Annotated in this window: 96 protein-coding genes, 1 tRNA gene, 3 pseudogenes and 1 riboswitch (1 of these 101 running past the window's edge); of the genes and pseudogenes, 38 read left to right on the top strand and 62 right to left on the bottom strand. The window is 53.7% G+C overall.

All coding sequences use genetic code 11. From position 1 onward, the window contains the following. Nucleotides 1-575 precede the first annotated feature (575 nt). The 4 genes from metA to aceK all read left to right on the top strand — a co-directional run bounded on the left by metA (nucleotide 576) and on the right by aceK (nucleotide 6,559). A complete protein-coding gene (gene metA, locus CLR69_RS14660) occupies nucleotides 576-1,505 on the top strand; it encodes a homoserine O-acetyltransferase MetA (RefSeq protein ID WP_129712379.1) in 930 nt (309 codons plus the stop codon). 291 nt (nucleotides 1,506-1,796) lie between these two features. After that, a complete protein-coding gene (gene aceB, locus CLR69_RS14665; protein WP_129712378.1) occupies nucleotides 1,797-3,395 on the top strand; it encodes a malate synthase A in 1,599 nt (532 codons plus the stop codon). A gap of 31 nt (nucleotides 3,396-3,426) precedes the next feature. Continuing rightward, nucleotides 3,427-4,734, top strand: a complete 1,308-nt coding sequence (gene aceA, locus CLR69_RS14670; RefSeq protein WP_129707166.1) for an isocitrate lyase — start codon at nucleotides 3,427-3,429, stop codon at nucleotides 4,732-4,734. A 49-nt stretch (nucleotides 4,735-4,783) separates the two neighbouring features. Further along, nucleotides 4,784-6,559 carry a bifunctional isocitrate dehydrogenase kinase/phosphatase gene (gene aceK / locus CLR69_RS14675; RefSeq protein ID WP_129712390.1) on the top strand — a complete coding sequence of 592 codons (1,776 nt, stop codon included), beginning with the start codon at nucleotides 4,784-4,786 and terminating at the stop codon, nucleotides 6,557-6,559. Between the two features lie 295 nt (nucleotides 6,560-6,854). Here the strand turns inward: aceK and iclR are convergent, their stop codons facing one another. After that, nucleotides 6,855-7,685: a glyoxylate bypass operon transcriptional repressor IclR gene (gene iclR, locus CLR69_RS14680; RefSeq protein WP_129707164.1), complete on the bottom strand. Its 831-nt coding sequence runs from the start codon at nucleotides 7,683-7,685 to the stop codon at nucleotides 6,855-6,857. 191 nt (nucleotides 7,686-7,876) lie between these two features. On the opposite strand from iclR, the gene metH reads away from it, so the two are divergent. From metH to foxA, 3 genes are all read left to right on the top strand, one after another. After that, nucleotides 7,877-11,560 (top strand): methionine synthase, encoded by a 3,684-nt coding sequence (metH, locus tag CLR69_RS14685; RefSeq protein ID WP_129712377.1) that lies wholly within the window; start codon nucleotides 7,877-7,879, stop codon nucleotides 11,558-11,560. A gap of 523 nt (nucleotides 11,561-12,083) precedes the next feature. After that, the gene (locus tag CLR69_RS14690; RefSeq protein ID WP_129712376.1) at nucleotides 12,084-13,040 is read left to right on the top strand and encodes a helix-turn-helix transcriptional regulator; all 957 of its coding nucleotides are present in this window, start codon (nucleotides 12,084-12,086) and stop codon (nucleotides 13,038-13,040) included. 180 nt (nucleotides 13,041-13,220) lie between these two features. Continuing rightward, nucleotides 13,221-15,329 (top strand): ferrioxamine B receptor FoxA, encoded by a 2,109-nt coding sequence (foxA, locus tag CLR69_RS14695; RefSeq protein ID WP_129712374.1) that lies wholly within the window; start codon nucleotides 13,221-13,223, stop codon nucleotides 15,327-15,329. Nucleotides 15,330-15,399: 70 nt separating this feature from the next. Here foxA and CLR69_RS14700 read toward each other — a convergent pair whose 3' ends face one another. Continuing rightward, the gene (locus CLR69_RS14700; protein WP_129707156.1) at nucleotides 15,400-16,854 is read right to left on the bottom strand and encodes a DASS family sodium-coupled anion symporter; all 1,455 of its coding nucleotides are present in this window, start codon (nucleotides 16,852-16,854) and stop codon (nucleotides 15,400-15,402) included. A gap of 395 nt (nucleotides 16,855-17,249) precedes the next feature. On the opposite strand from CLR69_RS14700, the gene CLR69_RS14705 reads away from it, so the two are divergent. After that, a complete protein-coding gene (locus CLR69_RS14705) occupies nucleotides 17,250-18,896 on the top strand; it encodes a Na/Pi cotransporter family protein (protein ID WP_129712373.1) in 1,647 nt (548 codons plus the stop codon). A 340-nt stretch (nucleotides 18,897-19,236) separates the two neighbouring features. On the opposite strand, the gene lysC is transcribed toward CLR69_RS14705, so the two are convergent. After that, nucleotides 19,237-20,613: a lysine-sensitive aspartokinase 3 gene (lysC, locus tag CLR69_RS14710; RefSeq protein ID WP_129712371.1), complete on the bottom strand. Its 1,377-nt coding sequence runs from the start codon at nucleotides 20,611-20,613 to the stop codon at nucleotides 19,237-19,239. A gap of 114 nt (nucleotides 20,614-20,727) precedes the next feature. Continuing rightward, nucleotides 20,728-20,920: riboswitch (Lysine riboswitch) on the bottom strand. A 168-nt stretch (nucleotides 20,921-21,088) separates the two neighbouring features. Here lysC and pgi point away from each other — a divergent pair. Both pgi and CLR69_RS14720 read left to right on the top strand, forming a co-directional pair. Further along, the gene (pgi, locus tag CLR69_RS14715; RefSeq protein WP_129712369.1) at nucleotides 21,089-22,738 is read left to right on the top strand and encodes a glucose-6-phosphate isomerase; all 1,650 of its coding nucleotides are present in this window, start codon (nucleotides 21,089-21,091) and stop codon (nucleotides 22,736-22,738) included. A 43-nt stretch (nucleotides 22,739-22,781) separates the two neighbouring features. Next, nucleotides 22,782-23,126, top strand: a complete 345-nt coding sequence (locus CLR69_RS14720) for a DUF4156 domain-containing protein (RefSeq protein WP_129707149.1) — start codon at nucleotides 22,782-22,784, stop codon at nucleotides 23,124-23,126. 192 nt (nucleotides 23,127-23,318) lie between these two features. Here CLR69_RS14720 and epmB read toward each other — a convergent pair whose 3' ends face one another. Further along, nucleotides 23,319-24,374: an EF-P beta-lysylation protein EpmB gene (epmB, locus tag CLR69_RS14725; RefSeq protein WP_129712367.1), complete on the bottom strand. Its 1,056-nt coding sequence runs from the start codon at nucleotides 24,372-24,374 to the stop codon at nucleotides 23,319-23,321. Between the two features lie 41 nt (nucleotides 24,375-24,415). On the opposite strand from epmB, the gene efp reads away from it, so the two are divergent. The 3 genes from efp to CLR69_RS14740 all read left to right on the top strand — a co-directional run bounded on the left by efp (nucleotide 24,416) and on the right by CLR69_RS14740 (nucleotide 25,887). After that, a complete protein-coding gene (efp, locus tag CLR69_RS14730; protein ID WP_129707145.1) occupies nucleotides 24,416-24,982 on the top strand; it encodes an elongation factor P in 567 nt (188 codons plus the stop codon). 181 nt (nucleotides 24,983-25,163) lie between these two features. Further along, a complete protein-coding gene (locus CLR69_RS14735; RefSeq protein WP_005972977.1) occupies nucleotides 25,164-25,295 on the top strand; it encodes an entericidin A/B family lipoprotein in 132 nt (43 codons plus the stop codon). 238 nt (nucleotides 25,296-25,533) lie between these two features. Continuing rightward, a complete protein-coding gene (locus CLR69_RS14740; protein ID WP_011095468.1) occupies nucleotides 25,534-25,887 on the top strand; it encodes a DMT family protein in 354 nt (117 codons plus the stop codon). Nucleotides 25,888-26,043: 156 nt separating this feature from the next. On the opposite strand, the gene CLR69_RS14745 is transcribed toward CLR69_RS14740, so the two are convergent. From CLR69_RS14745 to frdA, 5 genes are all read right to left on the bottom strand, one after another. Next, the gene (locus tag CLR69_RS14745) at nucleotides 26,044-26,613 is read right to left on the bottom strand and encodes a lipocalin family protein (protein ID WP_129712366.1); all 570 of its coding nucleotides are present in this window, start codon (nucleotides 26,611-26,613) and stop codon (nucleotides 26,044-26,046) included. A gap of 96 nt (nucleotides 26,614-26,709) precedes the next feature. Beyond that, nucleotides 26,710-27,066, bottom strand: a complete 357-nt coding sequence (frdD, locus tag CLR69_RS14750) for a fumarate reductase subunit FrdD (protein WP_005972985.1) — start codon at nucleotides 27,064-27,066, stop codon at nucleotides 26,710-26,712. A gap of 14 nt (nucleotides 27,067-27,080) precedes the next feature. After that, complete coding sequence (gene frdC / locus CLR69_RS14755; protein WP_101781790.1) at nucleotides 27,081-27,476, bottom strand: fumarate reductase subunit FrdC; 396 nt, start codon at nucleotides 27,474-27,476, stop codon at nucleotides 27,081-27,083. Nucleotides 27,477-27,489: 13 nt separating this feature from the next. After that, on the bottom strand, nucleotides 27,490-28,227 hold the full coding sequence (locus tag CLR69_RS14760) for a succinate dehydrogenase/fumarate reductase iron-sulfur subunit (protein ID WP_129707141.1): 738 nt from the start codon (nucleotides 28,225-28,227) through the stop codon (nucleotides 27,490-27,492). Further along, a complete protein-coding gene (gene frdA, locus CLR69_RS14765; RefSeq protein ID WP_129707139.1) occupies nucleotides 28,220-30,016 on the bottom strand; it encodes a fumarate reductase (quinol) flavoprotein subunit in 1,797 nt (598 codons plus the stop codon). The genes CLR69_RS14760 and frdA overlap by 8 nt, the downstream gene beginning before the upstream one ends. 474 nt (nucleotides 30,017-30,490) lie before the next feature. Here frdA and epmA point away from each other — a divergent pair, with 474 nt between their 5' ends. Then, complete coding sequence (epmA, locus tag CLR69_RS14770; protein ID WP_129712364.1) at nucleotides 30,491-31,468, top strand: elongation factor P--(R)-beta-lysine ligase; 978 nt, start codon at nucleotides 30,491-30,493, stop codon at nucleotides 31,466-31,468. A gap of 84 nt (nucleotides 31,469-31,552) precedes the next feature. On the opposite strand, the gene mscM is transcribed toward epmA, so the two are convergent. The 3 genes from mscM to rsgA form a co-directional block, all read right to left on the bottom strand. Further along, nucleotides 31,553-34,876 carry a miniconductance mechanosensitive channel MscM gene (gene mscM, locus CLR69_RS14775; protein WP_129707135.1) on the bottom strand — a complete coding sequence of 1,108 codons (3,324 nt, stop codon included), beginning with the start codon at nucleotides 34,874-34,876 and terminating at the stop codon, nucleotides 31,553-31,555. A 46-nt stretch (nucleotides 34,877-34,922) separates the two neighbouring features. Then, nucleotides 34,923-35,876: an archaetidylserine decarboxylase gene (gene asd, locus CLR69_RS14780; protein ID WP_129712362.1), complete on the bottom strand. Its 954-nt coding sequence runs from the start codon at nucleotides 35,874-35,876 to the stop codon at nucleotides 34,923-34,925. A 144-nt stretch (nucleotides 35,877-36,020) separates the two neighbouring features. Further along, nucleotides 36,021-37,070 (bottom strand): small ribosomal subunit biogenesis GTPase RsgA, encoded by a 1,050-nt coding sequence (gene rsgA, locus CLR69_RS14785; RefSeq protein WP_129707132.1) that lies wholly within the window; start codon nucleotides 37,068-37,070, stop codon nucleotides 36,021-36,023. A gap of 307 nt (nucleotides 37,071-37,377) precedes the next feature. Here rsgA and orn point away from each other — a divergent pair, with 307 nt between their 5' ends. The 6 genes from orn to CLR69_RS14815 all read left to right on the top strand — a co-directional run bounded on the left by orn (nucleotide 37,378) and on the right by CLR69_RS14815 (nucleotide 45,113). After that, nucleotides 37,378-37,920 (top strand): oligoribonuclease, encoded by a 543-nt coding sequence (gene orn / locus CLR69_RS14790; protein ID WP_129707130.1) that lies wholly within the window; start codon nucleotides 37,378-37,380, stop codon nucleotides 37,918-37,920. Nucleotides 37,921-38,114: 194 nt separating this feature from the next. After that, nucleotides 38,115-38,190, top strand: a tRNA-Gly gene (locus CLR69_RS14795). Between the two features lie 228 nt (nucleotides 38,191-38,418). Next, on the top strand, nucleotides 38,419-40,227 hold the full coding sequence (locus CLR69_RS14800; protein WP_129712361.1) for a tyrosine-type recombinase/integrase: 1,809 nt from the start codon (nucleotides 38,419-38,421) through the stop codon (nucleotides 40,225-40,227). 156 nt (nucleotides 40,228-40,383) lie between these two features. Then, on the top strand, nucleotides 40,384-42,633 hold the full coding sequence (locus CLR69_RS14805; protein ID WP_129712359.1) for a KAP family P-loop NTPase fold protein: 2,250 nt from the start codon (nucleotides 40,384-40,386) through the stop codon (nucleotides 42,631-42,633). Between the two features lie 292 nt (nucleotides 42,634-42,925). After that, complete coding sequence (locus CLR69_RS14810) at nucleotides 42,926-44,164, top strand: hypothetical protein (protein WP_129712357.1); 1,239 nt, start codon at nucleotides 42,926-42,928, stop codon at nucleotides 44,162-44,164. Nucleotides 44,165-44,339: 175 nt separating this feature from the next. Further along, a complete protein-coding gene (locus CLR69_RS14815; protein ID WP_129712355.1) occupies nucleotides 44,340-45,113 on the top strand; it encodes a hypothetical protein in 774 nt (257 codons plus the stop codon). Between the two features lie 51 nt (nucleotides 45,114-45,164). Here CLR69_RS14815 and CLR69_RS14820 read toward each other — a convergent pair whose 3' ends face one another. From CLR69_RS14820 to CLR69_RS14830, 3 genes are all read right to left on the bottom strand, one after another. Further along, on the bottom strand, nucleotides 45,165-46,364 hold the full coding sequence (locus tag CLR69_RS14820) for a DUF4236 domain-containing protein (protein ID WP_129712353.1): 1,200 nt from the start codon (nucleotides 46,362-46,364) through the stop codon (nucleotides 45,165-45,167). A gap of 552 nt (nucleotides 46,365-46,916) precedes the next feature. Beyond that, nucleotides 46,917-47,165 (bottom strand): helix-turn-helix domain-containing protein, encoded by a 249-nt coding sequence (locus CLR69_RS14825; RefSeq protein ID WP_039325644.1) that lies wholly within the window; start codon nucleotides 47,163-47,165, stop codon nucleotides 46,917-46,919. Between the two features lie 377 nt (nucleotides 47,166-47,542). Next, nucleotides 47,543-47,815, bottom strand: coding sequence for a helix-turn-helix domain-containing protein (locus CLR69_RS14830; RefSeq protein WP_129712389.1), 273 nt, complete (start codon nucleotides 47,813-47,815; stop codon nucleotides 47,543-47,545). 621 nt (nucleotides 47,816-48,436) lie between these two features. On the opposite strand from CLR69_RS14830, the gene CLR69_RS14835 reads away from it, so the two are divergent. From CLR69_RS14835 to CLR69_RS14860, 6 genes are all read left to right on the top strand, one after another. Further along, nucleotides 48,437-48,955 (top strand): Hcp family type VI secretion system effector, encoded by a 519-nt coding sequence (locus tag CLR69_RS14835; protein ID WP_129707094.1) that lies wholly within the window; start codon nucleotides 48,437-48,439, stop codon nucleotides 48,953-48,955. Nucleotides 48,956-49,046: 91 nt separating this feature from the next. Further along, nucleotides 49,047-50,897 carry a type VI secretion system Vgr family protein gene (locus tag CLR69_RS14840; RefSeq protein ID WP_129712351.1) on the top strand — a complete coding sequence of 617 codons (1,851 nt, stop codon included), beginning with the start codon at nucleotides 49,047-49,049 and terminating at the stop codon, nucleotides 50,895-50,897. Between the two features lie 29 nt (nucleotides 50,898-50,926). After that, nucleotides 50,927-51,373 (top strand): DUF1795 domain-containing protein, encoded by a 447-nt coding sequence (locus tag CLR69_RS14845; RefSeq protein ID WP_129707092.1) that lies wholly within the window; start codon nucleotides 50,927-50,929, stop codon nucleotides 51,371-51,373. Then, nucleotides 51,366-55,709, top strand: a complete 4,344-nt coding sequence (locus tag CLR69_RS14850; RefSeq protein WP_242451644.1) for an RHS repeat-associated core domain-containing protein — start codon at nucleotides 51,366-51,368, stop codon at nucleotides 55,707-55,709. Before CLR69_RS14845 ends, CLR69_RS14850 begins: the two co-directional genes overlap by 8 nt. Nucleotides 55,710-55,716: 7 nt before the next feature. Then, nucleotides 55,717-56,325 (top strand): hypothetical protein, encoded by a 609-nt coding sequence (locus tag CLR69_RS14855; RefSeq protein ID WP_129712349.1) that lies wholly within the window; start codon nucleotides 55,717-55,719, stop codon nucleotides 56,323-56,325. Nucleotides 56,326-56,520: 195 nt separating this feature from the next. Further along, the gene (locus CLR69_RS14860) at nucleotides 56,521-58,119 is read left to right on the top strand and encodes a sigma-54 interaction domain-containing protein (protein WP_129712347.1); all 1,599 of its coding nucleotides are present in this window, start codon (nucleotides 56,521-56,523) and stop codon (nucleotides 58,117-58,119) included. 35 nt (nucleotides 58,120-58,154) lie between these two features. On the opposite strand, the gene mobH is transcribed toward CLR69_RS14860, so the two are convergent. Continuing rightward, a complete protein-coding gene (gene mobH / locus CLR69_RS14865; RefSeq protein ID WP_129712346.1) occupies nucleotides 58,155-59,972 on the bottom strand; it encodes a MobH family relaxase in 1,818 nt (605 codons plus the stop codon). A 305-nt stretch (nucleotides 59,973-60,277) separates the two neighbouring features. Here mobH and CLR69_RS14870 point away from each other — a divergent pair, with 305 nt between their 5' ends. Both CLR69_RS14870 and CLR69_RS14875 read left to right on the top strand, forming a co-directional pair. After that, a complete protein-coding gene (locus CLR69_RS14870; protein ID WP_129712344.1) occupies nucleotides 60,278-61,246 on the top strand; it encodes a hypothetical protein in 969 nt (322 codons plus the stop codon). Nucleotides 61,247-61,448: 202 nt separating this feature from the next. Beyond that, on the top strand, nucleotides 61,449-61,820 hold the full coding sequence (locus tag CLR69_RS14875) for a DUF3742 family protein (protein ID WP_044203077.1): 372 nt from the start codon (nucleotides 61,449-61,451) through the stop codon (nucleotides 61,818-61,820). Between the two features lie 26 nt (nucleotides 61,821-61,846). Here the strand turns inward: CLR69_RS14875 and CLR69_RS14880 are convergent, their stop codons facing one another. The 5 genes from CLR69_RS14880 to CLR69_RS14900 are packed head-to-tail and all read right to left on the bottom strand — an operon-like array spanning nucleotide 61,847 to nucleotide 66,488. After that, nucleotides 61,847-63,355, bottom strand: coding sequence for a conjugal transfer protein TraG N-terminal domain-containing protein (locus CLR69_RS14880; protein WP_129712343.1), 1,509 nt, complete (start codon nucleotides 63,353-63,355; stop codon nucleotides 61,847-61,849). Between the two features lie 11 nt (nucleotides 63,356-63,366). After that, the gene (locus CLR69_RS14885; RefSeq protein ID WP_129712341.1) at nucleotides 63,367-63,717 is read right to left on the bottom strand and encodes a hypothetical protein; all 351 of its coding nucleotides are present in this window, start codon (nucleotides 63,715-63,717) and stop codon (nucleotides 63,367-63,369) included. Further along, nucleotides 63,714-65,117 (bottom strand): integrating conjugative element protein, encoded by a 1,404-nt coding sequence (locus CLR69_RS14890; protein WP_433919140.1) that lies wholly within the window; start codon nucleotides 65,115-65,117, stop codon nucleotides 63,714-63,716. Before CLR69_RS14890 ends, CLR69_RS14885 begins: the two co-directional genes overlap by 4 nt. 4 nt (nucleotides 65,118-65,121) lie before the next feature. After that, on the bottom strand, nucleotides 65,122-66,057 hold the full coding sequence (locus CLR69_RS14895) for a TIGR03756 family integrating conjugative element protein (RefSeq protein WP_129712337.1): 936 nt from the start codon (nucleotides 66,055-66,057) through the stop codon (nucleotides 65,122-65,124). Then, nucleotides 66,054-66,488, bottom strand: coding sequence for a TIGR03757 family integrating conjugative element protein (locus CLR69_RS14900; protein WP_129712336.1), 435 nt, complete (start codon nucleotides 66,486-66,488; stop codon nucleotides 66,054-66,056). Before CLR69_RS14900 ends, CLR69_RS14895 begins: the two co-directional genes overlap by 4 nt. 176 nt (nucleotides 66,489-66,664) lie before the next feature. Here CLR69_RS14900 and CLR69_RS14905 point away from each other — a divergent pair, with 176 nt between their 5' ends. Then, on the top strand, nucleotides 66,665-67,276 hold the full coding sequence (locus CLR69_RS14905; RefSeq protein ID WP_129712335.1) for a DUF6088 family protein: 612 nt from the start codon (nucleotides 66,665-66,667) through the stop codon (nucleotides 67,274-67,276). Continuing rightward, nucleotides 67,269-68,288 carry a nucleotidyl transferase AbiEii/AbiGii toxin family protein gene (locus CLR69_RS14910; RefSeq protein ID WP_129712334.1) on the top strand — a complete coding sequence of 340 codons (1,020 nt, stop codon included), beginning with the start codon at nucleotides 67,269-67,271 and terminating at the stop codon, nucleotides 68,286-68,288. The genes CLR69_RS14905 and CLR69_RS14910 overlap by 8 nt, the downstream gene beginning before the upstream one ends. On the opposite strand, the gene CLR69_RS14915 is transcribed toward CLR69_RS14910, so the two are convergent. From CLR69_RS14915 to CLR69_RS14955, 9 genes are read right to left on the bottom strand one after another with little or no spacing between them, the layout of a single operon-like run. Continuing rightward, the gene (locus tag CLR69_RS14915) at nucleotides 68,289-71,141 is read right to left on the bottom strand and encodes a conjugative transfer ATPase (protein WP_129712333.1); all 2,853 of its coding nucleotides are present in this window, start codon (nucleotides 71,139-71,141) and stop codon (nucleotides 68,289-68,291) included. It abuts the gene before it with no gap. Beyond that, nucleotides 71,141-71,578, bottom strand: a complete 438-nt coding sequence (locus tag CLR69_RS14920) for a TIGR03751 family conjugal transfer lipoprotein (RefSeq protein WP_129712332.1) — start codon at nucleotides 71,576-71,578, stop codon at nucleotides 71,141-71,143. The genes CLR69_RS14915 and CLR69_RS14920 overlap by 1 nt, the downstream gene beginning before the upstream one ends. Beyond that, entirely contained in the window at nucleotides 71,559-72,965 is a 1,407-nt protein-coding gene (locus CLR69_RS14925; RefSeq protein WP_129712331.1) for a TIGR03752 family integrating conjugative element protein, read from the bottom strand. The genes CLR69_RS14920 and CLR69_RS14925 overlap by 20 nt, the downstream gene beginning before the upstream one ends. Further along, complete coding sequence (locus CLR69_RS14930; RefSeq protein ID WP_129712330.1) at nucleotides 72,955-73,857, bottom strand: TIGR03749 family integrating conjugative element protein; 903 nt, start codon at nucleotides 73,855-73,857, stop codon at nucleotides 72,955-72,957. Before CLR69_RS14930 ends, CLR69_RS14925 begins: the two co-directional genes overlap by 11 nt. Next, nucleotides 73,854-74,534 (bottom strand): PFL_4703 family integrating conjugative element protein, encoded by a 681-nt coding sequence (locus tag CLR69_RS14935; RefSeq protein WP_129712329.1) that lies wholly within the window; start codon nucleotides 74,532-74,534, stop codon nucleotides 73,854-73,856. The genes CLR69_RS14930 and CLR69_RS14935 overlap by 4 nt, the downstream gene beginning before the upstream one ends. Continuing rightward, complete coding sequence (locus tag CLR69_RS14940; protein WP_129712328.1) at nucleotides 74,531-74,929, bottom strand: TIGR03750 family conjugal transfer protein; 399 nt, start codon at nucleotides 74,927-74,929, stop codon at nucleotides 74,531-74,533. Before CLR69_RS14940 ends, CLR69_RS14935 begins: the two co-directional genes overlap by 4 nt. A 12-nt stretch (nucleotides 74,930-74,941) precedes the next feature. Beyond that, entirely contained in the window at nucleotides 74,942-75,301 is a 360-nt protein-coding gene (locus CLR69_RS14945) for a TIGR03745 family integrating conjugative element membrane protein (RefSeq protein ID WP_129712327.1), read from the bottom strand. Nucleotides 75,302-75,319: 18 nt separating this feature from the next. Continuing rightward, complete coding sequence (locus CLR69_RS14950) at nucleotides 75,320-75,553, bottom strand: TIGR03758 family integrating conjugative element protein (protein ID WP_025920323.1); 234 nt, start codon at nucleotides 75,551-75,553, stop codon at nucleotides 75,320-75,322. Further along, nucleotides 75,550-75,930: an integrative conjugative element protein, RAQPRD family gene (locus CLR69_RS14955; protein ID WP_129712326.1), complete on the bottom strand. Its 381-nt coding sequence runs from the start codon at nucleotides 75,928-75,930 to the stop codon at nucleotides 75,550-75,552. The genes CLR69_RS14950 and CLR69_RS14955 overlap by 4 nt, the downstream gene beginning before the upstream one ends. Before the next feature lie 179 nt (nucleotides 75,931-76,109). Between CLR69_RS14955 and CLR69_RS14960 the strand changes: the two genes are divergently transcribed. Next, nucleotides 76,110-77,138, top strand: coding sequence for a hypothetical protein (locus CLR69_RS14960; protein ID WP_129712325.1), 1,029 nt, complete (start codon nucleotides 76,110-76,112; stop codon nucleotides 77,136-77,138). An 80-nt stretch (nucleotides 77,139-77,218) separates the two neighbouring features. On the opposite strand, the gene CLR69_RS14965 is transcribed toward CLR69_RS14960, so the two are convergent. From CLR69_RS14965 to CLR69_RS23500, 8 genes are read right to left on the bottom strand one after another with little or no spacing between them, the layout of a single operon-like run. Continuing rightward, a complete protein-coding gene (locus tag CLR69_RS14965) occupies nucleotides 77,219-77,968 on the bottom strand; it encodes a TIGR03747 family integrating conjugative element membrane protein (protein WP_129712324.1) in 750 nt (249 codons plus the stop codon). Next, nucleotides 77,965-80,124, bottom strand: coding sequence for a type IV conjugative transfer system coupling protein TraD (gene traD / locus CLR69_RS14970; protein WP_129712323.1), 2,160 nt, complete (start codon nucleotides 80,122-80,124; stop codon nucleotides 77,965-77,967). Before traD ends, CLR69_RS14965 begins: the two co-directional genes overlap by 4 nt. Nucleotides 80,125-80,128: 4 nt before the next feature. Then, on the bottom strand, nucleotides 80,129-80,668 hold the full coding sequence (locus tag CLR69_RS14975) for an integrating conjugative element protein (protein ID WP_129712322.1): 540 nt from the start codon (nucleotides 80,666-80,668) through the stop codon (nucleotides 80,129-80,131). Continuing rightward, nucleotides 80,665-81,258 (bottom strand): transglycosylase SLT domain-containing protein, encoded by a 594-nt coding sequence (locus CLR69_RS14980; protein ID WP_129712321.1) that lies wholly within the window; start codon nucleotides 81,256-81,258, stop codon nucleotides 80,665-80,667. The genes CLR69_RS14975 and CLR69_RS14980 overlap by 4 nt, the downstream gene beginning before the upstream one ends. Further along, nucleotides 81,240-81,956 carry a TIGR03759 family integrating conjugative element protein gene (locus tag CLR69_RS14985; RefSeq protein WP_129712320.1) on the bottom strand — a complete coding sequence of 239 codons (717 nt, stop codon included), beginning with the start codon at nucleotides 81,954-81,956 and terminating at the stop codon, nucleotides 81,240-81,242. The genes CLR69_RS14980 and CLR69_RS14985 overlap by 19 nt, the downstream gene beginning before the upstream one ends. 11 nt (nucleotides 81,957-81,967) lie before the next feature. Then, a complete protein-coding gene (locus tag CLR69_RS14990) occupies nucleotides 81,968-82,618 on the bottom strand; it encodes a hypothetical protein (protein ID WP_129712319.1) in 651 nt (216 codons plus the stop codon). Next, complete coding sequence (pilL2, locus tag CLR69_RS14995; RefSeq protein ID WP_433919144.1) at nucleotides 82,615-83,025, bottom strand: PFGI-1 class ICE element type IV pilus protein PilL2; 411 nt, start codon at nucleotides 83,023-83,025, stop codon at nucleotides 82,615-82,617. Before pilL2 ends, CLR69_RS14990 begins: the two co-directional genes overlap by 4 nt. Before the next feature lie 46 nt (nucleotides 83,026-83,071). After that, nucleotides 83,072-83,500 carry a hypothetical protein gene (locus CLR69_RS23500; protein ID WP_165504377.1) on the bottom strand — a complete coding sequence of 143 codons (429 nt, stop codon included), beginning with the start codon at nucleotides 83,498-83,500 and terminating at the stop codon, nucleotides 83,072-83,074. A 371-nt stretch (nucleotides 83,501-83,871) separates the two neighbouring features. On the opposite strand from CLR69_RS23500, the gene CLR69_RS15000 reads away from it, so the two are divergent. The 3 genes from CLR69_RS15000 (at nucleotide 83,872) to CLR69_RS15010 (ending at nucleotide 85,666) form a co-directional block, all read left to right on the top strand. Beyond that, a complete protein-coding gene (locus CLR69_RS15000; RefSeq protein ID WP_129712317.1) occupies nucleotides 83,872-84,324 on the top strand; it encodes a hypothetical protein in 453 nt (150 codons plus the stop codon). Continuing rightward, complete coding sequence (locus CLR69_RS15005) at nucleotides 84,255-84,713, top strand: hypothetical protein (RefSeq protein WP_131534991.1); 459 nt, start codon at nucleotides 84,255-84,257, stop codon at nucleotides 84,711-84,713. Before CLR69_RS15000 ends, CLR69_RS15005 begins: the two co-directional genes overlap by 70 nt. Before the next feature lie 149 nt (nucleotides 84,714-84,862). Beyond that, nucleotides 84,863-85,666 (top strand): hypothetical protein, encoded by an 804-nt coding sequence (locus CLR69_RS15010; RefSeq protein ID WP_129712315.1) that lies wholly within the window; start codon nucleotides 84,863-84,865, stop codon nucleotides 85,664-85,666. Nucleotides 85,667-86,122: 456 nt separating this feature from the next. On the opposite strand, the gene CLR69_RS15015 is transcribed toward CLR69_RS15010, so the two are convergent. The 7 genes from CLR69_RS15015 to CLR69_RS15045 form a co-directional block, all read right to left on the bottom strand. After that, the gene (locus tag CLR69_RS15015) at nucleotides 86,123-88,402 is read right to left on the bottom strand and encodes a DEAD/DEAH box helicase family protein (protein WP_129712314.1); all 2,280 of its coding nucleotides are present in this window, start codon (nucleotides 88,400-88,402) and stop codon (nucleotides 86,123-86,125) included. 135 nt (nucleotides 88,403-88,537) lie between these two features. Further along, nucleotides 88,538-89,647, bottom strand: a complete 1,110-nt coding sequence (locus CLR69_RS15020) for a DUF6094 domain-containing protein (RefSeq protein ID WP_129712313.1) — start codon at nucleotides 89,645-89,647, stop codon at nucleotides 88,538-88,540. A 70-nt stretch (nucleotides 89,648-89,717) separates the two neighbouring features. Further along, on the bottom strand, nucleotides 89,718-90,365 hold the full coding sequence (locus CLR69_RS15025) for a hypothetical protein (RefSeq protein ID WP_129712312.1): 648 nt from the start codon (nucleotides 90,363-90,365) through the stop codon (nucleotides 89,718-89,720). A gap of 83 nt (nucleotides 90,366-90,448) precedes the next feature. Continuing rightward, nucleotides 90,449-90,790, bottom strand: coding sequence for a hypothetical protein (locus tag CLR69_RS15030; RefSeq protein WP_129712311.1), 342 nt, complete (start codon nucleotides 90,788-90,790; stop codon nucleotides 90,449-90,451). Between the two features lie 103 nt (nucleotides 90,791-90,893). Continuing rightward, entirely contained in the window at nucleotides 90,894-91,238 is a 345-nt protein-coding gene (locus tag CLR69_RS15035) for a hypothetical protein (protein WP_129712310.1), read from the bottom strand. Nucleotides 91,239-91,330: 92 nt separating this feature from the next. Next, complete coding sequence (locus CLR69_RS15040; RefSeq protein ID WP_129712309.1) at nucleotides 91,331-92,005, bottom strand: DUF3275 family protein; 675 nt, start codon at nucleotides 92,003-92,005, stop codon at nucleotides 91,331-91,333. An 82-nt stretch (nucleotides 92,006-92,087) separates the two neighbouring features. Then, a complete protein-coding gene (locus CLR69_RS15045; protein WP_129712308.1) occupies nucleotides 92,088-93,008 on the bottom strand; it encodes a DUF3577 domain-containing protein in 921 nt (306 codons plus the stop codon). 377 nt (nucleotides 93,009-93,385) lie between these two features. Between CLR69_RS15045 and CLR69_RS15050 the strand changes: the two genes are divergently transcribed. Then, complete coding sequence (locus CLR69_RS15050; RefSeq protein ID WP_129712307.1) at nucleotides 93,386-93,709, top strand: H-NS histone family protein; 324 nt, start codon at nucleotides 93,386-93,388, stop codon at nucleotides 93,707-93,709. Nucleotides 93,710-93,774: 65 nt separating this feature from the next. Here the strand turns inward: CLR69_RS15050 and CLR69_RS15055 are convergent, their stop codons facing one another. Next, the gene (locus tag CLR69_RS15055) at nucleotides 93,775-94,617 is read right to left on the bottom strand and encodes a phosphoadenosine phosphosulfate reductase domain-containing protein (protein ID WP_129712306.1); all 843 of its coding nucleotides are present in this window, start codon (nucleotides 94,615-94,617) and stop codon (nucleotides 93,775-93,777) included. 189 nt (nucleotides 94,618-94,806) lie between these two features. Between CLR69_RS15055 and CLR69_RS15060 the strand changes: the two are divergent. Continuing rightward, a pseudogene (locus tag CLR69_RS15060) lies at nucleotides 94,807-95,981 on the top strand (IS4 family transposase). Nucleotides 95,982-96,032: 51 nt separating this feature from the next. Here the strand turns inward: CLR69_RS15060 and CLR69_RS15065 are convergent. The 4 genes from CLR69_RS15065 to CLR69_RS15085 form a co-directional block, all read right to left on the bottom strand. After that, nucleotides 96,033-96,398, bottom strand: coding sequence for a DUF3085 domain-containing protein (locus tag CLR69_RS15065; RefSeq protein ID WP_005966940.1), 366 nt, complete (start codon nucleotides 96,396-96,398; stop codon nucleotides 96,033-96,035). Nucleotides 96,399-96,545: 147 nt separating this feature from the next. After that, on the bottom strand, nucleotides 96,546-97,343 hold the full coding sequence (locus CLR69_RS15070; RefSeq protein ID WP_129712305.1) for a GTPase: 798 nt from the start codon (nucleotides 97,341-97,343) through the stop codon (nucleotides 96,546-96,548). A gap of 233 nt (nucleotides 97,344-97,576) precedes the next feature. After that, a complete protein-coding gene (locus CLR69_RS15075) occupies nucleotides 97,577-99,010 on the bottom strand; it encodes a DNA cytosine methyltransferase (RefSeq protein ID WP_129712304.1) in 1,434 nt (477 codons plus the stop codon). 527 nt (nucleotides 99,011-99,537) lie between these two features. Next, nucleotides 99,538-101,550, bottom strand: a complete 2,013-nt coding sequence (locus CLR69_RS15085) for a DNA topoisomerase III (protein WP_129712302.1) — start codon at nucleotides 101,548-101,550, stop codon at nucleotides 99,538-99,540. A 163-nt stretch (nucleotides 101,551-101,713) separates the two neighbouring features. On the opposite strand from CLR69_RS15085, the gene CLR69_RS15090 reads away from it, so the two are divergent. After that, a complete protein-coding gene (locus CLR69_RS15090) occupies nucleotides 101,714-105,004 on the top strand; it encodes a hypothetical protein (RefSeq protein ID WP_129712301.1) in 3,291 nt (1,096 codons plus the stop codon). Here the strand turns inward: CLR69_RS15090 and CLR69_RS15095 are convergent. The 12 genes and pseudogenes from CLR69_RS15095 to CLR69_RS15150 form a co-directional block, all read right to left on the bottom strand. After that, nucleotides 105,001-105,774: a hypothetical protein gene (locus CLR69_RS15095; RefSeq protein ID WP_103182583.1), complete on the bottom strand. Its 774-nt coding sequence runs from the start codon at nucleotides 105,772-105,774 to the stop codon at nucleotides 105,001-105,003. The two genes, CLR69_RS15090 and CLR69_RS15095, sit on opposite strands and share 4 nt — an antisense overlap. Before the next feature lie 242 nt (nucleotides 105,775-106,016). Then, on the bottom strand, nucleotides 106,017-106,418 hold the full coding sequence (locus tag CLR69_RS15100; RefSeq protein ID WP_129706999.1) for a single-stranded DNA-binding protein: 402 nt from the start codon (nucleotides 106,416-106,418) through the stop codon (nucleotides 106,017-106,019). A gap of 61 nt (nucleotides 106,419-106,479) precedes the next feature. After that, nucleotides 106,480-107,040 carry a DUF3158 family protein gene (locus CLR69_RS15105; RefSeq protein WP_129706997.1) on the bottom strand — a complete coding sequence of 187 codons (561 nt, stop codon included), beginning with the start codon at nucleotides 107,038-107,040 and terminating at the stop codon, nucleotides 106,480-106,482. Continuing rightward, entirely contained in the window at nucleotides 107,037-107,855 is an 819-nt protein-coding gene (locus CLR69_RS15110) for a PFL_4669 family integrating conjugative element protein (RefSeq protein ID WP_129706995.1), read from the bottom strand. The genes CLR69_RS15105 and CLR69_RS15110 overlap by 4 nt, the downstream gene beginning before the upstream one ends. Before the next feature lie 280 nt (nucleotides 107,856-108,135). Then, nucleotides 108,136-109,350, bottom strand: coding sequence for an STY4528 family pathogenicity island replication protein (locus CLR69_RS15115; RefSeq protein ID WP_129706993.1), 1,215 nt, complete (start codon nucleotides 109,348-109,350; stop codon nucleotides 108,136-108,138). Further along, the gene (locus tag CLR69_RS15120; RefSeq protein WP_103182579.1) at nucleotides 109,350-109,910 is read right to left on the bottom strand and encodes a DUF2857 domain-containing protein; all 561 of its coding nucleotides are present in this window, start codon (nucleotides 109,908-109,910) and stop codon (nucleotides 109,350-109,352) included. Before CLR69_RS15120 ends, CLR69_RS15115 begins: the two co-directional genes overlap by 1 nt. An 11-nt stretch (nucleotides 109,911-109,921) precedes the next feature. Then, entirely contained in the window at nucleotides 109,922-111,646 is a 1,725-nt protein-coding gene (locus tag CLR69_RS15125) for a ParB family protein (RefSeq protein ID WP_129712300.1), read from the bottom strand. After that, complete coding sequence (locus CLR69_RS15130; protein ID WP_044202821.1) at nucleotides 111,639-111,899, bottom strand: type II toxin-antitoxin system HicA family toxin; 261 nt, start codon at nucleotides 111,897-111,899, stop codon at nucleotides 111,639-111,641. Before CLR69_RS15130 ends, CLR69_RS15125 begins: the two co-directional genes overlap by 8 nt. Next, complete coding sequence (locus CLR69_RS15135) at nucleotides 111,883-112,746, bottom strand: ParA family protein (RefSeq protein ID WP_129706989.1); 864 nt, start codon at nucleotides 112,744-112,746, stop codon at nucleotides 111,883-111,885. The genes CLR69_RS15130 and CLR69_RS15135 overlap by 17 nt, the downstream gene beginning before the upstream one ends. A 33-nt stretch (nucleotides 112,747-112,779) precedes the next feature. Continuing rightward, nucleotides 112,780-112,992, bottom strand: a complete 213-nt coding sequence (locus tag CLR69_RS15140) for an AlpA family transcriptional regulator (protein WP_039325633.1) — start codon at nucleotides 112,990-112,992, stop codon at nucleotides 112,780-112,782. Between the two features lie 436 nt (nucleotides 112,993-113,428). After that, the gene (locus CLR69_RS15145; protein ID WP_242451645.1) at nucleotides 113,429-114,379 is read right to left on the bottom strand and encodes a LysR family transcriptional regulator; all 951 of its coding nucleotides are present in this window, start codon (nucleotides 114,377-114,379) and stop codon (nucleotides 113,429-113,431) included. A gap of 221 nt (nucleotides 114,380-114,600) precedes the next feature. Continuing rightward, a pseudogene (locus CLR69_RS15150) lies at nucleotides 114,601-115,136 on the bottom strand (Tn3 family transposase); the annotation flags it as partial. A gap of 8 nt (nucleotides 115,137-115,144) precedes the next feature. On the opposite strand from CLR69_RS15150, the pseudogene CLR69_RS15155 reads away from it, so the two are divergent. Beyond that, nucleotides 115,145-115,343: pseudogene (locus CLR69_RS15155) on the top strand (IS30 family transposase); its annotated part runs 50 nt beyond the window's last position; the annotation flags it as partial.

A 115,343-nucleotide genomic window follows, 5' to 3' on the forward strand; every position in this document is an offset into this window, starting at 1 on the left:
AAAACAAAAAGCTCAGTCGAAAGACTGGGCTTTTTGTTTTATTTGTTGTTTGTCGGTGAGTGCTCTCCGGAGTAGGACAAATCCGCGGGGAGCGGATTTGCACGTTGCGGAGCAACGGCCCGAAGGGTGGCGGGCAGGACGCCCGCCATAAACTGCCAGGCATCAACTACGTGGAAAGCCTCTGTCGAAAGACAGGGGCTTTTTGCTATGGGAATTTTGGGTCGTTTTTGGGATAACGTCTCTACGTAACAACTGGTTTAGCCGCACAGCATTACTTATCCACGCTTTGGAAATGAATGAAGGGGGGCTTTCTCCTGTGGAGGGGCGCATACTTCAGGAGATAACAGCAGCGAGCTGTCGTAAATCTAAATTCATTGTTATTTCTAGCTCTGTTCCCCTGAGTGATTCTGATGCGCTTAACCGTATTCAGCAGAAGTAGTGCTGATGGTATAGCGAGTGTTTCGTGAAACATTTTCACCTTATGCGTTGAGTACTCGACATTAGTACGAAAACTCGTTATCTTCGGGCATCTGGATGTCTAAACGTTTAAACGTATGCTTTGAGGATATAAGGTTATGCCAATTCGGGTTCCTGATGAGTTACCAGCCGTTAATTTTTTGCGTAATGAGAACGTCTTTGTGATGACGTCTTCACGTGCTAAAACGCAGGAAATTCGTCCACTTAAAGTGCTGGTTCTGAACCTGATGCCTAAGAAGATTGAGACTGAAAACCAGTTTCTGCGTCTGCTGTCCAATTCTCCCCTACAGATTGATATCCAGCTGTTGCGTATCGATAGCCGTGAATCAAAGAATACGCCAACCGAGCATTTGAATAACTTCTACTGCAATTTTGACGACATTCAGGACGAAAATTTTGATGGCTTGATTGTTACCGGCGCTCCACTGGGGTTAGTCGATTTCTGTGATGTTGTTTATTGGCCGCAGATCGCGCGGGTCATAGAATGGGCAAAAGAACATGTTACCTCGACATTATTCGTGTGTTGGGCTGTGCAGGCCGCTCTCAATATCCTCTATGGTATTCCTAAGATGACCCGTAAGGAAAAGCTCTCTGGCGTTTATTCGCATCAGACGTTACAACCCCATGCGTTGCTGACTCGCGGTTTTGATGAAACGTTTCTGGCTCCACATTCGCGCTATGCGGATTTTCCGGCTGATGTGATTCGGCAGCATACGGATTTGGATATTCTGGTTGAGTCGGAACAGGCTGGTGCTTACCTGTTTGCTAGTAAAGATAAGCGTCTGGCGTTTGTTACCGGGCACCCAGAGTATGACGTTCTGACGCTGGCAGGAGAGTTTTTCCGTGATTGTGACGCTGGGTTGGATCCGACCGTTCCGGTTAACTATTTTCCAGACGACAATCCTGAACTGGCACCAAAAGCGAGTTGGCGTAGCCATGGGCACCTGCTTTTTGTTAACTGGCTGAACTACTATGTCTACCAGATTACACCTTACGATTTACGCCGAATGAATCCTACACTGGACTAACCCAACACCCATTCTAATTCTTTTCTCTGAGGCACCGTTTATGGTGCCTTTCTTTTTTGTGCTGAATCATTCCATTTCTATTAGTTAGTGAAAGTTATTTCTCTTCCTTTTTAATTTTAATCTTCATTTTTATTATGTGCTTATGTAGATAAATTAATAAAAATGGAAATTGTTTTTGATTTTGTTTTTTCTTGTATTACGCTTAATTCTGTCGGCTAAGAAATATACATACTGGTTTGCCGATCTGGCGGTTGTTGATGAATGAAGCGGAATCTTGAAAAGGAACCACGAATGATGCAGCAGACGATAAACAGAGAGTTGGCGTTTAGTCAGCGTTTTGGCGAAGGTGAGAAGCATATTCTTACGGAGGAGGCGATTGATTTCCTGACGGAATTGGTTGCGCATTTTACGCCAGCACGTAATCAATTACTTGCTGAACGGCAAGTGCAGCAGCGCGATATCGATCAGGGAAATCTGCCCGATTTTATTTCAGAAACGGCTTCCATTCGAGATAAAGCATGGACGATACGTGGCATTCCCGATGACCTTCAGGATCGCCGTGTTGAAATTACTGGCCCGGTTGAGCGCAAGATGGTGATCAACGCATTGAATGCCAACGTGAAAGTTTTCATGGCAGACTTTGAGGACTCACTGTCACCAGGATGGGAAAAGGTGATTGATGGGCAAATTAACTTACGCGATGCTGTGCGCGGTACGATTTCCTACATCAACGAAGCGGGAAAAATCTACCAGCTGCAACCCAATCCTGCGGTGTTGATTTGCCGCGTGCGTGGGCTGCATTTGCCTGAAAAACACGTCTCCTGGCAGGGGGAAGCCATTCCCGGTAGCCTGTTTGATTTCGCGCTGTATTTTTTCCATAACTACCAGGAATTGCTGAAGAAAGGCAGTGGCCCTTATTTCTATTTGCCAAAGACTCAGTCATGGCAGGAAGCGGCTTGGTGGAACGATGTGTTCTGCTATACAGAAGATCGCTTTGACCTACCGCGCGGGACGATCAAAGCAACGGTGTTGATTGAAACACTGCCTGCTGTTTTCCAGATGGACGAAATCCTCTACCACTTACGCGATCATATTGTTGGGCTGAACTGTGGCCGTTGGGATTATATTTTCAGCTATATCAAAACATTAAAGAACCACAGCGATCGCGTTCTGCCCGATCGTCAGTCGGTGACGATGGAAAAACCCTTCCTCAGTGCTTACTCACGCTTGTTAATCAAAACCTGTCATCGTCGCGGTGCATTTGCCATGGGCGGGATGGCGGCGTTTATTCCGAGTAAGGATGCTGAGCGTAATAATTGGGTATTGGATAAGGTACGTAAAGACAAGGAGCTGGAAGCGAATAATGGTCACGATGGTACCTGGGTGGCTCATCCTGGGTTGGCGGATGCCGTAATGGAGGTGTTCGATCGGGCGTTAGGTGAACGCAAGAATCAGCTCGATATCAGCCGTGAACAAGATGCGCCCATTCGTGCTGACGAATTGCTGGAACCTTGCTCAGGAGAACGTACGGAGGTCGGGATGCGTGCGAATATCCGCGTTGCCGTGCAGTACATCGAAGCGTGGATATCCGGTAATGGCTGTGTCCCTATTTATGGGTTGATGGAAGATGCCGCGACGGCTGAAATTTCCCGCACCTCAATCTGGCAGTGGATTCGCCACGGCAAGACGTTGAGCGATGGTCGTGTGATCACCAAAGCGCTGTTCCGCCAGATGCTGGCCGAAGAGATGTTTGTGATTCAGGAAGAGTTAGGTGATGCCCGCTTTAGCGGAGGGCGCTTTGATGAAGCCGCCCGCCTGATGGAACAAATCACCACGCAAGATGAACTGATCGACTTCCTGACGCTACCCGGCTACGCATTGCTTGATTAATCCTGACTGATAATAAAAAGGAACCTCTGCTATGACGACCTCTCGTACCCAACAAGTTCAGCATATCGAAAAAGAGTGGAAAACTGCACGCTGGGAAGGTATTACGCGCCCCTACAGCGCAGAAGATGTGATTAATCTACGTGGCTCGGTGAACCCGGAATGCACGCTCGCGCAGCTCGGTGCGGCGCGGTTATGGAGCCTGCTACATGGCGAAGCCCGCAAAGGTTACGTTAACTGTCTGGGAGCGTTGACGGGTGGGCAAGCCTTACAGCAGGCGAAAGCCGGCATCGAGGCGATTTATCTTTCCGGTTGGCAGGTGGCGGCGGATGCCAATCTGGCGTCCAGCATGTATCCCGATCAGTCGCTCTACCCGGCGAATTCCGTGCCAGCGGTGATCGAGCGTATCAATAATACCTTCCGGCGTGCCGACCAGATTCAATGGGCGAACCACATTGAGCCGGGTGATAAGCGCCATACCGATTACTTCCTGCCGATTGTTGCGGATGCGGAAGCTGGATTTGGCGGCGTACTTAATGCATTTGAGCTGATGAAATCGATGATTGAAGCAGGCGCAGCGGCGGTTCACTTTGAAGACCAACTGGCATCGGCGAAGAAATGTGGGCACATGGGCGGCAAGGTGCTGGTTCCTACCCAGGAGGCCGTTCAGAAACTGGTTGCAGCACGCCTGGCTGCGGATGTAGTGGGGGTGCCCACCTTACTGGTGGCGCGAACCGATGCGGATGCCGCAGATTTGCTGACTTCCGACTGTGATGAATATGATCGTGATTTCATTACTGGAGAACGCACGGTAGAAGGTTTCTATCGTACGCGCGCAGGGATTGAACAGGCGATCAGTCGCGGACTGGCCTACGCGCCCTATGCCGATTTGGTGTGGTGCGAAACCTCAACGCCAGATTTATCGCTGGCGCGTCGTTTTGCCGAGGCCATCCACGCTAAGTTCCCTGGCAAGTTGCTGGCGTACAACTGTTCGCCTTCCTTTAACTGGAAGAAGAACCTGGATGACAGCACGATTGCGCGTTTCCAGGATGAGCTATCGGCGATGGGCTATAAGTATCAATTTATTACGCTGGCTGGCATCCACAGCATGTGGTTCAACATGTTTGACCTGGCGCATGCCTATGCAAAAGGCGAGGGGATGAGGCACTACGTAGAAAAAGTACAGCAGCCTGAATTTGAAGCGATTAAAGACGGGTATACCTTCTCATCGCATCAGCAGGAGGTCGGTACTGGCTACTTCGATAAGGTGACGAACATCATTCAGGGAGGCGAGTCTTCAGTGACGGCGCTGACGGGATCGACGGAAGAACAGCAGTTCTGATCCTAACCCGGCTAGTGTTCAACTGGCCGGGTTTCATCTGGAGATCATGATGACGCGTGACCTTGAAAAACTGGTGGCGCAGACGATCCTGCAAGGGTTTGATGCGCAATATGGTCGTTTTCTCGAAGTGACTGCGGGCGCACAGCAGCGTTTTGAACAGGCTGACTGGCCCGCGGTGCAACAGGCAATGAAACAGCGTATTCACCTATACGATCACCATGTTGGTCTGGTAGTCGAACAGTTGCGCTGTATTACCGGTATTCGCTGCGATGATGCGGATTTTTTAGCTCGGGTGAAACATATCTACACGCGCTTACTGCCGGACTATCCGCGTTTCGAGATTGCTGAGAGTTTTTTCAATTCCGTTTATTGTCGGCTGTTTAATCATCGGGAGCTGACTCCCGATAAGCTGTTTGTTTTCAGTTCTCAGCCAGAACAGCGCTTTCATGAAATTCCCCGACCTATTGCCAAGACGTTTGTGCCAGCTGACGGCTGGCTGCGTATGTTGGAAAAATTGCTGAGTGATGTGCCGCTGCGTTTACCGTGGGAAGATTTGCCACGTGATATCGACTATATCGTTACGTATTTACAGCGCACCTTCTCCACTGAGCAGCTTGCTCAGGCGACGTTACAGGTAGCAAATGAGCTGTTTTATCGTAATAAAGCGGCCTGGCTGGTGGGGAAGTTGTCGTTGCCTGACGGCGTTTTTCCGTTTCTGTTGCCCATTCACCACAACGAACGCGGTGCGCTGTTTATTGATACCTGCCTGACGGCGCAGGCAGACGCCAGCATTGTGTTCGGTTTCGCCCGTTCTTACTTCATGGTATATGCCCCGTTGCCGTCTGCGCTGGTGGCCTGGCTACGTGACATTTTGCCGGGGAAGACGACGGCGGAGCTTTATCTGGCTATTGGCTGCCAGAAGCACAGTAAAACCGAGTATTACCGCGAATATTTGCATTACATTGCGGAGTCAAAAGAGCAGTTCATTATTGCTCCCGGCGTGAAAGGCATGGTGATGCTGGTGTTTACGCTGCCTTCATTCGATCGCGTATTTAAGGTTATCAAAGATCGTTTTGCGCCGCAGAAAGAGGTGAGTGCGGAGCGGGTAATGGCGTGCTATCAACTGGTGAAAGAACACGATCGCGTCGGGCGCATGGCAGATACTCAGGAATATGAAAACTTCGTCATCGATAAGCACCGTATTAGCTCGGAACTGCTGGATGAGCTTTGGCGTGAGGTACCGGAAAAGCTCGAGGATCTGGGCGATCGGCTGGTGATCCGACATTTGTATATGGAGCGCCGGATGACGCCGCTGAATCTCTATCTGGAACAGGCAAACGCGCAGCAATTGCATGATGTGATTGAAGAGTATGGAAATGCGATCAAACAGTTGGCAGCAGCGAACATTTTCCCCGGTGATATGCTGTTTAAGAATTTCGGCGTCACGCGCCATGGGCGGGTCGTGTTTTATGACTATGATGAAATTTGCTACATGACCGAAGTAAATTTCCGCAAGATTCCGCCGCCGCGTCACCCGGAGGACGAGCTAGCCGCAGAGCCGTGGTACAGCGTTGCGCCGAATGATGTGTTTCCCGAAGAGTTTCCGCATTTCCTGTGTAGCGACCGCCATATTCGTACGCTGTTTGAGGAAATGCATGGCGATCTGTTTTGTGCGGACTACTGGCGTGCATTACAGCAGCGCATCAGGGAAGGGCATATTGAGGATGTGTACGCCTACCGACGCCGCAAGCGTTTTAGTCAGCGTGCTGATCCGCGATACACAACTGCTGAGAATGATTCTGGCTTTTGTCGTCATCCGGCGTAAAAAATTATGCAGCGGTGGGCTTGACCGCCGAGTGAGCGACAGGACGTCGCGAAAGCCAGTGCCGCGTATGGAACGCGTCACTGGCGGCTCGACTAGCGGTCAGGAACACCGATGGAACCGCGTAGCGGAATAATTTAGCCGGAAAGCCTGGGTACACAGGGCGGCGGCGCTTGAGCGCCCTGTGTCGGGCGCGTGCTACGAGGTAGCATGAAAATGGCAGCATTATCGCGCACGAAACCTTCCCACAGTCTGCATAGACATGCGCCTAAAAGGCCTGACGAGGAATACACCTTGTTTATAACCCACTGTATTCCTGCATGACCTGTTTCGCCGCTTTGATCACCAGCGCGCCGAGTTCTGTGACGCGGTCGTCCGTGATGCGTGATACGGGGCCAGAGATGGAAATGGCTGCGAAGGCTTCCTGATGTTCATCCAGAATACAGGCCGCGATACAGCGTAGCCCCAGTGCATGCTCTTCGTCATCGAACGAATATCCCTGCTTGCGAATCAACAAGAGGTTTTCCTTCAGCATTTGCGGCGAACTGAACGTATGTGGCGTGTAGCCATGCAGCCCTTTCTTGTGCAGCAACTGCGTGACCTGAGCATCAGGTAAATGCGCCAGAAACGCTTTCCCGGCACCGGAAGCATGCATCGGTAATTTACCGCCGATCGGGGCGGACATACGCATCAGCGCCGTACATTGCACCTGATCGATGATGATCGCCTGACTATCCGTTTGATCGAGAACGGCCAGATTGACTGTCTCGCCTGAGTCTTCCATTAATTTACGTAGTATCGGATGTACGATTGCCAACAGGTTGCGGCTTTGCAGAAAGCTACTGCCGACGATAAACGCGTGCGATGCGATCGTCCACAGCCCCAGATCGCCAACCTGACGCACGAAACCCTGCTGCTGCATCGTGGTGAGCAGACGATGAGTGGTGGAATTCGGTAAACCGGCCTGCTGCGCCAGATCGGTCAGTGCCACGCTGCCGTTTGCTTTGGCGATATATTCAAGTAACGTCAGACCGCGTGTCAACGACTGAACCTGTCCGGTTGGCTGTGCCGCGGTGCTCGTGCTAGCTCTGGGTTTTTTCCCACGTTTGGCTGACTCTGGTGGCGTCATGGCGTCGATTCCTTTTTATGGTAATGGAATTGATTTTCGTTTTTTTACCACAGAATGCAACTCTTCTTTCTCTGTGTTTTTTATAGGCAAATTACCTGAAAAAGTCTCACGCTACACCGCGTTAGCCTGCTCATAACTTATGCTAGGATAGACACAACATATCGTATTTATTGGCCGGGAATGGGGTTCGCGTGAGTAATCGGGTAGACGAATTGCGGCGTCAGTTGGCGCAACGCATTATGGTACTGGATGGTGGTATGGGTACCATGATTCAGGGTTATCGCCTGCAAGAAGCAGATTATCGCGGTGAGCGCTTTGCTGACTGGCCGAGCGATGTGAAGGGAAATAACGATCTACTGGTGCTGACCAAGCCGCAGGTGATTAGTGAAATTCACGATGCCTATCTGGAAGCCGGTGCCGATATTCTCGAAACCAACACCTTCAACGCCACCACCATCGCGATGGCGGACTATGACATGCAATCGCTGTCGGCGGAAATCAATACCGTCGCCGCTCAGCTGGCGCGTGCCAGTGCGGATAAATGGACAGCGTTAACGCCGGATAAGCCACGCTATGTTGCTGGTGTGCTTGGCCCGACCAACCGCACCGCGTCGATCTCCCCCGATGTTAACGATCCGGCTTTTCGTAATGTCAGTTTTGATCAATTGGTAGAGGCGTATCGCGAATCGACACGTGCATTGATCGCGGGCGGTGTCGATCTGATCATGATCGAAACCATTTTCGATACGTTGAATGCTAAAGCGGCGAGCTTCGCGGTCGAAAGCGAATTTGAGGCGCTGGGGATCGTCCTACCTGTGATGATTTCCGGCACGATCACGGACGCGTCAGGACGTACATTATCCGGTCAAACTACCGAAGCCTTTTACAACTCCTTACGTCATTCCCGCCCACTTTCCTTTGGTCTGAACTGTGCATTGGGGCCAGATGAACTGCGCCAGTATGTCGCCGAGCTGTCTCGTATTTCAGAATGCTATGTGAGCGCACACCCCAACGCAGGGTTGCCTAACGCCTTCGGGGAGTACGATCTGGATCCCACTGATATGGCCAAGCATATCGGCGAATGGGCGCGATCCGGTTTCCTGAATATCGTCGGCGGCTGCTGTGGATCGACACCTGCGCACATTGCCGCGATGGCGAAAGTCGTGGAAGGCGTGCCGCCACGTAAGCTGCCGGATATCCCGGTGGCTTGCCGTTTATCCGGTCTGGAACCGCTGATTATCGATGCCAACACGCTGTTTGTTAACGTAGGGGAGCGGACAAACGTTACCGGTTCTGCGCGTTTTAAACGGCTGATCAAAGAAGAGAAATACAACGAGGCGCTTGATGTTGCCCGCCAGCAGGTGGAAAGCGGCGCGCAGATCATCGATATCAACATGGATGAAGGCATGCTGGATGCGGAAGCGGCGATGATCCGTTTCCTGAATCTTATTGCCGGTGAACCTGATATCGCCCGTGTGCCGATTATGATCGACTCCTCAAAATGGGAGGTCGTTGAGAAGGGGCTTAAATGCATTCAGGGCAAAGGCATTGTTAACTCGATCTCTATGAAGGAGGGCGTTGAGGCCTTTATCCATCACGCTAAGCTGGTGCGGCGCTATGGCGCTGCCGTGGTAGTGATGGCCTTCGATGAAGTCGGACAGGCAGATACTCGCGCGCGTAAAATTGAAATTTGTCGCCGGGCTTACCGTATTCTGACGGAAGAAGTCGGTTTTCCCCCGGAAGATATCATCTTCGACCCGAACATTTTTGCCGTGGCAACGGGGATCGACGAGCATAACAACTACGCAGTGGATTTCATCGAGGCCTGCGCAGATATCAAGGCACAGTTGCCGCATGCGATGATCTCCGGCGGCGTGTCCAACGTGTCGTTTTCATTCCGTGGCAACGATCTGGTACGTGAGGCGATCCACGCCGTTTTCCTGTATTACGCGATCCGCAATGGTATGGACATGGGGATCGTGAACGCCAGTCAGTTGGCGATCTATGACGATCTTCCCATTGAGCTGCGCGATGCGGTAGAGGACGTGATCCTTAACCGTCGTAGCGATGCCACCGAGCGTATGCTCGAACTGGCAGAAAAATATCGCGGTAGCAAAACGGAAGATGAAGGCAGTAAAACGCAGGCGGAGTGGCGCGGTTGGGATGTGAAGAAGCGTCTTGAGTATTCGCTGGTTAAAGGCATTACCGAGTTTATCGAGCTGGACACGGAAGAAGCGCGTCAGCAGGCGACACGACCGATTGAAGTGATTGAAGGCCCGCTGATGGATGGCATGAACGTGGTCGGTGACCTATTCGGTGCAGGTAAAATGTTTTTGCCGCAGGTGGTGAAATCCGCCCGTGTGATGAAGCAGGCGGTGGCCTACCTGGAACCTTACATCGAAGCCAGTAAAGACAAAGGTTCGTCAGCCGGGAAAATACTGCTGGCGACGGTAAAAGGCGATGTTCACGATATCGGTAAGAATATCGTCGGCGTGGTGCTGCAATGTAACAACTACGAGATTATCGATCTGGGCGTGATGGTGCCGACGGATAAAATCCTGAAGACTGCACGTGAAGAGAATGTCGACATCATCGGGCTGTCCGGCCTGATTACGCCGTCGCTGGATGAAATGGTCAACGTGGCGAAAGAGATGGAGCGTCAGGGCTTTACGCTGCCGCTGCTGATTGGCGGTGCGACGACCTCTAAAGCTCATACCGCCGTGAAGATTGAGCAGAACTACAGCGGCCCGACGGTCTACGTGCAGAATGCCTCACGCTCTGTCGGCGTCGTGTCGGCCCTGCTTTCCGGTACACAGTATGATGATTTTGTTGCACGTACCCGTAAAGAGTATGAAACCGTGCGTATTCAGCACGCGCGTAAAAAACCGAGAACGCCGCCCGTGACGCTGGAAGCGGCCCGGGCTAATGCCTCAGATCTGGATTGGGAAAACTATACGCCACCGGTTGCGCATCGTCTGGGTGTGCAGGCCGTAACGGCCAGCATTGAAACGCTACGCAACTACATCGACTGGACGCCGTTCTTCATGACCTGGTCGCTGGCGGGAAAGTATCCCCGCATTTTGGAAGATGAGGTGGTAGGTGAAGAGGCCAAGCGCCTGTTTGCTGATGCTAACACGATGCTGGACGATTTATCTGCGCGCGGTGCATTGAATCCTCGTGGCGTGGTTGGCTTATTCCCGGCGAACCGCGTGGGTGATGATGTGGTTATTTATACCGATGAACGGCGCGAAACGGTACTGTCAGTCAGCCATCACCTGCGTCAACAGACGGAAAAAACTGATTTCCCGAACTATTGCCTGTCCGATTTTGTGGCACCGAAATCTAGCGGTAAGCCTGACTATCTGGGCGCTTTTGCGGTGACCGGCGGGCTGGAAGAGGATACGTTGGCCGATCTGTGGGAAGCTCAGCATGATGATTACAACAAGATCATGGTGAAGGCGATTTCTGACCGTCTGGCGGAAGCATTTGCGGAATACTTACACGAGCGTGTGCGTAAGGTTTACTGGGGCTATGCGCCGAATGAGAACCTCAGTAATGATCTGCTGATTCGTGAGAATTATCAGGGCATTCGTCCCGCGCCGGGCTATCCGGCTTGCCCGGACCACACGGAGAAAGTACAAATCTGGCAGTTGTTGGATGTGGAAAAACAGACGGGTATGAAGCTAACTGAATCCTATGCCATGTGGCCGGGCGCGTCGGTATCCGGCTGGTACTTTAGTCACCCTGACAGCAAATACTTCGCTGTTGCACAAATCCAGCGCGATCAGGCAGAGGATTACGCGGTGCGTAAAGGCATGGAAGTGAGAGAGGTTGAGCGCTGGCTGGCGCCGAATCTTGGTTATGATGCCGACTAGGTATTGATAGGGTGCTTACAGATATTGTTGTCTGAGTTATGCATGACTGGGGGCGTTTCGGGCGTGAGGGCAAAGGTTATATTTTGTGACGAATACGCCACGCCCGACATAGGGCAGCTCAAACGCCGCTTGCCCTATGAACCCAGGCTGTTGGCTGAAATCCTGCCGCTACGCGGTGCCTTCGGAATCATTGAACGCTTATCGAGTCGCCAGTGACGCGTTCCCTACGCGGCACTGACTCTCGCGACGTCCTGTCGCTCACTCGGCGTTCACTGATACCTCAGCATGATTTCTTATGCCAGTCAGATAACTTTCCATAGGCTAGCTGTGGTGTCTAGTCACTAAGGCTGTTTTAGAACCCACTCCAATGAGAATACTTATCAGTCTTATTGATGCGATTTCATGAGAATGATAAGGTGATCACCAATTAAGCAGAACGCTTTTTTCTGTTTTCATTCCATGCTTTTCCGTTAACTGCAGGCCTGATTCTGGGCGTTAAACAGGATGAAGGTATCTCCCGCTCATGCTAAAACGACTCTTTTCCATTGAGGATTTCTTCGATATCGGTGAACGTTACGGGATTGATTACCACTTCCCGCAGCTGTCATCTTGCCGCGATCGCACGAAAGAAAAGCGTATCGTTGTGCAGGGGGATGTCGAAGAGATGACGCTGTCCTCCGGTATTTGCCTGACGAATTCTAACGTGCGCGTGTTGCAGCCTTACGAATCGACCTCTTTGCACTGCTGCCCGTTTTATACGCTGGTGGTACTGGAAGGATGCGTTGCGCTACGTCTGAGCGGTAAGGAGTTTGTTGTGCGGTCTGGCATGGCATTCAGTACCCGGCTAGGCGACCCGTTAGTGATGAACGCGAGTCATCTTGCCGATCACCATCTGCGTACCGTGTCTTTGGGGATTTTTCCCGCCACTTTCACTTTGGAACCGCTCTTAGGCTCACTGCTGAGTGAGTGGGAGCAGAGCGGTAATCCGACATTTCTATGGCAGGTTCCCGGCCATTTGTTGTCTGGTTTGCAACATGCACTGGAAAATACCATGCCGAGTTTATCGCGCCAGCTCATGCTGGAAGGCGTGATGCTACAACTGCTGGGACACGGATTGTCATTCGGGCAACGTGGGGAAGAACGACGCATATTGCCTCCGCCTGGTGAACAGGAACGGCTGGAGAATGTTCGACGACGTCTGGCGCAACAGCCTGAAAAAGAATACACCCTTAATGAACTGGCGCAGCTGGCCGCGATGAGCAGCAGCAGCCTGCGTACCAAGTTTCGTCAGGCATACGGTCATTCGGTCTTTGACTACCTGCGCGACTGCCGGTTGGAACTTGCTCGGCGATATCTGGCGCAGGGATACAGCGTGCAGCAGGCGGCCTGGATGTCGGGCTACCAGCACGCGACCAACTTTGCCACGGCTTTTCGGCGACGTTACGGTATTGCTCCGAGCGATGCGCGCATGGTCAGCTAGCGTTTCCTTTCTTATTAATATTCTGAGTCTTATTTGTGGCCAGATACACACGCCAGATGCTTCCCCGCTGAGTTCCTATTTTGTCATTGCGCATACGTAAGCCGTCACTGCGCATAGCTATCGCCGGGCTCAAAACGGTAATAATTCTTATTTACAATAATAAGGTCTGTGGAGATTCCCATGTTCAGAAAAACGCGGCTGGCGCTGGTGGTTGGCTGTTTCACCAGTGGATTGACTGTGTCGGCACTCGCGCAAGATACGCCATCTTCTTCTCAGGGCGATACGTTAGTGGTCACGCCTCAAACACAACGCGGTGCTACCAAGCTGGAAACGCCCGATATCGAGACTCCTCAGGCCGTTTCTATCATTACGCGCGATCAGATTCAGGAACAAGGTGCGACCAGCGTTCGGCAGGCAGTCGGCTATACGCCGGGCGTGTTCAACAACCAGATCGGTGCCTCCAACCGCTTTGACTACATGGTGCTGCGTGGCTTTTCTGACGGCAGCCTGGATAACGTTTATCTCGACGGTCTGAAGATCATGGGGGATACCAACTCCCATAGCTCGCTGGTGGTCGATCCCTGGTTCCTCGACAGCATTGAAGTGGTCAGAGGCCCTGCGTCCGTACTCTATGGGCGTTCTTCGCCGGGCGGGATTGTGGCACTGAATTCCCGGCAGCCATCGTTCGATCGCAGCGGACAGATCAAACTGTTTGCGGGCAATAATGCGCAGCGCGGCGCGGCATTTGACGTGACCGGTCCACTGGATGATGACGAGCGGTTTGCGTTCCGTCTGGGTGGGATCGTACGCGAAGCTGATACGCAGTTCAAAAAGACCAAAGAAGAGCGCTATGCGATCGCACCTAGCCTACTGTGGCGGATCTCCGACAAGACACGTCTGGAATTAATGGCTTACCTACAACGCGATCCTGAAGGCGGTAGCCACTCTGGTCTACCGTATGAAGGCACTGTAGTGGCGCATAATGGGCGGAAGATCTCGAACACCTTCTATGAAGGGGAAGAGAATTATGAGAAATACGACCGCAAGCAAAATATGGTGGGGTACAACTTTGAGCATGGTTTCGATAGCGGCTGGGCGGTGCGTCAAAAGCTGCGTTACCTGCGTACCAAAGTCCACTTGGATCAGGTGTACGCTTATGGCTGGACGCAGCCAAGCGCCGATACGCTGACCCGTTACTACTCCGGTTCCCGTGAGTCGCTGTCTGCGTTAACGTTAGATAATCAGCTTGATGGCAGCGTGGATACCGGTGCAATCAACCACCGCCTGCTGGTGGGGATTGACTATCAGCAACGCCATAATGACGTAGACTGGCCGTCTGGCTCATTCCCGGCAATTGATGCGTTTAACCCTGTCTATGGTGCACAGCCGATAGCAATATCTTCTGGCGTACTTGAAAAGCATAAGCTGCAACAGACTGGCATCTATTTACAGGATCAAATGAGCTGGGAACGCTGGCGCTTAACACTGGGCGGTCGCCACGATCAGGTGAAAATTACCAATATTAGTAAGAATAGTGGTAGCCGTGGTGAGTTGGATAAGAACAATTTCAGTTCACGCGCCGCATTGCTCTACCTGTTTGATAATGGAATTGCACCTTACATGAGCTATTCCACGGCCTTCACGCCGACCAGTTTTGCTGATGCTAATGGCAACATCCTCGAGCCGATGAAAGGCAAGCAGTGGGAAGCTGGGGTGAAATATCAGCCTGAAGGATCGCAAAACCAATATAGTCTGTCGGTATTCCGTATTAATCAGAAAAATGTCGCCACTAAAAATCAGCCCAGCGATCCGTATCGTTCCATCGGTGAAATCGAGTCGGAAGGCGTGGAACTGGAGGCGGTGAGCCACATCACTGAAAACCTTCGCTTGCAAGCGGCGTATACCTATACCGATATTCGCTATAAGAAAAGCGATGATGTGAGCGAGCAAGGGAAACGTGCTGTATACGCACCACGCAATCAGGCCAGCGCCTGGGCTAGCTATGATGTTAAAAGCGGTCCGCTGGACGGCCTGACTATTGGTTCCGGCGTGCGTTACGTGAACGGTGTGACCTCCGATCGTGCCAATACTCACACATTGCCTTCTTATACGCTGGTGGATATGGCAGTGGGATACGATCTCTCTAAGGTGGGTCTGAAAGGGCTGAGTGCGCAGCTTAACGTCAACAATCTGACTGATAAACGCTACGTAGCGGCCTGTAACTCACTGGAGTTCTGCTACTTCGGTGCTGAACGCAGCGTAGTCGGCAGCGTTTCTTATTCTTTCTAATCGCATTTTTTGCGGCGGTAATAAAAAAGCCGGGGGAACCCGGCTTTTCCATATAATAACTAGCGAGCAGTTAATACAGGCCGATGGCTTTCCACCACAGCAGACCCGCACCCATAAAGATCGCCTGATTTACCAGACTGACAACAAAGCCTGTACGCCACCAGACGGCTGTGGGTACGTAGCCAGCACCGAACAGGATTGGGCCGCGAGCGTGAGTATATTGCGTCAGCGAGCAGTACAGGCTACTGGTAAACGCCAACATGAACGCCATGGGTACTGCTGGAATGTTTAGGTTGATCCCGACACCGAGGAACACCGCAAAAAGCGCGGCGATCTGCGCATTGCCGCTGGCGAAGAAATAGTGGGTGTAGAAATAGGCCGCGTTCAGCAGCAGCAGCACCAATATCCAGCTTGTTCCCTGCATCAAATGGCCAATATTGCTGCCAATGAGATCGCCGAACCAGTTGGTGAAACCGAGCTTTTTCAACTGATTTGCCATCATCAGCAGGGCGGCGAACCAAATCAGCGTATCCCAAGCACCTTTTTCGCTCTTCACGTCTTCCCAGTTTAGTACGCCAGTGAGTAGCAGGAAGGAAAGCCCAACGAAGGAGGCGGTGGTGGCATCCACACCTAAGCGGTCGCCAAAAATCCACAGCACCAGCAGCAGGATAACGGTGAAGGCCATCAGCCACTCACCACGACTCATGCTACCCATCTTTTCCAACTCTGCGACGGCTAGCTTTGGCGCATCCGGCGTATGGCGAATTTCTGGCTTGGTTAACCAGTAGACGAGCAGCGGGACAACTGCCAGAGAGATCAAGCAGGGGACGAGCGCCGCCAGAAACCAGCTTCCCCAGGTAATGGTAACGCCTGCGTTAGCGGCCAGTTTTACTGCTAGCAGGTTGCCGGTGTAGGCGGTCATAAACAACGCGGCCGTCACATCGTTAACGTTACCGATGCAGGTAATCAGAAAGGTGCCAATTTTACTGCGCGATGCGTCTTCCGGATTGGAATCAAAGCTACGCGACAGCGAATCGGCAATCGGATAAATAATCCCGCCACAGCGTGCGGTATTGCTTGGCATGGCGGGGGAAAGCACCAGATCGGCAAAAGCTAAACCGTAAGCCAGTCCGAGCGTCCGTTTTCCTAGCAGGCGGATCATCTGCAAGGCGATGCGGCGACCCAATCCCGTTTTGATAAAGCCGCGAGCGATCATGAAAGCGACAACAATCAGCCAGATTAGCGAGCTGTTCAGATCGCTGAGAGCGGTTTGTATCGCGCCGCTGGCTGTTTTATCACCCGCAGCGTAGGTCAGTGCAAAGAGCGTGATACTGATAATACCGATAGCCCCAATGGGGAGGACGTTAGCAACAATACAAATGATTGTGGCCACGAAAATAACGGCAGAATGCCAGGCTGCGGGGTTTAAGCCTGTTGGGGGCTCCATTTGCCAAAAAAAAGCGGCGATGGCCAGGATAATGATCAGTGGGAGCCAGTTTAGTCCATACGAGGTTTTGGTCTTCATCCATTTTCCTTATTAAAAAGCCTGAAGGATTACAGGGCATACGCTAACGTACTCAATTTGCTAAACATTAATCATGCTTAATGTTTTACAAGCGAATAACCCGTAAGGGTTAGGTATATGAAAGGAGCATAGCGTTAACTCAGTAATGCATGATAGGAAACTGCAGGATTATTGATTTGGATTCTGTTTTTTAAATATTGTCATTTAATTAATTTTTTTCATTTGTTCATTTAGGTGATTTTCTCGTGGCGCGGTCTGTCTCGCAGTACAGCCAGACAACATCTGATAAGATGGCTGCTCATTACCTCATCAATACATTGTTTTTATCGACACACTGTATTCTGTCGATACAGTGTATTTCATCGACATATGGTTTAACTGGAGGCGCGGACTTTTTGTTAACACTGCTGAATCTCCTCTCTGCGATTGCGCTACTGGTCTGGGGCACCCACATTGTCCGTACCGGTATCATGCGGGTTTATGGCACTCAGTTACGGCGGGTCCTCAGCGATAGCGTTGAGAAAAAACCGTTGGCTTTTATGGCTGGCATTGGCGTAACCGCGCTGGTGCAGAGCAGCAATGCGACTGCTTTGCTGACCACTTCTTTTGTCTCACAGGGGCTGGTGGCATTAACGCCTGCGTTGGTGATTGTTCTTGGGGCGGATGTCGGTACGGCACTGATGGTGCGAATTCTGACGTTTGATCTATCCTGGCTTTCCCCGCTGCTGATTTTTCTTGGCGTGGTGTTTTTCCTCAGCCGCAAACAGACGCGAGTCGGCCAGATTGGCCGTGTGGCGATTGGGCTTGGGCTGATTCTGCTGGCGCTGGAAATGATTGTTTTGGCCGCTGCGCCGATCACACAGGCGTCGGGTGTGAAAGTGCTGTTTTCGTCATTGACGGGCGACGTCATGCTGGATGCTCTCGCTGGCGCGCTATTCGCAGTGATTACCTATTCTAGCCTGGCTGCGGTGCTGCTGACGGCAACCTTGACGGCAAGTGGTGTGATCTCGCTGGAAGTGGCGATGTGTCTGGTCATCGGTGCCAATCTGGGTAGTGGATTACTGACGATGATGAGCACCTCGACACAGAATGCGGCAGGCCGACGCGTGGCGCTCGGCAGTATGCTGTTCAAGCTGATAGGTTGTTTAGTCGTGTTACCACTGGTTGAGCCGCTTTCGCGCTGGCTGACGCGTATTCCGTTAAGCGCCGAAGAGTTGGTGATCTACTTCCACCTGTTCTACAACCTGATTCGTTGCCTGCTGCTGATTCCGTTTACCGGCGTGGTAGCGCGTCTGTCATGCGCAATGATTGCTGATTCACCGCAGGTCGACCTTCAGATGAAGCCTCGTCACCTGGATACCAGCTCACTGGATACGCCTGCGCTGGCGCTGACCAATGCCGCACGAGAAACGCTGCGAATTGGTGATGTGCTGGAGCAGATGCTGCGTTTGTACCGCGAAGTCTTGCAGGGCGACCATATGCAGCGGCGGGAGATTCGGCGGCTTGATGATGATGTCGATATCCTTTATACCGCGATTAAGCTCTATCTGGCGCAGATTCAGAAAGATGGGTTGGATGAACGGGATTCCCGGCGCTGGGCAGAAGTTATCGAAGTGGCGCTGAACCTGGAGCAGGCGGGGGATATTATCGAACGCATGGCTGATGACATTGCCAATCATTCATCCGGTGTTCGCATGGCGTTTTCCGCACAGGGACTGGAAGAGTTGAATCAGTTGCATGAACAACTGCTGGCGAATCTGCGTCTGGGGCTGTCGGTTTTCCTGTCGGAGGATGTCACCAGTGCGAAACGCCTACGCCGTGCCAAACATCGCTTCCGTATTATGAACCGCCGTTATGCACATGCGCATGTCGATCGTTTACATCAGCACAACGTACAGAGTCTGGAAACCAGTTCGCTTCATTTGAGCTTACTGGGGGACATGAACCGACTGAATTCCCTGTTCTGTGCGGTGGCGTACAACGTGCTGATTGTGCAGCAGGACGGGGATGAAGAGCGCGAAGAATCACCGTTAACATTGTGATCCCCTTGGGGGGGGCACTGGATACCGCAGTCTATTTTTATGCTGACTGTAAGCGGGGTTGGCTGTTATCCGGCGTAATAAAATAAATTATGCTGAGGAGATAGCTGGCTTAGGGTGAGCCGCAGGGACGCAAGCGGTCCGTTAAGCCTGATGCCGACAAAGGCATCGCGCAGCGACATAATTTAGCCGGAAGCCAGGGGGCACAGGGCGACGGCAACTGAGCCGCCCTGTGTCGGGCGCGTGCTACGAGGTAGCATGAAAATAACGACATTATCGCGCACGAAACTGTCTCCGCGTCTGCATAAAAATATAACGAAGAGACAGATTATGGGGCGAGAATTTACTCGAACAGGCTGTGGTGCAGCGTCTGTACTACTCGCTCAGCGTCGTCACCGGGTACCAGGAAGCACAAGTTGTTGCTGCTGGCGCCGTAGCAGATCAGGCGAATGCGGAAAGGTTCCAGCACGCCAAACACTTCTTTCCCGACGCCACAGGCCTGAGACAGTTTGTTGCCGATCAGCGCAACCAGTGACAGATTCTCTTCAACTTCTACTCGACACAGTGATGACAGCTCGGTCAGCAAAGCGCTGGACAACAGGCTGTCGCCCGTTGAGGTAGAACCGGTTGTATCGAGTGTCAGCGCTACGTTGACTTCTGACGTGGTGATCAGATCAACGGAGATGTTGTGACGCGCTAAAATGCTGAACACTTCTGCCAGAAAGCCGCGAGTGTGCAGCATGTTAAGACTGTGCAGCGTGAGCAACGTTTGCTTACGACGTAGCGCCAGTGCTCGGAACAGCGGCGGATTTTCGGTTTTATTGCATACCAGCGTCCCACCTGCGGCTGGATCTTTGCTGGAGCCGACGAATACAGGGATGTCGCTACGAACCGCAGGCAGCAGCGTGGCTGGGTGCAGGACTTTCGCGCCAAATGTCGCCATTTCGGCGGCTTCTTCAAACATGATTTGGTCGATGCGTTTTGCTGTCGGCACGACGCGTGGATCGGTGGTGTAGATGCCGGGAACATCGGTCCAGATATCAATCCGGCTGACGTTAAGCGCTTCGCCCAGCAGTGCCGCCGTATAATCGCTACCGCCACGGCCCAGAGTGGTTGTGCGGCCTTTTGCTTCGCTGCCGATGAAGCCCTGAGTAATCACCAGACCTTGTTCAAGGCGCGGCTGCAACTGGCTACGTGTCAGTTCACCCAGCACGCCGCAATCCGGCTGTGCGCGGCCAAAATGATCGTCGGTACGCATGATTTTGCGCACATCGAACCACTCCGCCACCACATCGCGCTGGCGAAGGATCTCAACAAACAACAGGGTAGACATCAGTTCGCCATGGCTGACCAGTTCATCGGTCAGCGCGTTGGACGTAGCGAGCGCCGCAGCTTCAGACAGCGTGGTCACGCTGTCCAGCATGCGGTCAATTTCATCGCGAATAACGCTTTGGCTGGTCAGCTTGTCGATAATGGCGTATTGGATCTGGCGGATTTTCGCCAGATGTTCGGCACGCGTTTCCGGTGTTTGACCTTCCGCGAGTGCGACCAATAAATTGGTGATGCCAGCCGATGCCGACAGCACAACAACGCGTACATTTGGATTAGATAACACCACATCCGCGCTGCGGTTCATGGCGTCAAAGTCCGCCACGCTGGTGCCGCCAAATTTGGCAATAATGGTAGCGTTCGCGTTTGCAGATACTTCAGTTGCAGACATGTCAAAAAACCTCGTGTCAGGGGTAGGCTGTTTTCAGTAAACAGCATTCCATTAATCAACCTTGGCACAGGGGGAGAGCAGAAGTAGGGGGCAGGCGTAGAAAATGACTACGATACACCCAGAAGCGCTCCACCTTGCTAAACGTCCGTCAGGACGAATCCGGTGACAACCCAGAGGATTCAGCCTCTGTAGTCGATAGGGTGAAAGCCGTACTTCACCGCATCTCGGCGTCGCTCCCCCTCGGATATCATCAGCGGATTACGGTTCCTCCGATATCTTACCTGGGCGACGCGCCTCTTCTGGCTTGCACACCGAGTGTGCAAGTACGGTGTTAGAAATAACGGGTTATGCGGTCTCTGTCAATAAACAAAAGGGCATGAACCGCTTTTAGCAAGAAAAGGGATCTCAATCGGGATTTTAAGGGATACAATCGATTCAGTCACTTTGAACTCATGCTTAGAGAGAAAGTCGCATTATGAAAAATATCAATCCAAGCCAAACTGCCGCCTGGCAGGCATTACAAACCCATTTTGACGCGATGAAAGAGGTGCAAATCAGCGAGCTGTTTGCACAGGATAGCGATCGTTTCGCGCATTTTTCCGCAACGTTTGACGATCAGATGCTGGTGGATTACTCCAAAAACCGCATCACGGCAGAAACCATGGAAAAACTGCACGCGCTGGCGCGGGAAACCGACCTGTCTACAGCGATTCACTCCATGTTTGCGGGCGAGAAAATCAACCGTACGGAAGACCGCGCCGTTCTGCACGTAGCCCTGCGTAACCGCAGCAATACGCCGATTCTGGTGGATGGCAAAGATGTGATGCCAGAAGTCAACGCCGTGCTGGCGAAGATGAAAGATTTCAGCGAGCGCGTGATTGGCGGTGAGTGGAAGGGTTATACCGGAAAAACGATCACCGACGTGGTCAACATCGGTATCGGCGGCTCCGATCTGGGCCCGTTCATGGTAACGGAAGCGCTGAAGCCTTATAAGAATCACCTCAATATGCATTTTGTCTCCAACGTTGACGGCACACATATTGCTGAAACGTTGAAGCCGCTGAACCCCGAAACCACGCTGTTCCTTGTTGCCTCTAAAACCTTCACCACGCAGGAAACCATGACCAACGCGCACAGCGCGCGCGACTGGTTCCTGAAAACGGCGCAGGACGAAAAACATGTAGCCAAGCACTTTGCTGCGTTGTCCACCAACGCGAAAGCCGTCGGCGAATTTGGTATCGATACCAACAACATGTTCGAATTCTGGGATTGGGTCGGCGGACGCTACTCCCTGTGGTCGGCGATTGGGCTGTCGATCATTCTCTCTCTGGGCTTTGATAATTTTGAAAAACTGCTCAGCGGCGCGCATGCAATGGACAAGCATTTTGCCTCCGCACCTGCGGAGAAAAACCTGCCTGTGTTGCTGGCACTGATCGGCATTTGGTACAACAATTTCTTCGGTGCAGAAACCGAAGCGATTCTGCCGTATGACCAATACATGCACCGCTTTGCTGCCTATTTCCAACAAGGGAATATGGAATCCAACGGGAAATCTGCCGATCGAAACGGCAATCCGGTGGATTACCAGACGGGGCCGATTATCTGGGGGGAACCAGGCACGAACGGCCAGCATGCGTTCTACCAGCTGATTCATCAGGGTACTAAGCTGATTCCATGTGATTTCATTGCACCGGCTGTTAGCCATAACCCATTGAGCGATCACCACAGCAAGCTGCTGTCGAACTTCTTTGCACAGACGGAAGCGCTGGCGTTCGGTAAGAGCCGTGAGGTTGTTGAAGCGGAATTTGCGGCGGCAGGCAAAAGTGCAAAAGACGTAGAGCACGTGGCGCCGTTTAAAGTTTTTGAAGGCAACCGCCCAACCAACTCGATCCTGCTGCGTGAAATCACGCCATACAGTTTGGGTGCGCTGATTGCATTGTATGAGCACAAGATCTTTACGCAGGGCGCGATCCTGAACATCTTCACGTTCGATCAGTGGGGCGTGGAGTTAGGTAAACAACTGGCGAACCGTATTCTGCCAGAGTTGGAAAATGACAGTACGATCGACAGCCATGACAGTTCCACCAACGGGCTGATCAACCGCTTCAAGGCGTGGCGTAACTAATCGGGCCTGTGCCCTTTGGTTTTTCAATCGCAAGGAGGAAGACATGCAGGTTCGTATTTTGTTGGGGCTATCAGCGGCAGTTCTACTGGCGGGGTGCAGTAGCAGCAGCCAACTCAGCGCGGCTGGGCAGGCTGTGAGGTTCACGGATACCAAGCCAGGGAGCGAATGTCAGCTGTTGGGGCAAGTTAGCGGTAGCCAGTCTAACTGGCTGGCGGGCAACCATAACGATGGTAGTTCTATGCGCGGTGCGGCAAACGATCTGCGTAATAAAGCGGCGGCGCTGGGAGGCAATACTGTCTATGGCGCAACCAGCCCGAGTGAAACCTTCTGGTCAAGCTTTGCACCGCTAGACAGCAAGATGAACGGCAGCGTTTACAAATGTCCTTAAGATAAAAAGAAACGGGGTGAGAGTGGGGAAACCCGCTCTCACCTTATTTTGACCCACTCAACGTAATATATCCGTAATACTTCAGGCTGCGTGTGCGTTGGTTGCGCTACTCTGCACACTTGCGTGAGCCTCGCCCTAACGGGCCAACGCTTTTATTGTTCAAAACGTTATCGTTTTGTCCTGCAACTCGAATTATTTGGGGTATAGCTCAGCGTCGTCCTGATGCTGCTTCATCCCTAAATCCAGTGGCGTTTTACTGGCTTCTCCACCGATTTCCCGCGCCAGACGCGGCACCAGATAGCCGGATACCTTCTTCATTAGCGCTTTGACTAAGACGCGCGCTTCGTTGTCATCTACCAGAAAATGGGCTGCGCCCTGTACCTTATCCAGTACGTGTAGGTAATAGGGCAGAATACCGGCATCAAATAATGCATTACTGAGCCGAGCCAGCGTCGCTGCGCTGTCATTCACCCCACGCAGCAGCACGCTCTGGTTGAGCAGCGTCACGCCTGCGCGACGCAAACGCGCCATACTTTGTGTTAAATCAGGATCAATTTCCTGCGGGTGGTTAATATGCGTCACCAGCAACACCTGAAGCGAACTGCGGGACAGACGATCGCACAGCGCGTCGGTAATACGGGCAGGGATCACCACCGGCAAGCGGCTGTGAATGCGCAGGCGTTTCAGATGTGGAATGTGTTCCAACTCGGTGATCAGCCAGTCCAGTTCGTGGTCTTTGGCCATCAGCGGGTCACCGCCGGAAAAAATGATCTCATCCAGTTCGGGGTGCTGGCGGATATAATCCAGCGCCTGACGCCAGTTTGCCTTGTTGCCCTGATTATCCTGATACGGGAAATGGCGGCGGAAGCAGTAGCGGCAGTTTACTGCGCAGCCGCCTTTAACCAGCAGCAGGGCGCGGTTGTGATATTTGTGCAGTAGCCCCGGCACGACACTGTGTTGTTCATCAAGTGGGTCATGAGTGAAGCCCGGAGTGGCAATAAACTCCTCGCGCGCGGTCAATACTTGTCGCAGTAGCGGATCGTCAGGATTGCCTTTTTGCATCCGTGCGGCGAATGCGCGCGGTACACGCAGAGCAAAAAGTCTACGTGCATCATTGCCTTGCCGGAGTTTTGCGTGATCGTTCAGTGCCAAAAGTTGCAGTAATTCATCGGGATCGGTAATTACGTCTGCAAGTTGCTGCAACCAATCTTCTCTGGAAGGTATATTTAGGGTTACAATGTGTGCCATTTTTTGGCTTCGTACCAGTATTAAAATTGTAGAGGGCCTTTATGGCGACTTATTCTAGCAACGATTTCCGTTCCGGTCTTAAAATCATGTTCGAAGGCGAGCCGTATGCCATCGAATCCAGTGAATTTGTGAAGCCGGGTAAAGGCCAGGCTTTTGCTCGTGTAAAAATGCGTCGCCTGTTGACGGGCTCTCGCGTTGAAAAAACCTTCAAGTCTACCGACTCCGCAGAAGGTGCAGACGTAGTAGATACCAACATGAACTACCTGTATAACGACGGTGAGTTCTACCACTTCATGCACCCTGAGACGTTTGAACAGCATCAGGTTGAAGGGAAGACTGTTGGTGATTCTGCAAAATGGCTACAGGATAATGCAGAATGTATCGTTACGCTGTGGGATGGTCGCCCGATCACCGTTCTGCCGCCGAATTTCATCGAAGCTGAAATCACCGATACCGATCCAGGCCTGAAAGGCGATACCGCAGGAACGGGTGGTAAGCCAGCAACGCTGAGCACCGGCGCAGTAGTTAAAGTGCCATTGTTCGTACAGATCGGCGAAGTTGTCAGAGTTGACACGCGTTCTGGTGAGTACGTTTCACGCGTTAAATAATTTATCTGAAAAAGCCGCCTTCTGTGAAGGCGGCTTTTTTGATCCATTTTCCTGATAGAAATCCCCGTTCTTGCTTTACTCCTCATCCGAAAAAACCTCCATAAGAATCAAAATTGGCTACGCTTAAAAAGCAGTCCTTTCGTACCGTTGAAATCCTATTCTCATAAAGAAGGAACCGAGTATGTTGAAGAAAGCGTTTGTTGCCATTTTCTCTCTGGTTATTCTCTCCGCAGTGGTTGGATGTAATACCACCCGAGGTGTTGGGCAAGATGTTGAAGCGGGTGGTAAGGCCATTCAGCGCAGCGCCCAATAGCCTATACCCGTCATACTTCACGCTGCATGTGTGTTGGCTTTCCTCGCTCACCCCAGTCACTTACTGATGTAAGCTCCTGGGGATTCTCTGCGTCGCCGCCTGCATGCAACTCGAATTATCTAGGGTATGATTTAGGTAATAAGTCGTAATAACTTTTCCGAGTGGAAGAAAATGCCGTGATGGTGTTTTCTTCCCCGCGGCGAGATAATGTGAAAGTCGATCACTCGGAGAAGTAATAATGTCGCCTCTTTTCATTACTGTCGGCATGCTGACGTTGAGCAATATATTTATGACGTTCGCCTGGTACGGGCATTTACGCTATTTCAGTGGCCGAACCTGGATAATTGCGGCGTTGATCAGTTGGGGGATCGCATTATTCGAATACCTCTTACAAGTGCCTGCAAATAGGATTGGTTATCAAGTCGCCTCTGCTGGCCAATTGAAAATATTGCAGGAAGTGATCAGCCTTTCCGTATTTATCCCTTTCTCCATATACATTTTAAAAGAGCCGTTCCGCACCGACTATATTTGGGCTGGGTTATGCCTGCTGGGCGCGGTTTTCTTTATGTTTCGCGATAAAATTATGGGATAACGCTATACCTGTCATACTTCAAGCTGCTTGTGCGTTAGCAATACTCGGCCCACTTTGAGCCTCGCCCTGAAGTGCCGTCGCAAGCGGCGTTTAAATCGGTTAAACCAATTTGTCTTTACTCACCCCAGTCACTTACCTGAGGTCAATACGATCAGGTTACTGATTGACCCAGATGAGCGCTTCTGTTGGGAAGCCGTGGCGTTTGGCTGTGGCAACCAGTTTGTCGCGTGTCGCAGCATCCAACGTTGTCGTACGTGAGAGAATCCACAGGTAGTCACGGTTTGGTCCGCAAATCAGGGCGTAGCGGTAGTCGTCATCCAGTTCAATAATGTTGTAACCGCCATAGAACGGTCCGAAGAACGACACTTTTAGTGCTCCGCGCTGAGGTGAGCCTGTAAAATACGCTTTCCCGATACTTTCTTTCCATTCCTGTTTTTCGACGTTAAAGCCCCGGTTGATCACCTTGATACCGCCGTCATCCCGCGGGCTGTAGGTTGCCGTTACACGCTCCAGATTTCGTTCAAAGCGATGGTCGAGGCGAGCGATTTCATACCATGTGCCGAGGTAACGATTGACGTCAAAATTTTCCACGACGGTGACATTATCCGGCGGCGTTACACTACAGGCGACGGAAAAGAGTGCCACCAGCGCGGCAGTACAGGCTTTCCCGCGACGTTTGATTGTTAATAGCAGGTTTTTGAAGAACAGAGCGTTAAAGGGCATCATATTGACGTCTCATCATTTTTATCACTGTTCCAGTGTAGACGATGGACGTAGGCAGGTGGGGAAATAAAGCGGCCTGCATTGCGCAGGCCGTTACATTTACAGCGTGACGACACCGATGACGGTAACGACGGTCAGGATTGCCGCCAGACCGTAGAATACCCATTTCCCAGCAGGAACGTGGATTTTCAGGTCATGCATTGCGTGGTGGATACGGTGCAGACCACACCAGAGCGGTAACACGATCATCAGCAGCAAAAATACGCGGCCGATAAAACTCTGGCTGAACGCGGCGATGCGCTCATAGGTTAACGCGTCCGGGAACAGTCCCAGAGGCAGCATCACACCGACCAGCAGGATGATGACCGGAGCGAAGAACGCGCTCCACATCCCACCAGCACCGAACAGGCCCCAGAAAGGAGGTTCGTCAGAACGTTTTGGCGTTGGGTTAATCACGTTATTTCTCCTGTTCAGAATAGTAAGGCGATCGCCAGAACGGCTACGGTTACCACGACGGTGACAGCCCAAAGCCCTTTAATGATTGGCTCCGGCCCCATTTTCTCGTCTTTAATGACGATGATGCTGGCCTTCGGCGCCAGCTCAAACCAGGTTTTGGTGTGCAGCGCAGCGGCCAGCAGAGCTACGATGTTGATCAGCAGCACGAGTGGGTTTTGCAGGAAACTGACGAAATTTGCCCAGCCTTCCGGCCCGTTTTTCAATGCGAAGACACCGCACATCAAAACGATGCTAAACCAGACGGCAGGGACGGCAGTCCCTTCACGCAACATATAAAAGCGGTAGAACCCCAGCTTTTTCCACCAGGTCGGTGACATGCCGCGAACATACGCTTTACGTTTAGTTGTCATCATTGTCCCTCCCTTATTGTGGTTTCAGCATGGCGATCATGAAGTCTTTCGCACTTTCGACTTTGCCTTGTTGGATGGCAGCGGCAGGGTCGACGTGTTTCGGACACACTTCTGAGCAGTAGCCCACAAACGTACAGGACCAGACGCCGTTATTGCCGTTCAACTGCGCCATACGCTCTTTCTTGCCGTGATCGCGATTGTCCAGGTTATAACGGTGCGCTAGCGTAATCGCAGCCGGGCCGATGAACTCAGGGTTCAGACCGAACTGCGGACACGCCGCATAGCACAGACCGCAGTTAATACAGCCGGAGAATTGGTGATACTTCGCCATTTGCGCTGGGGTCTGCTTGTTCGGACCGTCAGCAGGTTTGCGATCGTTGCCGATGATATAGGGCTTGATCGCTTCCAGACTTTCGATGAAGTGAGTCATGTCGACCACCAAATCGCGCTCGATAGGGAAGTTGCCCAGTGCTTCGACCTTCAGACCCTTTGTGTAATCACGCAAAAAGGTTTTACAGGCCAATTTGGGAACGTTATTCACCATCATGCCGCAGGAGCCACAGATCGCCATACGGCAGGACCAACGGTAGGAGAGGTCCGGTGCCAGGTTATCCTTGATATAACCCAGCGCATCCAGTAAGGAAGTCTGCGTGTTGTACGGGACATCGAACGTCTCAAAATACGGTTCACTGTCCTGTTCTGGGTTGTAGCGCATGACGTCCATTTTCAGGGTTTTGATCATCTCAGCCATTCGCCTGCTCCTTCTTGCCTGCTTCCTGAGCATCACCTTCTGCACCGTATACGCGTTTGGCTGGTGGAAGCTTGGTAATCTTCACATCGCTATACTCCAGACGAGGTGCGCCTTCTGGGTTATAGAACGCCAGCGTATGCTTCAGGAAGTTAACGTCATCACGCTCAGTGCAGCCTTCATCCAGACGCTGGTGCGCGCCGCGGGACTCTTTACGGTTGATCGCCGAGTGCGCCATACATTCCGCAACATCCAGGCTATGACCCAGCTCAACGGTGTACAGTAGATCGGTGTTGAACACGCTGGAGCGGTCGGTGATTTTCACGCGTTTAAAGCGTTCTTTCAGCTCCGCCATCTTATCGACAGTTTTCTGCATCAGGTCGGTGGTTCGGTAAATACCACAGCCTTCTTCCATCGACATGCCCATTTCATCACGGATTTTCGCCCAGCTTTCGGTGCCTTCCTGATTCATCAGGCCATGCAGACGCTGTTCGATGTCGCGCGTTTGTGCGTCCAGCGCGGTGCCGTTAGCGGGTGCTGCCGCCTGTGCGCGTTGTACGGCATGCTCACCTGCGACGCGTCCAAAGACCACCAGTTCGGCCAGTGAGTTGGAACCAAGACGGTTCGCACCGTGCAGGCCAACAGAGGAACATTCGCCGACGGCAAACAGACCTTTGATGCGGGTTTCGCAGTTCTGATCGGTTTCGATGCCGCCCATCGTATAGTGCGCGGTAGGACGGATTGGAATCGGCTCCTTCACGGGATCGACGCCAACATAGGCTTTTGCCAGTTCGCAGATGAATGGCAGACGTTCCTTGAGTTTTTTCTCGCCGAGGTGGCGCAAATCGAGATAAACCACATCGCCCAATGGGGTTGATACGGTGCGGCCTGCGCGCCATTCGTGCCAGAACGCTTGCGATACTTTATCGCGTGGCCCCAGCTCCATGTATTTGTTTTTCGGTTGGCCGAGCGGCGTTTCCGGGCCCATGCCGTAGTCTTGCAGATAACGGTAGCCGTCTTTGTTGACCATGATGCCGCCTTCGCCGCGACAGCCTTCGGTCATCAGGATGCCGGAGCCAGGCAAACCAGTTGGGTGATATTGAACAAATTCCATATCACGCAGCGGAACGCCGTGGCGGAACGCCATGCCCATACCGTCGCCCGTTACGATGCCGCCATTGGTGTTATAGCGGTATACGCGTCCTGCACCGCCTGTCGCCAGTACCACGGCGTTGGCACGGATCTGAATCAGTGAACCTTCCATCATATTGATGGCAACGATGCCGCGTGCCTGGCCGTCATCGACCAGAACGTCGAGGACAAAATGCTCATCAAAACGCTGGATTTGTGGATATTTAAGGGACGTTTGGAACAGCGTATGCAGCATGTGGAAGCCGGTTTTATCGGCGGCAAACCAGGTGCGTTCGATCTTCATCCCGCCAAAGCGGCGAACGTTGACAGAACCATCCGGTTTACGGCTCCAAGGGCAGCCCCACTGTTCCAGTTGAATCATCTCTTCCGGGCAGTGTTTGACGAAGTGCTCAACAACGTCTTGTTCACACAGCCAATCGCCACCGGATACGGTGTCGTTGAAGTGATAATCGAAGCTATCGTGTTCCTGAGTCACCGCTGCCGAGCCACCTTCTGCCGCCACAGTATGGCTACGCATTGGATAGACTTTTGAGATCAGCGCTATTTTCAGTTGGGGGTTAGCTTCCGCGGCAGCTATTGCTGCTCGTAGGCCAGCACCCCCGGCCCCGATAATGGCCAAATCAGCATTAAAGGTTTGCAATGCATTCCTCCAGTTACTTAAGTTAATTAAGTTAAAATAAAAAAATAATATCTATTCATTCTGTCTTTAATATCCGAGCTTAATATCAAACCCGCTGAAAATTGTGTGATAGACATATAAAGAATAGATAAACCTATAATTTTTGTGTGGGAATGATTATACCGAATTATAGGTAGGTGAAATTTGATGTGATCCTGCATTTTGTGGTTTTTTCAGCGAGTAGCGTATTTATTGATAAAAACGTGATCGAAAGACTTATTTACAGAGAAACGATGCTTTTATTTCTTTAATAACCCTTTTGAGAGGGATATAAGAAAATGATTCACTGGATATAATTTACGAACGCTCCCTTTTCGCCGCTCCTGAAAGGGTTGGATTAATGTGGCTGAAAAGCGCATCTGACGTTTTTTTCCGCTGGAAATTTGGGCTGATGCGGGTAGACTGCACCCCCTGTTTGACTTTGGAGTAAGAACCATGAGCGAGACGACAAGTTGGCAACCTAGTGCTTCTGTCGCTAATTTGTTGAAACGAGCGTCGATAGTTGCTGCTATCCGACGTTTCTTCACCGATCGTGGAGTGCTGGAAGTCGAAACGCCAGCGATGAGCCAGGCGACGGTAACGGATGTTTTCTTATGCCCGTTCCAAACCCGCTTTGTTGGCCCTGGTGCTGCGGATGGCATGACGCTGTATTTGATGACCAGCCCGGAATACCATATGAAGCGTCTGCTGGCTGCTGGCAGTGGACCGATCTTTCAACTGTGTCGCAGTTTCCGCAATGAAGAATCAGGCCGACACCACAATCCAGAATTCACCATGCTGGAATGGTATCGCCCGCATTATGATATGTACCGCCTGATGAATGAGGTCGATGACCTGTTGCAGCAGGTGCTGGATTGTGAAAGCGCTGAAATGCTCTCCTATCAGCAGGCATTTTTACGTCATCTGGAAATCGATCCTCTGTCTGTCGATAAAGCGCAACTGCGTGAAGCGGCGGAGAAACTCGGGCTTGGGGATATCGCCTGCCGTGAAGATGACCGCGATTTGCTGGTACAAATGCTGTTCACCTTCGGCGTTGAGCCGAACATCGGACGCGACAAGCCTGCATTTGTCTACCATTTCCCGGCTACGCAAGCCTCTCTGGCAGAGATAAGCTCGGAAGACCATCGCGTTGCCGAGCGTTTTGAAGTCTATTTCAAAGGGATGGAGCTAGCGAATGGCTTTCGCGAATTGACCGATGCCAATGAGCAGCGTCAGCGTTTTGAGCAGGATAACCGCAAGCGTGCAGCGCGTGGCCTGCCGCAGCAGCCGATTGATGAAAACCTGCTGGCGGCGCTGAAACATGGTCTGCCAGACTGTGCCGGTGTGGCGCTGGGCGTCGATCGTTTGATCATGCTGGCGCTGAATGCCGAGAAGTTGAGTGACGTGATTGCGTTCTCCGTAGAGCGCGCGTAGCAATTTTTATCTAATCAATCTTTAGTAATAACAAGCCTGATACAGGGCGGTGCCACTTCTGGCCGCCGCCCGTTTTCCCCTCTTCTATAAGCTGCCCGGCGTCCTCTGCCGTGGCGTCAGCGTTTTTCCACTGCGCGACAGATTGTCCATTTTCACCTGGAACGGTGGGAAAGGAAGCTCCAGATTATGCTTGCGGTAGTTTTCCAGAATCAACTGATGCAGTTCATGACGCAACGGCATGCGGTGCCCCATTTCGGCGGCGAAAACGCGCAGTTCGAAAATCTGAATCCCCTGTTGGAGATCAACCAGAAAAGCTTCGGGCTCTGGCGTATCCAGAATCAGCGAACAACGCTTCACCGCATCCATGAGCAACTCTGTGACTTCCTGGCTGTTTGCATTCGCTGGTGCAGGCACCGTCATGACGACACGGGTGACCGAATCCGACAGCGACCAGTTGATAAACTGCTCGGTGATAAATGCCTTGTTCGGAACGATGATCTCTTTGCGATCCCAATCTGAAATGGTGGTGGCACGAGTATTAATGCGCATAACGCTACCCGTGAGATCGCGGATCGTCACCGTATCGCCGATGCGGATCGGTTTCTCGAACAGGATGATCAGGCCGGAGATAAAGTTGGCGAAGATCTCTTGCAAACCAAACCCAAGCCCTACACCCAGCGCAGCAACCAGCCATTGCAGTTTCGACCATTCGATCCCGATGAGTGAGAATCCCATCAGGCAGCCGATCAACATCAGAATATATTTGCTGATCGTGGTAATGGCATAGCCGCTCCCCGGCGACAGATCCAGATGTTGCAGGATTGCCAGCTCCAGCAACGCGGGAAGATTACGTACCAGCTGTGCGGTAATAATGAAGATCAGAATCGCGATCAGTACGGATCCCAGCGTAATCGCCTGCACGCTCTCCACGCCTTTAACCGTGCTGGACACATCCCATAGGCTGATATTCTCCAGAAACGCGAAGGCCGAATGAATTTCTGACCACAGCGCGATCACGGAAACCAGCGCGATCAGCGTCAGAATGGAGCGCACCAGCTGCAACGATTTGGCGCTGATGGCATCCAGATCGACGACGGGCTCTTCCACGGCTTCCGAACTGCTTTCATGGGATGACGTAGACTGCGTATCTTCTTCGCCCTTGGCACGCTGCGCCAGAATTTCTGAACGTCGTTGCTTGGCACGGTCGAAGGCGATGCGACGTCGCTGAATTAGCATCCAACGGCGAATAATGTGGTAAACCACTAGCAGGAAGAACCAGATGGAGACGGAGGTTTCCAGTCGCGCTAACAGCGCCTGTGCGGTCGCCAGATAGCCGATACAGGAGGCCAGCGCGGCAACAAGTGGCACACCGATCAGGATGTTCCACATCGCGCGGTTAACGGAGTTTTCGCCTGAGCCTTCTTTATCCAGATACAGCGGAATACCGGCGCGTTTTAAGCCCGCTGTGACCAGACTCAACGCCATACAGAGCAAGATGAAGCAGAGCCGCCCCAGCGTGCTGGAAAACTCGCGATCGTTGAGTTTATCGAAGGTAATCAGCGCCATAATCAGCGGCACGATAAAGGCGATGGAGAGGCGATAATAGCGCATCGCTCTGGCTACGCGTTCAGGCGACCAGCGGAAATGGACAATAAACAGCCCCTGCGGGTGCGCGAACGAAGCACTAATCATCACCAGCCACATTAACGGCACCGTGGCGGTCACGCTGTCGCCGATGGCGACAGCGATTGGATAAGGCCAGGCGTTTTGCAACCCGTAGCCTAGCGCAGCCCAGAGTACCGGCAGCGGCAGGGCGGTAAGGATGGACCAGAATACCGTACGCAGCGTCAGCATGAAGTGATCGAGCGTGACCTTGCCGACACGGCTGCTGGCGCGTTCCATAAACGCATGATAGTGACGGCGGGAGCTGATACTGAAGCCAACCAGCAGCAATGCACCCAGCAGCGGCAGCACGGTTTCCTGACTGGTTACCATCATCACTAACGCGCTACCTAACTGCGTTAACGTATCCAGTGACAGCAGGCGGGTCAGATCCTGCACCAGTTTGAGCGGATAGGCGAACGTCACGGGCTCAACATCCGCAACCCAGAACAGATCGCGGTGTGCCGCTTCACGTGTTTCGGTTAATGCATCCGCCAGTTGGTTATTGGCGACTTTGAGTTTGGTGAGTTCGAGTATCTGTGAGTCGCAGCCGGAGATCAGCGAAGTCAGCAGATCGCGCTGGGTACGCATCTGATCGGTCAGAATACGCTGCTGTGCACTGGTCAGCGGATCGCCGTTATCCTGTTTGGCGTTATCAAGATCTTGCGGTTTATTGATCAAGTCTTCGAAGTGCAGGCGCTGTACGCGCAACTGCGCCATATCGCTATCCAGCAACTGTGGTTTGGGCATTTCCGGCAGGCGGGCGATCTGTGCCCGTAACGTTTCTCCCAATATCGGTGAAACACCGAGCCACTGTGCCTGTTCGCGGATGGTACTCAGCGCCTGACGAACCTGAATCGTGTGTGTCGCTGCCTGACGTTGCTGAGAGGCGATTAAATCCATCCGCTGCGCCTGTTGATTCAGCGCGACGGAGAGCTCGCGGTTAATCTGTAACTGCTTGCTGATGACGGCGGGTAAATCGCCACTTTGTTCAGCGAGAAGCTCTGTGCGTTCTAACGCCTGTTCGGCTTCACGCTGGCGTAGGTTGTTGAGTCGGCTGCGTAAATCCTGTTGCAGCAGATCCAGCCTGTCGTGACGCTTTTTATACAGCTCGACGCGTAAACGGGACAGCTCCTGACGGTTACTGGCTGAAAGTTGCGCCAGCTCCAGTTCATCCACCCGGCTTTTACGTAGCGCGGACTCGGCCTGAAGCGCGACGAGCTGGGCTTGCCCCAGAGGCGTTGCGGGCGTGCCGAGAGATTGAATACGGCGTTCCGCATCGCTTTGCATGCGGCTAGCTTCAGTTTGCTGCTGCGGAAGTTGGCTCAATGAATCGCCGACCTCCCGTAGGCGATCCTGTTCCTGCTGGAGCTGGCGTGCCTGTTCCAACAGTTGGCTGCTCGTTTGCAGCAGTTGCTGTTCGAGATCGTTGCTGGAGAGACTCTCTGAAATCGACGACGGTTTGCCGTCTTCGGCATTAAGCTGGCGACGCAGCTCTTGAACTAGCTTGGGGAAATCATCAATGACGCGCTGATACTGTGTGGCGCGCTCCTGCGCCTCTTTGCGGTCTTGCAAGGTATTCAGTGCAGCCTGATATTCCTCGATGATTTTTGCCTGATCGGCTGCGCCTTTGTTGGCTTCCGCCTGCTGTAGCTGCTGGCGTAACTGTGCCTCATTGGGCGCAGTGGCAGCCAACGCGGCGGTTGATAATAAACATCCCAGAAGAAAAGTCAGAATCAAACGCACGTTAGCTACCTTTTCAATCTTACAAACGACAAAAGTCTGGCGTTATTTACGGCGCGTCGGGCTTATGGCCTGTCTGCGCGGTGACATTTTCTTCCAGTTCGGTTCCTTCCGGGAAGACAACGGGCGTTTGCTCATCCTGACGGACTTCGGCAAACGGCTCACCCATACGCGTCACGCTCATGGTATTCAGGTGTGCGGCAAACTGGAGATTGCCTGCGGTAAACAGGTTAATCACGGTTGAGCCCAGCTTGAAGCGACCCATTTCCTCGCCTTTCGCCAGCACGACTGCGCCTTCTTCACCCGCCTGCGGGTAAGTCCAACGTTTGATGATTCCTTCACGCGGCGGCGTCACGACGCCAGCCCACACAGTTTCGATGCTGCCGACGATGGTCGCGCCCACCAGAATCTGCGCCAATGGGCCGAATTCAGTATCAAACAGACAAATGACGCGTTCGTTACGCGCAAACAGATTTGGCACGTTATCAGCCGTCAGCAGATTGACGGAGAACAGGTCGCCCGGCACATAAATCATTTCACGCAGTACGCCGTCGCACGGCATGTGGAGGCGGTGATAATCACGCGGCGAAAGGTAAATGGTGGCAAACAGGCCGTCACGGAATAGATCGGCCATCACATAGTTGCCAGCCAGCAGCGCTTCCAGCGTGTAGTTGTGATTCTTCGCCTGAATCAGCTTACCGTCGGTAATCGGGCCAAACTGTGACAGCATGCCGTCTGCGGGTTGCACCAGACGATGCGCATGAGGATCGACAGGGCGAATGCCAGGGCGCAGCGAGCGAACGAAAAATTCGTTAAACGTGCGATAGGATGCGGTATCTGGTTGCAACGCCTCCTGCATGTTGACGTTGTATTGGCGGACAAACAGATCGATCACCAGCTTGGTGAGTTTTCCCGCACGCTTATTTGCTCCCCAGCCCGCTAAGCGGGTCAGCCAGATCTTGGGAAGCCAATACTGTAATTTGATTTTGATATTATCCAGCACAGTGAGCCTCTTGGATTAATAGTGCGCCATAAAACAAGCTTCTAAGGGAACACGCTGGGCGTTGCCAGCGGTAACCTGGAAAGAAGGTAAGCGGATTCACTTACCCTCAAAGGGGGCGCATTGTAACGATGGTCATGATAAATGTCAGTTATCTGTATCCGAAAAGCCTTTACGCGTTTTTACTTGCGCCATGCTTTCCAGAATGCGGTGATAGTTATCAAAGCGTTCTGTGGCGATCTCTCCGCGCTCACGTGCAGCATTAATGGCGCAGCCTGGATCGTTTTCATGTTTGCAGTCGCGGAACTTACATGAGCCGATGTATTCCCGTAACTCAATAAAACCACGGGTAACCTGTTCAGGTTCCAGATGCCATAGGCCAAATTCCCGCACGCCCGGTGAGTCGATGACGTCGCCGCCGTGCGGGAAGTGATAAAGCCGGGAGGCGGTGGTGGTGTGCTGTCCCAATCCTGAGTTATCAGAAACCTCATTCACCAGAATACGTTCTTCGCCCAGCGCAAGTAGCGCGTTAAGCAGGCTGGATTTCCCCACGCCCGATTGTCCGGCGAAAATACTGATACGATCGGTCAGCGCCTGCTCCAGTTCGGGAATACCCTGTTGAGTATGGCTGGAAACCATCAACACGCGATACTTGAGTGCGCGGTAAATATCCATTAATTCATCAACAAACTGGCGGGATTTGTCATCCAACAGGTCAATTTTGTTCAGCACGATAAGCGGTTCGATCTCCAGCGTTTCGCAGGCGACCAGATAGCGATCGATAATGTTCAGCGACAGTTCAGGCAAGATCGCTGAGACGATCACGATCTGATCGATATTGGCGGCGATCGGTTTAATGCCATCGTAATAGTCAGGGCGAGTCAGGACTGAATGGCGAGGGTGAACGGCTTCCACGATCCCGCTGATGCCAGCGAGCGATTCATGGCCAGGTCGCCAGACGACGCGGTCGCCTGTTACCAGCGATGAAAGGGTCCGACGAATGTTGCAGCGGTGCACCACACCATCGGTGGCTTCTACATCGGCATGCATGCCGAATCGGCTGATGATAATGCCTTCCTGTGCATCGCCCAGTTGGCTATCTTCCCATTCGACTTTGCTTTCTGTTTTTTTCAGGCGACGCTGGTGGTTTGCGCTAACCCGACGCTGCTGACCTTTCGACAGTTTCTTTTTGCTCACTGAGCCTCACTTAAGACGATTTATCGTTCGCGGCAGTGCGTGATCGCCTGCCGCGTTTTAACAGACTATACCCGTCATACTTCAAGCTGCATGTGCGTTGGCTTCCTCGCTCACCCCAGTCACTTACTGGTGTAAGCTCCTGAGGATTCACTGTGTCGCCGCCTTCCTGCAACTCGAATTATTTAGGGTGTATAATACACCCTTATTGATTTTAATTAACTGATACCACCTTGTCGGTATCAGCATTGAGATTGATACTGGTATCCTTGTATCGATGACAGGGCACAATGCAACAGGAATTCCCACGATGGTAGATGAAAATAACCTGATCTGGATCGATCTTGAAATGACCGGCCTGAACCCGGATCGCGACCGTATCATTGAGATCGCAACATTAGTTACGGATGCAAATCTGAACGTGTTGGCCGAAGGACCGGTATTGGCAGTGCATCAGTCGGATAGCCAACTGGCGCTGATGGATGACTGGAATGTGCGCACGCACGGTGCCAGCGGCCTGACGGATCGCGTTAAAGCCAGCACCGCGGATGAACGTGCCGCCGAGCTGGAAACTCTGGCGTTTCTACAAAAATGGGTACCGGCGGGTAAATCACCAATCTGCGGCAACAGTATCGGTCAGGATCGCCGCTTCCTGTTTCGCTATATGCCAGAGCTGGAAGCCTACTTCCATTACCGCTATCTGGATGTCAGCACGCTCAAAGAGCTGGCGCGACGCTGGAAGCCGGAAATCATGGCTGGTTTTAAGAAGCAAGGTACGCATCAGGCGATGGACGATATTCGTGAATCACTGGCGGAACTGGCCTATTACCGTGAGAATTTTTTGCGACTATAGGTTAAGCAAGACGAGTAGGGCGTGATGTGTCGTGATTCTGCTGCTATTTACGCCATGATGTCGGTTTTATCAGCAGTCAGACGATTTTTCATTTTCGGGGGCTTGCGGTTAAACAGATTTCTCGTATAATGCGCACCCCATACCGATGAAGAATTTCAATTAAAGAACTTCAACATCGCGTATAGGTTTCCCGAGCGGGAATAGCTCAGTTGGTAGAGCACGACCTTGCCAAGGTCGGGGTCGCGAGTTCGAGTCTCGTTTCCCGCTCCAATTTATGATCTGTAGACTGCTATTGAAGTCTGCAAGTCGTTGAAAATAGGACCTTCGGGTCCTTTTTTCGTTCCAGCGAAGTCTACTGGAATCCGTCTACATCCACGCTTTTTTAGTCCATTTTTTAGTCCATAAAAAACGGGTGCGTGGGGTTCCGTATTCTTACTGGGTCGGAGCGAGCCATGAGTCGAGGATCTAGCCTAACTCTTCAAGTTAGGAGCTGGAACTATGGCACTATCAGACATGGCGGTTCGCCAAGCCAGGGCAACAGGCAAGGCCTATACGCTTGGCGACATCGATGGTCTCTCATTGGCTGTGACCGACATGGGCGGTCGGTCTTGGCACTTCCGCTATTCCTGGGCTGGCAAGCAGAAGCGTATGTCCTTGGGGACTTACCCTGAGGTCGGTTTGCGTGAGGCGCGAACGCTGCGCGATCAGGCTCGTACCCTGCTTGCCAAGGGCATCAATCCCAAGCTCGACCGTAAGCATAAACGGCAGTTCGTACGACTGGCCGACGAGCACACATTCAAGGCTGTGTTTCTTCAATGGGTTGAGCATCGTAAGCTAGAGCTCAAAGAGGGGCGCAACAGCACCTTGTCGCAAATTCTGCGCATCTTTGAGCGTGATGTGCTGCCAAGCCTGAGTAAGCTATCTATTTACGACGTTCGTCGTGCCGACTTGCTGAACGTGCTCTCCAAGATTGAGCAGCGTGAGGCGTTCACCACCGCAGAGAAAGTACGCTCCTGGCTCAATCAACTGTTCCGCTTTGCGCAGGTGAAAGTCGAAAGACTAGAGAGCAATCCGGCATCTGACTTGGATGTGGTAGCTGTTCCTGCTCCACCTGTTGTTCACAATCCTTTCTTGCGTTTACCTGAGCTGCCCGAACTTCTGCAGAAAGTGCGACGTTATCGTGGGTCGATCACGACGCAACTTGGAATCCGCTTGTTGTTGCTGACGGGAGTGCGTACAGGCGAGCTACGGTTGGCGACTCCGGAGCAGTTCGATTTGGAACAAGGGCTGTGGATTATTCCTCCGGAAGTGGTCAAGCAACTGCAAACGGATATGCGCAAGAAAGGCAAGCGACCCCAGGATATTCCCTCCTATATCGTACCGTTGTCTATTCAGGCGATTGAGATTGTTCGCTACCTGCTCGAAGAAGTGAGGCCGGCACAACGGTATCTTTTCTCGCACCGCAGCGATTTGAAAAAACGTATCAGCGAGAACACGTTGAACGGTGCCCTCAAGCGTATGGGTTATCAGGATTTGCTCACTGGTCACGGCATCCGTGGCACGATCTCCACGGCACTCAACGAAGTGGGCTACCCCAAAGTTTGGGTGGACGCCCAGCTTTCGCATTGCGATCCCAACCAGGTGAGTGCAGCTTACAACCATGCACTCTACGTCGAGCCTCGGCGTAAGATGATGCAGGACTGGGCGGACCGGTTGGACTTGCTGGAGCAGGGAGAAGTAGAAGCGGCCAGTCAGCATCTGACCATTCGCATTGATGGTGTGCCCGTTCTGGATGAAAGCAATGGAGCAGAGGTAATGCTGAAAGATGTGTCACCTGTTATCGGTGGCATTACGCCTCACCGCTTGTCTGCTGTGCCGGCACGCCCTGTGCCTGAACCTGTAGTTGAAATCCCTGTTTCTGACCTGCAGCGTGAGCGGACGGAAATGCTTGCAGCTTATGAAGCACCGCACAACTTGCCAGTCGTTCAGTTTGCCAAACTGGCTGGCAAATCCAAGGAGCAGATTAATCGAGAAATCAAGGCGGGCAAGTTGTTGACAATCAGCCTTGGGAACCGTGGGCAGAGAGTGCCTGAGTGGCAGTTGGTGCCGATGAAGCTCAAACTGACGCAGGTGATGATGAAGCATCTTTCGCATGCTGAAGGATGGGATGTATATCGTTTGTTGAGCAATCCTCATCCTGAGCTGGAAGGTTGTGCAGCAGTTGATATTATTAAGCCCACTAATATGAGTAGTGTTGTGCAGGTTTTGCTGTCATTACAAGCATTCGAGGCTGAGAAAAAAGTGTGACGAGACTTATGTCTGATAAATTTGGTGTTTCTCAGAAAAACTACGCCTGATGATCTCAAATAATGAGGGCGCGTCGAGCTTTTGGATGGGCTGGCGTTTGGCCAGTTTTCTTTATTAAGCTTGTCGATATATTCTGCATCCTAGGAGAAAAGAAGAATGATGAAGTGGATTCGCAAGTTTTTCAGGCACCGAAATTCGGCGGATACGTCACCTGTCAGTGAGGCCATTACCGATACAGATGAAAATATTGAAGATGATGGTCACTACCTTTCTGATGAACCCATAATTTCTAAAGAGCAAGACCGTTTCGGTCGTGCTCTTTTTGCCAACAGGATCGCTGAGACAATTGCCAAAAGCCGAGACCCTTCCAGTCTCGTGATCGGCCTTTTTGGCCCTTGGGGAGATGGTAAAACTTCCGTATTGAAAATGATGGAGGAATCGCTTGCTATACATGAGAGGGTAGTGACTATACGGTTCAATCCTTGGCATTTTCCGACCGAGGATGCACTTTTGCGAGGATTCTTCGCTACATTGGCAGATGCGCTGGGCCAAGAGCCAGCTTTCAAAGAAAAAGCGGCGAAACTTCTGGAGTCATACGGAGGGATTCTATCGCTCGTTTCGGTCGCTCTGCCAGGCGTGGAAATTAATCCTGGTGAGGCGGCAAAGAGTATTGGTGAGTCACTATCTAAAGTATCTCTCGATCAACTAAAGGATCAAATTGATACCTTGCTAGGCCAGAGTGGAAAACGACTAGTCATTCTTATTGATGATATTGATCGGCTGGATAAAGATGAAACCAATGCCATTTTTAAGCTGGTAAAACTCTCGGCAAGTTTTAAGCATACCAGCTACGTGCTAGCTTTTGATGATGAAGTGGTTGCTGCAGCGTTAGGTGAGCGATATGGCGCTGGAGGGAAAGAAGCAGGACGAGCGTTTCTTGAGAAAATTATTCAGGTGCCCTTGCACCTTCCTCCCGTTGATCGGGTAAGCCTGCGTCAGATCGCTTTTGAAGGCGTGCAATATGCTCTGAATCAAGCAGAGATAAGTCTAAGTCAGCGCCAGGTTGATATGTTTTCTCGCCATTTTGTGGATACTCTCGAACCCAAATTAAAGACTCCAAGGATTGCAAAGCTTTATACGAATGCACTGATGTTTGCGCTGCCTCTTGTAAAGAATGAAGTGAATATTTCAGAGTTCATGCTGATTGAAGGAATGCGGGTGCTTTATCCAAAGCTATATGCTGCTATTCGCGACAATTCTGAGATATTCCTGAAAGGTGAATCTCGTGAATCTAGGAGGGGCCTTGAGCGACCATCTTCCACTATTGATAAGCTGCTAGAAGATGCTATGCCGATGTCGGACTCGGAGGAACGCAGGCGAATGCGAGAGCTGCTCCTTAAAGCATTGTTTCCTCGAACCGGAACCTCTATGTACGGTAATGAGTGGGAGGATGAGTGGGCTGGCGAGCAGCGTATCTGTTCTGCCCGATATTTTATGCGCTACTTTGTTTATGGGGTACCCGAGGGAGATATATCGGATAGCCAGCTTGGTGTTTTGACAGAGGCCCTTGTCTCAGCCGACCCTGATGAGCAGCGCCGCCTTTTAAGTGTATATTCCATGCGGACTATGCCCCAGTTAGTTCAGGCATTGCGAGAGCGTGCGGACTCTATCGATGAAAATTCTGCTTTGCCAGTTGCAGTTGCTATTGCAAGAAATGGCGATCTTCTTCCTCGTGAGCGAGGCCTTAGTGTGATTGGCGGAACAATGGTGCAAGCTGGAATATTGATATCCCAGCTAATGAGGCGCATTCCTGTTTCAGGAAGGCAGGCTGCAGTTGAATTGGTGATTTCGGCTGCGTTCCCACTAAAAATGGGAAGTGAGTGCATTCGATGGCTTGCGCACTCGAAAGATAGAAGTGAGGAGCGCCGCGTGCTCCCAGATGAGGCAAATGACGTTATTTACAAATTATTTGCTGATCGTATATATGAAGCAGACATTGATGTGCCAATCTTTGAGCAGGCTGGGAAGGACGCGCCTCACATTTATTGGCACTGGCAAAAAGGGCGAAATAAGGCGGAAATAGAAAGCCGGTTATGTGCGGTATTCGATGCTGAGCCTGCTCGGGTTGATGAATTCTTGGAGAACTATATCGGTGAGGCATGGATAGTAGATAGTGGTTTGCCGGTTCGCGCAGACATGATGCGTGAGAATTATGATGCTATCGCACTATTGATTTCACCGGACTATATCGCAGCAAACTTGCATTCGCGATATGGAACAGAGCTTGATGATCCTCAGTATCATTATGTCGGTGAATCAGCACTGCTGACTGCTCATCAGTTTATGTTTATGCACCAGCAGGCTTTAACCGAGCAGGCTTCTCAACCTGAAAATGACTTAGCCTAGGAATGAAGGGAGCTAGAGGGAGATGATCGTAATCTCCCCTCCCTTGAGGTAGGCTTGACATTTCTTAATCAGTTAGTTTCTTTGAAAATTTGTAGTGCCTGAAATCGGTAAAAGATAAAGATCTATTTCAGAATGCCCTATGCGAATATTTTTGAGTTAGTGGTTTTTATTATTTTTTGTGGAATTTTTTTATTTCATAAAATTGGTTTGTTTTAATCTTGTCATAATTGTCTTTTGTGTAAAAACCAAGTTTGCCTGTTAGGTTAGCCAATAAGAACGGATGAGAAATCCTATGCGAACTGAATTAAGAGATGACGAATTTTCAGAAATCTATACGGAATTTACTGCGCTTTTTCCTGAAAAGCCTTGGATTAAGCGTGTGTCTAATCTACAGCATCAGATCAATGAAATGCCGATCATACAGCCCCTTCTGTGGAAGCAGAATGTTTTGGCATACGGCTTAGCAGCTTTTGATTCTCATGGAAAATCTTCTGACCATGAAGTATGGGGCGCTATCAAGCAGGCAATGATATTTGCCTCGCAGATAGTAAAAATTTGTAGAGAAAGCTCTCCTGAAAATGCTCGAAATTTGTGTAGACGGGTGTCGCATGCGCTTAATAAGCCAGATGGTGCACGTGGCCTGCGATTCGAACTGATGGTTGCGACTCACCTCAGCAGAAAAGGCTGTGGTATTACCTGGATGGAAGAACATAGTGGCAAAGAAACCTTTGACATCCTTGCAACGATTTCGGGTGTAGCATCAGTTGAGATTGAGTGCAAAAGTTTATCGGTTGATAAAGGCGAGTCATTAACAGAGGAGGAGTTTTACGATTTAATTAATTGCCTTATGCCTCTGATTGAGCCAAAGCTTCCTGAATTGGAGCGCTATCTCTACGGTATTTCTTTCACTTTAAATGAAAAAATTCCCGTGGCGGCTTCAGAGCGAGCACAACTCGTTTCTAAATTAGTGGAGGCTGTTGGTGTCGGAAATAAGGTGCTGGAAGGCGTTTGTACAATTAGCCTGCAATTGGGTTGCCTCCAATCGATTGAGCATGAGCTCACCCGGGATGAATTAGAGGTTTTGACAAACGAACTGCTTGGTTATGGTGTGGGGTATCGCCTAGTTAAAAACTTGGGTGACCAAGGTTACCTCGCTATCGACGTGAAAAGTCTTGTTCCGAGCAAATTTGATTCAGCACTGAGTAAGGTTGCTAAGCACGCTGTTCGTAAACAAATGACGGGAAAACGACCTGGATGTCTCGTTATGCGAGTTGAACGGCATTCCAGATCAACCTTGGAAGCATTTGCTGAGGATGAAATGAATTTACTGGCTCGTCGAGCCACAAAGCTTCTATGTACCCCAGAGTACGCACATCTCGCAGCAGTAGTTTTTGTGAGTGCCCCGTCGTTGGAAAGAATAAGTGAAAGCTCCGAAAGTGAGCAGAGTAGAACATACGTTTTTGAGAGCGAATCAGAGCAACATCAAAATTTGGGGCTTGGTCGAATTTTTGGTGTTGAAAATAAGTGGTAGATACAAAAAGTGTTCAGTGCTCAACTATGCCTACTTGGATTTGAGCAGACACCTCGTGGTTCAAAGGCATGCTAATCTGACAGGTAGCTTTGTGCTGTGCGGCCAAACGATGATAGCGGACGGGGAATAGCCTAAGTGATTCCGTTAACCCTGATTGATAAAGGCATAATTACGCATGAAAAGAGAATTTCACCCGCAGTTTCTTGAAGATGCTGCAGCTTGGCTTTTTTGGACGCTGGCGTCGCGCAATGGCTTTGGTCCTACACTTGAAAAAGTATTGCAGACCGAAGGACAATCGGTGCTTGACTGCGCTGACCGCGAAACTATCTTTTCCCGTTATCCCCTCGAAGGTATGTCGGCGACTACATTCACCGCCCTTTGTGATGCCGTTGCAGCATATGCTTATGACTGTGCGGTTAGCGAGGAAAACCTGGTCGGTATGGTTTATAGCGAAGACAGATTTACAGGTCGTTCGCCTTCTGCGGCTGATATCTCGACTTCACACCTGGATCTGCCGCTTACGGTCATCGGTGATACGCTACCTGAATATGGCATGCTCTGCCTTCGGCACCCCCTTCCGGCGGTCGTGTTTGGAGAGGGTATGCCTCCTGAAGGTCTGTTTCGCGTCGCAGATACTACTGCTCTTGGCTTCGGCATGCCACTTTGGCTGCATCCCCACACAGCGAGTCAGATAGAAAGTGGAGTCTGGTTGCTGACTGGTATTTTTCACATACCAGAAAACCTCGATCTCGCCAGACGTCCTTGGACGGAGGTCATCCCCAACGCTGTATGTGCTTCGTCAGGAATGATGTTTGAAACGTGGGGTAACGTCGTAAATCTTGAGTTTGTCTGGGACAGAACACCGCAAGAGAAGCTACCCACGGAGGAAACCTTTACCGATAAGTTGCGTGCTTCGGCATTAGGGTGTTTGTTTAGAGGCCAGAGTTAAATTTTTCAGCCAATTCCGCAAGTGGCCTATAACAAATGTAGGAGTTAAACTCTATACCAGCGCCTCTGATCCAGTGAGTGAGGCCTGATAGCGTTTAACTGCCTCTGCAAAGGCCTGCGCAGCATCGGAATTTGATACCATATATTCTTCAGTTACCCCGGTTTGAGACTGGAAAGTGATATTCCCATAGACACAAATGGGGATTTGATAGTTGTCTTTAAATCGGCGGTCTGGTGAGCCATTTTTATTCGTTTTTGCCCACGTATGGCCGGCTACACTGGTATCACTCGGAACACCATTTTCTTCATGGAATCCTTGAGGTTCTGCACTAATTTGTAATTCGCGTAAGTCAATCAGAGCGAATTCCCCATCGGCACGTGGTATGACAGCAACACCTGGATAAAGCAAAATATCGTCACCATTGATGTTTTCAAATCGCATTGCTCGTCCTGTAAACTGAATGAGATCTGTGGAGCTGAAATCGAAGGTGACAGGATGACGATTAACAGATCTCGTGGCTAACGTCCTTTCGGCAAACTGGTCTGTAGCTTTATCCGCAGTAATATCCCATTTTTTGATGCTTGATTTTAATACGTCGAAAGCTCGTACCATTGCAGCATAAGCTCGCTGTGAGGCATCACTGCTTTCGAAAGAGATGGCAATTTTAGTACTGTCTTCCCAAGATACGAGACGAGATATTTCTACTTGGGTTTGGGGAAGTTCTGCCTCAAGTTCCGCAATACGGCGCTTGTAAAACCAACGGAACAGGCTTGATTTACGTCGAGCCAATTCGCTCTTTTGTTTTGATTCTTCATCAAGTGCCTCTTGTAAATCAGCTTTTATCTCTGCTCTTTGCTCTCGTGCTTTGGCGATCAAATCCCGTAAGGGTAAAAGGGATGTGCTTGTCAGGACTTCAACCGAAGCACTGGAAATTTCATTCATGCCAGCTTGTGGCATATAAATTCTGGCATTTGATGGAATGTTGCCGGGCGCAGTCTCAGTTATCCCAAAATGAGAATCCGTTGAAGACAGATTTAATGGGTTGGTAGCTGATTGCTTATCATCGTAGGGTAAGGTCGGTGTTGTATATGATAAGCCGGAGCCAGGTAATCCTACCGTTGCTCTAATTCCTTTTTGCCCAAAATTGACTGTTGCTCCTGGCACGCCGATGCTCGCGCTTATTCCACGCTTACCAATGTTGAGGCGAACGCCGGGAAAAAGAGTAAATGTTTGTCTAAAGCGGAGAGACATAAGGTAATACCTATGTAGTAATGTGCAACAAAATTCGGAATTTTATTATATGAACATCAAGCTGGTATAGAAGACTAGTTATTATCCCATCCCGTACTAGCTATAGCTTCAAAGAAAGGCGGCAATGAGATCGTGTCTTTGTGAGTGATTTTCACACTTCTCTGACTAAATTTCCATATAAATTCTCTTTATGATGACAGAGTTAATTGGTATAAAGTGTTGTTATGGCTTTTGAAACTCATGAATAATTTTTAGAAGTTTCTGTGTGTTTATCATGAAAGATGCTCTCTGCATACATTCCCTATGTTTAACTTGGTATTCTTTAAGCGGCGTGCACGTCTGCTCGACTATCAGACTCAATCGTTTTCTAAAAAAAGCGCAGCCAGATCAAATTTCAATTTCTAAAGGAAAGACCGCCGCTGTTGCCTTTTGATGCGTCTAGAAATGAATTATATCGCTGCTTTTATGAGGTGAGGGCATCACCCCTTATTTGGTTTTCATAATAATTAAAATTCTGCAGCGCTTATTTCCCTGGTGTGGAACGCAAGTCAATCAACTATTCCTAGTTTTCCTTTCCAGTTTATTGCCATCATCATCAAAATACCGACTAGGCCAGATTTCGGCGGGTTCCACGCCGAGTGCATTGGCAATCAGTTGTTCGCCTTTCGGCCAGGAGCGTGTGAGTGCGTTGGCGAGAGTAGAGGAGCTTAGCCCGGCTTGTCGGGACAAAGCAGCCAGTGTAGTGTGCTTTTTGCGAAGGCCTGCGATGATATCGGCGTTGTGCCAGTCCTGCTTGTTCATTGTCATATGAAGTAACCCTGAGTCTTACTGCTGGTGGCGATTCAGACAGGGTTTGCAGTACCGGGCAAGTTACCTAAACCGGCGAGGACATTGTCCTCCCCTGCCTGAACCGCCATAACAGGGGCGTACTCAGGCACACCAGCGTGCGAACGCTGATGGGTAACTCGCTAAGGGGCTGCAAATCCCCGCCAATGGATTTTGCCAAAGGCATAATTAAGATAAGTGAAATTTGCAGCTTTCTCAAATTAAAAAGTTGTTGTGTTGGGGACTGGCGGCGTTGAGCTGTTATGGCAGCATGTCGGGAGAATAGTAAGTAAAACAGGTGGTGAAGACGCATTTTTGTGCTGGCAGATGATTTTGCCAGCAAGTGGTTGTTTTTAGCCAGAAACGGGTGTTCGTGCTTTTTTGAACCTTCGGGTGACTTTGTTGCCCGTCTCATCGTAATACCGACTCGGCCAGATCTCGGCTGGGTCCATGTCCAGCGCTTCTGCAATCAATTTTTCGCCTTTCGGCCAGGGGCGATAAAACGTATTGGCGAGAGTGGAATCACTGAGTCCGGCCTGTCGTGAGAGTGCGGCTAGGCTGATACGTTTCTTGTGAAGTGCGGCGACGATATCCGCCCGGTGCCAGTCCTGTTGCTGCTGCGCCATAACCATAAATAGCTCCATGTTGTGGGTGGCGGTTCAGACAGGGGTTTGCACTACCGGACATGTGACCTAAACCGGCGAGGATAAATCCTCCCCTGCCTGAACCGCCATAACAGGGGCGTACTCAGGCACACCAGCGCCTAAACGCTGATGGGACACATGTATAGGGGGTGCAAATCCCCGCCGATGGATTTTGCCAAAGGCCTAAACAAGATAAGTGAAAAATGCGCCGCACTCAAAAACTTTTAAGCACATCATGTTATTGGTTCTAATTACTGGTCGATCGAGAGGCTAATGTTTACACACTATTATTTGAAAGATTGATAGCCATGTCCTCTCAAGGAGATGGTGGCCTCAAAAATTAATCAAAATTATCAGAATAACTGCGAAGCTCAGGCCATTTATTGCGCAGATCACAGAATAATCCGACTGTCTGGGTCAGTTTTACAAAGAATCATCATTGTTTCGGGATGGTCTGAGCAACTTCTTGCTCAAATTTGGCTTAGGGGAAATTTGATTTAAGTAAATAATCAATAAAAACAGCAAGATAAAAATTGGCATGGTTATTGATATGAGTAACGACGAAGCGTTACCTATATCAACAACAAGGAAAGGAGCAAGACTATGCCAACTCCATGCTATATCAGCATCGAAGGAAAAACGCAGGGCAACATCACCGCTGGAGCCTTCACTTCTGATTCTGTCGGCAACATCTATGTGGAAGGCCATGAAGATGAAATGCTGGTACAGGAATTCAAACACGTCGTCACCGTGCCGACCGATCCGCAGTCTGGCCAACCGTCTGGTCAGCGTGTCCACAAGCCGTTCAAGTTCACCGTCGCGCTGAACAAAGCGGTGCCACTGATGTACAACGCCCTGGCCTCCGGTGAAATGCTGCCGACCGTTACCCTGAAGTGGTATCGCACCTCTGTGGAAGGCAAGCAGGAGCACTTCTTCTCTACCGTGCTGACTGACGCCACCATCGTGGATATCGACTGCAAAATGCCACACTGCCAGGACCCGTCCAAGCTCGATTACACCCAACTGATCGAAGTCTCTCTGGCCTACCGCAAAGTCGACTGGGAGCACACCGTGGCCGGAACCTCTGGTTCTGACGACTGGCGTACGCCTGTCGAAGCTTGATGCTGCTCAAACCCGGCCCTGTGCCGGGTTTCCTGCACTGAGTCATGGCTCATGCCATGCCTGAGTGTGGATGACAGCATCAGGAGGACGTGTGGCAAACAGTACAGGATTACAGTTCACGGTAAAGGTCGGTGCATTGCCCGAGAGCACCTTTGCGGTGGTGGATTTTCAGCTCAGCGAGGCACTGAACCAGCCGTTTTCCCTGTCGCTGAATCTGGCCAGCCCGCTGCCGGGTATCGACTTTGGTGCCGTGCTGGATCAGCCGTGTGAACTGCTGGTGTGGTACGAAGGTGAACTCAAGCGCCGTGTCAGCGGCATTGTCAGCGCCTTTGCGCAGGGCGACACCGGTTTTCGCCGTACCCGCTATCAGGCAGAAGTGCGACCGGCGCTGTGGCGGCTGGGGCTGCGCACCAATGCACGGATCTTTCAGGCACAGAAGCCAGAAGCGATTATTGGTACGTTACTGGAAGAGTCCGGCATCACCGACTACGCCTTTGCGCTGCGGCACGACCACGCGCCCCGCGAATACTGTGTGCAGTACCGGGAAAGTGATTTGGCCTTTGTCGCCCGTTTGGCGGCTGAGGAAGGCCTGTACTTTTTCCATGAGTTTGAAGCCGGTAAGCACCGGGTCGTCTTTGCCGATGATGCCGGGGCGCTTGGCAAAGGCCCGGAACTGTTCTTCAACCTCGCCACGCAGGGGCTGAGTGAAGGCGAATATGTCAGACGTTTCCGCTACGCCGAAGCGGTCAGCACAGCAGAAGTCGCGCTCAAGGATTACAGCTTCAAAACCCCGGCCTACGGCCTGCTGCACAGCAAGATGAGCGGTGAGTTGGCAAACCAGCGTGAAAGCTATCAACACTTCGACTATCCCGGTCGCTTCAAACAAGATCCGAGTGGCAAGGCCTTTACCGGCTATCGGCTGGATGCATTGCGCGCCGGTGCCATGACGGGATCGGGTGAATCAAATGCCGCGATGCTGATGCCGGGGAGCAGTTTTACCCTCACCGAACACCCCAATCCAACGCTCAACGCAGCCTGGCAACTGGTAGCGATCACCCACAGTGGGCAGCAACCGCAGGCGCTGGAAGAAGAAAGTGGCGGTGAACCGACGACCTACAGCAACAGCTTTGAGGTGATCAGTGCCAAAAGCACCTGGCGTGCCGATCTGCCCTATAAACCGATGGTGGATGGCCCGCAAATTGCCACCGTGGTTGGCCCCGCAGGCGAGGAAATCTACTGCGACGAATACGGGCGCATCAAACTGCAATTCCCGTGGGATCGCTACGGAGCCAGTGATGACCAGAGCTCCTGCTGGGTGCGCGTCAGTCAAGGCTGGGCAGGCGGTCAGTACGGCCTGATTGCCATCCCGCGTATCGGCCATGAGGTGATTGTCAGTTTTCTGGAAGGCGATCCCGACCAGCCCATCGTGACAGGCCGCACGTTCCACGCCACCAATCCATCGCCGTATCCACTGCCAGCGAACAAGACACGTACCTCGCTGCGTACATCAACGCACAAGGGCGCGGGCTTCAATGAACTGCGCTTTGAAGACCAGGCCGGGCAGGAAGAGGTGTTTATCCATGCTCAGAAAGACATGAACACCGTGGTGCTGAACAACCGCAGTACTACCGTGACTGCTGACCATACCGAAAACGTCGGCGGCAATCAGACGGTGTCGGTCATCAAAGACCAGTCCACCGAAATCCAGGGGCAGCAAACCATTGCCATCTCCGGTAGCCGCAGCACAGTAGTGGGCGATGTCACGGCAACAGAAGAAATTCACGACAGCCTGCAAGTGAAAAACAACATCCTTATCCAATCGAAGCAAGGCGGCATCCTGATCGCCACCGATGGCGGCTTCATTGCGATCAGCAAGGAAGGGGCCATCAATATCAAGGGCACTACCGTCACCGTCAATGGTGACCGCATCGATCTGAACTGAATAACAAAAACAACAAGGACGCGTGAAACATGTATCAGATGAATGAAGGCACACTGGCTATTCCAGCGCAGTGGCGTGATGAGTCCCTGCACGTTTTTGTACTGCCGAATGAAACAGCGAATCTGGTAGTCAACCGCACGCTGACAGAACCAGGTCAGACACCGGAAACGGTTTATGAGAAAACGCTGGAGCAGTTTTCCGCCCACCTCAATGATTATAAAGAAACACTGACCTGGACGCTGACGCTGGCTGGGGAACCTGCACGAGCGCTGGAGTACACCTGGCAGTCACCGGAAGGCCCGATGCATCAGGTCGTCGTGATGCAGGTGCGTGGCAACCTGCTGCTGACGTTCACCATCACCGCAGCCGATGTGCTCAGTGATGAGAACAAAGCCAGCCTGTTGGCGGTGGTTGAGACCTTCAAAGCATCTAAGCCACCTGCCACACCGGAGGATAAGGCAGGTAGCCATGCGTGAGGAAATTCTTTCCCGCATCGCGCGAGTAGGAGCAATGCATGCGGGTAACCGCCCCAAACTGTCACCCACGTTACCTGAACCGGGGCATGGTAAACCGCCGACCTCACCAGGCAAGGCTATCAAGCACAGTAGCCTGGCGGGGGCATTGCTTGGCGCTCTGGCAGGTGCTGTGGTTGCAGCGGCCGCGTTTGCCGCTGCATCTGCTGTCGTTGCCGGTCTGGTGTTGTTAACCGGGGTAACAGGTGGAGCGGGGCTGGCGCTGGTTGTGGGTGCAGCCAAATTGGCGCTCGGATTCGGGGCCGTATTCGCTTTGGGGGATTTGATCTCCGATGTCAGCAGAAAAACCTCTGCCATGGTAGACAGCATCATGCCGGCGTCGGGTGTGGTCGACGGTGGTTCGAAGAAAGTCTTTGCAGAGGGTAATCCAGTCTCCCGTGCTGAAATAGATTCGGTGCTGTGCGACAAACACAATGGCCCGCAACTGATTGCCCAGGGCAGTGCCACGGTATTTGTCGAGGGCTACCACGCAGCACGTGTAGATGACAAAACCGTATGTGGGGCCACCATCAAGGAAGGGGCATCAACGGTGTTCTTTGGTTCAGGCCAAGAATCGCCACTCAAGGTCGAGGACGAGTTCAGTGGCTGGGAGAAAGCGCTGATACTCGCGGTGGAATTCCTTATGCCCCCCAGTCGCGGTCTGTTCCGGGGATTGGGCAAACTGTTTACCAAAGGGCCGATGGCGGTGCTGCGGGGCATGAAAGCGGGCGCAGCACATGCTCTGGAAGGGCTCCGTAGCGCCGTGCAGTGCGCCAAAAACGGCTTTAAAGAAAGCAAAGGACTGGCGCGTGTCACCGAGTCCATTCGCGGCTTCCTGAAAGACCCCGTCTATATCGCCAGTGGCGAGGTCATTGAAAAACGCCTCGATCTGGAGCTGGGCCAGACCGTTCCGCTGCTGTTCGAGCGCACCTACCGTTCTGGTAGCCCACACACCGGCTTGCTGGGTCATGGTTGGCACGATAGCTGGAGTGAGGTGGCCACCGTTGGTCGCACCGACCAGGGGGACGTCCATGTGACGCTTACCCTGGCGCAGGGCTACGACATCGACTTCACCTTCGGGATTGGCACAACGGTGGTGTACTGCGCCGAATACCCCGAATTCAAACTGGTCAAACGCCATAACGGCTTTCACCTGTGGCACCGCGACAGCCAGACCTGGCGTGCCTTTACCGTCAAGCAGGGCGACCAACTGCTGCTGTCATCCATTACCGACAACCACCACAACCGAATCAACTTTCTGCGCGATCCCAAGGGCTACCTGCGCAAGATCAGACACAGCGACGGCATCGAGTTGCTGCTGGTATGGCAGGGGGAATTCCTGCGCCAGATACAGCGTATCGACACTGGGCAAAAAACGCTGCTGGCGGAATACCGGCAGGATGGACAAGGCAGACTGGTCGAGGCCGATGCCTCACACGCCTACCACCTGTTCTATGACTACGACAATCACAACCGCCTGATCCGCTGGCACGACAACGACAAGACCTGGGCGCGTTATGAGTATGACCACCAGGGCCGCTGCATTTACACCACCTGTGCTGACGGCTACCTGACGGCCAATTTCGAGTATCTGGCTGACCGCGTGGTGATGACCGACGGGCTGGGTCAGCGTCATGAATACGGCTTCAATGATCTGTACCTGATGGCTTGGGAAAAATCCCCACTTGGCCATGTCACCCATTATGAATATGACGACGTAGGCAACCTGCTGCGGGAAATCTCTCCGGCAGGGCGGGTCGTGGAATTTGCCTATCTGGACAACAGCGGGCTAGTCAGCACCTTTACCGACGGCAGCGGCCACCAGTGGCACTACGACTATGACCATTACGAGCGGCTGACCGGCATCACCGACCCATTGGGCCGAAGTTGGGCATGGCAGTACGACAGCAAGGGCAATCCGCTGAGCCTGACCGGGCCGGACGCCAGCGAAGTCCGGTTTGCGTGGAACCGCTACGGCCTGCTGACCGAGGTGAGCGACGAACAAGGCCGGACGCAGGCCAGTCTGTTTTATGACCACCGCCAGCGCCTGATGAGTGCCACTGATGCGGAATCCCGCACCCAGCAACTGCGCTATGACCAGCAAGACCGACTCACAAGCTGGACACGTCCAGATGGGGCAACGTATCGCCTCGGTTACCGCCGTGCCAGCTGGAAACTGCCGGAGCAGCTGATACGCCCGGACGACAAGCAAGAGCAGCGCCAGTACGACAAACACAACAACCTGCTGCACTACACGGACGGCAACGGCGCGGTATGGGCTCAAACCTATGGCGCGTTCGACCTGCTGACCTCACGCACTGACGCCGAAGGCCGCACCTGGCAATACGAGTACGACAAAGAAAGCCAGCAACTGATTGGTGTCACCGCACCCGATGGCAACCGCTGGCAGTGGTGGCTGGACGCCGATGCGCGGGTTATCCGCGAGCGGGACATGGCGGGGACGGAAACCCACTACAGCTATGACGAAGACGGCCACTGCATCAGTATCCGCAATGGTGAAGGAGAAACTCGCCACTTTCTGTACGACGGGCGTGGACTGCTGATTCAGGAAACCGCGCCGGACGATACCTTGCACCACCGCTACGATGCGGCAGGCAGGTTGATCGAAGTGACATCCTCCAGCAGTCATATCCAGCTTGAGTATGACGAGCGTGACCGGGTGGTGCAGGAGCGGAACAGCGGAACGGAAATCCGACGCCAATACCAGGGACAGTCGCACACCGTGTCCCGTAGCCTGCACTGGGAAGGCGAAGAAGACAGTGCGGCACTGACCAGCACCTTCCGCTACCGCGCCACAGGTGAACTGCGTCAGGTGCAGTTGCCGGATGGCGCGGAGCTGACGCTGGTTCACGATGGCGTAGGCCGTGAGTCTTCCCGCCAAAGTCATGCTGGCTTTATGCAGCATCGCGAATACGACGCCATGGGCTGGCTGACGCGGGAAATGAGCGGCCAGACGGTGGACGGCCGCCTGCAGCCTGTGCAGACCCGTGAATACCTCTACGACGGCGCAGGCAACCTGACCGGCACCCGGCGCAATCGCGAAGCGGCAGGCTATCAACTCGATGCCAGCGGACGGGTACTGTCGGTACTGAGCGGCAGCGCGGGGCGCACCGTCGAAACCGAAGAGCAATACCGCTACACCCGCAGCGGCTTACCACAGGACGCCACCCGCCTGACCGAATGGCAAGCCGGACGACTGACCCAACAGGACAACACCCACTACCAGTACGACAAAGCCGGAAGGCTGATACGCAAACAGGTGGTACAGCCGGGCTATCGGCCGCAGGTGTGGCACTACCGTTGGGATAGCCGTAACCAGCTTAGAGTTGTGGATACGCCAGTGGGTGAGCGCTGGTTCTACCGCTACGACCCGTTCGGGCGGCGTATCGGCAAGCGTTGCGACCAAACCCATGAAGACATCCGCTACCTGTGGGACGGCGACCAGATAGCCGAAGTACGCCACCACCGTGACGGCGAGCGGGTTCACCGACGCCATTGGGTGCATAACGGCTGGGAACTGGTGGTGCAGCAGCGCCAGAATACGGACGGTAGTTGGGAAACGGACTTTGTGACAAGCGGCCATAATGGTGAACCGCAAGCTGTCTTCAATCCGCAAGGTGAACTTCGTTGGCAGGCTCCGCGCACCAACTTATGGGGTCAGCGCTATACAGATAATACTGAAAATCTCGATCCGGGGCTGGCCTTTGCCGGGCAATACCGTGACGCTGAAAGTAGCTTATGCTATAACAGGTTCCGCTATTATGATCCGAGAGGTGGTTGTTATATCTCGCCTGACCCAATCAGTATTTTAGGTGGGGATAATAACTACGGATATGTGCCAAATCCTATTGTCTGGATAGATCCCCTTGGACTTGCAAGCTTATTTGATATCGGGACATATGGAAGTCTTAATGGTTCTGGGCATGTTGGTGATGCTTTACAGGCTCATGAGCTTATTAGGCATGAGTTTTTAAAACAAGTAGGTCTTGCGGGAGATACTCGGTTAAGTGGTAATCCTTCTATAGCATTAGATCTCGATCACCATACTAGAGGCCCCTTAAAAGATACACGTGGTATTGGTGGCGTTCATCATCACGAAACTATTGTGAGGGCTGAAAATGGTCTGGGGCCAAACCAATTTTCTTCAACTATTAAGGGTGAGTTAGATATTACGACTGAAGCCATGAGACGTGCAGGAGTTCCTGTGGGTCAGGTGGAAATTTTGAGAAAAAAATCTGAAAGTTTTTATTCGAAAATTAGTAAGTGTAAGAAAAAGTGAGGTGAATATGAGAACAGTTTATAAACTATTTCAAGATCAGAATGGCAATGATTCGGGAGTTTTTCTTGGTGGGGGGGCTTTAGGTGAAAATTGGCCTAAGAATCCGCTTGGGGAAAATTTGAAGTTATTATTAACGATTGATAATAATGTTTTTAATGAAAGATTTGGTGAGTTCGGACTTCCGAATGGGAAATTTACATCCGTTTTCTCTACCTATTCGGATGATAGATATTTTTTAGATGATGTGGTTTACTTTGGTGATTCGGTTGAATTTGATTACATAAGAAAAGGTTTTACTAGGATTTTGTTTACTGATGAACCTTTTTTAAAGGATTGTGAGGGTGATGGAAAAAAAAGTTTTTGTTTAAAATCTTATGAGCTTCAGGATGATGCTTTCCCTGCTTTTTCATTTTTTTCAAATAAGTTGCCGAATGGTTTGAATGGTTGTGAGAAGCTATTATCTGAATATAGATTTATTGGCCAAATTTATTCTTCCGACATTCCTTCTAAAGACGGTGGTGCGCTGGGGTTGTCTGATGCTGTGGGATATATTTTTATTAATAAATGTATATCTGACGATAATGATGCTGGGTTTTTCTTTGTTCAAACAGCATAGTGATGTGTTGTGATTTTTTGTGTAAAAATAAATTAATATAATTTTTTAAATTTTTCCTTTTTATTAAAAGGAAATTTTTTGATTGTTGTTGGATTTTTGTTTTTTAAAATTAAATATCGTGAATATGTGTTTTTGGATGAATAATCTATTTCATGTGTAAAAGTAAGGGGGGATTGATATGGTAAGGAGGTGGAGATGTCGATGTGCAGAAAATCGCGATGTGAAAAACATGGTGCAGAAAGCGATAAAAAACTCAATCGGATATTATCGCTTGGCCTAACGTCGACGCTGATAAGTCAGAACACTGAGGATGAGTTGTGTGGCTGGCTTTTGTCCATGGTGGCATCCTATTGGCGACCTCAGGGAGCGATACTGGGGTTAGCTGATAGCAGCGGCAGGCAACTCTTGTGTCAAGGTCGGGTGGCAGGTGAACCCGTTGTGATGGCACTTGATGTAGATGATTTCAGTCACCCATTGGCCTATGCCCTGCATGAGAACAAGGCACACGTCTGGTCATCGTTGAATGGTGGTGCGCGGATTGAGCATCTGGCTTTTCAGCAGATGCTGTCAGGGTTGGGGACAGAGTGTGGGCTGTATGCCATACCGGTGTTATCGGATAGCGGCACGGTGCTGGGAACACTGGCGCTGCTGGATACACCAGAGCGTTTACAACAATGGCACGATAGTGGAGAAGGCAAAAAACTGGTTCAGATATTCTGTAATCAGATGGTGCTTTTGCGCCAGCGATCGGGAGGGTTGCATCAGCAGTCAATGCTTAGCGCTTCTGTCAAACGCGCTCGGGATGAGGCGCGCCATCAGGCGTTGATAAAACGCATGCAGGATGTGCTGATCGGTCAGTCGCCATGCATGAGGGTGCTGCAACAGAAGATCGGACAAGCGGCTGAGCATACGTTGTCGGTGCTGATTCTGGGCGAAACCGGTACAGGCAAGGATGTGGTGGCTCGCCTGCTGCACCAATGTTCGATCAGGGGAGATGCGCCCTTTGTGGCAATTAACTGTGCCGCGATCCCCGAGAGTCTGATCGAAAGCGAGTTGTTCGGTTACCAGAAAGGGGCGTTTTCAGATGCCCTGAGCGACAAGGTTGGTCTGGTGGCGCAGGCCAATGGCGGTACGCTGTTTCTGGATGAGGTCGGGGATATGCCGCTTGCCATGCAGGCCAAGTTATTACGGGTGTTGGAGACCCGGTGTTTTCGTCCTCTTGGCGCAGCGCAGGAAGTGCATTCAGATTTCCGGCTGATTGCTGCTACGCATCACTCGCTGAAAAAGCGCATATCGGACGGTGCGTTCCGCCAGGATCTGTACCACAGGCTATGTCAGTGTGTATTGCATGTCGCGCCACTGCGCGAACGTGCAGAGGATATTCCGCTGTTGTGTCGTCACTTCATCGCACTCTGTTGCCGACGGGATCGGAAAGCATCCGTGCCGCTGGAGCCGTCATTCCTGCGTCAGTTAATGCAGTACGGTTTTCCTGGTAACGTGCGGGAACTGCGCAACCTGCTGGAAGTTGCTTGTGCTCACACCTTATCCGACCAGCAGATCACCATGCAGTCACTGCCGCCCGAGGCGCAGAAACGGCTGACAAGTGAACGGGATCAGGGAGAGGATTTTCAGCACATTGCGGATTTACGCCTCGCAGTGCATGTACGGGAAGCCGCTATCCTGAAAGCGAGGCTACGGCAGTTCGGTGGCGATCGTCAGGCTGCCGCAGATAGTCTGAATATACCCAAGCGTACGTTCAATCGTAAATGTCTCAGGCAGGGGATCAGGTATTGACGATGATATGTGCAGCGTTGTGCTGGATTGCATGATTAAGCTGACTTGTTCTCCAGAAGCGTTAGGTATGGATTATTGGGCGGTTGCTCCGAGAAGATGCTCGACGGCTCTGTGAGTAAGTAACCGTGCAACCGCCGAGTCTTTCTTGGCCCGGTCACCTGGCATGTCCAGATGTTCAGCCCGCAGGGCTGTTTGCGATGCACCTGCTGCTTCTCGAAGCGCTTTTGAATCCACTGCCAATCCTGTAATCCCTCTTGTTTTGCCTGGGTGGCAATTGTCGGGTGCTCCTGCGCATAGCGCTGGAAAATCCCAGGACTGACAAGATAGACCGTATCGTCCACGGTATGCACCATCGCTTTGGCGTCGTTGATGATGAGTTTGCGTGATTGAACACCATCCCTCAGCCAGACCATGAAGTGTTCGCTCGAAAGCGGTTTGGCTGGTTCGGGTTGGGATGGCGTATCCGAGGCCTGTGTCGGTACGGGGTCATCCGTGTCATCAGGTGGCGAGGATGCGGGTTGTGTAGCGCTGGATGCACTGGCAGACGGTGCAGTGCTGGGCGCTTCGGCTGGCATCAGCATTGCGAGCATGTCTTCCATGACATCGTGTGGTGCCGTGGGGGACTGCGCTGTTGCAAGAACGGGGGGAACGGGAGAGGCAGATACGGCGGGCTCAGAGACGGGAGGCATCACGTCGCTGCTATCGATGGAACTGATATCGATCGTTACCGTTCCTGTGAAAGGATCTGGACGTTCGGACGCTTCCCAGATCAATGCCGGAGAAAGCTTCAATAGCGTGAAGCTGTGAGACCAGCCGGATGCGCTGCTGATGGTGGCTTTCCAGATGGCCTTGCCATCCAGTGTAGGCTGCAGTACGCCATGCTCCTGCAACACGTTGAACACAGCCGTGTTATTGGATGGAATGCCTTCGATCCCCTGTGACAGCAGATGGGCACGCAGTTTGTCAGAGACGGTCTTGCTGACCAGCCACAGTGTGTCCTCTGTCAGCCAGCCATCCGAGGCCTGGGGCTGGTTGATTTTCAATTCCTCTTTGAGCAGGTAACGCAACCCGTCGAGTAGCTTGCGCTGTAGCGCCTGTTTGGGGGCCGCCAGGATGACGCGGTTGGGATTTCCGCCCAGTTCCTGCGCCACCGAAGCTCGATCGGCCTGGATGACGAGTTCGCCCAGCATACCGGCGTGTTCGTATTGGCCGGCGAGCACATACAGCAGCGAAGTCCAGAGGGCAGGGTAGCTGCTGAGCCAGTCGAGGATGTGGTTATCGAGTATTTGCCGGTAGAGCAAGCCTGTGGCAGCGCCATGAAGGCGATATTCACGGTCATCCCGGTAACGAAAGCGGTAGGGTTGTGTCAGCGGCCCATGCCAGGGGTGCCAGAGGCTGCCATCCTCATGCTCGATATGCAGATCAACGGCAATCTTGCCGATGTCGTGGAGCAGGGCTGCATAAGCGATGGCCGCAGTCCAGGCTTCTGATTGAGCAGCTTGATCTTCCGGAGGTGCGCCTGCCGGCAGCAGGTGGGACTGTCGCAGTTTCAATGCAAAGGCGACGATCTCAAGTCCGTGATCGAGCATGCCGCCATGGTAAGCATGATGATGCGTTTCAGAGGCGGGAAACAACTGTACCAGCTCTGCGTAGCGCTCCAGAGGCCTGCGGTAAAGTGTAGTGAATTGCTTGCGAGAGAGTGAGGTGCGCTGCCAGATATGCTCCAGCAGTTTTTGCCGACGAGGTGTGGTCAGCAAGGACGCCACGGGTTTTGGCTGGTGCAGCCCTTTTTCTGGCATGACAGGATCTGGCTGGGGTGGCGTGGGCTTTTTTCGCTGGAACAGAGTAAACATTGTGATGCCTCAAGTGCGGGGTAAACGGGCCTTTTCCTTTTCTGGGTAGGGCCTTTCCCCTTGACCCCATTCCATTGCCTTTTATGGGTTTTACCCTTGTTGGTGCCTTTTGATATAGCGTTGTTTGTCAGTGCCATCGAGTATCAATGCGGCAGGGGGGAGTTCTTTTTGTGTTGGGAATGGATAATGCTATGAAGGATTGATATTGCAGGTGAAAATATCATTATGTAATTCTTTCGGCCTGCAGAGGTAGCGTAACTTTCTTCAGGCGAATAACGATTTGGTAGAGTTGGCTGGAAGTAAAAATGAAGAACGACATTGAACGCGATATCAGCAGTATCAGGCAGGAGTTGACGGGTTCAGAATTAGATCTGTCACGGCAAACAAATCGCTCCTTGAAATATTATGTGAGGGGTATTTATAACGATTTAGTGAAATGGAAGTTTACACGCCAATGTGAACAAGAAAAATCACAGCAAAATCTTGAAGTGGCGCTTGGTGTAATTGGTTTCATTGGAGTAATGCTGGCGATTTTCCGCTCAGCGGGAAGTGATATCGATTGGGTTCGAGAACATACCCTGTCATTCCGGTTATGGGGCGTTGCCTTGTGCGCCATTTTTGTTGGTGTATCTCTGGAACGGTTGTCTCTGGTGAGTTCTCTGTGGCGTTTTACTGTCACGAAGGTGTTGCTATCAATTGTACTGTCGGGGCTGGTGATCTATGCACGTGGTCAGGCAGGTATCTATGTCAATGATGTGTTTCATGTTGATGCGTCGGCTTTACCTATTACCCTGTTGTTTACAACCGGCCTTATGGTATTCAAATTGCTTTTGCCGTTTATAATTGTTGCGGCTATAGCTATGTTTTTGTTTAATTTTTTACTTCTGGGGGCTTGGGTCAAAAATAAGTTTAATGGCGGAGATTCAGATTTGCCATTTCTTTACCCCGCTCTTTGCGTGTTTGTTTCATCCGTCCTTCTTTATCATGGATGGTTATGGTCCAGTGCTCAATTAAGCGATAATCGGGTATCTGAAAAAGTCTATCTGTTGGCTCATGCGCTGGATTTTAATAAATCGCATCAATGTGCCAATATTCCAGTGGATCGGCCAGTGATTTTTCTTGGGAATGCTCAGGACGCAGTACTGGTGGCTCCATATCAACTGGAAGACTTTGACTTTGCCACGTTCTTTGAGGCCTCGGTAAATGTTCCCCAGCAATTTATGCGGATGCGATGTGAATATAAGCCGGCACAAACGTTTCCAGAAGGGTGGTGATTGGTACACATTTTGTTCCCGATTAGTTTATGTGCTGTTCAGAGCAATAAGCGGGATAGGCGATCTTCGACAGTTGGATATTTGATGTATGGTATTTCTGCTCTAAGATAAGTAGATAAGGCGATTTCCGTAACAACATCGTGTATCAATCGCTGTAAGGTGGACTTCCGGTACAAGCGGGTAACGCAGGAAAATGATGACCATGAATAGCACGAGCCATAACAGTATTGCAGAACGCTTTGGCCGTTGGCTCGGCAGAGGCTGGCGTGGCTATGTGCGTTGTGAGCAACAGATATCGAGTTGGTTTGTCGATCAGGGGATGCCCGTTAAGGGAGCGTTTGCCCTGTTGTGGATTGCCAAACTGGCTCTTCTGGGACTATTGCTTTATGTGGCGTTCTGGTTGGCCCTTTTGCTGATAGGTCTCTTGCTTGTTGCACAGAGCCGTGGCAACAGAGAGCATGACGATTTGCAGCCAAGCATGGAGTTACGTCATGGTGAGGCTGGATTTGGGTTGTACTCATCGGATGGTCATCGAATTGATCCCCATGACCCCAATGATCCGTACGATGATTGATGGCCGTCCGTAAAAGCTTTGAGCCATCAGTGCATCGCTTTGTTTACGCCTGATGCTGTGCTGTCTTTTGCACCTTTACTGCTGGTTCCTAGATTCTGTGCAATTGCCCCCGCCTTTACACCAGCCCATCCCAAAGCTGCAATCCAGAAAGTTGGAAGAACCAGAAACATGGTTCCCATAACGAAGTTCAGCAACATGTCGCCGAAGGTATTGTTCATGCCCATAAGCGGATCAACATTGTTGTGTGGCCGATTCCAACCCCATCCCCATCCGTAAAGTGCATCGAGGATCGTACTGTCGAGCCAGCGTGCGAGCTGGAACCAGAAATCCACAAAGAACAGCGCAAACTGCACGATGCTGAGCATGACAACGGTCTTCAGGTCATAGGTGCCTACCAGGAGTACCAGAGGGATACAGATCACCAGTGCCATCTTCAGTAGTGCAAGCACCATCGGCAGTGCCTGGCGCACGACGTCCAATGCCGGGAATGCGGCGATCCCTCCAATGGTCATGCCGATGTCGCCTGCAGCACGTGTGACGATATTCGGTAAGGTTTTGTCGATTTGACCGCCATAATCGGTGTAGACACTGCCTTGGTTGAGTTTCTGCTGGCGGGGGGAAGCAAGCGCCCTGATGACTGAGTCATCCACCTCTGCACGGCTGATGAATCCTGCCCAGTTGGCGATGCGACTAAGTAGGCTGGGGTCGACCTGTGCCAGCAGGCGCGCACGCAAGCCGTTGCCACCATCGCTCCACCACTGGCGGCAACTGGGGTAGCCCGCCCCGCTTGGCACCTGAGCCAGTCCGGCGTCACGAGTGCTGTCATAAGCCCAGCCCTCACGTGGTGTCTTGGCGCGGTAGGTGTCGTAGAAGCCCCCGGTGCTGACAAAATAGGTCGAGCCGATCCAGGTCACGTCGTGCATTTGTGCTTCATCAAGATCAGGACGATTCATGAACAGTTTGGCGCGTGCAGGGCCGTAGCAGTCGTGGGTAAAGTCTGCGACCTCCTGAGCCAGTACGGGATCGTCAATACGGGTGGCATTGATCTCCATCCGCATTTGTCGCAGGTCGGTGCCGCATGGGATAGCCGCCACTGATGCTCCAGTGATCGCGCGTGAGAGCGCATGCATGAAGGCCCACCATACTGGCACTTTTGCACTCTGGTTGTTGAGGGTGCTGAAGGATTGTGACCAGCCTGTGTCTTCGGGCTGTGGCTCGCTGATCTGGCACTGTGCCGAACGCGCCTGATCGTACCTGATTGTGTTGAGGTCAACATCAATGAACGGAATACCGGCGAACATCACCACCACTATCGCTACCCATACCCGGTTTTCAATGCGCATTGAAGACAGGACGCCCTTGTTGCCTTCGTCAGCACCCTCGGTACGGGATCTCAGCCATTCGTCGATGATGATGGCCACGAAGGGGAGGACGAACACGCCGCTGGAAACCAATACCGCCCAAATGCCGTTGTGGACGACCCAGCTCACCAGGGTCAGGTAATACTCCAGATAATCGGTGGTGAAAAGCGTCATGGTCATATCCCCTATACGTCCTGCACTAACAGGCTGAATTCCAGTACCAGCAGTGCGGCGATACCGGAAACTTCGGCACGAATGAGCCTGCGCCGGGCATCGGGGCTGGTATCGCGCAGGAGCAGGCGGCGGCGCATCCACAGCCAGCCATAAACGGTGGCACCGTACAGGCACACGCGCCACAACAGGAAATAGCTGGCAGCATCAGCCAGCCAGTGTTCCCAGCCAGCGATGCTGCCAGCAAAGTAGATGCCCAGGACGTTGGCTGTGACGGTGATGACCAGCAATAGCACCGTCCACAGGAGGACTCTGGCGGTACGCCAACTGAGCAGACGGTGTGAGCGCAGCCAGGCAAGACTCATGGCGTGCCTCCGGGGCTGGGACGCTGCAACTGGTCAAGACGGTTGGGTACGGGATCACCTTCATAAATGCCACGTGAGCCGGCTGCACGTGCGCTGTGGCGCTGGATGATGGCCATCGGCGAGTTGTTGGCAAGTTCGCGGCGCAGTTCAAGCTCGGTTTTGAGATTGAGGATCTCGCGGTCAAGCGTGTTGCTTTCCTGATCGACGGCGGCGACTGCCAATTGGTTGGCGGCGACGTTTGGCTCTTTCCTGCCGGTCAGTAGCGTACGTTGCAGCAGCAGGGCTTTTTCCAGTACCGATGCCAGCGCGGCTTCGGAGGCCAGGCGTCGGGCCAGAATGTCTTGATCAGGTTCGTCACGCAGTGCCTCGATGACGCTGCGGGTGATCGGTAGTGAGGCACTGCCTGCTTCGCGAAGGTTCTCGAACGTGGTATTGCGGGTTCCGTTGACCAGCGCCTGCAGGGCTTCCAGCTTGGTGTCGTATTCGTCCTGGATGACTGGGGTCAGCCCGACGCCTGGTACGGTCTCGGTCTTGGTGCAGCCTTCGCAGGTACGCTGTTCCTGCTCGCCCAACACGCGGGTGGCAAAGTCGATGGCCTGCTGTGGTGATGCCCAGGTCTGGCAGGACAGGCTTTGGCAATTTGCCGTGTCGATGGATGAGGTGTCTGCCACATTGCGACCATTGACCAGGTTGTAACCTGCACGGGTGACATCGCTGACGACCTTGATTGACCGTTGACCGGCTCCACCGGCATTGCTGCCACCGACCCACGGCACCCCGTCGTTGCCCCGGTTTTTTTCAGCCTGTTCAATAGCCGAGACGGCATCGGTGCTGGAGACCGCCTGACGCAGCGCCATGCCTTGGGCAATCTGGTCCCAGCCGAGCTGGCCACCTGCGGTGTCTGCCATGCGCTCAGCCATCGCCTGGCAGGAGAGTTTGGAGCGGTCAAAGTCGAGTCGAGCCTGCAGAACGCCATTGGTCAGCAGGTTGTAGAGCCCCGGGTCGGCCCGCTGGATGATGAGCGCGGGCAATGAGGCGACCGCGCTGGTGGCGTTCTGGATCACGTTGCTCATGATGTTCTGGAAGCCGTTGGTCAGCCCGTTGAGCTGATTCTGGATTGTGGTACTGATGTTCATGTCGCCGCAGATCAGGTTGCTGTTCCAACCCACACCGACACCAATCGAGCGCATGCCGGCCGCACCGCTCATCGACACGGCGTTACCGCCGCCGATGGAGTACATCACCTCATCGCCAATGACGGCACCGCTGTTCTGGAAGCCTCCGTTCTGTGCCTGCGCCAGGCCACAGTTCAGAGCCAGTACGGCAACCAATAGTGCGGGTTGCCGCAGGCGTGGCGCAGGAATGGAAAACGCTTTCGGGTCGAGCCGTTTCATCATCATGTCCTCAGTTGAAGTCCACACTGCCAAGAAAGGTCTGTCCGCGTCGTTGGCAGCAGCTATAGGGTCGCCAGAGTGCCCAGACGTAATCGCCTTGCTGTGCCTGAACCAGGGGTTCTTTATGCGGGAAGACCGCGCAGGAGGCAGACAGGCGAGGGGCCAGTTCTTGCCATTTGCCGGTCGAGGCATCGCTTTCCATCAGTGCGCCTGCAGGCCAATAACCGTCGCGTGCGTTGGCGAGCAGGGGGTGGTACACGTGCAGTTGTCCTCGGCGGGTCACGATATCGCCTGCCCGCTGGGCGACCACGGCGCTGGCCTTGTAGCTATCCACTTGATGCAGGAAACCGCCACGTGGATAGACGTTGCCCCACAGGTTCAGTGTGGTGCGTGCACCGATCTCGCGCATACCGGGGATCAGCGCCTCGGGATACACCGCTTCGGGAATGTTGTAGCGCCACGCGATGGTATCGAGTGTGCTCAGCAGGTACGGCATGAAGGCGGTGCCGGCACCGTCGCAGATGTAGCCTGATGACGAGGCAAACTGACTGAATGCCTGGCCGCCAGGGTGGCCGATCACGTCTGCGTTGCGGAAACTGGATAGATTGTTCTCGTTGCCATGGTTGCCGGTGCCGTCACCACCGCTCTGCGCCGTGGTGTTGGGCATACTCATGGCGCGCACTTCAACCCACGGGTTGTCGCCCGTGTTGCTATAGCTCGATACCACGGCGTCGGGAACGTAGTGCCTGACTTTGACGGAGGTGCGTACCGAACAGCCGAACTTGGTGCAAAGCAGCCAGTAGCAGATGCCGGTGACCCGGTATTCCAGGCAATCCGGGGATAGCGATGAGGCGACGATGGTGGCGGTATTGAGGGCGAACGACGAACTGGCAGCCGTAAGCAAAACGGTGGCAATACTGGTGCGCAGGTGGCGTGAGCGTTTCATGGCTGAGTTCTCCTGTGCGTGTTGATGAGTTCAACCGCTCTGGCGATGTCGGGTTCGCCATAAACCACATACCGTTGATCAACGATAACGGCGGGCAGGGTGGTGATGCCCAGACTCCAGGCATCGACAACGTCCTGATAGGCTTCGTTGATGCGTTGCTGCAGGGCTGTGCCGCCTTCTCTCAGGCGTTGTTGCACGATGATGGCGGCGCGGGCGGGGTCTTGGGGGAGGTTGGCGGCCAGCTCGGCTTCGATGAGGGAGGGGCGATCCAGTTCGATGAGCCGGGTATTGCCCAGGTTTTGCATCGGGTGCCGGGTGTCAGTGACGGCCAGTACCTCTGTGGCCTGTGCGGGCGAAGCCAGCAACACAATGAGAAAGCCAGCGGCAATCGTATGCCGCCAGAGGGGAGAAGTGATAGCAGGAGACAGCATATCGGAGCACCACGAAATTGATCATGGCGGTAGTCCACTCCAATCTGCGTCAGGAAACGACAAACAATCGGGAAGCGGTGAGCTCCGGTTTTTGGATGAATCTGCTATGGGCTGGTCTTGCGCTTCTTGTGGTGTGTTAGATTTTTTTATAGAATATCTAACAAAAGGAGGCCGCTATGAGCACAGCCCAAGCTATTCGAGAACGTATCTCCACCCTGGTAGTCGGAGAGCCTTTCACGCCCGCGATCTTTGCCGGGATGGGGTCGCGTGCGGCTATTGATCAGACGTTGATGCGGCTTACCAAGGCAGGCAGTATTGAGCGTATAGGCCATGGGCTGTACGTCGTGCCCAAGGTTGGTCGCTTTGGCATCAAAGCGTTGCCCGCACCTGAGCAGGTCGCGCAGACATTGGCTGAAGCGGAAGGTGCGACGATTGAGATCCATGGTGCCGAGGCTGCACGGCGTTTCGGCTTCTCCACGCAGATGCCAGCGCAATCCGTGTTCTACACCAGTGGTTCGTCACGGGCGATCCGGTTAGGAAAAATGACTGTCCGTTTACAGCATGTCGCATCGCGCAAGCTGGTATTGGCTGGCCGACCCGCCGGTCAGGCGCTGTCGGCGCTCTGGTATCTGGGGCGTCATCAGGTCACGTCCGGCACATTTCGGCGTATTGCACAAAAGTTGGCTCCGACTGAATTTCAGGCACTGTGTTCTGCCAAGGCGTCGATGCCTGCATGGATGCTGGACGCATTGAGTGGCTATGAACGCAGCGAGGAAAAGTATGTCTGATAAGTCAGTTGTATCCTATTTTGATTTGCCGTCAGTTGAGCAGGCCGAATTGCTGAATGGTCTGGCACCAAGGCTGGGGCGTCGCGCTGAAATTTTGGAAAAAGACATCTGGTTGTGCCAGATACTGGGCGTACTTTTTGCGTTACCTTGCTGCAAGCCGATGGCCTTCAAAGGAGGGACGTCTCTGTCGAAGGTCTACCAGGCTATCGAGCGTTTCTCCGAAGATATTGATGTCACCATTGATTATCAAAGCCTGGTGCCGGATGTGCCCGAGCTGGCCACGCTTTCCAGGAGCCAGCAGCGCAAACTGTCTGACACGCTCAGGGATACCTTGGCTGCGCATGTCACCGGGGAACTGGTGCCGGCACTACGTGAGGCATTGCTACGGGTTCTTCCAAATCACGAAATCACGATTGAAATCAGTGATAATGCAGAAGAAATCAGGCTCTATTACCCCAGTGCAGTGGAGAACACTGATCCCTATCTGCGGCCCAGCGTGTTGATTGAGTTCGGCGGCAGAAATGCGACCTTTCCCAAGGATGTGTTGACCATCGTGCCGGACATTGCCAGCGATGTGCCGGAATTGGTATTCCCAACGGCGGAAGTTGCCGTACTGTCGCCGATGCGTACCTTTTGGGAGAAGGCAACGCTCATTCATGTTGAATGCAACCGCCCGGAACTGCGTGATAGCGCTGAGCGGCTGTCGCGGCATTGGTACGATCTGGCGCGGCTTGCTGACCATGATATCGGTCGCCAGGCTTTGGAAGATGTCGCGCTGTTGCGGGATGTGCTGAATATCAAGGAAACCTTCTTTCGCAGCGGCTTCAGCCATTACGAGCGCTGTCTGACAGGGGAACTGCGACTGATCCCAGATGCCGCGCTGCTTGATGCGTTGAGACAGGATTATCAGGCGATGCTGAACGCCCAGATGTTCTATGGTGAGATCCTGCCGTTTGATGACATTGTGGAACGACTGACCCGCCTGGAACAGCAGATCAATCAGCCCCGCTGATTACCTTTGCGCCATGGGCGTGATGCCACGCGCATGGTCAATCGTTTCGGCCACTTTGAGTGCGGCATCCAACTCGCCAATGCCGAACTGCTGCATCAGTTGGTAGCGTTCGGCTTTTTCCTCGGGCTCGGTCTGCGCCAGGGCGAGATAGAGGCTGGGCGGTACGGCACGGAAGAGCAGTTCCAGGTTCTTGGAGAGGATGACGCCTTCGGTGAACTTGCCAGACTCTTTGCGTGCGGACAGCATCAGCGCCTTCTGCGCGGGTGTCAGCTCCCTGAACCTGGCGATTTTTTCCACCTCGTCGGGTGGCATCGACAGGCAAATCCACCATTCGATCATGTTGAGCATGGGTTCTGCGGCCTTCGGCAGGTCGTCGATGTTCTGTGTCGCGAGCCAAAACCACGCCCCCAACTTGCGCCACATTTTCGTGACCTTCACGACGTAGGGCGAGAGCAAGGGGTTTTTGGTGATGATATGGCCTTCATCCGTGACGTTGAGGATGGGGCGTCCCAGGAATTGGTCGCGCTCGGCGATGTTGTTGACGGTGTTGATAAGCGAGATATAGGCGATCGACAGTTGTGCGTTGTAGCCTTCGCGTGCATAGGTCGCCAGGTCGACTAGGGTGATGTCGGCCTCGGGCCAGGGCGTTCCGTCACGGTCAAACATTTCTCCATCGCTGCCCTGGCAAAACATATCCATCGCGTCGGCCATCTCCAGTAGGCGAACGCGCCGGATTTCCGGCAGCGTGGTGTCATGACCTCGCTCGCGCAGTGCATCGCGTACATCACGGGTCAGCACGGTACGGTTGGCAGTGACGCAGCGCTGAGCCGCGTCCAGAATGCATTGGCGGATCAACGAGCGGTCAGCCCGGGTCATGCGGGCTTCTTCCTTGTCCTCACCCCCCGTGATCATCAGGCGTGCCGTGATCTCCAGTTCGCCCAGCACATCGCGCTGTTCGTCAGCCTCGGCTTCCTTGTTCTGCTGTTCATCATTATCCAGCTCATCGGCATCAAGTGTCTGTACATCGCTGGGTGTTTCGATGAGTCTGCGGGCATCGGCGAACGGTGCGAGACTCACGCCAGATCCGGGAGCGAGTTTGATCCGGTTGACGGTCAGGCCTAAGCGCCGGGCGAATTCGCAGTACAGACCGAAGGAGTTGCCGGCCTCCACAATGAAGATGCGTGGACGATAGATGGCGGTGACTTGATTGAGCAGGTTGTTGAGGGTGGCGCTTTTGCCCGAACCTGTGGGGCCGAACAGGAAAAGGTGCGCGTTCATCTGCCGATCCAGGCGGTTGAAGGGGTCGAACGTGATCAGGCCGCCTCCACGATTGAAGACGGTGATGCCTGGATGGCCTGTACCCTGGCTACGTCCCCAGGTTGGCGAGAGGTTGGCCACATGCTGGGCGAACATCAATTGCGTGTACCACTGTTTGCGGTCTTGGGCTGGGTTGTACATACACGGCAGCCAGCGCAGATAGGTGTTGAGCGGGGCGACTTCACCCTCTTCGCGCACCGGTTGCAGGCCTGCGCCCAGCATCACGTTTGCCAGTTGAAGGCCCCGGCTGTCGAGTTCCGTTTCATTCCGGCCACGCAAATAGAACGCCAGGCTGGCGCGGTACAGCTTGTGAGAGCTGCCGATCAGCGAGCGTGCCTCTTGCACGTCTGCCAGGGTTTGTTCGGACGCTAGCGTCTCGCCAACGGCTTTCTTTGCCAGATGATTCAGATGTGCTTCGAGTACATCCTGCGGTGTGGCAACCAGTGTCAGGCACATCATTGTGTCTTCCGGCATCTGGTCGAACAGGGTGTTGATGGCGTCTCCCTTGCGATTCTCGCCCGTCATGTGACCCACGTTGGGTGGTGTGCGCAGGCGGTCGGTCATCATCACCCGATGCGGCATCCCATCAAAGTGCCACACGCCCCGGGTCGCATCTGAGCGTGGCTGGCCGAAGAACAGTCTCTGACTGAAATCTCGCCCGGAGGCCAGCTCGATTCCATCGGCGTCGTGAGTGTCCGGGTAGGCGGTTAACTGGTAGAAACGTTCGCGATCTTCGGCGCTGGGTCCCAGCAGCGTGGGCTGTGGGTTGAACCAGCGCAGCAGCCAGTCGTGGATGTGCTGCGCGTTCAGGCGCTGGGTGCGGATGCCGGCGTTGGCCAGACCACCGCTCAGGCGATCACAAACCACATTCAAAGCCTGCTCTGGCGTCTGGCCGCGTCGGGCTGTGCTGCCAGTGGTGCGGCGATAGACCACCATGCGTACCCGTCGTGTTTGTCCGCGCCAGGGCAGTCGCGTGACTGTGGCATCCTCGAACAGGCCTCCCGGTTTTGCTACTGCGCGCAGGTGATGGGCCATTGAATGCAGATAGAACTCGGTAAAGCGTGAGTGCTGCGCACGTGACTGGATGTAGCCATGCAGGGTCTGCAGATACGAGTCAAAGTTGGTCTCGTCCTGAGCGTAGAGTTGCAGTACCCAGGGGTTGTCGTCGAACTCGTCGAAGCTGTCCTGCAGCGCGTTCTCCAGCGCATCCCGTGCCTGAGCCAGCCAGGCTGGCTCGCGGCCTTCTGTGCCCAGCGGGGTCAGCTCGAAGAATGCGGCAACCGAGATACCATCTTCCAACAGCATACTTTGCGATTCGGGCAGGTATTCGACCCAGGGCAGCAACGCGACGAACGATGGCGCAACCTCGTACAAGGCCTGCTCATCCGCCTGCGTGGCGGGGCGGTTCCCCCTCACTGCGGCACCGGGTTCGGGAATGCCAGCGTGATGCAATGCATCGGTGTGGCGTTGCCAGCCGTCCGGCTGTTCGTCTTTGGTTGGCACCGTGGGCTTGCGCCAGGGAAGCGACCAGACCATCAGTAATCCTCCGTACGTTCGCCCGGCATCGCGTACTGCACACGCTGGTAGAGGGGGAAGATGGTCGTGTAACCCGGTACAGGAACCGGGTCCGTCCCCGCCAGATGCGGGAGCACGTACATCAGCAGGTCGGGGTTGGGCAGTCGCTGAAACTGGCTGCGTACTTCATTGGCGGCGGTACGCGTGTAGTGTGCCTGTTCTGCCGGGGCCGCTCGTACATCCGCATGGCTGAGTGGACGGCGCAAGCTCTGAAGGGCATCGAGCAGTTGTCGATAGGCCATCTGTCCCACTCGGCCACCATTGCTGCTTTCTTGCTGCCAGATCTCCTGCATGGTTTGGCCGCCATGGGGTAACAGGTCTTCTTTGTTCGTGGCGCAGCCGGTCAATGCGATCACGGATAGCATGATTGCCAGCGGTTTAGTCCAGTTCGAGCGCATGGCTTTCTCCTGTGCGATGGTCGACTTTGCGACCTTCAGGCTCGTAGTCGATGGCGAGGGGTTTTTCGAGGTGGACGGCGACATGTGCGCCTGGTTTCACATAGACCGCTGCGAATGCCTGTCCATAGAGCTTGTTGACCCAGTCCGACATGTCGCGCACACCGCCGGCGAGAATACGGCCCACAGCCTCGTTGCCGCTGATGCCCACCGTACCGATGGAGCCGTCGGCACCAGCGTAGGACATCTGACCGCTGTCCGAATCGATGAGTGATGCCGCGCCTGCGCCCGCAGCGGTGATCAGCGCCTGTGTGCCGAGATATTGCTGGGCATTACTGCGGCGCTCGCCGGACACGCACGGGATGCCGTAGGGATCGCTGATCCATCCCAGGCCGTTCTGGTCATTGTTTTGTTGATTACTGCGTTCGCTGTCTTCCGGAATGGTGCGGATGGTGCCGTCATGGAAAACGAAGGTGATGGAGCGAACTTGCCCCCTGACGCATGAGAGTGTCCAGTCGCCGGATGCGGTGCCGCTGAATACCGCTCCTGCCACATCAGGGATATCGATGCCGTTGGCCGTGAGGTTGTCGGAGCCGACCAGAATCTTGAAGGGGTAGGGGTCATTGACGGTGCCATCGATTGGCACGCGACCGATCAGCGCGGTCATCGCGACAGAGCCCATCAGCGTTGAATTGGTCGGTACGGTGTAGACGGTTCTGGCAGTTTTGACGCCAGCAGCCCTGGCTCCCGCATCGGTGATAGGGTTGGCCGTGGTTTCCAGCGTCTTCTGAGCGGGTCCGAAACGTGTCGGAAAGCTCGGCGCAGCGTTGCCATGACGACCCTCAGTCTGCCTGGCATCATCAGGCTCTACCCAGCGGATTGTGGCCTCGTCGCTGAATCCTTCTGCATCCCCGTCTTGCAGGCCGAGGCCGACAGGCAGGTCGTTGTGACCGCCGCTGCCGATGCTGTCCAGCCGCCGTTGCAAATCTGCCAGCAGACCCTCGGTCTTCTGGCGCTCGTTGCTGAGTTGTTCCTGATCGCGGCGCAGGTTGGTTCGCTCAGACTCCAGTGCAGTGCTGATGCGCTGGTCAATGGCGCTTTCGCGCTGGCGCAAACGCTGGTTCTCTTCTCGCTGTGCCCGGTTGTCGGTAGTGGCGGTTTGCAGCTCGGTGCGCAGTTGCCGGACCTGGGCCACCAGGGTCGCGACGGTATCGCGTGGTGTGTCCCCTTCGATGCCCAGCGCCTTCATTTCCTCCGGGGTGAGCTGGCTGTCCGTCTTTGTCGAGGCAGGGGACTGTGTGTCGCCACCAGAGAACATGCGGATGCCAACGAACAGGACCAGCAGTGCGACGGGGATCATCAGCCATTTCAGCAGACCGTTACTGCGCATGCTGCACCTCCGTCGTCGGGTTTGTCGTAGTTTGCACGTGCCTGGCGGGATCGAAGCGTTGGATGGCGGGTAGCAGTGACTGTGATAGCCCATGCTTGCGGGTGACCAGATACAGCACGGTGGTGTCTTCGGGGGTGCCGCGTGGGCCAAGCGTCGGATGCTGGAAAGTGGCGGTGAGGAAGTTGCCCTGAAGTGTGCGCGGGTCAAGTTCGATCCAGCCCCCCTCCATATGGGTCAGCTGCACGGCAGTAACCCACTGGTCTTCCAGTCGCCATGATGCCAGCGCGGTCGCCTGAACAGGCAGCGTCGGCAGTAAGGTGTCGAGTGGCAGGTCGCGGCGCAGGTTCACGCGCACAATGCCGGGTACAGGTTCAACGGTACGCAGTGGTGCGTACAGGTTCTGTGCTGCGTAGCGCGTCAGTACCACGGCTACGGGGGTTTCACGTCGCGCCGGCCTGTCCTGTTCTGTGATGGCGGCGTCGGTTTCGCTGTCCCGTTGCTGGCCGTAGCGCGGTGGCGTGATATTGCCCTCAACGATGCGTACCGGCTCAAGCGCCGGCTCACCGTCTTTGGCGGGGGAGGCTGCAATGTCGAGCAGAATCAGCGTGCCGCTGTCAGCGTCCTGCAACTGCAATCGGGTGGGTTCGATGGACTCACTGGCTCGCAGGTAAATTGCCCCCCCTGCGCTCTGCACGCGCAGCCGATCGCCAACGCTGGCCGGGACGCCGACACGGATGTTGCGATCCACAAACACAATGCGTTCCTGTCCGACCGTAAGGGGAACGGCAAGCGGCAGTCGCTCCCAGCGCAGGATCTCCACGGCATGGGCAACGGGAGTCAGCATCAGGGTCAACAGCCCCAGCCAGATAAGACGGAGAGGGTGGTGCTTCATGGGGTTTCTCCCTGTGTACCCAGACCGCCACGACTCGGTGGCTCCGGTGTGGGGGTTGTGATGCGTTGCGGAGCACCGTCATAGCAGTCGAGCACGAGGCCAAACGGATTACGGGCTGGATCGACATCGGCACGTGCGACTTTCACCGGGTAACGCACCAGGGCGCGTTTGACCTGTTCCGGGCCGTGGTACTCGTCGGCGCTGAGGTCGAGTGTCACCACCCAGTCGCGGTTGGATATTGTGCGCACCCGTGCTGTGGGATTGTCGCCATAGCCGCGCCCTGGGATTTCGTAGACACCGCGTACGCGCTGCCGCAGTTCTCCAGTACTGCGGCGATAGTCGTAATCCGCCTGCAGAAAGGCACGGCATGCTGGGGTGAGGTACGGCGACAATGCATGCAGGTTGCGTGCGTAGTCCTCTTCCCCATTGGTTGGCCAGCGATTGAGTTGCTGGAATACATAGAAGGTGAAAGCGTAGACCGACTCGGGAGGCACCTCCCACCAGGCACGTGCGCTCCCCGAGCGAAGGTCGGGCGGTATGTGAATGGTCAGGTCACGCGGTGCGCTCCACCAACCGGCCCCCATCACCAGTGATACCAGAAGTAATGCACTGGCACCGATACGAAGGGTCTTGATGTGTGCCTGTAGATGTGTGACTTCGTTCTTGAATCGGCTCATCGCGTTGTCCTTCTATTCGACCAGAAGCCTGAGTGCGTGATCAGCCGGTGTCCGCCGACCCAGCCTGTGAGCAGCGGATAGCGGGTCGTGATGTGCCATTGCAACTGGCGGTACAACCAGGTGTCGGGGCGACCGCGCTTCTGTCGTCGCAGGAAGCCGCCACCAACGAACACGCCGCAGGCGATGCCCAGCACAATGCAGGTCGGTGCCAGAGCGATGGTTGAAAGTAGCCAGGACAGCGGGATGCCGATGAGCAACCCGGCGCTACCGGACAGGCCACAGCAGATCCACAGCTCATCGGCTGTCAGACCGCGCACCACCACCGGATGCCGATTGAGCCGATGCGGCAGGAACGTGACGGTGCCGTCTGCGCGGATATGAGGATGCGCTGACATGTCCAGCCCCTCTCACAAAATGCCGGTAGCTTCGGTCAGCAGCCAGATGCCGATCACCAGCAGTACGGCCCCAACCGCAACCGTCAGGCCGAACTGGCCCCAGGTTTTCTTGCCGTTGTGGATCTCGGCGTAGGTGCCGTACGCGTGATAGCACACACCGATGAACATGCTGGCTACTACCAGAAGCGCGACCAACAGGACGATGTCGTAGCCGTAGTTGCGGATGGTTTCCATAATGCCGCCACCGGTGCCTCGCGATGGGTTTTCCAGTTGCGGCAATCCCTGTGCTAATGACAGTGAGGGCAAGGTGGTCAGGCTCAAAGCCAGCGCGACGCGCTGAACGAGGCGAGTGGGAGAGTGGTGGTATTTCATGGGGTTGATCCTTTCTGGTTACGAGAGGAGGAAAAACGTCAGCACGAGGTACATCGCGAGAAAGCGCACGATGACACCGAGGAACTGACGCTGGTTGAGTTGGTTCTCGGCCCAGCCGACGTAGGCGGTGCGGATGGCCCATGCGCCCCATAGCAGCAGAACAGCGAACACGATGCCGATCAGGACAGTGGACATGGCTGCAGGTGTGATAGTGCTGTTTGCCTGGAAGGCGCTGATCTGTGCGGCAGTCATGGCTGACCTTCTGGGGAGGCGTTGCTGTGTTCGGATACCGATTCCTGGCGGTAGTGACTGCTCAGCTCGGTGATGTCGCGCGGCTGGGCGCGGGATGGCGACAGATGGAACTGGATGCTTGTGCGTACACGCGCTAAATCATCGAGCAGTCGGGGGTAGTCGAAGTGGTAGCGTTCATCTGGTGCAGTGGAGGTTCTGGATGCGCTTTGCGCAACGAAGCGCTCCAGTGCGTCGAGCTGGCGCAGTGCGGCCGCCAGTTCTTGACGCTGGGTTGGTGTGTCCGCATGGGCAGTCAATGGACTGCACAGCATCAGGGCGGCGGAGAGAAAAATGGGCGCGCTGTAGTGCGCAGCGCGAAGTCGGGTTGGACGCACCATTGCGCAATTCCTCGATTCGATCAGCGAATGTGGTGATCGTGACGAAGTAGGCGCTTCAGGGCTGCAAACAATCGGAACTGTGCAGTTACCGGATTTTTAAATTTTGTGGCCCATGCAGTAAAAAATTCAGGTTTTTATGTTTAATATTCTTCTTGTGGAAAAATCATGGAGGTATGGTTGTGAGTGATATGGAGAAAGCACAAATATTACATGCGCTGAAAAGCAATTTTAATGTGGATAAGGCTATAGTTGATGAGTTGCTAGGGCAAATTAAGGATGAAAGTATTAGGTTGAATTTTCCCAGGATACAGAGGGGGTTAACTGCGGAGGAAAATTATAGGGCAATATTTTCGGCTATGCCTTGGATTAAGAACATAAATGGGTTGCATCAGGAGCAGGAAGGTCATCACAAGAAAGATTATCAGGTTCCAGATTATTCATTGTTAGTGGAAGATTCTGGGAAAATTAATTTCCCATTGTTGGTCGATGTCAAAGTGGTTTCGGGAAACAAGGAGTCGTGTGAGTTAATGATCAAACAGTTGCATTCCTTAAGAGCTTACGCCCGAGATCATAATTCTCAATTATTAATTGCGATTTATTGGGAGCGTTTGGGGTATTGGACACATAATTGTGTGCGAAATTTTGGAGGTAAAAAGAAAAATAAAATCAATTGGGCTGAGGCTATCGCAAATGATGTTTCGCATGTGTTAAGTGATTATTCTTTTGTTGTGGAGAAGGATTTTTATAGGAGGGCTTTTTTCTCTAAAAATAAAGCTGAAGGTATGGTTTCTCACAAAAAATATGGCTATTTTTCTGAGATTTTTATTGGAACTGATCCGAAATCTTTGAAACCTTATGATCTGGTTTTTTCTTCGGCTATTGATTCAATTTTTCGTGGTGAAGAGTTGGAAGTGAAGGAAGTGCCTGGTGGCGTGGAAATGCTAGAACGATTTAGTGGGATGCGTATTGTAAAGGTTAGCAATTGGCTGGTTAATTTTCTTAATTTGTGGGGGTTTGATCCGGCAACTAAGTTTGATGAGAGGAGGGTTACTACACTGGGGCGTATTGCAATGGTTGAGTTGTCACATGAGCTTGATTTTAAGGTAACTTATCTAATTCCTCGTGATAAAAATGAAGATACGGAAAAATTATTTAAGCAGGCTTATGATGGAACGGGTGTTATGAGAGATTATTACTCGGGTGCATAAGGGAGAACTCAAATGAAATCATTGCTTAGCATGACCATATGCTGAACATTGTGGAATAAGAGTGTTACTAACAAGAATTGCTACAAGTACTTCTTGAAACTACTCGCCGTCAGCGCCACAGCGACGCCCAGCAATGCAGCGCCGGGCAGCAGAATCATCAGCGGATGCATCGATACCGGCAGTGCCAGATAGGCTACCCAGGGCAGCACAGCCAGCGGCAGTAACGCGGCTTTTGCCCTGTGGTAAACGAATCCTGATTCCCGACCCGCCCCAAACCTGCGTATATCGCGCCGCACCAGACCATCAACCAGGCCCACAAACACAGCCATGACAATGAGCGGCAATGTTAGTACCAGCACCAGCAGGCGCATCATGAACGTCAGCGTGGTGAAGGCTGCGGCTATCAGATAGTTTTCTGACCACACATAGACTTGGCTCACAAAGTAGCGAAAGTCGCGCGTGGGTGTCTGGCTGGGAGCACGCGCCCGCTCGGCGGTCTGCTGTATGCGCTCAAGCAGTCCGGTCTTGACGAACATCCATTCATAGCCGGTGTCGATGAGCTGGTGTGCCGTGCGGCCCGGCTCCTGCACGATGACGCTGCGGGTAAAGTTATTCGACAGGTGTCCCAATTCGTACTGCAACATCGCCTGTGAGTGTTGCCAGCCCTGGTCTTTCCAGAAAAGATGCATGCCTGCGCATTCCACGATGATTGAAATCAGCAATGAGCCAATCAGCACACCCACTAACCTGAATGGCAAGGTGATGCCACTGGCCAGCAGGCTTTTCCGGCGTGTCTGCTGATGTTGTGCCGTAGCTGTTGGATCGCTCATGGCGCTTTACTCTCGTCGATAATAGGGTCGGCATCCTCATCAATCAGTTCAGGCGGTAGCGCTTGCTCCTGTAGCGTAGGTGAGCCCTGGTTCTGCCACCATTGACCGGTATCGGTGTAGCTTTGACGCATGTAACCTGCCAATTGCTGAAGATCGGTTGGCATGATTTCATCTGGATCGGGGGCAGGCAGGGGCATGCGGACTTTCCACAGGTTGCCACCCTGTAGCAGTGCAAAGCATTGCCCTTTTGGAAGTTGAACAACGTGTGACGGCTCAATCATCGGCACGCTCGACATGCTGATGCGATCCTGCGTGTTGCTGGTGAAGTCGGTTTTGGTGTAGATATCTGAACTGTCGGTTGCGCCGCTGACCACCGTGGTGGTGTAGACCTCCACCTTGGGCAATTGCTTGGTGAGCAGTTCGGCGGTGGCTGTCTCGCGCACGCGCAGCATGAACAGGTTATTGAAATTTCCGACGACTTGACCTGCTTTGGCGCGATTGCCAATGCGTGCTTCGATATCGCTCAGGGTTTGAGTGTAGGCGGTGACCTGGATGCCGGCACCACCACCCTTATTGATCATCGGGATGAATTCGTTACCCATCAACTCATTGAATTCATCGGCATGAACGTTGATTGGTACTTTGGTGTCTGCCGATGCACCGGGCAGGCCGTCGTCGATACCGAATTTGTAGATGTGTCCGGCCACAGAGACCATATCGCTGAACATCGAGTTGCCCACTGCGGCGGCGACTTCGGCATCAGACAGCGCATCGAGCCCGACGTAGACTACCGCACGTTTCCTGATGATCTGCATCCAGTCGAAAATCGGCCTGGGGTCACTCAGATCCGAATAGTTCGGTGCCAGCAATTGGGCGATTTTGCCGCTGGTGAGTTTTTCAAGCAGGGGCAGCAGGCTGGCGACGATCTTGTCGAAATAGGTTTTGTCGTATCGAACCGCCGATCTCAAGCCATCCAGTACGGGGTCGTAGTTACGGGCCTGACTGAGGTATTGCTCAAGGGCAACCACGCGCTTTTCGCGGCCGATCATGTTCCTGGGAATATTCTTCTCGTTGAGCTTGGCTTCAATCTGAACGATGACTTCCCAGGCCTTGGGTTCCGTTCTGGCGAAGTAGTGCTGGGCGTATTCGATGAACAAGGCGTCGATATTGATGACGTGGCGCTGGATCAGCATATAGTCTGGTCGTTGCCCCAGTTCAATCAACGCCCTGGCGATGATGTTGACGAATCGCCAGGCAAATTCCCGGAAGGCCGCACTGTTTCCCTCTCCCGATAGCTGGCCCGAGATACGCGTCGCGACCTCGGAAATTCGCCCGAAACGGCCTACTGCGTTGTAACGGGCGCTGATCTCCGGCCACCCCAGATGGAACACGTAGAACGCGTTCTCTCTGCCTGCGCGTCTTGCCTCGACGAACATCCTCTTGAGCAGATCTGCGTCTCCTTTAGGGTCGAAAACAATGACCACTTCATGCTCGCCGAGGTGATTCTTTCGACGAATGTCCTGGGTGATGAACAATTCGGCCAGCCGCGTTTTACCCACGCGTGTGGTGCCCAGAACGAGTGAGTGGCCAACGCGTTCACCTAGCGGCAGGCTGACATCAACTTCCTCCGGTTCGATGCCATGCAGGCGCGGCAAGCCGCCAACAGGCGGTAATGGCCGTACTGGATTGAGCGGGATATCCCAGGTTGTGAGGCGGGGCAGTAGCGACAGCGGAAAGGGTGCGAATTCCAGCCGTTCCTCCAGGTGTCGTGCCAACTGGTAGGCGGGTGTCGGCTCCACATAGCGCCTGAACTCGGGCCGGTAGGTCTGCATCAATCTGTGGGTGTGCTTTTGTTCCCAGCGAAACCCTTTGCCAATGAACAAGCGTTGTTGGCTGACAGGCACATTCCTGCTCGTCATCACGTAACGTGGCAGGCGACGGATATTGCGGCGGTAGCGCAGGATCACCTGCGCATCGCGCCAGCGCAGTACGCCAAAAAAACCGAATGCCAGTGCGCTACCGATGCCGATGTCCGGACTCAGCGCGAGCGACCACGGTGCTGCCACGCACAGCAGCGCGGCTCCGGCACAAACGGCAACGGTGTAGAGCTCCACAGGAGGGCGCAGCAGTACCTCGACCGGCTGAGTCTGTGCCATCGTGTTATTGCTCAATACCCGTGCTGGTGATGAGCACGGGGTAATGGCGCAGGCCAAGGCGTTCGGCCAGGTCATCGGCGGCAACGGGTGCAAGCTGCAGGCCCGGCGCGGCTGCGCGCAGGCGTACCAGACCGTCCTCAGTCTCTACGTTGACGACCAGACCGACGGCACCACGCTCGCGCAATGATGCGCCCTGGCGTTGCAGCCACACATGCGATGCTTCATCGTCGCCGACCAGGAAGAACGGCTGCAGGCCAGGAGCGTCAATGATCCGGCGTGCTACGGTGCCGGGTGTGAGTTTCGGGCTACGCACTGGCAGCATGTCCGCTTCGGTGGCTGGATTGACCTGCACCGAGGGGAGTGCAATAGGGGGGCGTGGCGTACCAGGTGAACGTGCCTGAAGGCTTAGCGCTTCGTAGTACGGCAGGGCGGATGCCCCGCCCAGGTCTTTCACCACGATGGGCGGTTGTGCCGCGTGCAGCAACGGCGGTACGGTGGTGAGGGGCAGGAGCAGGCCGTATACGGCAGCGATATGAGGCATCATGGGGAGGTCTCCTTGCTGATAGTCGTGGCGAACAATTGCTGTTGTGGCCCTAATACGCGCTGAAGGTGCTGCGACACACTGCGGCGGTAGCGTGCCGCCGGAGCACCTCCAGCGGGTCGGTGGTAGCGACCAATCGCCAGCAGCCAGTCTTCGCCGGGTGTGTGCTGCTCTTTGAGGATCTGCGCAGCGATAGCCAGGTTGTTGTACGGATCGAGTAATTCGCAGGGCTGGCGGTAGCGGTGCTTCTGCCAACCGAGATTGATCTGCCCCAGGCCCACGTCGATGCGGGTAGGTGGTACGTCTTGCAGCGCCTGATGCACTCCTGCGCAGGCTTGCGCCTGGCTGGCATATCGGCGTGACTGGCCGGCGACATTCAGAGACCACGGCCACGGCACGATGCGCTCTCTCTGGTACACGCCACTTTCCTGCAACGCCACGGCATACAGGACGACGGAGGGAATCCCTGCGCGTTGAGCGGCCAACTGGTAGGCGGGAGGAGGGATTTCTTGCGCCTGCGCCAGGTTGGTCAGCAGCAGGTACACCAGTAGTACATTCAGGCGCTGCATGGCGTTCAGGGCTGGCGTTGCCATTGACCATTGATCTGTCTGAGACTGGCAGGCAGTTCTCCGGGCATGCCCAGAGACAACCAGCGGCCGGCATCGTGGTTCAGGGTGATGGTGCCGTTACGCACCCGTACAGGGTCGATCCGGGCACGCTTGGCCCAATCGCGGATACGCGCATCGTCTTGCCGCGAGCCGACCATGTACAGGTCGAATTCAGTACCCGACGCTTGCAGGCGCTGTACGTGCTCGGTGCATGAAAGGCAGTCTTCTTTGATGAACACTGCCGTGCGGCCGCTGCCGGTCATTGCGTTGCTGTTGGGGGCGGCATCCGGCAGGTTCACCCGCTGCATGCCAGGATTCAGCCTTTGCCAGGCTTCATCATAAGCGCGTTGATAGGCCAGCAGCTTTTCAACGCGATGTGCTTCTGCCTGTACTTGCAGTTCGGCATAGCGTTGCCGTTCGTCGTCACTGCGTGCCTCGATGCCCAATGCTGATAGTGGGTCGAGGTTGGGTGAGTATGTGCCGAGTGGCCCCTCCATGAGTTCGCGGTAACGCTGCCATTCTTCGGTGTTCAGGCCCCAGTCCTGGGCCAGGTGCGCGTCTCGGTGCTGTTCGACCCGAGTCGGTACGATACGAGACTCCATAGTGGTGGGCTGCTGTGCCATCGTGGGGAGTGGAAGGGCGGTCACCGCAGCAGCGATAAGGATCGTCATCAGGCGTTTCATGGTCTTCTCCATCAGGGGATCGCCAGGCGGCGCGTCTGTCCAGCGCGGCTGAAAATTGCGGTGTCACCCTCAATGGCATCCAGTCGCCACTGGCCCACGGTTTCGCCGAGCGACACAAGCTGGATTTGTGTGGATGACAGCTTTCCGCTGGCAGGTGCCAGCGAGACCATGCGTTGTCCCGCACGCAGCTCCAGACCCAAGATGCGGAACGGGAATGGCATGTTCCTGGGCGCTGTCGCTGCAGGGTTGGCAGTGCTGTGGGTGGTTGGCGGGCTTGGACGGGCAACGTCCTGTTGAGACTTGAGCCGTTCAAGCTCGTCACGAAGGGTTTGCACGGCTTGTGTGGAAGCCTGGTTTTCCTGCATCTGCTCGATTTGAGCGAGGCGATTTTCCAGATTCTGCTGTAATTCCCGTAGGGCTGTAGCGCTGGCAGGGAGAGTGTGCGTTTGAAGTACCTGCATGCTATCAGCCAGCTCTGCCATGCTTGCTTCCAGTACGTGAACTTGCCGCACGCTGGCATCCACCTGTTCACGTTCAGCAAGGTTGGCTATCGCGCGATAGCTCTGGCTGATAAAAACAGTGAGCACACTCAACCACGCATAGATCAGGAACCAGGAGACAGCGGTTGCCGTGCGCTTCAGCCTCGTAGGTGCGTTGTTCATGGTTGACCTCCTGCGGACAGGGCCGCTTTACCTGCCTTGGCGGCCGGGAGGTCGCTGGAAACTGCACCGACCTTGCTATCTGTGCTGGCGCGTACAAAGCACACCTGCCGCACTCGGTCATCGACCTGCATATCCCATGCTGAGCCAGTCAGGGTCAGCAGAGCGTCGCGTAGGGTCATGGGCCCCATGTGCAGGTGTGCGGCGGGGAGCGGAAGTGAATACAGTTCAATGAGGGTTTGTGCTGTTTCACAGAGCTGGTAACCGCTGCGTTTGAGCACATGCCGCAGGCCATCACCGACGGTGGCACGGGCGTCTTCGGGTATTGCCACGTCAATTACCTGTAGCAGCAGGTCGCGTTGCGCCGCATTGGGTGCCAGTTCAACAAGGGTATAGCGCCCGTAGCGCACGATTGGGATGAAGTCCGGCGTCGCGTCGGGAACCGGGGAGACCGTTTTAATGGGCGGTGAGGGGGGCGGGGCAGTGGTTGTTGTGCATCCGCTGCTCAATGCTGCAATGATCAGCAGGTGACTGACGAACAACTGCCGGGTTGAATGTGTGGGTGACATGGTTCAGCTCTCTGTTGCGATGAGCTGCTACCTTCGTCTGAGGCGTGGGTTTGATCAGCAAAGAATGCGGATTGGGTGCCTTCCTATTTTGCGTCGTTGCCGCAGACGAAGTAGAGGGGGATTTTCTGTTTGACGATGATTCCAGCTCTGCAATTCTCTGAACTACGCTAGGGCCTGATGCAGTAGTTTTATCAATCGGTGAGGCGAGTTCAGCATATGCTGGTGTTTTCCGGAACTTGACCCAATTGCAGCGGCAGGCAAGGAAATTCGGCTCATCGAGGACGATGAGTTGGTGCGGATTTTCCGTCACTGTCACCTGGATCATCTGGAGGCGGAGGGACTGGAAGACGGCGCCATTCCGTTGGCGATCCTCATGCAACCGGTGCCCGTATATTTGGGAGTTACTGGAACAGGTAAACCGTTTATGAAGGTAGCCCCACCGCTCCCTTATAATCACCATGGTCTGACTAAATTGGAGTGGTAATATGCAAATTTATTTAGGTGGAAGTAACAAAAATCTGAACGGAATTCTATAATGTCTGTGATAGGTCAAGAGCGGACATCCAGAAATAGCTGCGTTAAGCCCGAGGTGGTTGTCATCAACCTCTCGTAGACAGTGTCAAATCGCAATTATTTCTCCGCATTTGAGATGTATTGACGTCTAGGAGTCCGTTCAGGAGCTGAGAAATGGAAATTCACCACTACACAAAAGCATCTACCCTTCCATTAATCCTTCAAAGTGGCAAGATCCGGTTCACAAGAGCTGATCACTTGGATGACCTCGCGGAGATGCCTTTTGAAACATTTCACCTGTCGCGGCAGGCTTACTTTGTAAGCTCCTGGGTGAAATCAACTGTTGAAAAATCAGGGCAGTGGTACCGGTATGCAGATCAACACCGAGGCGTTCGCTTGAGCTTCAATAGCTCCCCATTTCCGGTGAATAAATTGCAACTTGAGCTTAGCCGCCCATATAAAACCAAGGACGGCGAATTAAAGAAGGTGGGACTTAAACTCAATGATGCGCCAGCACCATTTACAAAAAAACAATGTTTGGCAAGGGCTTTGTGCTTATGCCATGGGCTGACGAGGAATCCTTCGGTGGCGAAATTCTATATGTCGAAGATCCTTCCGCCTATTTGAAGCAGTTCGTTCGCTCAAATCCAGAGATAACTGAGATTACTGGAGGCTCTAGGTTATGCCGGATAAAGTCCGCGCACTGGGAAGATCAATCTGAGCTTCGGTTTACTCTAATGGCCATTCGAGGACCAGAGCTCATCTATGAAGATAATCCTGATGAGTATGAGCATGAGCTCCTCAACCTCATGGAAAAATGGTATACCTTGGAAACAGGAGCCCCACCGCCAGAGCTGCCTTTCATTGATCTGCCGATAGGCACTTCAATGCTTAATCACATGACATTAACGTTGGGATCAAGTATTAACGAGAAAGATCGCGAAGTTGTATTGCAGGCCATCCAACGCTATGCCCCTAATACCTTAGTTTTAGAAAGCGCGGTACTGATCCGGTGATTTCGAAAAACTGCCAAAAAATGATAGACAGGTCTGGAACGATTGCAGTCACGCGCCAAGCAGAGACGAATTCTACTGAAGTAGTATATTTTTTAGGCTTAAATCATATAGCGCAGACATAAAAATAATGCGTGAATTTCGAGGGCCTCATGCTAGAAAATTATGAATTAATGGAGGAGCGATTTGTTGCATTTATTGATATCCTTGGCTTCAAGGAAATAATCAGAGGCATAGAAGAGCGCAACTCAAAAGATGACCTGATTTTTATGAAAATAAGGTCAGTTTTAAACTTCCTGGATGAAGAGACTTATGAGCCAAACTATGCTACAGACCTTCCAATATACGAAGAAACGAAAGACGGCCTGATAGAAAGAGAGCTTGGAGATCCAAGGCTAACATACATTTCCGACTGCATAATAATATCGGCTCAGCCAACTATGGATGGTTTTAAAGGGTTATCAAGGAAAATTCATAAGATAACCGCTGACTTAGCTTCCGATGGCATATTTTGCAGGGGCGCTATTACTAAAGGGAAATTATTCCACAAGGAACGGGTGATTTTTGGTAGCTCATATATTCGAGCTTTCACGCTTGAAGAGGAGCTTGCAGTTTTTCCTAGGGTAATCATAGATCCAGAAATTATGAATTTCTTTTCCATAAAAGAAGGGCAAATGCCATTGGCTCCTGCTTTTTATGGGCTTGATATTGACGGCTTTTATTATCAGCGCTATTGGACATGGTTTTTATATCCGCCGCATGCTGGTGCGTATTATTCATATTTATACCGAGTGCGTGGGCACATTGACGAAAACCTTGAAAAGTTTAAAGATTCGCCTCGCATCTTAGAAAAATATCAATGGCTTGATCGAGAGTTCAATAGCTTAATTTCTTGGTGGCAAGAGTTGGGACTAATGAAGTTAACGGAACATGAGAACATACTAATGCGCAAATGAGTCGCTTCTCGGATTTGTCAGAGAACTTCCGCTAGCCCTTACGATACATCTATCGTAAGGCGACTATGGGTTGAATCCGCAGCCAGAAGCGGACGTTGCTCTTAACATCTCCAATTTCAGGCTGGGAGCAACTGCTAGACCTGCATATTGTAAATTGTCGTTTTTGTCGAGATCGGACATATAGTGGGCAGTCCAATAAGGAAATCTCCTCCTCCTGAAACCACTCCATAGCTTTGATTGCTGCGGCAGCGGATAGATTCCAGTGACTGCAATAAGGTCGAAAGCAAGCATCTTACTTTGCATCTGGTGTTGTGCCTTCTTTGTTTTAAATGGTGCGCGAAGGAATGGGTTGCGATGACGAACAATCCCGTTGTCTCTGGGCAGTTTTCATTGCCACAGCGCAACGTGTCATGTGAAAAAGCCGACGTCCTTGCGGGACGCCGGCAGACAGGAACATCAGGCTGCGACAAGTTGCCGGGCCAGGGCGACTTCAATAGAGTCTCCATCTTGATTAAGTACATCCAATCCTGATTCAGGAACGTCTCCCGACGTGCTCTGAGAGACCAGAATCTTCTTCGCCATCAGCGCCAGGCACGTCATTTGCGACGTGGCCGCATACCCCAGGTAGATCACCTTCACAGGCTGCTTCTGGCCGATACGCCAGGAGCGTCGTGCGGCCTGCTGCAGTGTGTACACGTTGTACCCTGATTGCATGAACACAATCGTGGGGAACTCCAGAAGATCCAGCCCTGTTTTGACAAGCTCCGGGTTGGTGATGAGGACATCGATGCCACGGTCGAGCTGTTCTGCAATCCAGTCTTCACGGCGGCTGGCATCGACGCTGGCGCGCAATACCGCAACCCGAAAACCTTCTTGCTCCAACAGCATTTTCAGCCTGCTGGTGGTATCTCGCGTGCCTGTGTAGACGGAATAGGCCAGGATCTTGCGCCCCTCTGCTTTCTCCTGCTTGCAGATGTCGATCAGTTCCCGCTCTTTAGGCATCACCTGCAGCTCGTTGAACTGGGCCTGGGTGAATGCCAGTACCTCTCGCGTACGCGGGTGGCGCACGGTTTCGGTACGAAAGCAGCAGTCAGACCAGGCCAGCAGCACATTGAGCACCACGCCCAGCAAGGTGGTGTCCCGCTTACGCAGGGCTTCCTTGAGCTGACTCGTCAGGCTGGCAGCGAGCTTGCTGTAGGTATCACTTTGCTCGGCATCCATCTCGACTTCCCTGAACTCTTCGTCATATGGGGGCAGTACGCCACCAATATCCCGGAGTTTGAGGAAAATCGTGAAGGGCAGAACGCAGCGCAGCACGCCCTTGGGGCCGAACCCTGGCGCTTTAACGGTTCTGACGGTGACCTTCGAGCCTCTTGCGGTCTTGTGGGCCGGGCCGTCGCTCTCGGAATAGATGTCCTTGAGGACGCCATGATCCCGCATGAATGCCATGGCCGCAGCGTTCATGCTGCCACTGGTACTGGGTCGGTAGCCGTCTTCGATCATACGTCCGGGCAATGCTCGGAACAGCAGATAGAAGAGATCGGAAGCGTAGCCTCCCATCAGCGTGCCGGTGAGCAGCAACGTTTTGCGGGTTTTGGCCGCAATCACGCCCATGGCCTGACCTTGCGCGGAACCGCCTGTCTTGTACTCGTGGGCTTCGTCGGCGATGAGCAAATCGAACGTGCTTTGCGGCAGATACCGCTTCACGAATTCGCTGGGTTGATAGCCGCCCTCACCGAAGCCGAACTCCATACTCGACATGGCGCGTTCCATGCGCTGAGCCTGCCGGTCTGAAAAGACCAACTCCCCCCGGTTGTCCATCAGATTGATGAACTGGTGGAAGTTGTCCCCAAGCATCGAGGCCAGGAATGAATCGCCAAAGGTCTTCATCAGTTTGGCAGCCGTGGCTTCACCAATGGTCGGAATGCGTTTTAGCGCCCGCAGTACTGCTGCGGATTGATCGCTGCCTGACAAACTGCGTGGTCGCATCAGTGTCCAGAGGGCACTTTTGCAAACGCCACACTTGCGACGCACTTCCTCAGCATCGAGTTCCAGTGCGCTGACGGGCTCGCCATCAAGGGTGTGAACCATGGTGCCGCAGTGTGGGCAAAGCCCAACGGTGCCGTGACGGGTGCGTTTGCGAACGAATGCAGGCTTCCAGTGGAAGCCCATTCGCATGCGCACACGGCCAATGATGAAAAATTCCTGTCCATCGGCTGGCACGTTCAGTTGCTCGCGCAGCTTGATCAGTTTGAGCAGCGTGTCCGGGCCGTTGAGCACCCAGACTTTGGCCCCCGTGACGGTTTCGAGAATCTCCCGCCGCCATTTATAGACCAGGTGCGGTGGGCTGAGCACGAGTGTGCGGCGATAGCCTTCCGCATTGAGTACCGCCGCCAGCGCGATGCCGACAGTGGTTTTTCCTGTCCCCATCTCACCATTGACGATGGCTGCGCGCTCGCCCTGATTGACGAGCAACTCGGCCGCTGCATGCACGACCTCAGCCTGGGCGGGGAACAACTGTCGCTTGAGACTGGCGAGAATGCGTTGGCGGTTTGCACGTGGCACACCGTTGTAGACCGGTGGATTGGCCCGGTTGAGAGAGTCGAGCAATTCATCCCCGAACTCGCTGACGAAATCCTGCATGCTGATGGAGAGTTCGTCGTTCGCAGGGCCGAACAGATCACCGGTTTCGGGTGATTGCGTGACGGCAGGGGCCGCTTCGATTTGTATGCTCATGGTGATGCTCCAAAAAATGGGGCATGCACCGCCCAGGGGCGATGTATGCCCCGATGGGTAAGAGAAATGAGCTGGTGTTGAACTCGGGTTCAGTGGCCAGCAGTGTGTAGGTGGTACTGCTTCCCCTTGCGGGGATTAATGGATGGTGAGAATCCGTCCCAGCGTGGCTGAGTTGGGAGACAGGTCCCATGCTCTGATGACGGGCACGAACTTATCGGTGAGAATGCGCGTTTCGGCGATTGAACCGTCATCGCGTTCGCAATACTCGGTGCTTGTCGCCTTCTGCTTGTAGGTGTCACCCTTGACCGCAAGTGTGCGGCCGCTTTGGGACTGCACGACGCCGGAGATCGCACCCGCTGCCAGGGCCAATGCCAGGTGCCATTCAGATAAAGCACGAGCAGGCGCGCGCAGCGACTGCTGCGCGGCACCGAGGTGAGTCTCGAACGCTGGCCACAAACCTCGCAGACGCTGTACTTCTTCGGCGAACTGCATCGGCTCCATGCTGATGCGATAAAAATGCTCGGGTTCGGCCTGGGTGCCTGGCACGATATAGGGAAGCGACGTCCACTCGGGCGGCAATTCCTCTACGTCCTGTTCTCCCTGCCCGATTTGCAACAACCGGGCGCGGGTGGACTTCACGTCTTCACTAGCCAGATCGCGCTGGCGAGCACGACGACCAAATAGCACCACTTGTTTGAACTGTGTATCTACCGCACGGAAGACACGCAGGTCGGCGAAGTGGCGTGTGAGCCAGCCCACCATTTCCTGGTCGAGCACATAGAACGGAATGATGAAAACGAGAATACCGTGGTACTGCAGCAAGGGCAGTGTCCGCTGGTAGAACAGCTTTTCCAGTCGGGGCCGGCCCTTACCGTCGTAGCCGATGTTGCTGTTGGCATCTCTGGATAAGTCGCCGTACGGTGGATTGAGCCAAAGCAAACCGAATGCCTGACGCGAGATGAGGGTATCCATCAGGTCGGCATGGATGCAGTGATCGACCAACAACCGTGCATGGCTGGCGCGCTCCTGATCGTACTCGACAGCGTACGAACGGGTGTGATCAAGCCCGAGGGCATGGGCGGCTTCGGCAATCGCAACGCCTTCGCCTGCACAAGGGTCGATAATGCACATGGGCTCATCGCTGGGAGCCAGTGCGGCGAGTGTCCGTTCGAGCGTGGACTCATCGGTAGGGTAATAGCCATTTTTGGCAAAATTTCTGGCGAGCCGGGGAAACATGAGTGCCATAGGGATCTCCTGTCTGGCGATGATGAAAGAACGTGCAGGTGCCTGGTAAGGTGCGCCTGCCGTGAAATGATCAGACCACCGCGTGCGGTGTCCAGATCTGTGACGGATAGGGATAGGCCGTGAGAACGCCGTTACGAATAAGCTCGCCCAGCGCATCGGTGAGTGCTGGCACGTCCAGTCCAAGGCGAAAGCCCTGCAGCGGCCCGAGAGCGACCGGTAGCTCATGGAGCATGTCGCGGCTGCTCAGTAACTCCAGCACGGGCGTTTGCCAGTGGTCGAGCAGTGGCAGCGGACATGTATCTTTGACGAGTTGCCACAAGCGAACGGTCGGTTCAGCAGCAGAGCGCGGCAGTAGCGCCAGTGCGCTGGCTGTGCTCTTGTCAGGGCAGATGCAACGCTGGTCGAACAGCCACAGATTGGTGAGCGATCCAAACAGCGTGCGGCGATAGTTGCGGGTCAGACGCTTTTCAAGGCGCTCGACCGAAGGGATGAACACAGGTACGGAGCCGCCGTGCTCTGTGATGAGGTGAAACTGGTTCAGTCCATCGTCATCGCGGCCCAGTGTGAGTCGGGCGATAAATTGCTGGATAGCAGTATCCCGCGCCCAGATTGAGACAAAGACCAGATCGCCATTCTCGCGGCAGACGCAGGCATCGACCATCAGGTCAGTACATTCGTCGATGCGGAACAACGGTTGCTGTAATGAAGATTCGGGCATGGTGGTGTCCTCAATAAAAAATTGAGGGGCAACACCACCCTTGGGGCCGTGTTGCCCCAAGGGGATGAAAGCGCGTGAGCCGTTCAGCTTTCACGTTCGGCGAACGAACCGTCAGCCTGATGAATGACTACACGGTTGCCGACATTGTTTTCGGCATCACGCAGAACTTCGCTGAACATGCTCTCGGGCACGGTGATCTGAAAATGCAGCAACACGGCACGGTAGTAATCCAGGCCATGGCCAAATGGATCACGCTCTTGCAGGTTGCTGTACAGATAGATGTCGTGTTCGTCACACGTGTCTTCCTCGATCGGTTCTTCCGGTTTCTCAATGACGAGAAAGAAGTACTGCATCGGGCGATCCCAGCCGAGGTAGAGAGTGGTGGGAAAACCCAGGTGAGAGGTAGTGAAGTAGTGCCGACTCATGGTGAGGCTCCTGAAATGAAAGGACCGGGAACCTCCCTTGCGGGGAAGACCCCGGCGGGTGGATAAATACCGCATCAGCGGCGTGGAGATCGACGGTTGGCGTTCAATACTCGCTGCAACCAGCCGGACAGCAATTCGGATCAAGACCGTGTGTGCAATAGCCGTTTTCAGCATTCCAGTCCTGGGTCTCCTGCCTTTCAGCGGGCGTTGCATAATCCCATTCCCGTGCTATTGACAGCGCCTGTGCACGCAGGTGCTCGGGTAGTTGATCAACATGCTGGTCAATTGATGAGCTCAGGAGAACAATGTAATGGTCGTAAGCCAGCCCGCAGTACCTGCTAGCCTCTGTGGCTGCTGTTTTGCAGACAACCTGCCAGGCTTGTTCATCCAGTACGATGCGGGCATTTCCGTCAGCGTGCGAGAAAGAGGTTGTATCGTTTGTGAACATGATGGTGTGCTCCAGAAAGAAATCGGAGTCCTCCCCCAGGGAGGCGGGGCTCCGGTGGGTGGGGAAAAATGCGGCAGCAGTGACAGGATGAATCAGGTCGCCAGAGATTCTGGCTGGCGGTTCCACTGCTGGGCCGTGGCGTCGAACGCATAGCTCAACTGGCTCAACCGCGCGACTTGCAGGCGCAACGTGCGGCGGTCAATGGTTGCGTCCAGCTTCACCGATTCACCCAGCGGCCAGAGGATGCCGAACAATGCAGCATCATCGCTATCGGGATTGTCCGAGGCCGCTACAGTCGCGGAGGGTGCATCGACGCTGAATGGCGTGGTGTCGACCAGTGGGTCCTGGGTGGCTTGTACAGGGGCAGGCCTGGCCTTGGATTTGGACGTTGCGGTTGGCGTGGGTACGGGTTGAGTACCCGATTCCTCATCAAGCGGATCGACATCCTGCGTGGCGAAGGCGCGAGCCTCTGCTTTGCTGAGTTTGTCGATACCAGACAAGGTCATGCCATCCAGGTTGGCCCGGATCTCGAATCGCATGCCGTCGCCGACAGGATAGGCTTTCGGATAAATATATCGAATCGCAAATTCACCCTCATACTTTCCTTCGGGATACTGCTCCAGTTCGGGATCTTTGACATGGAACAGCCCAAGGTGAGTGGTGAGACGACCGACTGTGAACCGGCCGTTACGACCGGATATTGTGCGGATTGCGAGTTGGCCGCGAACGATAATGGGGGGAGTGGATTGAACGGCTGCTGTAGCCATGGATAATCTCCTGGGATGCGTTGTACTACCGATAACCTTGGGAAAAGAGACAAGACCCCAATGTGAGGTCTTGCCGATCGGCTTAGCGTGAAGTGACGAGAGCGGGCTCTTCTTCTACCGAGGATTGCGCTTCAGGTTCGGTTGTACCGGGCGTCGTAGGCGGCATATCCACGCTGTTATCAGACCTTTCTGACGCAGTGGATACCGCTGTAGCATGCTCGGAAGAGGGAGCCTGGTTGGCAGTGGGATAGACCAATTGGCCATCGATCTTGATCAGGCCAATATGGATCAGTTTGGACTCCAGACTCGCAGCCGGCTCGCCGGCATGCTCGCCCTTCGTGCGAAGGTACGGATCAGCTTTCATGTCGTTGAGACGAAAGGCCACCAGTACCTTGCGCTCAGCCTCGACGGCCTGCACGCAACGGCGCACCAGATGTTGAGCCTCCGGTGTGGTCACGATGGTGTTGATGTACCGGTATTCCGGTTCTTCGACAGGCCCGGCCAGCGCACCGATGGTGCATGCGAGGAACGGGTCACCCTTCTTCGGTGTGACGTCTTTGGGCCGATTGAGGTAGCCAATGCCCCGAGTGACCAACTCGTACTGTTCGATTATTTGCAGTGCGGCAGGGGCGATCAGTTCAGCTTTCAGGAGCCGTCCCTTGAGACTGGCTGCCGGTTCACCCTTGCGCTCACCGCTGGGGCGAATGAATGCATCACTCCACAGATCCCCCAGCCGGAACTTGATCATCGGACGCTGCTTTGGATCATCAATGCCGACATAGTGTTCGACCAGTTTTTTAGCCTCGGCACCTGTGACTTTGACATCAAAATAGCGGGTGGTCGGTTCTTGGGACGAGCCGACCAGCGCTGCGATGGTGCAGGCCAGGAAGGGTTGAGCACGTCGGCCACCCCGCACGGGAACTTCCCGTACGCGTTGCAGACGACCGTAACCTTCGGTGTGCAGATCGAAATAGGCCTTTTCGCCTGAAGTAGAATGAGTCATGGTGAAATCTCCATTGAAAATGAAGCGGAGACACACCAGGCCCGATGGCGGGGGTGTGTCACCCCGCGATGGGTTGATAAGGCGAATGCATCCACTACCGGTAGAAGCCGGTGGTCGTCCGCGCGAGGATGCTGTGCGAACTGGCTTGGTCATGCGGTTTTTGCCGCACCGCAACCTTGGAGACCGTGGTTGCGTGGCATGTCGCTGACAACGTCAGCAAAACATGCAGACAGAATGCCCGTGCCTCAATGCCGGCGCGACGAGAAATATGAACTGGAGTCGTTCCCTATTTTCGAGATGCCATTCCTCTGGAAATGGCTGTCGTGGTACAAACGCGTACTTAACGACTTTCTGCATCACCCATGGAGGGAGAAATAATGTCGATTGATTTGCAGGCGCTGTCCGCAGCCGAATTGAAGAACCTGATCGCATCCGCACAGGATCAACTGGTCAAGGGAGAACGTGAACGCATCAAGGCTGTTCGCGAGAAAATTCTGCAGTTGCTGGAAGGTGAAAATCTGGAGCTGGAGCAGGTCTTCCCGAACTCGAAGCCGAGTCCTCGGGTAAAAAATCCTGTGGCTCCCAAATATGCACATCCCGACAACCCAGGCCTGACCTGGAGTGGTCGAGGTAAGCAGCCGAACTGGTTCAAAGAGGCGCTCGCGGCAGGCAAAACGCAGGCGCAGTTATTGCTGCCCTAGTCGTTATCCAAAGTGGCACCTGATCAGCACAGACCCAAGACAATCAGGTTTCCCTGCGGCGCGATTTAATCACCGCAAAAACAGGCCACCGCATCTTCGGTTGAATCGAACAGATCACCCTGATTTGCGGCGAAGCGCGCCAGATCGGCATAGCTGGGACCGTCAATACGAAACCGTGTGCCACTGGCTTTGCTGGCCAGATTCAGTGATTCCATGCGTATCCACCATATGGCAGCTTCCGGTCTGGCCTTGATGAGGGCCAGTCGCTGTCCCTGTGGCTTGAGGAAGCACAAATCACAGTTGCCTTCGAGTGTGCGGCCTTTCACGGTCAAGAGTTCCAGATCGAAAGGTTGCGCCTGCCAGAACGCACTGACCTCGTATACGCTGATGTTTGCATCGGCCAATGGCATGCACATCATTTCATGGCTTGATTCCGTGGAGTGACCGCGTGCCCGAATTTTGGCGACACGCCGTTGCTCGTCGGCGCGGATGCCAATGAATTGATCCCATTCCGCCCAACCAAGACTGCGCAGGTATTTATGCATCGGCCGAATTTTCAGGCTGGTGGTGCAGCCGCGAGCAACGGGATTGGGCAGGTATTGGCGTTTACGGATCAACGCCTCGAAAGGCTCACCCTGACGGCTGGCCGTCGTGAAATCGACCCGTGTGAACCCTGGTGCAGCGTCCTGATATTCGAGCCAGTGGATGGAGGTTTTCCAATGTGTGGCGCAGTCACGCACGAAGCGCAGGGTAGCCTCTACTTCTTTGCCCGTGTTGGCGAAGCAGACTATGGTATCGGCAGGCAGGCCGCAGTTGGCCTGTAAAACGCGCCACAGCATATAGGCACTGGTGCGGCCACCGGAAAAACTGATGCAGGTCGGGGAGTCAATCTTGAACGGGTCGCGCATGGGGGTGTCTCCAGGGGATCGCTGGCGGAATGGCCCGTCGTGGGCTGAGACGCATGCGTGTCAGCGGTGGAGGTGCTGGCGCGATAGGAAAGAAGCCCCCATGAGGGCTGACGGTTCCCCATAAATAAAGACAGGCATAGAAGGTTGTGATCTACTTAGTGTTCCACCAAAAAGTAAGGTCACGCCTCTATGCCTGCTTCACAAGTTTGCCATAAATTTTTTAGCCAGTCCCTGAACTCACTCCATCAGTACCGTAAAATGCTCTGCTCGATATGACCGTTGCACTGACGCGTGGCGCATCGCTCTCTCTGACCAGCATCGGCAGGTATCTGCCAGGACCGGCACGGGTTAAGCACAAGATTAAGCGTGTTGACCGCCATCTCAACAGTGACCTGATGTTTAGCGATGTCCCCGCTGTTTATCAGAAGCTTGTATCCCGCCTCACCTGCAGCCTTTCATTATGCGTTATTGCCGTGGACTGGAGCGGCTATCCGTCATCGGAGCTCAGCGTTTTGCGGGCGAGTCTACTGTGCGATGGAAGAGCTATCCCGCTGATGAGTAAAGTCATTTCCTCTCAATACCAGAACAACGCTACCGTTCAGAACGATTTTCTCGATCAGATGGCTGCCGCCATCGGCAAAGATAAGCAGGTCATTGTTGTGACTGATGCAGGCTTTCGCAGCAGTTGGTTTCACCACATTCGCTCTCTGGGCTGGCATTTTGTCGGACGTATCAGAGGTCGCCTTTATTTTCAGATAATCGGGGATGAGGAATGGAAAATGGCGCGGGATATTACGTCAAGAGCGAAGTCATGCTATCTGGGATTTGGGCGACTGGCACGCAACGCCAGCCGTGACTGCCTCGGGCATTTCTATACCGTGCATAAGCGGGCAACGGGCAGGAAAGGTAACCAGTGCTTCCCTAAAACGGACAAGATGTATCGTAAAAGCGCGCGTGAACCGTGGCTGCTTTTTACCAGCCTGATGGGATATAAACCACGTGAGATAGTTAAAATTTACAGTCGCCGTATGCAGATAGAGCAGAATTTTAGAGATGAGAAAAGTGAGCGCTATGGACTGGGGCTTAGGGCAAGTAAAAGTCGGGGCGAAAAGCGAATATCAGTGCTCTGCCTGATAGCGACACTCTACAGCATCATCATGTGGCTAACGGGTTATTATCTTGAAAGCAAAGGAATAAATAGATGGTTTCAGGCGAACAGTGAGAAATCTCGGAGGGTGTTGTCGTATCTGACATTGAGTGAAAATGTCATCCGTCAATCACCGAGGATCCTGTCGAGGATGAACCCCGACAGGGTATACGACGATATGGCGAGAGCCTATCGAAACATCATCATGGTGTATTGATGATGTTTCTGGGGATCTCTCAGCCCATGAGGGGGCTATGGAGGACGAGGCTCAGTTGCTATCGGGGCTTGTCGCGACAACTTGCAGGAAAATCTGTGTTGCGGTAGCGGACACTTCGAGATCACCAGCACCATCCAGGATGCCGGTAAACACCCTGTCGCCAGGTTCGAAAAACTCACCAAAATCATCGCCACCGAACTCAGCGCGTGAACGCTCCCACCAGTCGTCGAAGGGCGCAACGTCAGGGTTGCAGCCAATTGCGTAGGCGATCAGCTTTTGACGCCCATCGGGATGGCGTTCACCATGCTCGGCGAGCCAGTAAACACCCTGATCCTTGACCAGGATGATGCGGCACTGATTGGCAACAGCCTCGGCGATGACGGGCCGCAATTCGGCTCCTTTGAAGCGTAAAGTCATACAAGTTACTCCTGAGAGGATGGTATGCCGGGCAACACAGTGAAGAAGTGTTGTCCGGGGCGGGGGATTGGTGCGTATCCCAGTCGAGGTGCGATAAGTAAACGATGCTGGTCAGATAACCACCGTATAGACGGGTTGTCTGTCGCGTCATGACTTGCGTCGCAGCGGCTTTTGAATGGTGCGCACACGTATGCGACGCCAACTGCCATCGTCGATCAGCCTGAACAGTACGTCTCCGAGGGTATCGAAGAACACACCGTCAACCCGTTCAACCAACTCTCCATCGTGGCTCAGCACTACGGCATAGAGGTCGTCGGCGCGTTCGTATTGCACAGTGACGCGGCCATTGAATTTCGCCGTGCTTGTGTTGAAGCTGATAGCCGGTGGTGTAGCGATGATGTCCTTGGGCAGTGGATCAACCCAGGTGAAATCCCGCGCACCCGCATCAACCAGCAGGTGCGTAATCCGACGAAAACCATCCGGTGCCGGCAGCTCCTCCAGTTGCCTGATCAGTTCCTGTAACTCCGGGCAGCGGGGTTGCGGGATCGGAAGCTTGGCGGGGGCGGAGCCGAGGACATACGTCTGGAGCTTGTAGGGCTTGCCATCAGCGGTGTATTTGGTGCGCTCTTCGGGGGTGTCTGCGCGAAGACCGTCGAAGCGATGCCGTGCGTAGGGTTCGACCTGCACCCTGGCTCCTTCGTCTGGATCTTCGGTCACGAGCGTCCGGTCAAGCACGGCGAACTCGATTCGGCCCGTCTTGACGACAATGGCATCCTCCGTCCTGGCGATGATCTTTCCTTCAAAAGGCTTGGGATCAATGTGAAAGCCCAGTGTCGACACCTTGGGCTGGCCGTCAAAAATTTTGAACCTGAAACTGCGGGCATTGGAAGGAACGTGGTCACGCACCAATGACTGCATCTGATTGCGAATGGTTTGATGATCCATGGGAAAGTCTCCAAAAAAAGGAGCTCCCCAGCCACAAGGGAGGAGAGCCCCTATGGGTGGAATGAGAAAATAGCGAAAGCCAACACACCGTCGGCGTGTCGCAGTCTTGATGGCCTTGACTGCCTGGGATGTTGCCAGCTACGCCGGCGAACATGTATTCAGCATGACGTGGCAACGGTGCGTGTGTGTGGAACAACACGCATCAGGACGTGCCCGTATTGGTTAGCGCGATGTCACCCGGGTGTCTGCAATGCCTGGAGCAGACGCTGACCCAGCCAGGCTACGCATGGTACGGCCATAGAATTGCCGATCGCTTTGTAGCGGGGGGTATCAGCAGCAGGTTTGCCGCCGCGATATGGCACCAGCGTCCAGCCATCCGGCATGCCCTGCAAGCGTTCGCATTCGACGGGCATGAGCCGCCTGACCCTCCATTGCTGCCAGTTTTCTCCATTATGCTCAAGCGGCGTGTAATGGAAGTGCGCGTCAGGCGGGGTGACGCTGAACACGGTTGGCATGCCCTGACCGGGCTTTCCGCCGCTGGCGAGCAGCGTGCCAGCGATCTGCCCGTGACCCGATTCCAGGCGCAGTTCGCCACGCCCGTTCTGTGCAAAGGCGATGGCAGGCCAGGCCCTGGTCCGCAATGTCGGGGTGACGTCTTTTACGGCATCCGCGCCATAGTCCTGAGCGGTAAAGGCCATCATCGGGATACCTTTGTTGGCACCATCTTCCCTGTAGTCTTTGCCATGCGTTGCCGGGTTCAGTGTATGGCTGAGGGGGCCTGCCATCGACTGCACCAGGAAGTTCTCGGTGCAGATGTCATGTTTGGAACCGGCTGCCATCAGGCAGGCCGCCACGTTGACTGGCCCTGTACCGCCAGCGAAACTGAATGTCGTGACCACCTTGTCATAGGGGCTCAGTCCGGCATAGTCGCTTGCTGTCGCAGGGCCTGCTCCAGCAGCGCGGGCAGCTTCTTGCCACGGCGAGCTGCTCGCATAAGAATGCCCGCGCACGCTGTCGCGCTCAAAAAGTACTTCGCAGGGATCGAGGTCGTCTCGACCACTTGCCACAAGAAACACACGCTTGCGGCGCTGGGCGACACCGAAGTGTTGGGCGTCGAGCACCCGCCACGCGAGGCGACGGCGGGGTCCAGACACGTGACCTGCGTGCGCCCATTTTTCCCCTGGCGGGTTGCGCGCATGGCTTTCTCCGGCCAGTGCGCCCAGCAGGCAGCCAAAGGCGTTGGAGCGGTCACTGAGCACGCCAGGGACGTTTTCCCAGACGATCGTGGTGGGGGACTGATGATTTTTGAGACGGATTTGGTCGATGACATTGGCAAGCTCCACGTAGCTGAGGGTTAAGGCACCGCGAGGGTCGTTCAGTCCCCGTCGTGCGCCGGCAATGCTGAACGCCTGGCAAGGTGTCCCGCCAACCAGAATATCTGGGGCGATGACCTCGCCAGCGTGTACCTGGTTGGCGATGTGCGTCATGTCGCCGAGGTTGGGCACATGGGGGTAGCGGTGTGCGAGCACGGCACACGGGAAAGGGTCGATTTCCGAAAACCAGGCGGCTTTCATACCCAGTGGTTCCCAGGCGAGGCTGACTGCCTCGATGCCACTGCAGACGCTGCCGAATTGCAGTACATGGGGTGTTGTAGGTTGCATGTTCATAGGGTCTCCTGTTTTTTGGTTCAGGGCCACAGGCCCAACCTTGTGTGTCGTAAATCAGGAGAAAAAGTGTCGGGGACCTGTTGGCCTCCGACTTGGTAGGAATAAACCACCTGTGGGCTGTTTCAGGATGTGGTCGTCGTCAAAACCATTCACTGTCGCAGCAATCGCACCCGGCCGTTATCGTGGTTGTGGCCGGAATCCTCTGGCATGTATCCACACACAAAGGGAGCCCAGTTTTTCGCCGTTGGGCGCGGCAACGAATACCGTCATCCCCGAAGGGTTTCCTGATGTCTGGCCTCTCAAACAAGGCATCAGGAAACCCTTCAAGGAAGGCGGAAGTACCGGAGAAGAGGGAAAGCGTCTGGTGCGATCCGTGGACGAGTTGCCCTCTGCCTCGCTGCCTGAGCATAGCGAAGTGCGCACTGTTTAGTAGAAGGCTTGGTGCGCGGGGATTCCCGCATGGGCGCGGGGGGGGGGGAGCCATGTCATCACTGAAGATGTGGCATGGCTTTTGGGTTCAGGGCGGTTCAGGATGCCCGTGTGCTGCTGTTACGTTTGCGCGGCATAGCACGTTTGTGTTTGCCGTTGTCGATAGGCTGAGAGCCTTTGCAGTCAGGATAGCGAGGGCAAGACCAGAATGGCCCGCTTTTGCCAGTACGCTGACGCATAGCGGTGCCGCATTCTGGGCATGCAGGTCCCTGTGGCACCTTGATAGACAGCGATGCACCTCGATACTGCTGTACCAACTGCGTGATCCAGGCTGACTGCTTGTCGATGAAGACATCAAGAGTGAGCTGACCGGCTTCGATCATGTCCAGCGCCTGTTCCCAGATGGCGGTCATGCCGGGATCGGCAATGGCACCGGGAACGGCGTCGATGAGTGTGAAGGCCGCATCGGAGGCACGTACCGAACGGCCTTTCTTCTGCAGGTAGCCACGGTCAAGCAATCCTTTGATGATATTGGCGCGAGTTGCCTCAGTGCCGATACCCGTGGTGTCCTTCAGCTTTTGCTTCAGGCGTGGATCGGCAACCAATTTAGCAACGCCCTTCATCGCTTTGACCAGTTCGCCCTGGGTATAAGGACGTGGCGGCGATGTCTTGAGCGCTTTGCAGTCGATTCCAGTGGTCTGGCAAGACAAACCTTCATGCAGCGCTGGCAGAACCTGGCTGCGCGGAGTGGTCTCGCCATCATCGTCTGGCCTGGGCTCAGCGAGTACCTGCCGCCACCCGATGACGACGACCTGCTTGCCGACAGCCTGTAGCGTTTCACCCGCACAGGATAAGCGTGCAGTGGTGCGGTCAAACTCATGTTGCGGCAGAAACTGCGCCAGATAGTGGGCACGGATCAGCATATAGACTGCCCGTTCCTTGTCACTCATTGCCTTAAGGTTGGCGGGTTCGAGCGTGGGAATGATGCCGTGGTGCGCCGTGACTTTGCTGTCGTTCCATACACGTGAGCGCTGGTTGCGGTCTAGCTTGTCAACGAGCGGTCGCAGGCCAGGATCGGTTTTGAGAAGACTGTCGAGTACGGTGGGCACCTCGGCGAACATGCTGTCGGGCAGATAGCCGGAGTCTGAGCGCGGATACGTCGTCGCTTTGTGAGTTTCGTACAGTGCCTGAGCGATTTCCAGGGTTTCCTGCACGTCCAGGCCCAACTGTTTTGAGCAGATTTCTTGCAGCGTGCCCAGATCGAAGGGTAACGGTGGGCCTTCACGCATGCGTTCAGTTTCGACGGACGTGATCTGGGCGCTACCAGCCGAACGCATGCGCTCTACTGCCTGCCGGGCTATGGGCTCCTGCAGGCAGCGGCCGGCATCGTCTGTTGCTGTATCTGGTGCAAGCCAGGCTGCAGTGAAAGATTGACCTGCGCTCGATAGTACGGTCTCGACTGCCCAGAACGGTACAGAGACAAAGCATGCGATCTCGCGGTCGCGATCGACAACCAGTTTCAGCGTTGGGGTTTGTACCCGGCCCACGGAGAGGACGCCATCGTAACCGGCCTGCCGCCCCATAACGGTGAACAGGCGACTGAGATTCATGCCAATCAGCCAGTCTGCGCGGGAACGGGCCAAGGCCGAGAAGTACATCGGCATGGTTTCGCTTGATGGCCTGAGCGTTGCCAGTGCTTTGCGGATCGACGCGTCATTTAATGCCGATAACCAGAGCCGCTGGATGGGGCCGCGATAACCGCACAGTTCGATGATCTCACGTGCGATCAACTCGCCTTCCCTGTCAGCATCCGTTGCGATGACCAGTTCGCTTGCCTTGCTCAGAAGGTCTTTGACGACGTTGAACTGCGAGGCGGTCTTGGATTTGACGTCGACGCGCCAGCGCTCAGGGATAATGGGCAATTGCTCGATAGACCAGCGTTTGTACTGCTCGCCATAGGCATCGGGCGGTGCTGCTTCAACGAGATGACCGATGCACCAGGTTATGGTGATACCTGAACCGGTGAGGCAACCCTTGCCTCGTTGGGTAGCCCCCAGTACACGTCCGATATCTTTGCCCTGGGAGGGCTTCTCGCACAGAAATAGCTTCATGGAATTCTCTCGGCACGTGAATCATGCTGTCGAGTATTCCCGGCTGGAGATTTTAAAATGATAAAGAATGCGGATTACGAGCCAACGTATTGGTGTCGCAAGGCAGGTATTATGCTGGTGTTTTTAGTATGCTGGATTTATTGCGCAACGCAGTGGGGAAGGTTTGAATAATTTAGTGGTTATCCCTCCTGATAATTATCGGGAGTTTCGAAGTCGAATTCTATCTAGAATTGCGGCAGAAGAAAAACGACAGGTTGATATAAATCAGCCAATGCATCCTCTTCGGGAGTTAAGGCAGGCAATCGCTGCTTACCAGCAACATTTGGCCTTCTATGGCGAGTCGATGTTGGCAGAGGACGTGGCTGTTGAATCCCATCTGCGCAGAGCATTACGTATCCCAAACCACGTATCCTTGCGGCCTTCAAAAATTGAAATCATCAGGCAGTATCTGATGTGCTTTCTGCCGTTGTCGATGGTGCTGCATCGGGCCAGAAAGTTTCTTCATTATGCGGGTTCGTTCTGCGGAAGAAGTCTGGTCTATTCGGTACATGTGAAGCGGACACTCACAGATAGCCATTACTACAGCCGATCGTTTGATTTCGTCATGCGCAAACTGGAACTGCCCAATACATTCGAGGCGTTCCGAGGCATGCGAGAGCTGGATATAGACTGGATGCAGTCATATTGCTGTTTGGGCGTTCAGCAAAAATTGCAGATGGATAAATCCCATGCAGTATTGCCCGGGCGGCAGGTTAATGGCGCACGAGTTCTGACGTTGGTGCGACAAGGGATCGTCCAGCGAGTGGAGGATCTCTCCTGGCTTCCTGAGCGTCCAAGTTGGTTGAGTCGTTACGAGCAACCGTCATTGGAAGAACAGCTACGCTTCAAGGAATTGGTAGTGCTGTTGCGCAAAGCGGGTGTCCCAGCCGAGAAAATTGCCCGTCAGGTGGATGTCGACCTATCGCATCGAAATGTTGAGTGGCTGACTGAGAATCTCGAACAACTGGACTGTGATAGCGAGGGGCTCGGGGTGCTTTTTGAGCACATGGCACGGCATGTGTTGTTTACTCAACCGCAGCGTTGGCGCTTTCTGCTGCAGGTACTCAAGATCCGCCGTGCTGTCGATCTGGTGCGCTTTGATCGTTTACTGGGGGGCCATCAGACTTGCAGTGCTGAGTTCGCCCTGGCATTGCTGACGGCCGGAGCTGATATTGATGGGTTGGTTGCTTGCCAAAAATTGATACTGGAAACGGGTGAGATGGATGATCTCACTCCGGTCACTGCCAGACTCAATGTGTTGCTGTCGGCACCTTGGCTTTTTACCTTCGAGCAATTGGCTAGCGCCGAGGATTACCTGCTGCTGGAGCTGGATTTGTCAGCTTACTTGCAGGTGCTGCAGGAATATGGATTTTCAACTGCCGCTGCCGTACTGGCCTTTCAGGGCAGTTATCGGCAGCTTAGAGCAGAATCGCTGTCGCGTTGGCTGGCTATTGCGGCCTTGCCGGGCGTAGGACAGACGCCGTCAACCGTGGCCAAATGGCTGCAAAGAGCAGCCTCTGGCGGGTATGCGGACGCCTTTGAATACATGCAGCAGTCAGGGGAATTGCAGACGTTTGCGCACTTGCGCCAGGTGACCAAGGTGGCCTCCCTCGGCACTACGCTGCTGTCCTATCTACGTGAAGATCGCGGACTTGTCGGGCTACCTGTCCTACTGAAGTGGTTTTACAACTATGCACCTGGTATCAAGGATGTACACCTTGGGGTAGGGATCGACGCCATCAAGCGTGTGCTGTTGGATGATGCCTTTACCCGTTGTGACTTCACGCTGATGGCAGGCAATCGCACTTGTGTAGAATCGTTGCTAAGCCATTATGTGGAGCAGAAGATAGGCCGCTATCCCTATCAGGCCGAGGATGAGCAGAAGACGAGTTACCTGCAATGCAGCAGTGACCTTCGCCATGAGCTGGTAGAGCGTTTTGCTCCTTGTATAAAGCGCATGCTGGGGCTGACCGATGGTGTGCTTCTGGATAGCCTGATGCCATACCTTGAAGCACCACTTGTTCAGCTTGAGGGAGAGGTTGATAGCTTGCGGTTACTGCTGAATGATCTGCTTGCTGGCCGTGGGCCTTCAACAGTGACATTAAGCCAACAGCAAGCCGAGCTTGTTGCCCTGGTGTATCGCACCAGTGCTTCTACCATTCGCCAGCTTTGGCCATGTCTGCAGTCGCGGGAGACGGATGTACCTTCTAGCTTGCTGGAAGCAAGCTATCCAATGACGTGGATGCGCACTGAGTTACAGGTAGAAGGTGATGTCGATTCGCGAGGGCTTGATGCACTTGCTAGAGCATTGGTATTTGCTGCTCGCTTCTCGTCTTGCATTGCACAAGATGAGCATGAGGCTTGCCGGCATTTGAGTCCAAAGCGTTTGGGAGATAGTGCTGCCGATGTTTGGTCGTTGGCACCACATCTTGGCGTGTTGCTAGCTATCTGTCATGCCGATGAAAATGTTGCTGTGTGGCTTAAAGAAGGAGAGGAAAGGCTAAGGACAATGGCACAGGCGGGCTCGGAGATCGTTCTGCTATTGGATTCACTGCGTGCGTTGTTTGATGTGGATATCGGCGATGCTCTGGATGTCCACATTGCGCCCTTCGTTGCTGGATTGAGCAGTAGCGCTGTGGCGGTGCTGGGCTCGCGTCTTGATGCTCGCTGGCAGATAGACGAAGGTGCTCCTGATCAACGACTGTCAGAGGCGATAGCTCGAACTAGGGTATTGGTTTTAAAAAAATTTGGACGCTGGAGTGAGTTACAGCGCAGGCGCGTGGTTCATGAGGGGGAGAGTCAGACGGGTAGCCAGATGGTTGCCTGCGTTTCTAAATCACCCGCGGCGTTCTTTGCCAAGATGTCAGCTGGTATTTGTACCGGGAACAATACGCGGATGTGGGAGGAGTCCCGACATGTACACATGCTTGTGTTTGCACCAGGCGATAAGCGCATTGCCGGAATGGCATTGTTGTATTTCGAGCGGATAGGGAGCTTTGATAAAGCGGGATTTACATTGGTGATCCGTGCCATTAATCCGATCGGGGATGTGTTTGCTGCCCACAGTGTGTCATCGATTGTGGATGGCTACTTTGATGCAGCCATACGCATCGCTCAGGATGCTGGATGTGTCATGGTCGCGTTTCCGTCTCCGACCGGCATGCACCTGATGTCAAATCGCAAGGATATCGAGGATGACATCAAGACGCGCTATATCGGCCGTTCTCGTAGGATGTATCGCTATGACACTGAGGATGCTGGAGAGGATTGGCGAACTGAGCCGCGTCAGATAACCACGAATTTCTACGCCTACGAAGAGGGGGTGAACCTAGTCAACGAACTGTATGTGATCTGGCGGGCACAGGAGCCCGCACAAGAGGTGGATGATGTGCGGGTAGTTGCAACGCAGAGCTAGCGGCGGGTAAGCCTATTTTGCAACAAAAACCAGCACATGTTTAGTGCGAAGGATCGACCCAGTCGGGTCATCTGGTTTTCTGGTATACCAACTGGGCGATGGGCTCCGGGACTCAGGAAGCTGAATACACCTGCCAGCCCTTTTTCTTCTTCTAAAGTGATTTCTGCACTTTCACGCAGGAAACGGAGAACCTCGCCCCATTTGGCTGCATTATAGGTTGGTGTTGGCTCCATTCCTTCTGCAACTTCGGCTGCAATATCGACTGCCAGAGTTTCCAGTGCGATACGAGCATTGGTCAGTGATGCGTTGTAGTCAGGAGGAGAGGAGCGAAAGCGCTGATCGGAATCTCTGATTTTGGCGATGATGTCTTCCCAGCGTGGTAAACCACATTGTCGTAGTGCTTCCATCAGGTCGTCTTCCATTGGGGATGCATCGGCAATGGAGGGATCACCTTGAGTCAATTGTTGATCATGGATGATGTAGCCATCAAGCACGAGACATTGGCTGAGATCATGCATTCGTTCGTCGAAGAGGACCTTGGGTGATATAGCTGCTCGTAGATTTTTTGTTGTTGCAATGATTTCCTGCAATATCGATAACAGAATCGCGTCACTCATATTTTGAAAGGCGTGAATCAGATTAAGCAGTAATTGTTGTGAATATAGATTCTGATGGTCAACATTGTTCTTGCCCAAAAGGGCGATAGAGACAGAGATGTCCTGTATTGCCAAAAACTGGGCAAGAGAGTGTCGTGTACGCTGACTTATCATAATGGCTACCGGAAATGGTGAATTGAACAATTATGCCAATCTTTGGTTAATGAATCACCATCGTCGTTCAGCCTCAAGGTGTTTCAAGAGTACGACTACGGCGGCTTCTGCCCCGGGAAATGTCTATACTGGGCGCGGCTCGCTTATGCAGTCAGCTTCTTGCGCTGGCGCGCGCGAAACGCAGTAGACGTCAGTGGAATAGGGGACGACCACTTTCTGGGATCGTCACGAAGTGCGATGTGTTACTCGGTCTGTGGCCCCGGATCTGCTGGCCCTGACTTGGGGCTCAGGGTGATGGCCTCGATTCGGTAAGGGAGGATGCCAACGCTGCGTGCATTGACCCGGTAAGTCGTGCGCGGGTTGTTGTTCTCATCGGCCCAGTCGTCGCGCTCCACACGTCCGCCAACCACGACCCGCATGCCTTTCTGGAACAGTCCAGAGAATTGCTCCGCATCACGATGCCACCAGTCAACTGGCCGCCAGAAACCGCCACGATCTTCAAAGGCACCGCTCTTGCCGGGGACGGGGTTGTCGAAGTAGACGTTCAGACGCAACACCCGACGTGGTTCTTCGTTGCCGTTGGGGTACTCGTGGAATTCTGGCGCAGAGCCGATATTTCCCTCGCCACTGAAATGTGTACTCATGTCTATGACTCCTGTTTGATGTGAAATGCCCGTATTGGAAAGACAATGCCGGTTGAAACCGTCAACGGTGTTGTGCCGATGCCTGATGTTTCATGTGGTCTCCCCCTGTATGGGGCTGGTTTAGATCTGCCTGATGGCCTGTCCGGCGCAGATAAATATCGTCGGCATGGGCCACTTTGCTGGCGCAGTCCCTGGCCTGGCGTGCGAGTGTGTGCAACAGGCTAATCTGCATGTTCAGCACGGCACGCTGGACTTCTATTGCGTGTAAATCGCCGATGAGTCCGGGTGGCGTAGCCGGATTGGCCATCATCTTCTGCCACAGGGCTACGCCCATACTGCTGCGATCGAGGTTGCGCCAGCGCAGAAAGGTGGTGCCTGCGCCAGTGGTTTGCTGGGCCAGTTGCGTGGGTAGCAGGTTGAAGGGATGGCTGCGTGCCTGTGCCAGAACCTGTCGTTGCGCCAGCACGATCAGGTTGTCGCGCAGTGCCTCGCATTGGCTGGCCCAGACTTCGAGTGCCCCTTTACCTTTAAAAGGTTTTAAAAGGCCTTTTAGGTAGCCTGCATGTCCCAACTGCTGGAAGGCGGTCTGTTCCAGCAGGGTGAAACGTGTCGATGCGCTCATGCGTGGTCATCCTCGCTATCCTGTGCCTCTTCAGTTGGGTTTCCACTGGTGTTGGCATGGACATCAGCAGGTTCGTCTGCGTGTGAGGGTGTTTGATGTGTGGTGCCTGAATGCGCCATGTTCGTTTGTCCACGCCGGATCAAGGGTGGTGCGAAGCGTGAACGACGCGTGCCTTCGAGCACGTCCTGCGGCAGTTCTCCGTATTTTTCCACTGCGGCACGGGCTGCGGCATTGTTGGCAGCAAAGTCGTCGCGCCGGGTGCCGGAGTAGCGGTATTGCTGCGCCAGACTGAAGAGACTGCGCAGGGCATGGGCTCCGTCGTTGAGCCAGCGTTCAAGGGTTGAGCGGTCAATCAGTGCGGTGTGGTGGGCCAGGATCAGGCGGCGGGCAAGATCGTCGTAGTCGGCCAGTAAATAGACCGCCATAAAGCCCAGTTGCGAGGAGACGAATAGCGGCAGCTTGACGGGTTGCACATTCATGTTTTCACCAATACTCAGCGCGGGTGGTACGTCAGCCAGTGCTTGATCCACTTGTTGGCGCAAGTTCTGGAGCTGTTCTTTGGTGAGCGACAGCTTGTCTTCAATGCGCAGCATCCACCAGTCGGAGTAGGGATCGTCCTGCTCGGCACCGCGCTTGAGCTTGTTCATGATGGAGACAAATCCGTTCAGGCCGACGATGCCGGGTTTTCCTTCTGCGGCTGCGCGTCCGTGCCAGATACGCGACGCGTGGTGGGTATGCAGGGTCAGTGACATCGCACTGCGCAATGACCCCAGGTTCAATTGCAAGGATTCGGTGGCATTGTTTTCGTTGGACATGGTGATGACTCTCGGTAGTGAAACGAGTCGCCAGCTTCGGCTGTAACAGGAAGGCCGTCAGTCATGAAACCGCACTGCTGGTCAGCCTGTTTTGCGAAGCGCCTGACTGCCTGCGAGGGAAGGTTGTGTGTGCAGCTATACCCGGGGTATAGGCGACGGTGGACGTCAGTGGACGATATATGGCTATTTTTGTGTGAGTCGTGTGCGTCTCATCTGGAAGGCTGTGTGTGCAGCTATACCCAGGGTATAGACAACCATGGATGGTGATGGATAGGCCGACTCAGGGGGCATCCAGCAATTTGCGCAGTCGTGCCAGATGGGCCAGTGCGACATCTCTGTTCGCCGCAGGCGGCTGCGGTGGGATGGGGGCTTCACGTGGTTTGGTGGCGGGCGTTGTTTGTGTGTTGTCCTTCTGCCCAGCCCAGGCTCGGAAATCACCGCGCAGGGCTTTCTGGATGATGCCAAACAGATAGCCTGCGGGGTTGCGAATGGTGGTTGTCGTGCAGCGGGCATCCCATTCGTCAAGGACGGATTGGTGCAAACTGGGCTCAACCGACTGCAATGCGGCCAGCGCACCGGATTGCTGCTCAGCCTTGAGTGCCATAAAGCGCTCCGGGAAATGCAGCATCCCAAGTTCTTGCGCACGCGGTACTGTAAGTACTTTTTTATTATTTTCTTTTATATGTACTGTACTGATGTTCTTCGGATTCCGAAGTGGGTTGATTTTGCTGGCGCTCAGGCCTGATTTGGAATCCGAAGTCAGGTCGCCATTATTCCGAAGAGGGGGCGTTATCCCTTCTTCGGAATCGTGATCGTTCATATCCTGTGGGTAACGTGAATCCATGCGCCAGCCCTGTGCGGCCAGACGCTGTGTCAGCACCTGCAATCGGGTTGGCAGTACCTGGCCGCTGAGCATCGAATCCTGGGACATCTCCTGTAGCGTATACACACCGACACGTTGGACAGACTTGCTGGCATGGACCAGAGACTGGCTGACCAACGCCAGGTAGTCGGCGTCAAGCTGGATTGCCTCATAGGGAGTGAGCGGTTCATCGTGCAGGACATAGAGGTTGCCCAGAATGCGGCCTGTGCGTGAATCACGTCTGCGCCTGACCAGGCTGATCCATCGGGTCAGGCGCAGCATCGTCAGGGTGCGTGCGACCGTTTCGTGAGACGCTCTGGCCGCGCACGGCATGGAGGCAAGCCAGGGGGCGAGTTGATCGTACGTGGGCATCGCGGTAATACCATCCTCTGCAAGCATCAGCCGGAAAACTTGCCAGCCGTTGCGTTCAAGCGGGGTCAGCCGTCCGTCCATCAGTAGTGCCCGTGGCACACTGTCATGGTGATTGCCGCTGAAGAGGAAACCATCCGTTGCCGCAGGCGATGAGGCAGATTGAACCGGCTTCGCAGATTGCGGTTGCAGATGGGAGAAAGCCTGGTCGAACAGCTCATTCAGCCGGATGGGGCCGTTCGTGCGTGGCTGGCCTCCTGCCATCAGGTCTGTCCTTCATCAATCCATCCGCGTATGGCACTCCAGATAACGGACAAAGGCAGATCTGTAGCTTCGGCGAGATCTGCTGCGATACCCAGCATATCCATATCATCATTGAGTGCCACTTTCTGTGATTTAACTGCAGCAGACCAGCTGTGCCACAGATTGGTATCCTGCTCTTCGGTCAGAACCGGATGGCGGCCTTTCCTTTTTGGCAATCCGATCACACTGCGGCGCAACGCGATTTCCTGATGGGTGAGCCCGAAGAACTTACTGATAAGTTCGGTACTGGCCCCCAGGCGCAGAAGCCGGTCAATTCTGGCGACTTCTTCGGTTACACCATCGACCTGATGCAGTAGCCGACGCAGCACATCGCGGTTGACCACGACGGAGCACCAGGACACGTTGGCGTTGGCCAGCACACTTGCCATGGCAGGATGTTTCAGTGCATCGAGGTCAGTGTCATCAAATCCCATGGACTTGGCTCTGCGCAATTGACCATTGCGCAGATCATGCAGTGCTTGTGCGATGACAGCCTGATTGAGAGGGTGTGGACCGGTCATGGCTGTGCTCCTCATGATCCGGGAATGACGTCGCCGTCATCCTGTGTGCCGTTCTCAATGTCGATCAGCCTGCGGGTCAGCCGTAGCAATCGGAACAGCTTCACCAGTGCGCTGTCATTGAGCCGCTGTGGTGCATCGTTTGCGTCATTGCTTGCGTCCAGTATCCCCTGCAATAAATGCCCGAGTAGCCCAAACCGGATCGAAGACGCGGTATCTGAAAGCGGATGTGTGGCGTGCAGATAGGGGGCGCTCAGGGCGTGCAGCAGCGCCAGCACCATGGATGCTGACGTATCTGTGTTGACACGGTCATCGGCGCATTTGCAACTGAATCCGATGCCATTTTCGTAGGGCTCAATAGCATCTTGCGCACCGACTTCATGGGCGATTTCTGCGGCAAACTGCGCAATATGGGTGCGTAGTCGAGAAGGTTCATCCAGCGATGCCTCAATGTGCCAGATATCGGTGATCGGATACAGGCTATCGGCCTGGATAGGGATGGATTGCAAGACATTGCGTTCGAAGTCCGGCAGGGTCTCGCCAGTATGGCCGGCGACCAGCCGTTGAATCGACTGCAGCCGTTCGGTTGTGGCAGCAGGAGAAACAACATGCTGTTGCAGTAGCGCGGCATGCTCATCGTTTCCTGCCGCAGATTTGTCTTGTGAGGTGCGGCCAACAGGTTCAGACGGGGGCGATCCCGGTTGTGCAGACGCCTTGTCGGTCGTTGATGGTTCGATGTTCCTGGGCGACGTGGATTCCGATGTAACTCCGGGCGGCGTTACGGGTAATGGCGTCTTCTCTTGCAGCGTAGATGCCCCAGGTTCAGCCGATGGTGCTTCGTTGCTGAGTAACTGCCAACGCCGATCGGTGTCGGTGATCTCGAATGCCAGCGTGTCGTATTCCATCTCCAGCAGATCGGCCATTTGTCCAATCAACTCATCCTGTACGCGCTGGACACTGAAATTGCCCGGTGTGCTGTCGAACATCACCAACACATCCTGGAACAAGGTGGTGAAGTCGATGTGGTGGTGCGTGTTGGTGCTGCGAGCGGACCAGGCCCGTTCAGCAGCACGCCGCAGGCTGGTCAACTGCTCGACCTGATGCCTTCCCAGCCCGGCATAAAGCACGGTAGGGATGGCCGGAAGCAAGTATTGAATGGCCTCTTGCATGCGACTGATATGGGGCTGGGGTACTGGGTAGCCATCGGCCTTGAGGCGGCGGGCCAGCTCTGACTGTGACAGTGATTTCCCGGTCTCTTCTTCATAAAGCTCCCGTGCTTTATTGACGCCCAGGGCACGTTCAATAAATGACAGGCCACCGTGCAGCTCGTTCTCAGCCAGATGCCCTGTCAATGCGATGATTTCACCGCGTTCCGGCCATGGGCGGAACAGGCATGGAATGCGGAAAAAGCGTTCGTCCCTGGTCTCAGTCCAGAGCTCGCGCAGAATCGACAGTCTGGTATTGCCCCCGTTGCGAATGATATAGCCCTTTGCCCCTGGTCGCTGAGTGATGGAAGGCGGGGAGTCGAGTCCGCGCTCGCGTATTGAGGCTTTGATATCGTCGTAGAGCGGGTTGCGGGTCAGTCGTGGATCGAGTTCATAGGGTGACAATTCGTCGAGTGTGATAACCATCGCGGTTTCCGCAATAGGTGCGCTTAACACTCCGGTAATCGGTGCTTTGCTCGCGAAGCCTTCGCTCAGTAGCTTGTTGGTCAGGTCTTGTACGGAAATATCAGGCATGGCGGCCTCCCTTGTCAGGAGAGGATTGGTCAGTGGCAAACTGGTTCTGCGTACGTCGGAGCAAGGCGCGTGCATTGCGTCCGGCGCGGTAGTCGCTGGCCGTAGAACTGGTGAAAATAGGAGGCATGCCCGGTTTGGTGAACTTCAGATGCCCACCAGAGGTACGCACAACCTCCCAGCCTTCTTGCAGCGCGTATTCAATCAGCGGTAGTAACTGCTTGTGGCCTTTAGCCAGTTCACGGGCATTTGACATGGGCATGCCCTCCGCTGGTTTTTCCTGTGACCAGTGCGAACTGCTCACGCCACTGGGGCAGTAATTCGGTTGCCAGGCTGCACATGATTTCTCGCGCAGAGCGGGTCTGGCGACCGTAAGGCCTGGTACGCTCAACACGATGCGCTGGCAGACCGCGAGTCGCCGCACGGGGAAACGCTTCAATTGCTGGTATCTCGGTGTCCAGAATGTGGATGCCCGCTTGCTCCTGAAAAACCAGACGCAGGGTTTTCTGGATCATGCGGGCATTGGACGACACGGCTGGCACGCGATTGATCAGCAGGTGTAGAGGTGGGGGCGTAATGCCCAGATTACGGTAAGGTGCGATGTCCTCGACCAGTTGCAGGGTTCCCCGATGTAGCTCACGGGCAGTGAGTATTTCTGGCGTGACGGGTGAAATGGCCTGTTGTGATGCCAGTAATGCCATCTCCAGCAAGACTGTGCGTGCACCCTGCGTGTCAATGACAACGAGGTCGTAGTGTGGCTGGAACACAGGCAATAAGTTGCGCAGCCTCAGCCTGCCGTCTGGAGCGTGAAGTAGCAGTGTGTGCAACTGGCGATGTTCATCGTTGGATAGCACAACATCCAGACGCTCAATGGCGGTACGGGAGACAATTTTCCCCTGATCCTGTTCATTGAACGCCAGTAGTTCATAGATGCCGCCAGCGGCATGGTTGCTCAACTCATAGTAAGAGGACAGTGTGGGTTGCATGTCCAGATCGAGTAGGAGTACGCGGAATCCGGCATCGGCAACGAAACTTCCTAGGTTGGCAGCAATGGTTGTTTTACCCACGCCACCTTTTGTTGAAATAACAGAAATCACTTGCATGGTCTGCTCCTGGTAATTGGCGACTGGGAGCAGTCAGGCTCGTTCTTTGAGGCGATCAGTGATCCACTGATCAATTTCGGCAGAGTCCCATCCCACGGCGCGCACGCCAAGACGCAGCGCCTTGGGAAACTTTCCCTCTTTCATCAAGTTATAAATATGGGCTCTTTTAAAGCCGGTTTTGGCTTCAACTTCAGCTCGGCGCAGGATGCGACGCTCTGGAACGGGAACAGTGTTCTGTTGGAACATGACAGTCACTCCTTAATGCTTGGTAGCGCTTATTGAGGGTGACTGCCATTAAATAGACACCATCGATAAGCCACATCAAACAATAGGGACGAGCGGGTCACCGCTTTCTTGTCGCAACAAGCACGACATTTGATTTAAGCCAATACCTGCTTGCCCCAAAAGTGACAATATTGGTTATCACTTCCGACCAATAAAGCATGCATCTGATCAAACCTTTCAATGAGTAAAAATGAGCAGCCAAAATATTTTGGTTGTTGTTTGTCTGTAGACGAAAAATGTCTGAGATTGATTTTTGTTGGATGTTGACACGCGCTTCAAGCCCTGGGAGCTATACGGGTTCGTTCACTAAAGCTGTGTGGCAAGGATTTTTATGCAATAGAAGGACTGTTTTTTGTCATGAAAGTGACAAAAACAGTCCTTTTGTTTCATTGTGGTGTCACAGTGTTCGGGTCGGTGGGGCGTGCGGCAAAGTTGGCATTTCTCCGATTGCGATAGCCCGGTTGATAAATCGAACCAGCTCTGCTGAGCGTTCTCTTTCTGCTGTTACGACAAACGTAGCTGTGCTGGGAATATTGTCTGCTACTTCGCGGATAATGACATTTGGATGGTTATAGAGAGCAATTTGGGATGCCAGCCCGAGACCGATTCCATAGCCTGCTGCAACTAACATGATCATGGGCTCATGCCCTGAAACATATTCGGCAATGTTTGGTGTAGGGAGTGACGGATTGCTGAACAAATGTCGAGTCAGGTTATATCCACCAGTGCACTGTTCGGGGTGGCAAAGCACTAGCGGATAGCGAAGTATCTCGGCGTCAGAGATTTTTTCTTGTGAGAGTAACGGGTGATGAGTTGGGATTGCAATGGCTGGGCGCTCAGTCCATACAACCTCTTTGAGATACCCCGGTATGATTGAATTATCGACAGTAAAACCAACATCGATTTGATCGTGACTGATTGCAAGTAACATCTCGCTGACGGTCATTTCCGTGATCCTAATCTCGGTGCTAGGTTCCTCCTCACGACAACGAGCGAGCAGTTTTGTCAGCCTTGGTGGAGCCAGGCTGTCTGCAAGTCCAATACGCAGCCGACCACGGTAGCCTTGCGAGGCTGAGTTAACCCGTGTTTGAGCGTTCTCTATAAAGGCAATGATGCGTTGAGCCTCTTCACGAAACACTTCGCCTGGCCAGGTCAGCCTGATACGTCCTTTGGACCGATGAAGCAGTTGTACCCCCAGATGGCTCTCCAGTTCCTTGATGGCTCGTGATAAAGGTGATGGTTCGATATGAACTCTGGCTGCAGCTCGGGTGAAACTTTGTTCTTCTGCAACGATCAGGAAATACCGCAGGTAGCGTATCCTCATATTTTCATACTCCTTTCTTTCCATTGGGTATTGATTCCTTTAGGAAGGTTCCGCCACGCGAATAGGACTCATTCATGTATTTTGGCTGTCTTTTGTGGGGCACTCCACGCTGAAATGCAGCCTCAATTGGTTGTGAGGGTGTAGGGCATTTCAATAGCTTGCTGAGCCGAGTTTTTCTTAGGGCAGGTGTGGAAAACGAGCAGATCAACCCGGCTGTGAAGCATCGCTAATGCTAAGGCTGCTTCTTATGGGGTTTTGTTCACACATTGCGTGTTTCTGTCTCTGGATGTAGTGGGGGGAACTGATGAGATCTGGCGCTTGCTTGTGGTTGGGGCCGCTTGGAAAACGGAAAATATCCTACGCGAAGCCTGCTTTTTGTACAGACTACTATCCACTAAGCGTAACTGTCCGGTATTTACCCTGTCCCAGCTTGAGGTTTGTTCGCCAGACGTAATCCCCGCTCAGATTTATGTACTCCCATCCCAGTAGGGACAGATGAGCAATAAATTCTTTATTTACCGGGAGTCCTTTTCGCTTCAGAGAATCTATGGCTCTTTCTATATATACAGTATTCCACAGTGGGATCGCCGCAGTCAGCAATGTCAGACCGCTAGCCTTGGTTTTCCAAGCCCCGATCTTTGATTTCCCCCAATCGGTGCATAAAGACGCTTCGCGCAAGGGCATTGTGTGCCTCACCTTTATTCAACCCTGCCTGAACTCGTCGACGCAGTGAAGGATCTCGGAACCAGTCCAGCATAAATAATGACCTTTCGATGCGGCCTCTCCCCCCAGAGATTTACTATAGCGACAGACATTCAGATTTATTTCTGCGATCCTCAATCTCCCTAGCAACGTGGCTCAAATGAAAATACGAACAGATTGCTCAGACAATATTTTCCAAAAGGAACTGACTTATCAGTTCACAGCCAGCAAAGACTTATCAGTGTTGCCAGACAGCTCAACGAAAGACCGAGAAAAACGCTAGACT

The sequence above is a fragment of the Pectobacterium zantedeschiae genome, assembly GCF_004137795.1.
GTDB lineage: Bacteria > Pseudomonadota > Gammaproteobacteria > Enterobacterales > Enterobacteriaceae > Pectobacterium > Pectobacterium zantedeschiae.

What these genes read in the sequence shown, in the direction of transcription:
- CLR69_RS14985 (WP_129712320.1), bottom strand. Translation starts at nt 81,956, where the DNA reads ATGAAACGCCTGATGACGATCCTTATCGCTGCTGCGGTGACCGCCCTT.
- CLR69_RS15050 (WP_129712307.1), top strand. Translation starts at nt 93,386, where the DNA reads ATGTCGATTGATTTGCAGGCGCTGTCCGCAGCCGAATTGAAGAACCTG.
- CLR69_RS15045 (WP_129712308.1), bottom strand. Translation starts at nt 93,008, where the DNA reads ATGACTCATTCTACTTCAGGCGAAAAGGCCTATTTCGATCTGCACACC.
- CLR69_RS15145 (WP_242451645.1), bottom strand. Translation starts at nt 114,379, where the DNA reads ATGGAAAGAAAGGAGTATGAAAATATGAGGATACGCTACCTGCGGTAT.
- CLR69_RS14965 (WP_129712324.1), bottom strand. Translation starts at nt 77,968, where the DNA reads ATGAGCGATCCAACAGCTACGGCACAACATCAGCAGACACGCCGGAAA.
- CLR69_RS15020 (WP_129712313.1), bottom strand. Translation starts at nt 89,647, where the DNA reads ATGGCACTCATGTTTCCCCGGCTCGCCAGAAATTTTGCCAAAAATGGC.
- CLR69_RS14925 (WP_129712331.1), bottom strand. Translation starts at nt 72,965, where the DNA reads ATGCGCAGTAACGGTCTGCTGAAATGGCTGATGATCCCCGTCGCACTG.
- CLR69_RS15120 (WP_103182579.1), bottom strand. Translation starts at nt 109,910, where the DNA reads ATGACCGGTCCACACCCTCTCAATCAGGCTGTCATCGCACAAGCACTG.
- CLR69_RS15035 (WP_129712310.1), bottom strand. Translation starts at nt 91,238, where the DNA reads ATGTTCACAAACGATACAACCTCTTTCTCGCACGCTGACGGAAATGCC.
- aceA (WP_129707166.1), top strand. Translation starts at nt 3,427, where the DNA reads ATGACGACCTCTCGTACCCAACAAGTTCAGCATATCGAAAAAGAGTGG.
- CLR69_RS15065 (WP_005966940.1), bottom strand. Translation starts at nt 96,398, where the DNA reads ATGACTTTACGCTTCAAAGGAGCCGAATTGCGGCCCGTCATCGCCGAG.
- lysC (WP_129712371.1), bottom strand. Translation starts at nt 20,613, where the DNA reads ATGTCTGCAACTGAAGTATCTGCAAACGCGAACGCTACCATTATTGCC.
- CLR69_RS14945 (WP_129712327.1), bottom strand. Translation starts at nt 75,301, where the DNA reads ATGAAATACCACCACTCTCCCACTCGCCTCGTTCAGCGCGTCGCGCTG.
- CLR69_RS14830 (WP_129712389.1), bottom strand. Translation starts at nt 47,815, where the DNA reads ATGGCGCAGCAGCAACAGGACTGGCACCGGGCGGATATCGTCGCCGCA.
- CLR69_RS14720 (WP_129707149.1), top strand. Translation starts at nt 22,782, where the DNA reads ATGCAGGTTCGTATTTTGTTGGGGCTATCAGCGGCAGTTCTACTGGCG.
- pgi (WP_129712369.1), top strand. Translation starts at nt 21,089, where the DNA reads ATGAAAAATATCAATCCAAGCCAAACTGCCGCCTGGCAGGCATTACAA.
- CLR69_RS14990 (WP_129712319.1), bottom strand. Translation starts at nt 82,618, where the DNA reads ATGAACAACGCACCTACGAGGCTGAAGCGCACGGCAACCGCTGTCTCC.
- CLR69_RS14835 (WP_129707094.1), top strand. Translation starts at nt 48,437, where the DNA reads ATGCCAACTCCATGCTATATCAGCATCGAAGGAAAAACGCAGGGCAAC.
- CLR69_RS15070 (WP_129712305.1), bottom strand. Translation starts at nt 97,343, where the DNA reads ATGGATCATCAAACCATTCGCAATCAGATGCAGTCATTGGTGCGTGAC.
- CLR69_RS14820 (WP_129712353.1), bottom strand. Translation starts at nt 46,364, where the DNA reads ATGTCTCTCCGCTTTAGACAAACATTTACTCTTTTTCCCGGCGTTCGC.
- CLR69_RS15015 (WP_129712314.1), bottom strand. Translation starts at nt 88,402, where the DNA reads ATGAGCATACAAATCGAAGCGGCCCCTGCCGTCACGCAATCACCCGAA.
- traD (WP_129712323.1), bottom strand. Translation starts at nt 80,124, where the DNA reads ATGGCACAGACTCAGCCGGTCGAGGTACTGCTGCGCCCTCCTGTGGAG.
- CLR69_RS14885 (WP_129712341.1), bottom strand. Translation starts at nt 63,717, where the DNA reads ATGAGTCTTGCCTGGCTGCGCTCACACCGTCTGCTCAGTTGGCGTACC.
- CLR69_RS14895 (WP_129712337.1), bottom strand. Translation starts at nt 66,057, where the DNA reads ATGAAACGCTCACGCCACCTGCGCACCAGTATTGCCACCGTTTTGCTT.
- CLR69_RS15115 (WP_129706993.1), bottom strand. Translation starts at nt 109,350, where the DNA reads ATGGCAGGAGGCCAGCCACGCACGAACGGCCCCATCCGGCTGAATGAG.
- CLR69_RS14920 (WP_129712332.1), bottom strand. Translation starts at nt 71,578, where the DNA reads ATGCGCTCGAACTGGACTAAACCGCTGGCAATCATGCTATCCGTGATC.
- CLR69_RS14810 (WP_129712357.1), top strand. Translation starts at nt 42,926, where the DNA reads ATGCGAACTGAATTAAGAGATGACGAATTTTCAGAAATCTATACGGAA.
- epmB (WP_129712367.1), bottom strand. Translation starts at nt 24,374, where the DNA reads ATGGCACACATTGTAACCCTAAATATACCTTCCAGAGAAGATTGGTTG.
- CLR69_RS14845 (WP_129707092.1), top strand. Translation starts at nt 50,927, where the DNA reads ATGTATCAGATGAATGAAGGCACACTGGCTATTCCAGCGCAGTGGCGT.
- CLR69_RS15085 (WP_129712302.1), bottom strand. Translation starts at nt 101,550, where the DNA reads ATGAAGCTATTTCTGTGCGAGAAGCCCTCCCAGGGCAAAGATATCGGA.
- CLR69_RS14735 (WP_005972977.1), top strand. Translation starts at nt 25,164, where the DNA reads ATGTTGAAGAAAGCGTTTGTTGCCATTTTCTCTCTGGTTATTCTCTCC.
- CLR69_RS14940 (WP_129712328.1), bottom strand. Translation starts at nt 74,929, where the DNA reads ATGTCAGCGCATCCTCATATCCGCGCAGACGGCACCGTCACGTTCCTG.
- CLR69_RS14805 (WP_129712359.1), top strand. Translation starts at nt 40,384, where the DNA reads ATGATGAAGTGGATTCGCAAGTTTTTCAGGCACCGAAATTCGGCGGAT.
- CLR69_RS14975 (WP_129712322.1), bottom strand. Translation starts at nt 80,668, where the DNA reads ATGATGCCTCATATCGCTGCCGTATACGGCCTGCTCCTGCCCCTCACC.
- CLR69_RS14905 (WP_129712335.1), top strand. Translation starts at nt 66,665, where the DNA reads ATGAGCACAGCCCAAGCTATTCGAGAACGTATCTCCACCCTGGTAGTC.
- CLR69_RS15105 (WP_129706997.1), bottom strand. Translation starts at nt 107,040, where the DNA reads ATGAGCGCATCGACACGTTTCACCCTGCTGGAACAGACCGCCTTCCAG.
- metA (WP_129712379.1), top strand. Translation starts at nt 576, where the DNA reads ATGCCAATTCGGGTTCCTGATGAGTTACCAGCCGTTAATTTTTTGCGT.
- CLR69_RS14690 (WP_129712376.1), top strand. Translation starts at nt 12,084, where the DNA reads ATGCTAAAACGACTCTTTTCCATTGAGGATTTCTTCGATATCGGTGAA.
- CLR69_RS15095 (WP_103182583.1), bottom strand. Translation starts at nt 105,774, where the DNA reads ATGATAAGTCAGCGTACACGACACTCTCTTGCCCAGTTTTTGGCAATA.
- orn (WP_129707130.1), top strand. Translation starts at nt 37,378, where the DNA reads ATGGTAGATGAAAATAACCTGATCTGGATCGATCTTGAAATGACCGGC.
- CLR69_RS15055 (WP_129712306.1), bottom strand. Translation starts at nt 94,617, where the DNA reads ATGCGCGACCCGTTCAAGATTGACTCCCCGACCTGCATCAGTTTTTCC.
- CLR69_RS15030 (WP_129712311.1), bottom strand. Translation starts at nt 90,790, where the DNA reads ATGAGTCGGCACTACTTCACTACCTCTCACCTGGGTTTTCCCACCACT.
- CLR69_RS15100 (WP_129706999.1), bottom strand. Translation starts at nt 106,418, where the DNA reads ATGAGTACACATTTCAGTGGCGAGGGAAATATCGGCTCTGCGCCAGAA.
- CLR69_RS14955 (WP_129712326.1), bottom strand. Translation starts at nt 75,930, where the DNA reads ATGGTGCGTCCAACCCGACTTCGCGCTGCGCACTACAGCGCGCCCATT.
- mobH (WP_129712346.1), bottom strand. Translation starts at nt 59,972, where the DNA reads ATGTTTACTCTGTTCCAGCGAAAAAAGCCCACGCCACCCCAGCCAGAT.
- CLR69_RS14800 (WP_129712361.1), top strand. Translation starts at nt 38,419, where the DNA reads ATGGCACTATCAGACATGGCGGTTCGCCAAGCCAGGGCAACAGGCAAG.
- CLR69_RS14745 (WP_129712366.1), bottom strand. Translation starts at nt 26,613, where the DNA reads ATGATGCCCTTTAACGCTCTGTTCTTCAAAAACCTGCTATTAACAATC.
- CLR69_RS14855 (WP_129712349.1), top strand. Translation starts at nt 55,717, where the DNA reads ATGAGAACAGTTTATAAACTATTTCAAGATCAGAATGGCAATGATTCG.
- efp (WP_129707145.1), top strand. Translation starts at nt 24,416, where the DNA reads ATGGCGACTTATTCTAGCAACGATTTCCGTTCCGGTCTTAAAATCATG.
- foxA (WP_129712374.1), top strand. Translation starts at nt 13,221, where the DNA reads ATGTTCAGAAAAACGCGGCTGGCGCTGGTGGTTGGCTGTTTCACCAGT.
- CLR69_RS14950 (WP_025920323.1), bottom strand. Translation starts at nt 75,553, where the DNA reads ATGACTGCCGCACAGATCAGCGCCTTCCAGGCAAACAGCACTATCACA.
- CLR69_RS14980 (WP_129712321.1), bottom strand. Translation starts at nt 81,258, where the DNA reads ATGGCAACGCCAGCCCTGAACGCCATGCAGCGCCTGAATGTACTACTG.
- CLR69_RS14900 (WP_129712336.1), bottom strand. Translation starts at nt 66,488, where the DNA reads ATGCTGTCTCCTGCTATCACTTCTCCCCTCTGGCGGCATACGATTGCC.
- CLR69_RS15010 (WP_129712315.1), top strand. Translation starts at nt 84,863, where the DNA reads ATGCTAGAAAATTATGAATTAATGGAGGAGCGATTTGTTGCATTTATT.
- CLR69_RS15140 (WP_039325633.1), bottom strand. Translation starts at nt 112,992, where the DNA reads ATGTTCCAACAGAACACTGTTCCCGTTCCAGAGCGTCGCATCCTGCGC.
- CLR69_RS15125 (WP_129712300.1), bottom strand. Translation starts at nt 111,646, where the DNA reads ATGCCTGATATTTCCGTACAAGACCTGACCAACAAGCTACTGAGCGAA.
- CLR69_RS14815 (WP_129712355.1), top strand. Translation starts at nt 44,340, where the DNA reads ATGAAAAGAGAATTTCACCCGCAGTTTCTTGAAGATGCTGCAGCTTGG.
- CLR69_RS14875 (WP_044203077.1), top strand. Translation starts at nt 61,449, where the DNA reads ATGAATAGCACGAGCCATAACAGTATTGCAGAACGCTTTGGCCGTTGG.
- CLR69_RS14930 (WP_129712330.1), bottom strand. Translation starts at nt 73,857, where the DNA reads ATGAAGCACCACCCTCTCCGTCTTATCTGGCTGGGGCTGTTGACCCTG.
- CLR69_RS14850 (WP_242451644.1), top strand. Translation starts at nt 51,366, where the DNA reads ATGCGTGAGGAAATTCTTTCCCGCATCGCGCGAGTAGGAGCAATGCAT.
- CLR69_RS14890 (WP_433919140.1), bottom strand. Translation starts at nt 65,117, where the DNA reads ATGATGATGAAACGGCTCGACCCGAAAGCGTTTTCCATTCCTGCGCCA.
- CLR69_RS14880 (WP_129712343.1), bottom strand. Translation starts at nt 63,355, where the DNA reads ATGACGCTTTTCACCACCGATTATCTGGAGTATTACCTGACCCTGGTG.
- CLR69_RS15075 (WP_129712304.1), bottom strand. Translation starts at nt 99,010, where the DNA reads ATGAACATGCAACCTACAACACCCCATGTACTGCAATTCGGCAGCGTC.
- CLR69_RS14760 (WP_129707141.1), bottom strand. Translation starts at nt 28,227, where the DNA reads ATGGCTGAGATGATCAAAACCCTGAAAATGGACGTCATGCGCTACAAC.
- CLR69_RS14700 (WP_129707156.1), bottom strand. Translation starts at nt 16,854, where the DNA reads ATGAAGACCAAAACCTCGTATGGACTAAACTGGCTCCCACTGATCATT.
- CLR69_RS15000 (WP_129712317.1), top strand. Translation starts at nt 83,872, where the DNA reads ATGGAAATTCACCACTACACAAAAGCATCTACCCTTCCATTAATCCTT.
- frdC (WP_101781790.1), bottom strand. Translation starts at nt 27,476, where the DNA reads ATGACAACTAAACGTAAAGCGTATGTTCGCGGCATGTCACCGACCTGG.
- aceB (WP_129712378.1), top strand. Translation starts at nt 1,797, where the DNA reads ATGATGCAGCAGACGATAAACAGAGAGTTGGCGTTTAGTCAGCGTTTT.
- aceK (WP_129712390.1), top strand. Translation starts at nt 4,784, where the DNA reads ATGACGCGTGACCTTGAAAAACTGGTGGCGCAGACGATCCTGCAAGGG.
- iclR (WP_129707164.1), bottom strand. Translation starts at nt 7,685, where the DNA reads ATGACGCCACCAGAGTCAGCCAAACGTGGGAAAAAACCCAGAGCTAGC.
- CLR69_RS14870 (WP_129712344.1), top strand. Translation starts at nt 60,278, where the DNA reads ATGAAGAACGACATTGAACGCGATATCAGCAGTATCAGGCAGGAGTTG.
- CLR69_RS15130 (WP_044202821.1), bottom strand. Translation starts at nt 111,899, where the DNA reads ATGTCAAATGCCCGTGAACTGGCTAAAGGCCACAAGCAGTTACTACCG.
- CLR69_RS14860 (WP_129712347.1), top strand. Translation starts at nt 56,521, where the DNA reads ATGTCGATGTGCAGAAAATCGCGATGTGAAAAACATGGTGCAGAAAGC.
- CLR69_RS14935 (WP_129712329.1), bottom strand. Translation starts at nt 74,534, where the DNA reads ATGAGCCGATTCAAGAACGAAGTCACACATCTACAGGCACACATCAAG.
- CLR69_RS14910 (WP_129712334.1), top strand. Translation starts at nt 67,269, where the DNA reads ATGTCTGATAAGTCAGTTGTATCCTATTTTGATTTGCCGTCAGTTGAG.
- CLR69_RS15040 (WP_129712309.1), bottom strand. Translation starts at nt 92,005, where the DNA reads ATGGCTACAGCAGCCGTTCAATCCACTCCCCCCATTATCGTTCGCGGC.
- CLR69_RS15005 (WP_131534991.1), top strand. Translation starts at nt 84,255, where the DNA reads ATGCCATGGGCTGACGAGGAATCCTTCGGTGGCGAAATTCTATATGTC.
- CLR69_RS15110 (WP_129706995.1), bottom strand. Translation starts at nt 107,855, where the DNA reads ATGTCCAACGAAAACAATGCCACCGAATCCTTGCAATTGAACCTGGGG.
- CLR69_RS14740 (WP_011095468.1), top strand. Translation starts at nt 25,534, where the DNA reads ATGTCGCCTCTTTTCATTACTGTCGGCATGCTGACGTTGAGCAATATA.
- CLR69_RS15025 (WP_129712312.1), bottom strand. Translation starts at nt 90,365, where the DNA reads ATGCCCGAATCTTCATTACAGCAACCGTTGTTCCGCATCGACGAATGT.
- CLR69_RS15135 (WP_129706989.1), bottom strand. Translation starts at nt 112,746, where the DNA reads ATGCAAGTGATTTCTGTTATTTCAACAAAAGGTGGCGTGGGTAAAACA.
- CLR69_RS14825 (WP_039325644.1), bottom strand. Translation starts at nt 47,165, where the DNA reads ATGAACAAGCAGGACTGGCACAACGCCGATATCATCGCAGGCCTTCGC.
- epmA (WP_129712364.1), top strand. Translation starts at nt 30,491, where the DNA reads ATGAGCGAGACGACAAGTTGGCAACCTAGTGCTTCTGTCGCTAATTTG.
- CLR69_RS14915 (WP_129712333.1), bottom strand. Translation starts at nt 71,141, where the DNA reads ATGGTCTGGTCGCTTCCCTGGCGCAAGCCCACGGTGCCAACCAAAGAC.